We start from the raw sequence: 115,343 nt of genomic DNA, 5'->3' as shown, positions 1-115,343 counted from the left end.
CTCCAATCCACTCGCACTCCTCGCCCAGACGCCCGGCGTTTCCTATACGACCTCGGATTCCTACGGTCTGGATGAGTCCGATGCGAGCCTGTTCCTGCGCGGGTTTCATATGAACGAACTCGGCATTCTCTTTGAGGGCATTCCGCTGAATGATTCGAGTTTCGGAACGCTGAGCGGTACAAATGTGCTCAATATCAGCGTCCCCGATACAATCGGTTCGATTGTCGTATCGCCCGGCACCTCACGTGAGAGCACCTATTCGAGCAGCAATAATGGCGGCGAAATTCGCTACGCGCTCATGGCACCCGCTGAAACACCCAGTCTTGCCGTCAATCAGGCCGTAGGCAGCAACAACACCCTTGTCACGACGCTCGTGGGGCAATCCGGTACGCTTGGCACGTCGGGGCCGCGTGTGCTCGCCGGTTTCCAGCGCATCAGTAAGGATAAATATCAGGGGCAGGGCTCGCAGAACATGCTGCGCAGCAATATCAAGGCGGTGCAGGATGTCGCCTGGGGCGATCTGACCGCCTTTTTCTCGGCCTCGCAAGCGCAGGTCTGGGGCTATAACAACGTGTCTCACGATATGCTGGACAAGCTAGGCTGGCGCGGCGCAGATTTCACCTATCCGAATTATGGGGCGGCTTACGACATGGCGCGTCCCGAAAATGCCGAGGCGCAATGCGGTCCCTATAGCTGTGCGGAGCGTGCGGCCCTGACCCCGTATGACAGCGGCCAGGTCTCGCAGGATTTCATAGGGTCCCTGGCCCATCGCTTCAGGATCGGGAACCGTCTTCACGGCAAGGCGCTTTTCTACGGGGCGAGCACTTATACCGACGCCAGTGTTTCAGACCCGACAACCCCTTCCGAAACTGGCGCCCCGTTTTCAGAGCAGGTCTGGCATTCTGCGGTCCGGCGCTTCGGCGGCAGCCTTACCCTCGACTACCGGATCGGCCATCATCTTCTTTCTGCAGGACTCTGGCAGGAGACATCGCGCTCGATGGCCGATCAGTCCTGGTATAACGAACCGCTCCTGGGGACTGGGGCACCACTCAGGGCTATCGGACCGTTTGATCGTTACGGACCCGCTTTTCAGACACAAAATCTCTCCCATTGGCACACATCTTCGCGCCAAATCTTCTTGCATGACGACTGGAAGCTCACGCCCTCCCTGCTCCTGGGGTTGGGGTTCAAGGCAATAGATGTGCATTCCTCGGGGGGCGGTATTGGGGATGATGGGGCCCCCCGCGGGAATCTGCGCTCGCAGAACGGTTTCCTGCCGCATCTCTCCCTGCTCTGGACACTGTCGCCCCGTCAGGATCTGTTCATCGATGCCGCCCAGACCCAGAGCGGCTACCGCATGTCGCCTCGCGGCAATATCGGCTACTCCGCCTCGATCTGGTCCGCTTCGGATCAGGCAAGTTTCGATGAGGCCCTGTCGCGTATCGCCCCCGAAAAGGACATGACAGTCACGATCGGCGGACACAGAAAAGAGGGGCACTTCAGATTGTCATGGGACGGGTACTTCTCGCTTGTCGAAAACCGGCTTGTTTCCGCGTCGATCGGCACGTTGCACAGCCCGGTCAACACCGTCGGGATCGTGCGGGCATCGCATATCTGGGGGGGAGATGTCGCGGCCAGCCTGCCTCTGGGACCGTATCTGACACTCAGCCAGTCCCTTTCGGTCAGTCGCTTCCGTTACGGTGGCGATCTGGTCGCCGGAGGTGAGATCTTCCCGATCAGGGGAAAGGCCCAGCCGGGTTACCCGGCGCTGTCTCTGCAAAGCTCGGCCTTTATGCATGTCGGACAGGTCGAGGCCGGTGCGACGAGCGTTGTGTATCTTGACCGTCCTTTCTCGTACACCAACGACATCATGGGGCCGAATTACTGGAACACTACGGCCTATATTGCGTGGAAACGCCCTGGCCATGCAGGCTGGCCATCGCTCGACATGCGTCTTGATGTCTATAATCTGCTCAACAGCAAGATGATCGGCAACCTCAATGTGGACGGCGCCCCGTTCTCCGGAGATTATCAGACCATGCAGCGCTCGGCGCCGAGACAACTCGTTTTCAGCCTGGGTACGAGGTTCTGATCATGAGAAGAGGGAGCGGCACGCCCGAGACCGCCCGCGTGGTCGCCCGCATGGCCCGGCAGGGAAAACGGCAGGGTCCCGAGTCACGTTATCCCGGTTCACTCGGCTCTGGCTCCGGGAAGGGGGGGCATGGTGCACGACCCGTTGCCGGTGCGACCCGTCCCATCCTTCTCGGCCTGGTCATGGCCGCCATTTTTGCTGCCGATACGATCACCCATTACGAGATCGCGATACCGGTACTCTATACGGTGGTGCTACTGGGCGCCGCCTTCTCTTTTCGGCCAGAAAGCCTGATCTGGCTTGCTTGCCTGTGTCTTGGCCTGACCGGAATGAGTTTCGCCTTCACCCTGCATGGTAACGCGGCCACAGGATTGATCAATCTGCTGATCAGTTCGGCGGCGATCGTCATCACCGCCTGGCTTGCCATCCGGCTTCAGCATGCCAAGGAACTGGCCCTGCAGGGGCAGTCCCAGCTGACACGCATCGCTCATGCGCAGATGGTCAGTGGTCTGACCTCGTCCATCGTGCATGAACTCAACCAGCCCCTCGCAGCCATCGCCACCAGCGGGCAGGCGTGTCAGCGCTGGCTCTCCGCAACACCGCCCAATGTCGACCGGGCGGATGCTGCGTTAGAGCGCATCATACGCGATACGACGCGCGCCGCCGATATCCTGACACGCATGAAGGATCTGACACGTGGCAAGGTGACCGAATGCGGGCGTTTCGACCTGGTCGATGCCGTGATGGACGTGGTGGCCATGGCCCAGCATCGTCTCGAGCGCCACGACATCGCGGCTCGTGTCCGCTGCAAGGCGGGCACTCTGTCTGCCTGGGGAGATTCGGTTCAGATTCAGCAAGTTGTGAGCAATCTCCTGCTCAACGCGATCGAAGCCATCGCGGCGCGGGGCACGGGTGGCGGCTATATAGAGATCGCCCTATGGGAGGAAAATGATTCCTGTCTGTGCAGGGTGAGCGATGACGGTGCCGGGATTGCCCCCTCTCTGACAGATCACCTTTTTGAGCCCTTTTGGAGCACAAAGCAGGAAGGGACAGGTATTGGCCTCGCAATCTGCCGCACATTGATCGAAGCCAACAAGGGCCGGATCTGGCTGGCTCAGGATCGTCGTGAAGGGGCAGCGTTCTGCTTCAGTATCCCTGCGGCGCGCGAGGAGGAATCGTGATGGATGCTCGAAATGGGCTTACCGGGGAAACGATCGTATACGTGGTCGATGACGATGCCTCGATCCGTCAGGCACTTGACGATCTGCTGAGCGCGGTTGGGCAAAAAGTTCGCTGCTTCGCCGATGCGGAGAGCTTCATTGTTGCGCCGAAAGACAACTGCCCTGCCTGCCTGATTCTCGATATCCGGATGCCGGGCCTGTCGGGCATGGATTTTCACAGGCGCATGGCCGGGCTCGGTCTGGATTATCCGGTGGTCTTCATCACCGGCCATGGCGATATTGCCATGGGGGTCGAAGCCATGAAGAACGGGGCGATCGAATTCCTCACCAAGCCGTTTCGCGATCTCGATCTGCTCGATGCCATCCAGCGCGGCCTGGCGATCAATGAGGCAAGACGGCAAGAGAGGGCGGAAGGCGAGGCGCTTCTGAGGCGCTGGCGCAGCCTGAATGCGGGTGAAAAGCAGGTTGCCCGTCTCGTGGTCACGGGGCTGCTCAACAAACAGACGGCGGGAATACTGGGCGTCAGTGAGATCACTGTGAAAGTGCGTCGCGCGCAAATCATGCGAAAGATGGAGGCGGGCTCACTGCCCGATCTCGTGCGTGAGATGGATCGTCTGAGGGGACTTTCGCCCGCCGAACTGGATAGCTGAATAGCGGTGAAATCGCCTCTCTGGGGCGATCGTCAATCTATGGGGATGGCGACTGCCACACCGGCAGCCATCGAGCCATGGCCGCGTCTTTGGTCATTGGCGGCGGCCCCACCTGAAAGAGCATCACCTACCTGATGATGATTACGCTGGAAAAAATCGGCCTTGAGCGTGGCATCGTCGCCATTGCCCCGTTCCTTGGGGGCGTCCATGTCATCGTCGGGGAGGGGGGCTTCGCTGAAGCCGTTATGCGTCGATGGCGCGGACGCCTTGACGGTCAGAGAGGCCTGTCGGATCAGCGGCTCGGCTGTTGCGACCGGTTCGAGCGAAAAAGAGGAAACCGATCCGAGCGCGCTACCCTTCATCGACCGATGGGGAGTGCCGTGGGAGGTATTTGGGGAAGCGGGCTGTGAGGCCGTGTCTTCTGCGGAGGCGTGTCGTGGCATGACGCAGGCCAAAAGCCCGACCAGCAAAATAGAACAGAGACGCACCGACGCGTTCCTCCTTGCGGATCACAGTATCGATTTACCTGAAGCCGATATAAGAACCGGCGACGAATACTGTACTCGCGCGGGAGAAGCGGATGCAACAGGAATGGACCGATTGTATCACGTCGACATCAAACGTGATGCAACCGGTCCGGGCAGGATACTCAGATCGGGAAGGCGTTATGCGCTGCGTCGGTCAGCACCGCAATTCCCGGAAGGAGCTTGCCTTCGAGCCATTCAAGGAAGGCACCGCCAGCCGTCGACACATAGCTCATCTTGTCGGCTGCATCGGCATGGCGCAGGGCCGATACCGTGTCACCGCCACCGGCAATGGTCTTGAGCTGCCCAGCCTTGGTCAGTGCTGCGGCCTTTTGCGCCACAGAAACGGTTGCCGCGTCGAAAGGCTTGATCTCGAACGCGCCAAGTGGGCCGTTCCAGACCAGGGTCTTCAGGCCTTCGAGCTTGGCATTGATCAGCGCGACGGTTTTCGGACCGGCATCGAGGATCATGGCATCAGCCGGGACCGCATTGATGTCGCAAACTTCCGAAGGGGCTCCTTCACGGAATTCGCGTGCGATCACGGCATCGACCGGCAGAATGATCTCGCACTGGCCGTCCTGCGCCTGCGCCATGATCTTGCGCGCCGTTTCGTGCATGTCGGCTTCCTGAAGCGACTTGCCGACAGCAACGCCCTGCGCCGCAAGGAAGGTATTGGCCATTGCGCCGCCAATGAACAGCACATCGACCTTGCCCAGCACGTTCCCGATCAGATCGAGCTTGGTCGAGATCTTGGCACCGCCAATCAGGGCCCCCACCGGGCGTTCCGGCAGTTCGAGCGCAGCAGTCAGAGCGTTCAGCTCCGCTTCCATCAGTCGTCCGGCATAGGCCGGCAGATGATGGGCCAGACCCTCGGTCGAGGCATGGGCACGATGTGCGGCTGAGAAGGCGTCATTCACGTAGACGTCGCCCAGACGGGCGAGCATGTCGGTGAACGCCGGATCGTTCTTTTCCTCACCCGCATGGAAACGGGTGTTTTCGAGAACGCAAACCTCGCCATCCTTGAGCTTTGCAACGGCTTCTTCCGCCTTCGGTCCAACGCAGTCGGACACGAAATGCACCTTGTGCTGGATCTTGGATTCCAGCATCTCGGCCACGGGAGCAAGCGACATGCCGGGCACGACCTGACCTTTGGGACGGTCGAAATGGCTCAGAATGATGACGCGCGCGCCCTTGTCGGCCAGCTCGCAGATGGTCGGGATGACGCGGTCGATACGCGTCGTGTCCGTGATGGCGCCTTCACGCACCGGCACGTTGAGGTCGGCGCGCAGAAGAACGCGCTTTCCCTCAGGAGACAGATCATCGAGCGTGTGGAAACTGGCCATGCGCTATACTCCCGTTTTTCTTGCTTGTTAGAGGCTGCCGAAAAGCGCTGCCGTGTCGGACATGCGGTTCGAGAAGCCCCATTCATTGTCGTACCAGGAACAGATGCGCACCATTTTGCCACCATCGATCACCGCCGTCTGCGTGGCATCGAAGGTCGAGGAAGCATAGGAATGGTTGAAGTCCGTGCTCACCAGCGGGGCTTCGTTGTAATCGAGCACGCCCTTCAGCGGACCCTCGGCAGCGGCGCGCAGCGCGTCATTGACGGCCTGAACCGATGCCGGGGCACGGCTCGGGATGAAGTCCAGCGAAACGACGGAGACATTCGGCGTCGGAACGCGGATCGAGGTGCCATCCAGACGGCCCTTGAGGTGCGGCAGAACCAGACCGATGGCCTTTGCAGCGCCCGTCGAGGTCGGGATCATGTTCAATGCGGCTGCACGGGCACGGCGCGGATCGCGATGATGCGTGTCCACCGTGCGCTGGTCACCCGTATAGGAGTGGATGGTCACCATGTAGCCGCATTCGATGCCGAAGGCCTCGTCCAGCACCTTGGCGACCGGTGCCAGACAGTTGGTCGTGCAGGATGCGTTGGAGATAACCGTCATGTCCTTCGTCAGCATGGCATTGTTCACGCCGTAGACGATGGTGGCATCGACATCGGTGCCTGGAGCGGAAATCAGGACTTTGCGGGCGCCAGCCTGGATCAGGGCCGAGGCCTTCTCCTTGGTGGTGAACAGGCCCGTGCATTCCATGGCCACGTCGACGCCGTCGAAGGGAACCTTGGTGGGGTCACGCTCGGCGGAAACGCGGATCGGACCATAGGTACGCCCATTGGCTTCGATGATCAGGTTGTTGCCATCGACGCGAATGGTACCGGGGAAGCGACCATGAACGCTGTCATAAGCCAGCAGATGGGCGTTCTCTTCCACCGAGCCGAGGTCATTGATGGCGACAGGCACGACATCCGTACGTCCGCTTTCAATGATACCACGCAGCACCAGACGTCCGATACGTCCAAAACCGTTGATCGCGATTTTCACAGCCATTGTAGTCTCCCGGCCAGTAGGCGGTTTCGTTATAAGAGGCGAAACCATAGCACCCTTGGAAGACGAGACGAGAGGGGGCTACCAAGAATCTTATCGATATTTTCGTGAAAACTGGTCTTTCTGTTTCCGCTCTCTTGCTTGTGTCCGGTCTTCCTGCAAGTTCTCTAGGTCATGACGATGACGAATGCTTCCAATTGTGGTTTTCTGAGATTTCGCGCTTTGGCAGGCATCGCCATTTGCCTGTTCTCGGGCGCGTTGACCGCCTGTACGCCGCCGGGGCAGCGCATGTTCAACCCCGATGCCGGCAAGCCCCCCAAGCCCTATATTCCGCCTGCACCACCTGCCAAACCAGCCCCCGCCCCGTTCCTGCAGATCGTGGCAGGCACACCCAGGGAAGAATGGGGACCCGCCGTCGAGCGCAGCACGAAACTGGCTCTCTCCCGCAGGCCGGGCATCCTGTTCATCGTGAGCGTCCTCTCGCCGGAAGCCGCAAGCCCTGCTGCGCAGGTGAAATCGCTCGAAACCCTGACCCAGCAGGATGGGCAGGCAGTGGCAGACCGGATCGTCGCGGCCGGGGCGCCGGCCAGTCAGGTGCAGATCGAGGCAAAAACCGATCCGTCCAGCCCCAAGGGCCGTATCCGCATCGACCTGCGCTAGACCCCGCGCAGGGGTGAGGGGCATTCCGCAAACCGGGTGAGGGTGCTAGTCACGCCCGATTCCGGTCGAAGGAGGGGCGAATATGGGTCTACGCAAGGATATCTGGCGCACGGGCATTCTCGAAGCTCCTCTTGCCACGCTGATTGAGACCCCCGACTGGTCGCAGATTCCGTGCCACTTCCTGCCCGACATGCCCCGGGCTTTCCAGTTTCGTGCCGACCCGTTCGGCGTGTGGCATGAAGACAGGCTGCACATCTTTCTCGAAATCTATGACTATCGCGATCGCATCGGCGCCATAGAGCTTTTTGTCTATGACCGGGCCTACACCCTCCTCCGGAACGAGGTCGTTCTGAGAGAGCCCTGGCATCTGTCCTATCCACAGGTGATCCAGGCCGAAGGGACGTACTGGATGCTTCCTGAAGCGCACCGCTCCGGCACGCAGACTCTCTATCGTGCCGAACGTTTTCCTGATCGCTGGGTCCCGGAAGCGACGATCGACCTCGGAGGCGAGATTGCGGTGGATGCGACCCTTCATTTCCAGGACGGGCTCTGGTGGCTGATCTATACGCCGGTCGAGGCCGCCAAGAAGGCGCCGAGCCGCCTGCATGTGGCCTATGCCAGCACCCTGCATGGCCCCTGGACGCGCCATCGTCAGAACCCCATTCGGATCGACCCCTCAAGCGCCCGGGCCGGGGGCACCCCCGTGATGATCGATGGACGGCTCATGCTCCCTGTGCAGGATTGCTCCCATACCTATGGCGGCGCGATCCGGCCTCTCTGGTTCGATGAACTCACGAAAGAGCGCATCACCACCCGCACTGGCGCTGCCTTGCCAATTGCCTCGACTTACGCACCCTACGATGAGGGTATGCATACCCTCTCCGCAGTTGGAGCGGTCACATTGTTCGATATCAAGCGCACTGAACTCTCGCCCCATGGCCTGGTGATCGAGGCCGGACGCGAAGTGCGCAAGCTGCGCAGGCGTCTCGGCCTGTCATGACACGCCTGGGCTCTGTCGACACAGCCGATCCTGTTTGACGATTGCAGGCAACGATATCGGCACAACCCGCCATCGGGCGTATCTGCCGCCATCGCACTGTAGGCCGATAGCGACAGACCCCGGATTTTCCTAACTTCTGCGGCCCGAGCGGTGCCCGCTCATCCAGGGTGGAGGCATGTCCCCCGCCATGATGCAGCCAACGGGGTCGATATAATCCTCGATATCGGCAAGGCCGTATCGCCCGATCTGCTCCACAACGCTCGATGCCCGCTTGTAGCTCGACGGGAGTTCCGACACATCGATCCTGCCGCCCGAGAACCGGATATCCAACCCCGGTGTTTCAGCAGCGAGCAGGGCCTCGGGAGTGGCATCGCCCATGCGCCGACGATGCTCGGTACGCGACATGTTGCGCCCTGCACCATGGGGTGCAAAGCCCAGCGCATGAGCGGCATCGCGTCCGCGCGCGACCAGAACCGGCTCGGCCATGTTCAGCGGGATCAGCACCTTGCCCGTCGCGTCATCGGCATAGCTTCCCCAGGCGGGGGTAGCGCCTTTGCCATGATGGTACAGGCCGTCGCGCTCGAATACGAAATTATGCTCATTCCAGAAACGCTCCACCGGGGTGAGGCGCAGGGTCTCCGTCACCGCCTGATGAATGGCATTGTGGTTTGCCTTGGTCCAGCGACGGATGATCTGCAGCGCCTGCCAGTAATCGCGCCCCTCGTCACTATCGGTCGGAATCCAGGCGTTCTGGCGCAGCGTTTCGGGTGAGAGATGCCGCCTCCAGCGTTCTGCCACCTCCACACCGGCGCGATAGAGCTGAGCCCCTGGCCCGCGCGATCCATGATGCGTCACAAGAGCGGTATGACCTGTCGCGCGAGACCGCCCGACGAACAGGAAGTGATTGCCATCGCCCTGCGTGCCCATATGGGCCTGCGCCGTATGCAGCATCTTCTGATGACCCAGAAACGGATTGGCGCGAAATGCATCGAGCAGATCGAGTGACAGGGTGAAGCGCCGCCCCTGATCGCGCCCGCCTGCACCGAAATGCGTGATGCCCGACGCCGCATCGAGCACGGCGCCCGGATCCACCGGCCCAAGATCCGTCATCATGACCGAGCAGCAGATGTCGGGCGAATGCATGCCGGGATGAATCGCGTTGCGCGTGCTCACAATGCCACCAACCGGGATTGTACCGAGCGGTCCCGCCGGGCAGGCATCCGGCATGATCGCTGCTGCAACCACGGTCGGGGTGCGTACAAGGGTACGCATCGTGTCGATCACGCGCTCACGGTTTTCCGCTTCGTCCTGTGTCTCGGCGTCGAGCGAGATATGAAGCGGAACGGTAGCCGCTTCCTGCAAGGAGAGCTCCTCGGGCAGAGGCGGCGGGGGCACCGCAGCGCGAATGGCGGCCTCGTCGTCGCCCTGCGCTGCGAGCGCGCGCGCCCTGTCGAGCATGGCTCCAAAGCCAGGGCCGGGCATATGGCCCCAGCCAATAAGAACCTTCCCGTCGATCTCCATGGGCGCGGTCATGTTCATGTCCTTTCTCTTCGATTGATGCTTCTGGTCCGAGCATGGAGCGGGAAAGGTTTCGCTGATAGGAAATCGTTTAATCCTCATAAGACACTGATTTATCTATCTCATTTGGTATTTTCGGCTTACGATCTTTTTTGGAAACGATCTTTCCGTATCGTGATTTATCTGGAATGATCAGATCATGAGAAACGTTGTCATCGGTCTGCTTGGCACCAAAATCGATCGGACGCGCGGAGTCGGTTCGTGGCAGCCCAGTATCAAGCTGTGTGGCCATGACTCCCTTCCGGTCGATCGCTTCGAGCTGCTTCATCCCGGTTATGCCGAGGCTCTGGCCCATCATGTCGCGCGTGGCATTGCCGCGCTCTCGCCGGACACGGAGGTGCGTCTCACGCCGCTCGATTTCGACAATCCATGGGACCTCGAGGAGGTCTATGCCAAGCTCTACGACTTCGCGCAGGCCTATGGGTTCGATGAGGACCGTGAGCGTTATTTCGTTCACCTGACCACTGGCACCCACGTCGCCCAGATCTGCTGGTACCTGTTGACGGAGAGCCGCTACGTTCCGGCCCGCCTGATCCAGATGGAGCCGGAGCGACCCGGCACCGGGCCGAACGGGCGCCTGAACGTCATCGATCTCGATCTTGCGCAATATGATGCGATCCAGCAGCGCTTCGATCTGGCTTCTGCCCAGCACTCGACATTGCTTCGGGGCGGTATCGGCGGCACCGATCCGGCGATCGAGCGCCTTATCGATCGGCTCGAGCAGATCGCCCTGCGCTCGGACGCGCCTATCCTGATCACAGGTGAAGCCGGGAGCGGCAGGAGCACACTTGGCGCGCGCGTCCATGAACTGCGACTTCAGCGCCGGCAGCTGCGTGGGAAACTGGTGCGCGTCAGCGGCACAGCCCTTGCGACACCGGATGGGACCGCGATGCTGATGGGTCAGAAGCGCGGCTTCGGCAGTGCCGCAGCGGCTGAACGGGCTGGATTACTGGCGCAGGCGCACCGCGGCACATTGCTCATAGAGGGGATGGAGTACGTCCCCCCGGCCCTGCGCGACAGTCTCGTTCGCGCTGTGGAGTGCGGGCAGTACCGTCCGGTTGGCGGGGAGACAGATCTTGATATACAGATCCGCCTGCTTGCTACTGCCCGAAATGGCGCAGGGCTGGAAACGCTTTTCCAATGGATCCTGCGCCTTCCTCCTCTGCGGGAGCGCCTGACAGATCTGGAAATGGAATTCGACCATGCGCTGGATGTCGCCGAGCGACGACTGGGTGCCAAAACCGGTTTCGCCCCGGGTGCCCGTGCACGGTATCTGCGTTTTGCGCGCTCTGCCGAGGCCTGCTGGGCGGGAAATTTCCGCGATCTCACGCAATCGGTGCTCAGGCTATGTACCCTGGCGGATCGTGGAAGAATCACACTCCCCATGATCGAGGACGAGATCGCGGAACTGACCGAGCGCTGGCGAAACTGCGAGGCTGACACAACCAGCCCCGCTCGGCCCGATGACCGGGCGTTGCTGGCAGAGATCCTGCCCGATCCCGCAGAGATCGATGTTTTCGATAGCGTCCAGCTTGCCGCTGTCGTGCGTGTTTGCCGTCTGTCGGCCAGTCTCTCCGATGCAGGCCGCGCCTTGTTTGCGGTCTCGCGCACGCAGCGCGCAAGCCGTAACGATGCCGATCGCCTGCGCAAATATCTCGCCCGCTTCGGCCTCGACTGGGATGGCGTGAAATCAAGAGGCGGCCCTGGATTGCCCGTCTGAGGCCGTGCAGTCAGGGTTCGATGAGTGCGCGTATGTCCCGCGCCGGAGGCGGGCTAGGCGGAGGAACAGGCTATGCGCGTGGTATCCGCCCGCATTCGAAGGTTGCAGGCCAGCCAATGCGGGAAAAATGCCCGGTTCAGCGCGAATCCTGCGCAAACGCCTCGACCTGTTCTTCCAGATCGAGACGTGATCCGTCGAGTATCCGCGCCAGATGGCCGTCTTTCGTGATCAGGGCAATGGCCGGGATCTGTCGCACCCCAAAGCGTGTGAAGGCGCGATTATCGCGATCCAGCAACACCCTGAATCCCGGGCCAAACAAGGTGCGGAACGCTGCCATATCTCCTGGCTCGGTCCAGAGCCGGGCACCAATGACCGTCCATGCGATGCCGGAGCGAGGCATCAGCTTCTGGGCAAGTTCTCGCACGCGGGTGCAGGCGCGTGCGGTTGGCGGGTCCATGGTGGCGAGATAGCTCTCGCACCAGGGGGCGCTGAAGATCACGACCTGAGCACTGTCTGGGATCGCTGGACGCAAACTTGTCTCCGACCCCGCAGCATCGGTCAGCTTCACATCCGGTACCCTGGCCCCAACCTCGAGTGGCTGTATGCGGGTGACATCCGCAAAATGAAGGTCTTTCGCTCTGCGGGGGGTGGTCGCGATGCGTTCAAGCGCGGCCTCGAGCACTGGACCGTCCTGATGCCCGATATAGGCCAGACGTCCGTCACGGTCGATCATTACATGGAGGGGTGTCGCGCGGATAGCCAGCCAGTTGCTCAGACTTCCGTCATCGACCACGACCGGCATGGTGAGTCCGGCATTACGCACAAAAGCAGCGACCTTCTCCCGCGTGTCGCCAAAGCCGATATCGACGGCAACGACGCTCATGCGCGACTGGTAGCGTTGATAGAGCGCCTCGAAACCCGGCATCTGTGCACGGCAGGGAATGCAGTAGGTCGCCCAGAGCTTGAGGTAGACCGGCCCCTTCCGGGTGAGTGCTTCCATGTCGAGCGTCTGGCCATCCAGCGTCTGCCAGCTCATGGCTGGCACGGGGCGACCGATCATCTGTTTGAGGGCAGGGTCCTCCGCTATGTAGCTTGCCGCATCGGGCGCGGGGGGTGTTTCAGCGCAAGCAGATGAGGTCGCCGAGCACAGCGCAAGCAAAGCGAGAGCCGTAAGGCCATGGCGGAAACTGGGCATGAAATTGGTCCGTGTTGTCAGAAGAATAGAGATGTGTGCGCTGCAGGGGCGCGCGGGGTCATGCGCTAGATCGTGCTGCGCATCAGGGTGAGGAGGTGATGGCAATCAGCCTCGACCCGCTCGGAGCGGATATTCGCAACGCCGAGAACGATGCCCGATCTTGCCCGTGACCCTTTGGCAAACCATGCCGACAGGGGAGAGATCGCCAGCGATGCCTCACGCGCATGAAGGGCTAGCCGGGCATCGTCGAAGCCGGACGGGAGTGGCAATATCACCGAAAGCCCTGCGTTTCGGGCCAGAGGGCCGTCGCACCGTTGCAGGGTATCGCGCAGAAGCGCCCGGCGCTCGGTATAGAGCTGCCGCGTCCTGCGCAGATGTCGGAAATAATGTCCTTCGCGCATGAAGCGGGTCAGGGCAATCTGGACAGCGTTGTTGGGAGGTGTGGCAAGCCACCAGGCCGTCTCGGTCAGGCGTTTGACAAGACCCGGAGGGGCCACGACAAAACCGAGCCCTATCATGGGGGCGAGTGTCTTGCTGAACGTGCCGATATGAATCACACGGTCCGCCCCCTCGCCCGAGGCAAGGGCGGGCGGCGCGCGTCCATCGAGATGCAGTTCGGCCAGATAATCATCCTCAATGATCCAGCCATGGCTTTCCCTCGCCCAGTCGAGCAGGGCCTTGCGCCGCGCGGGGCTGAGGGAAACCCCCATGGGGGCCTGCTGTCCCGGTGTCACGAGGGCAAAAGCTGCTGCGGGTGCCATGACGCGGCCCTGAGCGACATCGATCCCCTCATCGTCGACCGCAACCGGAACAGGATGCACTCCGGCACTTTCCAGTGCCATGCGTGTGACAGGAAATCCCGGATCCTCCACCCAGGCCTGTTTCCCTACGCTATCGATGGCGCGCAGCACCATGGCGAGCCCACTGCGAAAGCCGGTCGTGATCAGGATCTGATCGGGCGTGCAGGCCAGGCCGCGTGCCAGAGCGAGATGCGATGCCAGGGCCGTGCGCAATTCCGGCAGGCCGCGCGGGTCCATCGCGCCTGCCTGTAGTGCCGAAACCTGCACACCGTGGCGGTGCAGCCGCGCCCAAAGCGTAGCGGGAAAAGCATCCTGCGCCGGAACACCCATCTGAAAGGCAAGGGGGCGGCTGCCTTGGTGCCGGAACAGGGCAAGCGGCCCATATTCGTCGAGTGTTGGAACGGCCGCTCCATCAGGCGACCCATGAGACCGGTTATCGGGGGAGACAGGTGAAGTTGTGGGCAGACGTTCTGCCACTCGTGTTCCGGCAGCGCCTGCGGCACAGAGCATATGTCTGTCGATCAGCCTGTCATAGGCCGCACGTACCGTTCCGCGTGCCACGCCGAGCTGCGTCGCGAGGTCGCGCCAGGAAGGAAGTCTGGCTCCCGCGGGAAGTGCCCCCGAGGTGATGGCGCCTTCGATGTGCAGGGCGATCTGTTCGCTCAGGGTGTGCGTGCCAGTCCTGTCGAGTATGATCGGCGCAAGGATGGGGTGCATTCCGGTCATGACACTGATGCGGGTTCAGGCATCATGTATGGCTCCTGCAGCCCGCCCAGGCATGGAGAGGCTGCTCCGGAGATCGGCGGTCATTGCCGTCAGAGCCTGATCGGCGGCGGCTCTCAGAACATCCTCATCGCAAAAGGCGGTGCCCTGAACAGAGATGAAGTGGACGCTCTGAAGCCCGATACACCCCAGGACCGCCTTCAGATAAGGAGTAAAGAAATCGGGCTGTTGCGCCTTCTCGCCCAGTATGATTCCCCCTGCTGCCACACCGACCAGGACGGGTCGATCGGCGATAAGGCCCTGTTTGCCGTCAAGGCCCAGGGCGACTGTCCGGTTCACGCGTACCACATGATCAAGCCAGGATTTGAGCGCAGCAGGTACCGTGAAGTTATGCACTGGTGTTCCCAGTACCAGAATATCGGCAGCTTCGATTTCCCGGATCATGATATCCGATAATCCCACCGAACCTTCCGGCTGTTCACCGGTGGTTTCGGCAGGTCTTGCAAGCAGGCTCGCGTAATGTGCATCGGGTGGGGGCAGGGCACTGATATCGCGTCTGGTCACGACCGCATCAGGGCTGAGAGCATGAAGCTGTGCCACAATGCCCGCAGAAAGGCGCCGGCTCTGGCCGTCCTGTCTGGGGCTGCAATCGATATGGAGAATATGCATCGCGTGGCACCGTACGGTTCGTGGAAAGGCCCCGTGTCATCAATCCGTCGGGCTTGTCACGACAGGTCCATGAAACCGGTATCCGGGTGTACCAAGAATCTTGGTCCTGTCGGAATGGCGGTTCTGACATCTGTCGTGAACCGGTCCAGGGCGCAAAAACGAGGGATCATGACAGCGTTCCATCCAGGGAGAAACCCGCTCATGACCCAGCGTCTCGATTATGAGGCTCTCGCCCCGGAGGGGGTTAAAGCCCTGGGAGAGGTCTATCGTTATATCGCATGTTCGGGCCTGGAGTCCGGGTTGATCGAACTGGTGTATCTGCGCATCTCGCAGATCAATGGCTGCGCCTATTGTCTTGATATGCACAGCCAGGCCCTTCTCAAGAAGGCTTTCTCTCCGCGCAAGCTCGCCGTGCTTCAGGTCTGGCGCGAGGCTGGGGCATTCTTCACCCCCCGTGAAGCAGCCGCGTTGGCCTGGGCCGAGACGGTCACCTGCGTGCGCGAGACAACCATCCCGAATGCCGCGTACGAATGCCTCGCCGGAGAATTCACCGGCAAGGAGATCGTCGATCTGACGATCGCTGTCGGATTGATGAATCTGTTCAATCGATTGGCAATCGGGTTCAGACGAGCTCCGGAGCCGGAACAGACAGACGGCTAGAGGATATTGGTCGAGCGGCCCTGAATGCTTCCTCTGCCGGGGCATCCATCAGGTTATGATCGAACGCTTGTCCGGCACCTGGATTCTGCTGGCGAAGCAGCAGAGACGCTGTGATCGAGATCGCACGAGAGGGGCACCTCGCACTTGCTGTCAGACCATCCCTGTTCCTGTCATGTGAGCGGGTGGGCATCGTTCCGGATGGTTGATGACGGTGCTGTATCCCTCGTTGTGGTGCCGGTAGCGCTCCTAATGACCTGTCAGACGATTCCATACCCAGCGCCAGAACCTTGCCTCCGCCATCATGGCCTTGATGAGAACGGGCGGTACGCCGAGATCCCGCAACATGGCCGGATCGCTCTCCCGCCCGAATATCATCCTCAGAAAGGCCAGCAGGGCTGCGCCCTCGAACATCGCGGCGACAGCGATACCGAACCAACGCAGCCACCCCGCCTGAGCCATTTCTCCCGCGTCAAAACCGGGCAATGTCTCATGCGCTACCCACAGGCCCGAGCCACCCAGAGTAATGCTGCGCCCAACCCCCCGCCTGAGAGTCGCCGGGCGGTGACAGAGCCACATGGCAAGGATGAGAGTCGTGATCCAGATCAGGCCGATGATCGTGTGACGGCACCCAGCCCCCAGACCCGTCGGGAAAAAGGAAAGCCACAGGAATACGCTCCCGAACGAAAGCACAGTGTAGAGATAAAACCAGTGCCCGCGCGTCAGGGTCATACCATTCTCCGTTTCGATTGCGGATCGTATCGCCGGGGAAGCTGTGCGGGTAGGGCACAGCGCATCAACGCATCGTGAGCGATAACACCGTCCCGCATCCGGAAGGTCAGACACGCAGGGCCGACGGCGCTGTTTCGGTCATGGGCGACCGCGATGTAATGCGTTCTGTCTGCCCCTTGCGGTAGGATGTGTCGATATGAACGTCGATCCCGCATCCGGCTCACAGGGCGGTGACATCGCCCCAATGCAGCCAGGGCGGGTTCAGTCCTTCAGGTGCCGCAGAATGTCGCCTGGACCACCTCTTCCGGGCGAGGCGGGGTCTCGTATTGGGCATCGTCCTCATAGGGCCGCGCCAGTCGCGCAAGCAGGGCATGGAATACGGACAGATCACCGTTCTCTGCGGCTTCAATCGCCTCGGCGACGCGATGATTGCGGGCGATAACAGCAGGGCTGGTCCGACGCATCAATGTCTCGCGCTGGGACACCGACATGCCCTCCGAAGCGCATCGCGACTGCCACGCGTCGAGCCAGTGCATCAGCGCAGGAGAGGGAGCTTTGTCCGTCGCAAGTTCATGGCGTGCCAGCCGCCGGAAAGTCAGCGTCCAGTCCAGTCTGTCCTCTTCCATGATGGCGAGAAACTGCTCGATCAGCGCCTTGTCTCCTTGTTGCGCCCGAGTGAAGCCGAATTTGGGACGCATTCTGTCGAGCCATGCCGTCTCGTAGAGTGCGGAAAACTTTCCGAGTGCTTCCTGCGCCCAGACCAGGGCGCGTTCTTCATCAGGCTCGAAAAACGGCAATAACGTCTCGGCCAGACGCGCCAGATTCCAGCCTGCCAGTCGCGGCTGGTTGGCGTAGGCGTAACGCCCGTTCCGATCGATCGAACTGAAAACCTTGTCATGGCGATAGACATCGAGAAAGGCGCAGGGCCCGTAATCGATTGTTTCGCCAGAGATCGCCATATTATCGGTGTTCATCACACCATGTACGAAGCCAAGGCTCATCCATTGGGCGACAAGTCCGGCCTGTGCGGCAACCACGGCTTCAAAGAGAGCCCTCGCGGGGTTTTCGGCCGATGCCGCTTCGGGATAATGGCGGGAAATCGCGAGATTGCACAGGAAACGCAAGGCTTCGCTGTCCTGACGTGCCGCGGAATACTGGAATGTTCCCACGCGCAGATGGCTGGCGGCGACACGCGTCAGGATGGCACCGGATAAGGGGCGGTCACGCCAGATTGTCTCACCTGTCATCACGGCCGCAAGCGCGCGTGTAGTCGGAACGCCCAGCGCCGCCATGGCCTCGCTGACCAGGTATTCGCGCAGAACCGGCCCGAGCGCGGCAAGCCCGTCGCCACGACGCGAAAACGGTGTAGGGCCTGACCCCTTGAGCTGCACATCGACAATGCGACCCTGCATGTCCGTTGCCACGCCGATGAGATGAGCCCGCCCGTCGCCGAGCTGGGGTACGAACTGACCGAACTGATGCCCGGCATAAGCCTGTGCCATCGGAGGCAGGGTCTCGTCCTGCCATTGACCACTGAACAGTGACACAGCGCCTTGCGATGCGAGCCAGTCCTGGGAGAAGCCGAGATCCTGCGCAAGAGCGGTATTGACGGCAATCAGCCGGGGCGATTTCAGCCGGGCAGGTCTGGCCTGCACGGCCATACCCGGAGGAAAGGATGCGGGGCGGAGGGGAAGTTGCATGAAACCTCGTGGGCTGGACCGGCAACGGGCCTGTCATTCCGGTAAAAACGGGCCAGATCTGTCGTGAGAGATGGCGTCATGTGGTCTCGTCACAAGCCGAAGGTGCGGCATGACCCAAGTTTTTTCATCCCCTCTCTTCCCATTTCAGGGCCGCACGTCCAAAACCCGTCCATGCCGAAGCATCCGACAGCCGCCAAGAGGATCATCCACAATGTCAGCTTCCTGACACTGGGGCGCATCGCGACGGCGATCTGCAGTTTTGCCTATATCGCCTTTGCGGTTCGTGCGCTTGGACTGGCGCAATTCGGTCTGCTGATCCTGATCCATTCTCTCGGGATCATGGCATCCACGTTTTCACGCATGCAGTCATGGCAGACGCTCATCCGTTATGGCAACGAGCCTTATGCGCAGCGCGACCTTCCCCTGCTAGGGCAGATCATCGGGTTCTGCATCAGGCTCGATCTTCTGTCTGCGCTCGCAGCCATGTCCATTGGCATCGTCAGCGTGACATTTTACAGCCATATCGCTCACTGGGATGGATGGGTCACGACGCTCGCCTATATCTATGCCCTGATCTGCCCGTTCATGTATACCGGATGGAGCAATGGCGTTCTGCGCCTGACCGAGCGTTTTCATCTCGTTCCGGTCAGCGATACCGTCACAGCGATCTTCCGCACTGCGGGGACCGCAATCGGCTTTCTCTTCCATCTCAAACTCGGTTTTTTCGTGCTCGTCTGGGCCGGCGCGGTGCTGATCGATTACGGGCTTTTCCTGTATTTTGCGCTTTCCACGCTCAGGCAGAAGATCGGGCTCAAGCTGCACTGGCGCGAGGTGCTGGGTCAGTGGCGCTGGCAATTGCCGGGGATGTGGAGCTTCACGCGCTCCACCAGCATCAATCAGACTCTCGGCGCGGTTTCGGGTCATATCAGTACGCTGGTGGTCGGCTCGCTTCTGGGTTCAGCAGAGGCTGCCGTGTTCCGTATCTGCCGCCAGATTGCCGATGGCATTGTAACCCCGGCCCAGATGCTTTCACCTGTTCTCTATCCAGAACTCGTCAAGATGCGCGACCGGCATGACTGGCGTGGTCTGAAACGGCTGACCTGGAAAATCTTCGGCATACTCTGCGCCGTTTCCATTGCCCTCCTGCTCGTCGCCGCCTTTTTCGGCGGGCGCATCTTCTCGCTCATGCTGCATATCCATCTGCACGGCACGACCTATTATATCTCGATCATGCTCGTCTCGGCGGTGCTCACCCTGCTTGTCGTGCCGCTGGAGCCCCTGCTGACGGTCATGGGTCAGATCGGGTTCCTGATGGCCAACCGCACATGGATCACGATGGCCTATTTTCCGGTCCTGTTCGTTCTTACCGCGCATTTTTCCTTGGCGGGCGCATGTTATGCTACTGCAATAAGCAGCTTCGTGATGTTCGTCACGCGCCTGTGGCGTGCCATGATCAGTTCGTTACGACCGCACCCCGATCCGAAACCGGTCGCCGCATCGCCTGACACTTCGAAAGAGGCAGCCGTCGAGGCCTGAGTGCCCGGCCATGGTAAGCGGAACATGAAGGTATCGTGAAAGGGGAAACAACCCTTGGGTCCTTACTGCTCCGCGCCGCCCGGATCGAAACCGAGCGAGGCGAGCACAATTCTGTCTTCCCATGTGTCCTGCATCAGCCCGGGTAGTACCCCGAGCGTGGCAAGGGCAGGATCGCGAATCATGATTCCATCGAGACGGGAATCCTTGAGGCGTACCCAGCACCATATATCGCCATGGGGCCCTTCAGCCGAGCCGATGCCTTCACCGCTGCCCGGCGCGTCATGCATGTCACCGGGCAGAGGGACGCCAAACCGCGAGGCGATCCGGTCGATACGACGCAGGGAATCCCTGATCTCATCCATCCGAAGGCATTGTCGCGCCCAGGCATCGCCCGCAAGACGCGAGCCCGCACGACCGGGCACATGACGCATGTCATCCTCGAGCTGCCGCAAATCGAATGTTCGGCCCGAGGCGCGCCCGATCAACCCGCCAATGCAGAAGATTTCGGCTTTGGCCGGGGCAAGAAAACCAACGCCCTCCAGTCTCTCCGCCATCTGGGCATGAAGTCCCTCCATGACCGCCAGACGCGGCATCAGCCCATCGTGCACTGCATGGGCAAGCCCTGTGATATCGATACCCGCTGCAATCCCGTCGGGCGTGATGGCATCGGTCAGGCGTCTCGTTGCGCCATGATTGGCGCAGAGCGCGGCGCAGAGATCATCCGCAAGGCTCGCATGGCTGGCCAGCAGGGCAAATCCGGTCAGCCGTGCCATCAGGGCCAGGTCACGGCAATGGACAGCGACGCGCTCGATCTCCGACAGGATGATTCTGGCGTCGCGTATCTCGTCGGAGGGTATGATTCCCAGAGCGCTCTCGATGGCACGCGAATAGGCGAGAGGTGCAGCGACGAAACTCGCGGCGTTGCTACGGCTCACCATGCGCAGGGCCTGTTCCGGCGTCTGGCCCGCAAGGTGATGCATGAGCCCGATATGCGCCGCTCCCGGCATGACACTGCGTCTGCCCCAGGCGAGAGGGGACATGTCGCTATGCAGCGCCTCGTCGAATACGGAGGAGGGGGCCGCCAGATCGGCGGGGACGGAGCGCGAGGACAGGGGTGAGACACTGGCCCATCCCCCGCGATCAAGAGCTGCCTCGGTGTCCGCAGCGCCCAGGGGCAGGCATCCCCAGAGGTCCTGAGCGAAACGTTCAGGCCAGGAGGCAGCGGGCAAGACAGCAGAAAGCGCGAAATAACGCCCATCAATGAGCGGGGTGCTCACCATGAGTGGCTTGTGCTGGTCCAGAAAGAGCGCATAGGCGCGGCGGTCATCGCACCAGTGGGCGATGAACCATCCGGGTGCGCAGGTCAGCATCGCGCGCCATGCGGCCTCATCCAGCGCGTAATGGTCCGGCGTGACACGTTCACCGGCCCGTATGGCGGCCATCATGGTCATGGCGCCATCCAGTTCAAAGGCCAGATGCAGCCGGATAAACCCGTCACGGAGATCGCCACGGGAATCCCGATTCCGATAACCATCAGGGTCAGAATCACGCTGCGGTCGCGCGAGGAAGGCGGCAGCACCCAGTACAGCCCCGCGCGACTGGCAAGGGCTCCGATCGCCAGAAGGGACAGAAGGGGCACGGTGATCCCGCTTTTCATCATCCCGGCCAGCATGAGTCCCAGCGCGGGAAAGCCCGGCCAGGGTGGCAGAGCGGCCTGGACCCAGCCGCGCATTGGCCCGGGTAATCCCGGTAAAGCTGCAAGCGCAAAGCCCGAGCTCATGAACAGCATGGCAGGGACAGGTCCGACCGAGGAGGCGCTGGCGAGTGTTGCCAGTGCAACGAGGGTTCTGGGGCCTTGATGGCGGGTCGCGACACAGAGCCACAAGGCTGCAAGTCCTGCCAGCGTCAGGACGAGATGAGTCATTTGCCGCTCGGGCAAGCGGAGCATCAGAGCAACCGCGCTCAGACACAGAAGCAGATCGGGCAGGGCCAGCTCCGGTCCGGAGATTTTTTCATCACGCGGCGATGCAAAGCCCGCGAGCCCGGCTACAAGGCACAGCCCGACGGCGGAGAACAGATCGCCAAGCCTGAGGAGGTCAGGATCGGGGCTCAGCGTAACCAGGCTCGTCCCGAGCAAAGTCAGGATGAGCCCCGCAAGACGCAGACGCATCGACTCCCAGGCCAGACGGGCGCGTGCGGTCGAGAGCGTTTCCTGCAACAGCAATATCAGCGCCCCGCAGGTTGTCAGGCAGGCAACAAGCAACACCCTCTGGCTGCACAGGGCCAGCATGATCACGAAGCAGGAGAGGAGGTTCAGACAGGCGGCCGAGCGCTTCTGGCCCGGGTGCCATGTGAGGAAAGGCATGCATCCCGCGAGGAGGCATCCCCAGCGTGCCAGTCCGTCCTGTCCTGACAGAAGGGGCGTGAGGCACAGGGTCATCACGAGCCCCGTCAGCGAAAAAAGGCGCGCAGACTGGGCGGCGCGTGCAGTAGGCAGCAGGAGCAGCAGGCACGCGGCCAGAAGCGGCCAGGCCGGGACGAGGAAGCGGGCGGCCTGATGCAGGGTTTCAGCCATGATCGCCATCGCCCTCAGTGCGCAACCAGGCCAGACGTGGCATGAGCCAGCCGCCGAGAGAGAGAAGCCCGATCCAGACCAACGCCGTTCCCAGAACCAGAAACCAGTTATGCTCGTGCCCGCCGAGCAGAAGCAGCCCGTTCAGGGCGCAAAGCAGACCGGTCAGTTGCAGCAGGGGGAGCGAGAGCGCCGCGCCACACAGCCCGGCAAGCACAATACCGATGCAGATCAGCACCGGTAGCCCCGGGGCAGCCGCCAGCGCGGTGAGCAGGACGAGGGCGATTGCCGCGCAAACCGCCATGCCCGCCTCCTGCTGGGCCTGACGCCTCGAACGCAGATCGCCCGCGCGCCAGGCAACATGCCGGCGCAGGACGATCATCCCGGCTCCGTTAAGGACGGGCAGAAGGGCAAGTGCCATGAGAGCCGGAGCACCATGTCCGATGCCTGAGACGCAGGCCGCCGCGCAGGTGCCGTGAAAAGGCAGGACACGCGCATCGCGCCCGATCGCGGCCAGAGAGAGCAGCAGGGCCAGGCCGAGCAGGACGATCACGTAGCAAGCCTCCCGGCAAGGACCAGCAGAATGGCCGCACCGCTCAGCACGAGCGCGAGCCGGGCAGAGGGCAGGGGGCGTATCCCCCTCCATCCCGTGACTACGGCAACGAGGCAGGCCAGCTTGAGGGGGGCAGCGAGGCACCATAGCACCAGCAGATGGCGGATCGAGGCAGAGGCGGTGGCCACAGAATCCGGCCAGATCAGATCAGCAACCAGCAGGTACCAGCATATGGCTGAAAAATCATGGCGAAAGCGCAGCAAACTGCGATGGCGTCCCGTCGCCCCCGCAATAAGCCGCTCTTGCCAGCTCTGACACAGGAAACGCCTGTTGAGGATCAGCAGCAGGGCGACAGCGATGAAAACAAGGCCACCCAGAAGTGCCGGAGCAGGCTGAAGCAGACGCTGCTGCAGCAGATCGCTGAGGGCGCCCGCGCCTGGCAGTCCCACGGTGATCAGGGTTCCTGTCAAAGCAAGGAGCGGCACCAGAAAAAGCAGATCGCGCCCGACATGGCTCAGTGAGTCGGTCAGATGCAGCTGCAATAATCGTGTCGGCGCATCGTTCAGGGCCTGTGCCCAAACCAGCGCACAGGAAAAAATCAGACAAACGCCGCAGGCAAGCGGTTCCGACAGAAAGCGGAAAAGGGAAAGCGTGCTCGCAAGGGGAATACCGAATGCAGGCAGAATCGTTGCGCAGAGGCTCATCCAGGACAGGGGTGGAATGTTTGCCCGTTGGTGCCACCCCATACGGATCTGACGCCATCGCCATCCCGGAAGGGGCCCTGCGCGGCCGGAGCAGAAAGCATCCACCATCGCCTCCAGATCGGTCAGGAATGGAGCGAGGAAAGCGAGCGTTGCGAGTTGCAGCCCCATGACCACCACGGTCAAGGCAAAACCGGCGATCATGCTGTCCAGCCGAGCCAGGCCAGAGCTATGGCAAGCAGGACGAGCCAGAATGCCAGTCCCTGCCGAACGGCTTTCACGTCTGGTCTGAGGCGGCCTCCGGCAGGGGGCGGTTGCGACCCATCAGGCATGAGACCCGCTTCATCGTTTTTCATCCTCGAGAGCCAGGTCAGAAGGACTCTCCGGGAGCGGTTTGAGGCAATGAGACGCCTGACTCCCCAGGGGAAACGCAGTTTGATGTTCGGTGGAGGCCAGGCAGGCAACCTCCCGGTGGTCGGTCCATGGCGTCCAAAAGTGAAGAGGGCGTCCCTGTAGGGTGTAAGCGGGGCAGAGGAGATCAGAGCCGAAGCGACGAGGGCCGGGATCAGAAAGACGAGCGCGGGATACCAGAATGCGCCGTCCCCACCGGCGATCGACCAGACAGGCCAGTGACGCCAGATTTCGGGTGAGGCACCTGCAAGATCGAGTGCGGCACCACGAACAGCGCCAAGAAGGAGGCCCGGGCAGATCGAGAGACATAACCCAAGGGTGAGAGCTGGCAGCATTGCATGATCCGACCACGTCATGCCCGACCCGGCAGCGCCCTGGGGGTCAGATCCGGCCCAAGCAAGGCTGTCCCATGCAAAAAGCCAGGCTCGCACCATCAGGCCCCCGGTCAGCAATGTCAGGATCATGGCCCCGGCCGTCCATGCTGGAGACAGGCCGGACAGACCATTGATCCCGTGAAGAGCCAGCCAGAAAGGCAGGAATCCGGCAAGTGGAGGCAGAGGCGCTCGCAGCAGCGCAAGGGAGGGAGGGAGCCCGTTCAGGGCGAGAGACAGAATGAAAGCCTCGCTCGCTGCAAGCGCAGTATCGGCAAGACCGCCAAGCCGTGCTGCAAAGGTCAGGCCGAGCGCGAGCAGGGGCCAGAAGCTGAGAACGCGCGCCAGCGGCAGGCAAAAACTGAGTGTGATACCCGTCAGGATGAGAATGACGGACCAGATTTGACCTGACGAGACCAGCAGATCGGGCACAAACAGCGAATAGGCCAGCAGAGGCGTCGCTGAAAAGGCCGGGAGAATCGCAAGCCCTGCGATGGGAGCGAGAGGACTCAGACCGGGGATAAGGTCGGCAGCGACAAGACAGGCCCCTGCCGGAGCCATCAGCCCCAAACGCCATCGCCGCGCTGGTGATGGTGGTGCAAACTGCCATGTTTTGGCCAGGCAGGGTATGAAACAGACAAGCGCCACGGCATGGCTATGGCACAGCAGACCAAGGGCGCCGAAAGCATCACCAAGTGGGGTACGCGTGGCGGCAGGGCTCAGTCGGGAAAGGGACCAGAGCAGGATCCAGCACGATGTCAGCGGGTCGAGATGGAGCGGCCCCAATGTGCCCTCCTGCCCCCATGCACTCGCGCAGCAGGCAAGGATGATCTGGACGCCGAGGGCCCCTTGCGCCAGCCCCCGGGCAAGGCGGGTTTGTCCTTCCTGCGCAACAAGCCGCACGGCCAGGCATGCCGGCAGCAAAGCGAGAATAATGACTGGAAACAGGGTACGATCCTGACAGTGAGAAGACGAGCCTGTCCTATCCTAGCTCAGTTTCGAACGTCTCCCAATCGCCGGAATCCTTGCGGGTAGAGCTTTTATTGGCCCGTTCTCCTGCCATTGGCCCCTTCGGGGCTGGAAGCCCTTAGCCGGCAGGACGAAGCAAAGACCCGCCTTAGCCCTCGGGATGACCGGCTTTATTCAGGCGCCCAGACAGTCTCCAGCGCGCTCATGGGAGAGCTCGAGCAATTCATTCTCGCTGTTTCCGGGAGCTTTCTCGTCAAAGAAGACGAATTCCAGCTCCGGCTCAAGTTGCAGACAGGTAAGGGGGCACCCTACGAGTTGCTCGAGGCGCTCTGTCAGATCACGCAACTGTACGGATGGAATATGCGAGATCCAGATACGCCGGTCCTTCCTGAATTCCTCGACAAGACCCGGATGGGAGTCGACGAATTTCCTGAATTCTTTATGGGTCATCGCGAGGCCTTCCGGATCGGTTCGTTGGATTAATTATTCGAACTCTATATTATAAAATAATCGGCATCGTTCAAATATAATTGTTTCGAATATCAAATCATGATCTGACCTCCACAGAAGGTCAGATCATTTCCAGCGCCGATTTATGCGTCGGCGGAGGAAAGCAGGAGTCGAGATCGGCAAGGTCCCTGTCATCAAGAACGAGGGCGAGTGCGTCGATATTCTCCTGCAGATGATGTCTGGTGCCTGCCTTCGGGATTGAGAGAATATTGGCCTGCCTCAGGGTCCAGGCGAGCGCAATCTGGGCAGGGGTTGCAGGACCGGAGGCAGTCTCATGTCTGCGTGCGACTGTTTTCAGTATTGGATCGTCGAGCAGGGAGCCGCCCTGGCCGAGTGGAGAATAGGCAATCGACACGACGCCTTTCTCGGCGTCGCGTGCGAGAAGGTCGTAATCGATGCCTCGCGCCTCGAGATTATAGAGTATCTGATTGGCCGCGCAGGACACAGTATGGGCTTCGATATCCGTCATATCCTGTGTGTCGAAATTCGAGACACCCCAGCGAATGATATCGCCTCTCTCCTGGAGATGTTCCATCGCCTCGATGGTCTCTTCGAGCGGAACACTTCCCCGCCAGTGCAGGAGATAGAGATCGAGGTGACCTGTCCCCAGGCGCCTGAGCGAGGCCTGGCAGCTTTTCAATGTGCCTTCATAGGTTGCGTTGGATGGCACGACCTTGCTGATGAGGAAGGCTTCATCGCGCCGACCCTTGATCGCTTCACCCACCAGCCGTTCCGATCGGCCACTTCCATACATTTCTGCCGTATCGATCACCGACAGGCCTGAATCGAGGCCCAGGCGTAAACTGGCCATCTCCTCGGCGCGTGTCTGCGTCGAGTCCCCCATATTCCACGTTCCCATGCCGAGGGCAGGGACCTCATGACGATCACGAAAAATCACGGTTTTCATGAAAACTTCCTTTTCATTATTGGAAGTCAAGCGTCACATCTCGGAGAGCGTTCGTCCCCGTCCCCGCTAATCCGGTCACGACTCCGTGATGAGAGGCAGCTGCGGAAGGGAGGTGCGTTAAACTGAGCACCAGGCTGTCCAAGCCTCTGATCCTGTAAACAGGGAGGCCGGTTATGGCGTCTTTCGATCAGCATGTATTCCAGCGCCTGCTTCGTGCGGGGGCAATGGAACACACTGAAGGTCAGGCCGATGCTTCTCGCAGACGGCGTCTTGGCTTCGGTGCAGGGTGGATATCGCGCCTGCGGGACAGGCGTCCCGCCTCGGATCATTCCAGCCCTCGTCATGATGGGCCGGACTCCCGTCAGGGCTGGTCATGGTCGGAACAGGTGGCGCCATTCGGTGTCGAGGGTGTGCGTGTTCACCATCACATGCTCGATGCTTCGGGGCAGGGCGGCGCGCAACATTGTCCTGCCGCAGGCTGGGGTATGATCGTTTCAGGCTCCGCAATACTCGAGATCGAACCACGCAAAGGCGAGGCCCAATTGCGGGATCTGCTCAGGGCTGGCGATGTCTGGAGCGTACCCGCAACCGCAAATGCCTGGTTCCATTGCTGTGAGGACCAAGCGGCAAGCGTTATCGCCTTCATAGGCGGACGCGAAGCCAATACCTCGGATCCCGGGCTCTGCAATCCCTTCGCGGATGACACACAGGGCGGTTCGGGGTTCCACCATCGGCTGATGGCCCAGCCTGCCCTCGATCGTCCATGGGGCAGTCTTCGCGTTGTCGAGGCAGATGCCTTCTGCGATCCCGACGCCCTCTCGGCAGCGCTGATCGAAGTCTCCCCCAGCAGCCAGACCGACCTGCACTGGCATCTCAATACCGCCGTTTGGTCGATCTGTCTCGAAGGAGAGGGCAGCCTGACCCAGGTTCCGGCAGGTATTTCACCGCAAACCACTTTTCTCAAACCCGGTCAGGTCGGACATGTGCCAAGGGCCGAGGGATATTACCTGCGTAATGATGGCCAGACGATGCTGACTGTCCTCGAAATCTTTCGGTCGGACCATTACCACGATCTCTCGCTTCATGAGTGGCTTGCGGCCTCGTCCGTGGAATCGATCGCCGCCCATTTATGTGTGGATGTCGGGATGATTGCCCGTCTTTCTCATGCAGGTGAGACTCAGGGGAGGCTCTCCACCCGGCTCTAAGTCTAAGGTCTGAAGAAGGGATTTCGAGGGTGCATTCCTCACCGGACTGGACCGACTGGTCCAGACCTGAGATGACGGGTCATTATTCCCATCCCCCGCCGTTAACTTGGCATGATACGGGGGCTTGTCCATGAGTCCCGCATGATCAGCCTGTTCGACCTCTTCAAGATCGGTATCGGTCCGTCCTCCTCGCATACGGTCGGCCCCATGCGCGCAGCGCAACGTTTCATGGCAGCGCTCCATGACCCTGCTGCGGTCGCGAGGCTGCATGTCACGCTCTATGGCTCTCTGGCCTGGACCGCCCAGGGTCATGCGACAGATAAGGCGGTTATTCTCGGTTTGTGCGGAGAGTTACCGCAGAGCGTCGATCCTGATGCTGCCGACGGGATCGTGTCACGCGTTGTCGAGATGAAACAGATCGGTTTTCAGGGCTGTTTCATCCCGTTCGATCCGGATCATGATCTGGTGCTTGACCGGCAAACCGTCCCACCTGTCCACCCGAACACCCTGCAATTCGAGGCGCTCGATGCGGCCGGTAACGTACTGGATTGCGCGCGTTTCTGCTCTGTCGGCGGTGGGTTCATTGTTTCCGAGAGCGTGACCGAGAGCGCGGGCTATGCCCAGCCTGCCGTGCCTCATCCCTTCACCAGCGGGGCGGAGTTGCTGCAGCAGGCGAGAAACAGCGGGCTCAGCATCGCAGCGCTTGTTCTGGAAAACGAGTGTGCGCTGCGGCCAAGGCAGGAAGTCGAGGCGTATCTCGATGAAATCATCGCCGTAATGATGGCCTGTATCGCGCGTGGCATGGGTCAGACCGGCATCCTGCCGGGCCGGTTGACAGTACGACGTCGCGCTGCCGCCCTGCATGAAAAACTGCTCGAGCGCGAACGTGCCAATATGCATTCGGCCCATGGGATCATGGACTGGATCAGCCTCTTCGCCATTGCGGTAAATGAGGAAAATGCGGCGGGGGGCCGTGTGGTCACAGCCCCGACAAACGGGGCGGCGGGCATCATTCCATCTGTCCTGCGCTATTATCGCGATTACTGCATGCCGTTGCCCCCTGCGAGCACCCAGCAGGGGATGCGTGATTTCCTGCTGACGGCCTCAGCTATCGGAGGGTTGTTCAAGCTCAATGCCTCGATTTCGGGCGCCGAGGTGGGATGCCAGGGCGAGGTCGGTGTGGCCTCTTCCATGGCAGCGGCGGGGCTGGCGGCAGCCCTGGGCGGCACGCCCGAACAGATCGAGGATGCTGCCGAGATCGGCATGGAGCATCATCTGGGAATGACCTGCGATCCTGTAGCGGGTCTCGTGCAGATCCCATGCATCGAGCGTAATGCCTTCGGCGCGGTGAAGGCCATCAATGCGGCCTCGCTTGCGTTGAATGGCGATGGTGCCCATCTCGTCTCACTCGATCAGGTCATTCGCACCATGGCCGAAACCGGGCGGGACATGAACCAGCGCTACAAGGAAACTTCGCTGGGCGGGCTCGCCGTCAACCTGCCGGAATGCTGAGCCCCTCGAATGGATAATTGCCTGTCGGGGTCGGCATGGTTTGCAGACCCCGACGATAGAGCAGGTCTTATCGATAGACGATTCCGCCATCGGTCAGGATCGACTGGCCGGTGATATAGTCGGAGTCCGCGCTGGCCAGAAACGCGACGAGGGCTGCCACGTCATCCGGCGTCTGCGCTCGGCCAAGAGCGATGCCATCGACATATTTCCTGTAGGTCTCGCCTTTGGGCGTGCCTGTCAGCGCCGAGAAGCGCTCATCGATTTCGACCCACATATCCGTACCCACGATACCCGGACAATAGGCGTTCACCGTAATGCCCGAACTCGCATATTCCTTGGCCGCCGATTGCGTGAGGGCGCGTACGGCAAATTTCGTCGCGGAATAGACGCCCAGCAGGGCAAACCCGTCATGCCCGGCGATCGAGGAGGCATTGATGATCTTGCCTTTCTGGCCGCGTGTCTTGAATTTGGCCGCTGAGGCCTGAATACCCCAGAGCACACCCTGGATATTGATGCGCAAGATGCGCTCGACCTCCTCGGGCATCACATCGGCAATCGGGTTCACCTGCGCGATCCCGGCATTATTGATCATCACATCAAACCCGCCGAGCGCTGTCTCGGCATGATCGATGGCGGCATAGACTGCATCGCGCTGGCTGACATCAGCAGCAAAGACACTCGCTTTGCGGCCAAGAGCCTCGATCTCGCCGCGTACGCTCTCAAGCTTCTCCGTCTTGAGATCCACAAGGGCAATGTTTGCCCCTTCGTTGGCCAGTCGCAGCGCAATGCCGCGCCCGATCCCCTGAGCCGCACCGGTGACCAGAACGATTTTTCCATCGAGACGCATGGGTGGTTCCTCCCTCATCACGGGCGGGCAACACCCATAATGGCATGTCGCATGGCCCCGTGTCCGGGAGGGAAACGGCGGAACCTGGGCTCAGGTCAGGGTCATGAGCGTCTTGTGAACTTCGAGACAGAACATGTCATGACGTAGGAGGAAGATTTTGGATGCAGGAAGGAAATGGCGGGCGATCACGGGCGAGGCTCGCTCTGTCAGGGCAGGATGGGCTGTTTCGGCTGTGCCTAACCGGCTTTCTGCCAGCCCCGTTCCTGCTGCTGCCAATAGGCCAAGTCATGTCCCGCCTGTTTCGCGCTGCTCCACAAGCTGCGCGCGCGACTGACGGCCTGGGTGTCATTGCCATCGAAGAGGGTGAAGACACGTTCGAAACGCTCGAGCGCCGTATCGATGCCGCCATCGAGCAGAAACAGAAAACGCGCCTCATTGGGCACGTCATCGCCCTTTGTAAGCCAGATGGGCTGTCTTGGACCATGCCCCATGCTCTGGCTGCCATGAGGCAGCCAAAGGGGGGATTTTGCTTTCCACAGGGCTTCATCGAGTTGCTTGACCTGTACGGCATCACGGCACCTGATCACGGCGCGCTGCCCTGAACCGAGCGTCCGTCCCAGAAGCGGAGGCAGCGCGTCTTCCAGCGTCGAGCGCGTCAGGTGATAGAAGCCGATCGCGCTCATGAAGCGGCAGTGTCTCCCTGCTCGTGATGGCGCACGAGCGCGTCGAGCAGACGCACGCCGAAACCGGTTGCGCCCTTGGGGCATTGCGGTGCCGCATCGGAGCGCCACGCCACGCCCGCAATATCGAGATGCGCCCAGGGCGTGTCGCCGACGAACCGCGCTAGAAACTGGGCGGCGGTGATGGAACTGCCCGGACGGCCCGTGATGTTCTTCATATCGGCAATATCCGAGCGTAGCTGACGGTCATAGGCCTTGCCCATGGGCATGCGCCATACAGCCTCACCTGTTGCCTCGCCTGCTTCGAACAAAGCCCCGGCCAGCGCGTCGTCATTGCTGAACAGACCCGCACGCACATGGCCCAGACTGACCACAATGGCCCCGGTCAGCGTGGCGAGATCCACCATCAGGCGCGGCTGGAAGCGCTCTTTTGCATAGGCCAGCACATCGGCAAGAACCAGACGCCCCTCAGCATCGGTGTTGAGCACTTCGATGGTCTTGCCCGCATAGCTGCGCACCACGTCGCCGGGGCGTTGCGCATTGCCTGACAGCATGTTCTCGACCAGACCGACGACCCCGATCACATGGGTAGTGGCCTTGCGTCGCGCCACAGCCTCAAGCGCGCCGACCACGGCGGCGGCCCCGCCCATATCGGTCTTCATCTCATCCATGCCGGCGGCTGGCTTGATGGAGATACCGCCGGAGTCGAAGGTCACACCCTTGCCGATAAAAGCGATTGGCGCTTCCTCCGAGCCACGATAGCGCATGATCGCCACCCGGGCTTCCTGATCGCTGCCCTGGGCCACGCCCAGCAGCGCGCCGAAACCCAGCTCGCGTAGACGCGCAGCGTTGAGGATCTCCACCTCCACGCCGAGATCGCGCAGTGTCTCGATGCGGCGGGCGAATTCGGGCGGGTTGAGCACGTTGGGCGGCTCGCTTACCAGATCCCGAGCGCGGAAGACGCCCTTGGCCACGGCCTGCAGGCTCTCCCACTGAACGCGCACGGTTTCGGTATCATCCACACCCAAATGCAGGCGCTGAAGCTGCGGCGCGTTCTCGGCTTCATCCGTGTGATAGAGGTCGAAGCTGTAGCGTCCCAGTGCAGCGCCATAGGCGGCATGGGCAGCAAACTCGGCGCATCGACCGGCGAAGGCAAGATCGGCATGGGTCGTGTCGCGCACGGCACGCGCCGCCTGACCTCCGGCGGCTTCCATGCACGGGATATCCAGTTCGTCTTCCGGCCCGCAGCCGATCAGCACAATACGTGCGAGTGCAGCGCAGGGAGCCAGCAGTACACAGCTCTGATCGCGCTGCCCCTTGAAGCGCGAAATGGCGACAGCGCGACGAAGTGCCCCGCCCGTTGCTGCGTCGAGATGGGTGAACGGTCCGTGCGCCACATCGAAATCCGGTCCGGTGAGCAGCACCAGCGTCTGTTCCGATTCCGGGGCACCCTTGCCCTGCAGGATTGGAAACGGCGCCTGAATCTGGATGTCGAGCATGGTTCGTCCGGTCAAAATCTGAGAATTTCGCCACTATTGGCATGCCTCGCGCAGATGGCAAGGCGGGACATGAATAACAACGATGTTGGATCGTTCATTAAATTCAAACCACTATGAGCGTTGATTGTTGTACGGAATTATGGCCTAGTCGCGCCTCACGCCACCCGACGCCCATCAAGGCCCCCCTATGTCATTGCTTGCCGATCTGAATCTGCTTTTCGTCCTCTCCGGTCTCGGGGTCGGCTTTCTGGTCGGCATGACCGGAGTCGGCGGCGGCTCTCTCATGACCCCGTTGCTGATCCTGTTATTCAAGGTGCATCCCCAGGCGGCGGTGGGCACAGACCTGCTCTATGCCGCGATCACCAAATCCGTCGGAACGCTGGTTCATGGGCATCGTGGCGCTGTTGAATGGCGTGTGGTGCTGCGCATGCTGGCAGGCAGCCTGCCTGCCACGGTGATATCCCTGGTTTTCCTGCACTGGTATGGCAGCCCGTCTCACGACACGACCCGCCTTGTCTCCACGGCCTTAGGTGTTGCCCTGCTGATCACCGCGCCAAGTGTGTTCTTTCGCAAGGAATTGCAGGAATGGTCGCATCGCCATGCGGGAGAGTTGTCAGCGCGCAGTGCGGCAGCGTTGACCGTCATATTGGGGGCTGTGCTGGGTGTGATGGTCACGCTGTCTTCGGTCGGTGCCGGGGCAATCGGCATGACCGTTCTGATCCTGCTCTATCCCAATCTCAGCACCGCCCGTCTCGTGGGGTCGGATATCGCCCATGCCGTGCCGCTGACGCTCATTGCCGGTATGGGGCATTGGTGGCTGGGCGCGGTCAAGATTCCCATGCTGGTTTCGCTGCTTTGCGGCTCGATCCCTGGCATCGTGCTTGGCAGCCTTTGCGTCGGGCAGGTCAATGAGCGCGTTCAGCGCACAGTGCTCGCTGCCGTGCTCTTCATTGTCGGTTGGCGGCTGGTCTGAGTTCCCCCCAGAGGGTTTGCCGGAGGGCGACAGCCCACCGGCTAGAAATGGATCATAGCCCCCACGTCATGCGGCGAGGGAGTGGTCCTTCCTCTGCGTGTTTCAGAGTTCGGTATCGTGACAGGCGATCCATTCAGAATGACCGTCGGCATAGCGTTCACGTTTCCAGATGGGCACACGGCGCTTGAGTTCGTCGATCACGAAGCGGCATGCCAGGAAGGCGCCGTCGCGATGCGCGGCTGATACCCCGATCCAGACGGCCATATCGCCTATCGCGAGACTGCCGAAACGGTGAATGGCTGAAGCGGCAATGATCTCGAAGCGCGTTTCGGCCTCACGCAGGACCGCCAGGGCTTCGGCTTCGGCCAGAGGGCGGTAGGCCTGATAATCCAGCCCGAGCACATCCTGCCCGTCACTGTGATTGCGCACCCAGCCTTCGAAACTGCAATACCCGCCTGCCTCATCGCGCCTCAATGCGTGAGCGAATGCTGTGGTATCGATGGGCTGATCTGTCAGAAGAAACGCGCTCATCCGCCCGATACCGGTGGAATGAACACGATATGATCGCCCTCACTGACGGGCTGATCCCAGGAGGCAAAACGCGCATTTACCGCCACGCGCAAACGCGCGCGCGGCAGGGTGAAGCCGCGCGCGTGGGCGAGAGCATCGTAAAGCGCGGCGAGATCGGATGCCTCGGTTCGCAGCGTTTCGCTCTGACATCCTGCCTCGTCACGGAGCAGGGCAAAATATTCGAGTGTCACGCTGGCCATGTCAGCCTGCTCCGAAATCACGCTTGCCACCGCTCTTGCCCATGAGGCGAACATTTTCGATCACCATGTCATGGCTGAGTGCCTTGCACATGTCATACAGGGTGAGGGCAGCAATGGTGGCGCCGGTGAGGGCCTCCATTTCCACACCCGTCTTGCCTTCGCATTTCACACGGCAATCGATGAGCGCGGTGTATCCCTCAATGGTGATGTCGAGCTTGCACCCGGTCAGGGCGAGGGGGTGGCACAGCGGTATGAGCTGTGCGGTCGATTTGGTCCCCATGATCCCGGCAAGCTGTGCCACGGTCAGCACCGCACCCTTGCTGGTCATATAGCCGGACTCGGCAAGGGACTGGGCGACATCGGGGGGGAAACGCAGCGTGGCGCGCGCATGGGCCTCGCGCCGGGTCACCTGCTTGTCGCCGATCTCGACCATACGAGGCCGCTCGCCGTTTTCATCCACATGGGTCAGGGATGTCATCTCAGCCTCCTATATAATACATCTCGATGCGCTCTTGCGGGTCATGCGCCCCTCCCGCCCGAGGCGCAGGCGCCCCGTCATGACGTTGCTCACTATAGCGATCCGTGCGTCCCTGCCAGATAGCGCGCAGCAGGGCCTCGAGGGCGTCATCTGAGTTCTGGGCCAGGACCGGGCGCAGATCTGTGCCCTGACTGGCAAAGAGGCATGTGAAGATCTGCCCCTCCGATGAGAGACGCGCGCGCGAGCAATCGCCACAGAACGGGGCGGTCACAGAGGAAATGAACCCGATCTCGCCGCCGCCATCCATGAACCGATAGCGCCGCGCCACCTCACCCCGATAGAGCGGGGCCAGTGCCTCGACAGGCCAGGTCTCGGCGATGCGGGACAGGAGCTCGGCTGAGGGCACCACCTCGCCTTGCGACCAGTGATTGCGGGTGCCAACATCCATGTATTCGATGAAGCGCAGGGTGACCCCGCTATGACGGAAGCGCGCCACCAGAGGCAGGATTTCGTTTTCATTTACCCCACGCTGGATGACGGTATTGATCTTGATCCCGCCGGGGAAGCCGCGTTCCGCCGCCTGGTCGATGGCAGCGAGAACGGTTTCGACCTGAGCGCGTCCGCCGCTCATGCGACTGAAAATGACGGGATCGAGGGCATCGAGACTGATGGTAAGCCGGGTCAGACCAGCCGCGTGCAGCGCGTCGAGATGGCGGCTGAGGAGCACCGCATTGGTCGTGAGCGCCACATCATCGATGCCGTCAAGCGCTACGAGGCGGGCAACCAGATCGGACAGCCCCGGTCTGAGGAGCGGTTCCCCTCCGGTCAGACGCAATTTGCTGACACCCAGCCCGGCCGAGACACGCGCTATGCGGGTGATCGCCTCGAAATCGAGCCGTGCTGCGGGGTCGAGAAAAGCGAAATCGTCATGGAACACCGATTGCGGCATGCAATAGGGGCAGCGAAAATTGCATCGGTCCATGACCGAGATGCGCAGATCATGCCAGGGTCGCGCAAGACGATCACGCGGCTCGGCGCGGGTCGTCTCACCACGCATGAAAAACCAGACCGGTCCCTGCGGAAAGGGGGGTATCGCCTGGCGGCAAGGTTACGAGACCATCTGTCGCGCCGAGCCGGTTGAAATCGCCGGAAGTCGTCATGGGGCGGGGATAGGCCAGCGTCCGGCCCCGATCGTCATGATCGAGACGCACAGGGACGAAGCGTGTCATGGTCGCGATGGGGGTGAGCGGCTCAGCAAGCACAACGTGGCGGGGCGGCAGGGTCACGCCCTGGGCATGCAACAGAGCCGGTACGACATGACGGCTGCAGCAGGCCAGAGCGGAAACAGGATTGCCGGGCAGGGCAAAGACCGGCTTGCCGGATTTGCCAATGCCGAACCAGAACGGCTTGCCCGGTCGTTGGGCCACCTTGTGGAAGATCCGCTGCACACCCAGCGCTGCCAGCGCCTTGGGAACGAAATCGAAGTCGCCCATGGAAACCCCGCCGCTGAGCACCAGAACGTCATGGCTATCGAGCGCTTCACCGAGTTTCTGCGTCAGGATTGCCAGATCGTCGGGCAGGGTCAGCAATGCGTGCTGTGTGAGACCCCTGCGTGCGAGCGACGCCGCAATGGCATAGTCGTTTGAGCGTCTGATCTGCCAGGGAGCGACGGGCGCGTCGGGCGCTACCAGTTCATCCCCGGTCGAGATGATTCCGATAGAGGGGACAACCGAGACAAGAGGCTGGCTGATCCCGTTTGCGGCCAGAACCGCCATCTCGGGCGGAGACAATATCAAACCGCTCTCAAGAAGCAGCGCACCCGTAGCGCAATCGGCTCCCATTGGGTGGATGTGCTGCCCGCGTTTTGGAGTGACGCCCTCCTTCAGGATGAGCGCGTTTCCTTCCCGACAGTAATCCTCACGCGGGATAACGGTATCAGCGCCGTGGGGCAGGACCGATCCAGTCATCACGGCCAGCGCCGCCTCATGGCCCGGGCCGAGGGTCAGGGGAGGGTGCCCGGCCGCTTGGGTACCGCTCAGAACCCAGCCTGCCTGTCCGTCGCACCAGGAGACCGCAATCCCATCGAGTATCACCCGGTCATAAGGCGGAAGAGCGCGCTCGGCATGGATCGGCTGACGCAGCACACGCCCGCAAGCCGCCCCCAGCGGGACGGATTCAGCCGGAAACGGCGCTACGGCCTCTCGAATGAGTCGTTCGGCCATATCCAGGGGCAGGAGATCACTCATGGGCATTCCATATGGGCTGCAGGAACACAGGCGCCAGTGCGCCTCGCCACTATCCTGCATAAAAAAAAACCTGATGCCGCAGGAAAGACCGGGCCTCAAGGGCGAGCTGAGTGAAAGCGTCTGCTCAAGGACGATCGATCCGTCAGATGCGCCACCGTGGACGCCGCGTTCATCTCTCGGATTGCGTCAGCGCTCCAGGGGAGGGGCGCAGCAACGCGGATAAGCGGTAGCCGTGAGGGTGTATGGCTGATCTCCGGGTCTGTGTCTTTCCCGTAACAGAAAAAGGAGTTCGTCCAGTGACATGTTTCGGGGGTGCAACCTCTTCTCATCACTGGGACTTGATCTGCGGAACGTTGAATGAGGGGCATGTGAAGGTTTCGGGAAAGGTCAGACATTCTCTGCAACAGATGATTGATGGCCTCTGGAAGCTATGCTAGTTCATGACCGAACCGAACGGTCATTTTCAGATCAGGCGATGAGATTTCGGGGTAACGGACCCAAAAACTGAGTTGCTTCGGGCAAAGCGGGGCAACGCCGAGAGGATGCACATGGCGCAGGGCGACGAGCAGGATAATCGCGCATCGCAGGGTGATGACGGTAAGAACGACAATCAGAACAACAAGAAGAACGGGGGCAAGAAACGCAGCCCGCTTCTGCGTGTGATCCTGATTCTCGTGGTCATTGTCGTGGCGATCGCCTGGCTTGGGTACTGGTTGCTGACACGCAACCAGATCGAAACGGATGACGCATACACGACAGGGCGCAAGGTTTCGATCGCCCCGCATGTCAACGGTTATGTCACGCAGCTTCTGGTCAACGACAACCAGTTCGTCCATGCCGGACAGCTCCTGGTCAAGATCGATGACCGTGACTACATCGCCTCGCTGCACAAGGCCGAAGCCAGCATTGCGCAGGCCCAGGCGAATTTCGCCGCAGCAACCCAGATGGTCATGGTTGCCAGGCAGAACTTTCCCGGTCGTCTGATTGCGGCCAAGGGCGCGCTGGCTTCGGCGCAGGCTCAGCTCTTCAAGGCCGAAACGGATTACCGCCGCCAGCACAGCGTGTCGCGTGCAGCGACCACCCAGCAGGATATCGATTATTCGAAAGCGGCCCTCAATCAGGCCCAGGCCGAAGTGATGCGCGCCGAGGGTGAATTGCAGCAGGCTACCCCCGTCAAGCCGAATATCGAGAACCAGGAAGCCACGATGAAGCAGCAGAATGCTGCTCTCAAGGCCGCTGAGGCCGATTTGGTGCAGGCCCAGCTCAATTACGGCTGGACCGAAGTGCGCGCCCCGCATGATGGCTGGATCTCGCAGCGTAATGTCGAGCAGGGCGATTTCGTCCAGACGGGTCAGAAGCTGTTCTCGGTTGTCGAGCCTGAAGTCTGGGTCGTGGCCAATTACAAGGAAACCCAGATCACAAAGATGCGTCCCGGGCAGAAGGTAGAGATCGAGGTCGATGCCTATCCCGGCCTGTCCCTGCACGGCCATGTGGACTCGATCCAGCTCGGTGCCGGATCGGCCTTCAGTGCCTTCCCGCCCGAGAACGCGACAGGCAACTTCGTGAAGATCGTCCAGCGCGTGCCGGTCAAGATCCTGATCGATAGCGGGCTGGACCCCAACGTGCCGCTGCCTCTTGGTGTCTCTGTCGTGCCGACGGTGACCGTCCAATGAGCGACGCGTCCAGCGAAAACAACCATGCCGACTGGAAGCCCAAAGCCAACCCCTGGTTGATTGCAGTGGTTGTGACGCTGGGCGCCTTCATGGAGGTGCTCGACACCACCATCATCAATGTGGCGCTCCCGCATATTTCGGGCGCGCTTGGCAGCTCCTATGACGATGCCACCTGGGCGCTCACCTCCTATCTCGTGGCAAACGGAATCGTGCTGACCATCTCCGCATGGTTCGGCAAGTTGCTGGGGCGCAAGCGCTACTTCCTGATCTGCATTGCCATGTTCACGGTCTCGTCTTTCCTGTGTGGATTGTCGACGAGCCTGCCCATGCTGATCGTCTTCCGCCTGATGCAGGGTTTCTTCGGGGGTGGGCTCCAGCCGAACCAGCAATCCATCATCCTTGACACCTTCCCTCCCGAGAAGCGCGGCGCGGCTTTCGGTCTGACCGCCATTGCCACCATCGTGGCTCCCATTCTCGGGCCGTTGCTCGGGGGATATCTGGTCGATAACTACTCATGGCGCTGGATTTTCTACGTTAACGTGCCTTTCGGCATTCTGACGTTGATAGGTGTTTCGGCTCTTGTCGAAGATCCGCCATGGGAAAAGCAGAAGCGCGAGAAAGTCGACGTTATTGGGATCTGCCTGATCTCTCTCGGTCTGGGCTGCCTGGAAGTCATGGCCGATCGCGGTGAGGACGATGACTGGTTCGGCTCTAACTTTATCATCATCATGGCCGCGCTCGGTGTGGCCGGTGTAGTCGGGGCCGTCATCTGGTTGCTGCGCGCCAAGAACCCGCTGCTGAATCTGGCCATCTTCAAGGATCGCAATTTCGCTGTCGGGACGTTCCTGATGGCCATGGTCGGTGGGTTGCTTTACGCCTCCGCCATCATCGTGCCCCAGTTCGCCCAGCAGGTCCTTGGCTATACCGCCACGATCTCAGGCGAGGTTCTGGCACCTGGCGGCGCGGTGATCATCTGTCTAATCCCCATAGTCGGAAAGCTGATGGGCTTCATTCAGGTGCGCAACCTGATCGCTTTCGGCTTCTTCCTGATGGGGCTGGCCATGTTCTATTCGGCCCATCTCGTTCCCACCACAAGCTATGCCCATCTGGTGGAATACCGAATTTTCCAGACCTCGGCCCTGGCCTTCCTGTTCGTGCCGATTTCTACAATCGCCTATTCGACCCTGCCCAAGGAACTGAACTCCGACGCGTCGGCCATGTTCAGCATGTCGCGCAATTATGTCGGATCGCTGGCCATTTCGTTGGCCACGGCGGCAATCACCGAGACGAAGCAGGTGCGCCAGAGCCTGATGGCCCACTGGTCATCCGACTATAACGCCAATGGTCAGGACTATCTGAACACGGTGCAGAAGGTAGCGACCGATGCAGGCATGACCTCATCGGCGGCGCATCAATACGCCATTCACAGTTACTATCAGAGCTTCATGCAGCAGGTTTCCATGGTCGCCTATAACCAGACATTCATGGTGATCGGCATCATGGCGTTCTTCGTCGTTCCCTTCTGCTTCCTGCTCTCCCCTGTGGCCAAGAAAGGCCCGGCCGGAGGTGCCCATTGATGACCCCATTCACGAATTTCCGGAGCCCCGCCTTGAAGACAGGCCGTTCCCCGCGCGCACTCATGCTGTGCGGTGCTTCTTTCGCCATGGCCATCACGCTTGGAGGCTGCGTGGGCCCCAAATACCAGAAGCCCGATCTATGGTCGCCCAACCAGTATGATATGCATGCCCATGCGGGTAAGGCGGGGAGCGAGACCACACCGGATGCGCCCGATGTCAACTGGTGGAAGATCTTCAACGATCCTACCCTGACCTCGCTGGAGACACGTCTCGCCACGCAGAATCTGAGCATCCAGCGGTCGACCACCCAGCTTGCCCAGAGTCGCGCCCAGCTTCTGATGGCGGGTGCCGAGCGCTTCCCGGGTCTTTCGGCCAGCGGGTCCTATACGCGTTCGCAATACAGCACGAAGTCGCTCCAACGCATCCTTTCCAGCGTCGCCAAGGATAATGCGACGGCGCTGGGCCAGCAGAACGCCACGTTGCTCGACCAGAGCGTAGGCGATGCCACGATCCCGGTTCTGAACCAGTGGAAATACTCGATCGATGCCTCGTATGAGCTCGATATCTGGGGGCGTGTTGCCCGGCAATATGAGGCCGCCAAGGCCGATCTGCAGGCAAGCGACGAGCAGCGCCGCGGCGTGCTGATCGCGCAGCAGGCCGACATGGCGAATGACTACCTTACGCTGCGTGGTCTTCAGGAGCAGCTTCGAATCACGCGGGCGAACCGCGACACGCAGGTCCGGACTCTCTCTTTGGCGAAGGAACGCCAGAAGACCGGGCTCGTGACCGAGCTCGACGTGACCAGCGCAGAGAGCCAGCTTGACTCCACCACTGCCCAGATCGCGCAGCTGGAGCAGCGCGTTGACCAGCAGATCAATGCGATTAGCCTCCTTCTTGGCTCTCCGCCGGGAACGCTCAATGACGAGCTGACACGTACGGCAGGCATTCCGGTCGTGCCGCCGCGCGTGCCAGTAGGGGTGCCGTCCGAGTTGGCAAAGCGCCGCCCCGATATTCGTCAGGCTGAAGCGCAGCTTCACGCCGCTGTGGCGAATGTGGCTGAGGCCGAGGCCGAGTTCTATCCCAAGATTACGCTCAGTGCCGATTTCGGTCTGCAATCGCTCTCCTTCCGCGATCTGGGCTTCTGGAATGCGCGTGCCTGGAATCTCGGCCCGTCTATCTCATTGCCGATCTTCCAGGGCGGCCGTCTGCGGGGGCAGCTTCAGCTCAAGCGCTACGCGCAGAAGGAGGCAGCCATTACCTATCGTGAGACCGTGCTCGAGGCCTGGCGCGATGTCGATAATGCGCTGATCGCCTATCGCGACGAGCAGCGCCGACGCGACGGGTTGCAGGCAGCCGTTGCTGCAGGGCAGCGCGCGCTCGATCTGTCTCAGGATCAGTATCGGGGTGGTTTGACCAACTATCTGAATGTGCTGTCAGCCCAGCGTGACCTGCTTTCGGCGCAGCTTCAGCTGGCTGACAGCACCACCACCATCGCAAGCAATCTGGCTCGTCTTTACAATGCATTGGGTGGCGGATGGGAAACGCAATTCCCGCAAGACAAGCCGGAAGATGCAACGATCCGTCAGTTGGGTGGCGATAGTCCCCGTCACGGCTGATCACGTTATTGTTTGAGATCGCGAAAATAAGTCGACGATCTATTGGTGTCGGATAAGCTTTTCCATCTTGCTCATTGAGAAAGATGGAGGAGCATCATGTCGATAACCACTGACCAGCTTCAGAATGTCATCGGGCAAGCCTCCGGATCTCAACCCTGCAAGCTGGTCATTTTCGGGGCAGGGGGCGATCTGACGCGACGCCTGCTTCTCCCTTCTCTCTATGATCTTGCCGTAGCCGACGCTCTGCCGACCGATTTTCAAATCCTCGCCGTCGATCGGCCCGAGCAGACCGGTGCCGAATGGGCCTCGCGACTTTTCGGCCTTGCCGAACAGGATGCCAAGGATCCTTCGGCCGAGTTCTCCTGCCCCAACCTCGATCGTTCCGTCTGGGACAAGGTGACAGCCGGGGCGGCCTATCTGTCGGGCGATTTCACCCAGAACGAGATTTTCGATCGGCTGGGCGAGGCAATTGGAACCGGCAACGTCATTTTCTACATGGCGGTCGCTTCACGCTTCTTCTCCCGGATCGCCTCCGGGCTGGGGCGCGCCGGTCTGCTCAGGGAAGACGGCTATTTCCGTCGCATCGTGGTCGAGAAGCCCTTCGGTCACGATCTGGCTTCGGCCCGTGTTCTCGACTCTGAGTTGCGAGCTCAGGCCCAGGAAAGCCAGATCTACCGGATCGATCATTTCCTGGGCAAGGAAGCCAATCAGGGCATCATGATCGCGCGTTTCTCGAACGTCCTGTTCGAGCCGATCTGGCGGCGGGAATATATCGACCATGTTCAGATCACCGCCTCCGAGACCATTGGTGTCGAGAAGCGCGGCGCATTCTACGAGCGGACCGGCGCGCTTCGGGACATGGTTCCCAATCATCTCTTTGTGCTGCTCAGTCTCATTGCCATGGAGCCGCCTTCATCGCTTGCTGCCGAGGCGGTGCGGCAGGAAAAGACCCGTCTGCTCCAGGCCGTCAGACCCATCCTGCCCGAAGATTACGTTTCGGGTCAGTATGCGGAAGGTGTTCTCAACAATGCCGATGTGCCGGGGTATCGCAACGAACCGGGGGTAGCGCCTGACAGTCAGACAGAGACCTATGCCGCCATGCGGTTGTTCATCGATAACTGGCGCTGGGGCGGTGTGCCTTTCTATCTGCGCACGGGCAAGCGGCTTTCGGGGCGTCGGACCGAGATCAATATCGTCTTCAAAAAGCCACCTTACGCTCTTTTCAATCAGGATATGAATGATCCGCGTATCGGCAATGTCATCCGTTTTCTGCTCGATCCCGTCAGAGGCGTGTCCATCGATTTCGATGCCAAGCAGCCTGGGCTGGAAGAAGTGGTCTCTCCTGTACGCAGCACGTTTCTTTACGACGACTTTTTCAGGAAGGAGCCAAATGTCGGTTATGAAGCGCTGCTGCATGACTGCATGGCGGGAAACCAGATGCTGTTCCAGAGCGCCGAGACGATCGAGGCTTCCTGGGCAGCGATCGACGGGATCGTCAATCCCGACAGGGCGCCTTTCCTTTATCCAGCCGGGTCGCAGGGACCCGAAGAGGCAGATACCCTGCTGGCGCGCGATGGCCGACGCTGGCTTTCCGTGACCTGACCACGCCTGGCCTTAACGTGCATGGGGGCGTTGTCCCCGCACAGGCTACACCCTTCCTCCCCCTTAATCAGCCCGATGAAACCGGGCTGGGTCGAAAGAACTGATGATGAGTATGGCGATAGAGAATCATGCCGTGATCGGCGATCTGAGAACGACAGCGCTGGTAGCGCTTAACGGGTCGATCGATTTCATGTGCTGGCCCCGGTTTGATTCTCCGAGTGTTTTTGCTTCCCTTCTGGAGCCGAGTGCCGGATTTTTCGAATTGGCTCCGGTGCTTGAAGGGGGGAGGTTTCGTCAGTTCTACGTTCCGGACACGAACGTGCTTCTGACCCGTGTTCTCTCACCTGAAGGGGTGAGCGAGATTTCCGACTTCATGACGCTGGCCCCTGATTACCCCGAACAGCGCGTGATCAGGCGCGTCAAGGCCGTGCGTGGCACGCTGAAATTCCGTCTGCATTGTGCGCCGCGTTTCGATTACGCGCGGGTGGGGCACAGAACGCGTGTTCTGAATGACCGTGTGATCCTGTTCGAGCCCTTGCGTGACGATCTGCCGACACTGCGTATCAGTTCGACGATCCCCATGAAGATCGTCGAGGGCGATGCCTGCGCGGAGTTCGTGCTCGAGCTGAACGAGACAGCCACCTTCATGCTCGACAGCGTGACCCATGACGAGAATCTCTGTTTGGAGGATCACTGGACGTCGAACGCGTTCAAGGCGACCGCCAATTACTGGACCAACTGGGTGGCGCGCGCCGAATATCATGGGCGCTGGCACGACCATATCACTCGTTCGACACTGGCGCTCAAGCTACTGACCTCAGCGGAATACGGATCAATGGTGGCAGCGGCGACGTTCGGCCTGCCCGAGGATCCGGGCGGGGTGCGGAACTGGGATTATCGCTATTGCTGGATCCGGGACTCTTCCTTCATGGTTTATGCGTTCATGAAGACGGGACACACGGAGGAAGCGACTGCTTTCATACGCTGGTTGCATCAGAGGCGCCTCGAGGCCAAGCCGGGCGAGGCCCGTCTCAAGGTCATGTACGCGATCGATGGTCAGGACTTCGTGCCCGAGACCGACCTGCCCCATTTCAGAGGATTCCGCGAGTCCCGTCCGGTGCGTATCGGCAACGGGGCGGAGGACCAGCTTCAGCTCGATATTATCGGCGAAATGATGGATGCCGTCTATCATGCCGATCGCCACTGTGAGCGTATCAGCTGGAAGGCATGGGAATCCATCGCTGAGGGGATAGACTGGCTCTGCGTCAACTGGAACCAGCCCGATGAAAGCATCTGGGAGGTGCGGGGAGGGAAGAAGCACTTCCTGTTTTCCCGCATCATGTGCTGGGTGGCGCTCGACCGGGCGATCAGAATGGCCGAAGAACGGGGCCTCCCGGCGCGAATTGCGGTCTGGATACGTGAACGCAATGCCATCTATATGGATGTGCAAAATAACTTCTGGAATGAAGAGCTTCAGTATTACGTGCAGTACAAGGGCGGGACTGCAATCGATGCTTCCTGTCTTTTCATGCCGCTTATGGGTTTCATCGGCGATCACGACACGAGATGGCAGGCTACTCTGAGGGCTGTAGGCGAACAACTGCTCGATGACAGCCATGTGTTCCGCTATCATGTTGCCGAGGGCGATAATGAAGATGGGCTGGAGGGCCGCGAGGGCACGTTCACCATGTGCTCCTTCTGGTATATCGAGTGCCTGGCGCGTTCGGGTGACTTGCTGATGGCACGGTTTCTCTTCGACAAGATCCTCTCCTATGCCAATCATGTGGATCTTTTTTCGGAGGAAATCGGACCAGCGGGTGAGCACCTTGGCAATTTCCCGCAGGCCTTTACTCATCTCGCCCTCATAAGGACCGGTCAGTATCTGGATCAGGCCCTGTCTCGTGAAAATGCGAGAAGTTGAGAATAAATATCAACAAGTTTCTGGACAAAATTTGTCCAGAAATGCCTCAAGTTGATAACTGATATCAACAAAAACAGGACTGTTTAAATACTAATAATCACGGGTTCGTGTGCTCCCCTTCAGGTGATAGGCAGGGACTTGATGTGATGCTAGGCAATGGCGCAGAAAAAAACCTCACGACCACTGGCAACTTGCATGCGGATAGGCGTTTCACGCCCTGAGCACACGCAGGCCTGTGGTCCCGTCGGGAATAGGTGGTTGCGCCAGTGTCTCAGTTTCTCGCAGATCATGCTCTAGCGATCTACGTGGCCTTTACGGTCATTTTCCTCTGCATCGTGGTGGCGCTGTCAGCTGCTCTTGGCCCTCGTCGTGTCGGTGCGGCACGCGGTCGCTCGATGAGCCTCCCTTATGAATCAGGTATTCTCTCCACCGGTTCGGCGCGCATTCGCCTGCCGGTGCAGTATTATCTGCTGGCCGTGTTCTTCGTCATTTTCGATGTCGAGGGCGTGTTCATCTATTCATGGGCCTCCGTGGTGGTCGAGGCCGGCTGGGCCGCCTTCATCTCGGTCGTGACCTTCGTCGTCTTTCTGACGCTTGCTCTGGTCTATCTCTGGCGCAGCGGCGCCCTTGAATGGGGCCCCAAGCACCGCCGTATGCCGGTCAAGGTGCCGCCCAATTCCCCCGTCGAACTTGTCAAAATCCCCGAGCGCGAGGTCGTATAACGATGACTTGGACTCTTACCTCCGCCGTCGGCGAGCCCCGTCTGCAATCCCCTGAAGAACTACTGGCGCACGAGGACGTGCGCCGTAATCTTGTTGTGGGCAAGCTGCAGGATTTCATTTCCTGGGGGCAGAAGAACTCGGTCTGGCCGTTCAACTTCGGCCTGTCCTGTTGCTACGTGGAAATGGCGACGGCCTTTACCAGCCGCTACGATATCGCGCGCTTCGGGTCCGAAGTGTTGCGTGCCACCCCTCGTGAGGCCGATCTGATCGTGATTGCGGGCACTGTGTTCCGCAAGATGGCTCCCATCGTGAAGTATCTGTACGACCAGATGCTCGAGCCGCGCTGGGTCATTTCCATGGGTTCCTGCGCCAATTCGGGCGGTATGTACGACATCTACAGTGTTGTGCAGGGTGTCGACAGCTTCCTTCCCGTCGATGTGTATGTGCCGGGCTGTCCGCCGCGCCCCGACGCCCTGCTTGAGGGGCTGATGCTGCTGCAGGACTCCATCGGCAAGCAGCGCCGTCCGCTCAGCTGGATGGTGGGCGATCAGGGTGTGACCAAGGTGACGCCTGCCAGCATGCGCGACCTCAAGCGTGAAGAGCGCATGGCGGTTACCAAGCTGCGTACGCCCGACACGATCTGAGGAGCCTGCAGCCATGAGCGAAGTTTTCGATAACAGCCGCGCAGCAGGCACGGTCACGGGTAGCATGGGGGCTTCGGTCGCCGCCTTCCCGCCGCACATGATCATGATGGAAGAGGCCACGCGCGACGGCGTGCCGACCTTCTGGGTCTCGCGCGGCCAGATCCGCGCCGTGCTTCAGGCCGTCAAGGCCGGCGGTGCATTGCGTATGCTGCTCGACCTGACCTGTGTGGATGAGCGTCAGCGTATCCATCGTGATGGCCTTCCGGCATCCGACTTCACGGTCATCTATCACATCCAGTCCTTCGACGGGCCGATCGATGAAGTACGCTTCAAGGTGCCGCTTTCGGTCGATGACGCCAATATCGCCTCCATCACCGATATCTGGCCGAATTCGAACTGGCTTGAGCGCGAAGCCTGGGATCTGTTCGGCGTCGTGTTCGAGGGGCATCCGCATCTCTCGCGCATCCTGACGCCGCCCACCTGGGTCGGTCATCCGCTGCGCAAGGACCATTACGCCCGCGCAACCGAGCGTCCCCCTTACACGCTCTCCGAAGACCAGGTTTTCGACGAACAGGAAGCGCTGAAATTCGACCCCGAATCCTGGGGCATGAAGCGTCATTCCGACAACAGCGACTTCATGTTCCTCAATCTCGGCCCGAACCATCCTTCGGTCCATGGCGTGTTCCGCGTCGTGCTGCAGCTCGAGGGTGAGTTCATTGTCGATGCGGTGCCCGATATCGGCTTCCATCATCGCGGCGCCGAGAAAATGGCCGAGCGCCAGACCTGGCACAGCTACATCCCCTATACCGACCGTATCGACTATGTCGGCGGGGTGATGAACAACTTCCCCTATGTGATGGGTGTCGAGAAGCTGGCTGGCATCACCGTGCCGCCACGCGCGCAGCTCATACGCATCATGCTGGCCGAGTTCTTCCGTATCTCCAGCCATCTCGTGTTCTACGGAACCATGGTGCAGGATCTGGGCCAGCTCTCGCCGGTCTTCTACATCTTCACCGATCGCGAGCGCGTTTTCGAGATCATCGAAAAGATCTGCGGCTTCCGCATGCATCCAGCCTTCTTCCGAATCGGTGGCGTGGCGATGGATCTGCCGCAGGGCTGGGATGGTGAGGTTCGCGCCTTTCTCGACTACCTGCCCAAGCGTCTAGACGAGTACAACGAACTCGTCATGAAAAACCCGATCTTCAAGGCCCGTACCAAGGGCGTTGGCGTCTATAATACCGAGGAGGCCATTGACTGGGGCGTGACAGGGCCGGGGCTGCGCGCCACGGGTCTGGAATGGGATTATCGCCGCAAGGCGCCCTATTCGGGCTATGACCAGATCGATTTCGATATCCCGACCGCCGTCAATGGCGATTGCTATGACCGCGCTGCGGTGCATATCGAAGAGATCCGCCAGAGCCTGCGCATCATCCGCTACTGCCTCGATAACATGCCGGGCGGGGCCTACAAGGCCGAGCATCCGCTGGCCATGCCGCCGCCGAAGCCGCGCACGATGCATGACATCGAGACGCTCATCCATCACTTCGTGGGCGTCAGCTGGGGGCCGGTCATTCCGCAGGGCGAAGTGCGCTCCTGCATCGAGGCGACCAAGGGCCTGAACCAGTATTACCTCGTGAGCGATGGCGGCACGATGTCCTACCGGACGCGTATCCGCACACCGTCGTTCATTCATCTGCAACAGCTTCCGATGCTGTCACGCGGCACCATGATTGCCGATCTGATCGCCATTATCGGAAGCATCGATTTTGTGATGGCCGATGTCGACCGCTGAACTCACGGCGCAGGACGCCGAACTTCCTCAGGATCTCGTCGATACGTTCATCGACATGGCCGCCCACGAGCATCATCCTCGTGGCGCCGCCATCGAGGCGCTGCGCCTGGTGCAGGAGCGTTTCGGCTGGATCAATGACGCGCATCTCGCCCATACGGCACGGATCCTCGGCATGTCCCAGGCCGATCTGGACGGGATTGCCACCTATTTCAATCTGCTGTTCCGCAAGCCGGTCGGCAAGAACGTGGTCATGCTCTGTGATTCCGTCTCCTGCTACATCATGGGTGCCGAGCAGACACGTGAACGCCTGTGCAAGAAGCTGGGCGTGAAAATGGGCGAGACGACGCCGGATGGTGAATTCACCGTTCTGCCCATCGTCTGCCTCGGTCACTGCGACCATGCGCCGGCCATGCTGGTCGGCAAGGACCTGTTCGGTCCTGTCCGTCCGGAAGATATCGACGGCATCATCGACGACATTCGGGCGAGGAAGAAGTGATGACTGGTCTCAACCCCGAAAAGCAGCCGCTTCTGGCGCTCGTCAATCGCGAGACACCGCTTGATCCGGCTGGCTACGACAAGAAGGGTGGCTGGCGCGGTCTGCGCCGCGCCCTCGGCATGAGCCCCGCGGAGATCATCACCGAGGTGACGGACTCCAAGCTGCGCGGACGCGGCGGCGCCGGGTTCAGCACCGGCATGAAGTGGAGCTTCGTTCCCAAGGAATCCTCCAAGGACCGCCTCAAATACATCGTCGCCAATGGTGACGAGATGGAGCCGGGCACCTTCAAGGATCGCATCCTGGTCGAGGGCAACCCGCTTCAGCTCATCGAAGGCATGATCATCTCGGCCTATGCCATCCAGGCACGGCACGGGATCATCTTTCTGCGTGGTGAATATCATCTGGGTCTGGAGCGCCTCCAGCAGGCGGTCATCCAGGCGCGTGAGGCCGGTTTCCTTGGCGAGAACATTCTCGGCTCGGGCTTCGATTTCGATCTGCACGTCCATCCCTCCGCAGGGCGCTATATCTGCGGTGAGGAAACGGCCCTGATCACGGCGCTGGAAGGCCGTCGCGCCAACCCGCGCGCCAAGCCGCCATTCCCGCAGATCGGTGGTCTGTGGGGCGCGCCGACGGTCGTGAACAACATCGAGACCTTCAGCAACATCCCGCATATCCTGGCCAATGGCACGGAATGGTATCTGGGGCTGAGCGCCTGCGCCGATGGTGGCACCAAGCTTTACGGTGTCAGCGGCCGCGCCAAGCGTCCCGGTGTGTTCGAACTGCCTCTGGGCACGTCGCTGGGCGTGATCCTGAACGAATGTGCCGGCGGCATGCAGGACGGCTACAAGCTGCGCGCCTTCCTGCCCGGTGGCGCCTCGACAGCGTTTCTCGGGGCCGAACATGCTGACATCGTCATGGATTACCCGACGCCGGAAAAGGCGGGCAGCCGCCTCGGCACGGGTCTGGCCATCCTGCTCGACGACAAGACCAGCCCGATCGGGATGATCCGCAATCTCGAGCATTTCTTTGCGCAGGAATCCTGTGGCTGGTGCACGCCCTGTCGTGACGGTCTGCCTTGGGTCGAGCGTCTTCTGATTGCCATTGAGGAAGGGCGCGGCACGCCGGAGGATATCGACCGCCTCCATGATGCCGCCCGCCTGATCGGCCCGATGGGACGCACCTTCTGCGCCCATGCACCGGGTGCGATTGCGCCACTGGCCAGCGGTCTGAAGATGTTCGCCGAGGATTTCCAGCGAATGGTTAGCAAGCCCACCTCCGGCACCGCAGAGAGCGGCGCCGCAGGGCAGGCGGCGTAGGAGGAACGGCCCGATGGCAAAAATCGTAATCGACGGCCGCGAGGTTGAAGCACGTTCAGACGTGAACCTTCTGCAGGCCTGTCTCGAGGCAGGGGAAGACCTGCCCTATTTCTGCTGGCACCCGGAGCTCGGGTCTGTCGGTGCGTGCCGCCAGTGCGCCGTCAAGCAATATGCCAATGCCGACGACACACGCGGTCGTATCGTCATGGCCTGCATGACGCCGGTAACTGAAGGCGCGATCATCTCAGTTGAAGACCCTGAAGCCAAGGAATTCCGTGGCGAGGTGGTCGAGTGGCTGATGACGAACCACCCGCATGACTGCCCGGTCTGTGAGGAAGGCGGCGAATGCCATCTTCAGGACATGACCGTCATGACGGGTCATCGCGAGCGTCGCTATCGCTTCGACAAGCGCACCCATAACAATCAGGAACTCGGTCCTTTCGTGAAGCACGAAATGAACCGCTGCATCGCCTGCTATCGTTGCGTGCGCTTCTATCGCGACTATGCCGGCGGCGAGGATCTGGGCGTGTTTGCCTCGCATAACAACGTCTATTTCGGCCGTCATGAGAGCGGCACGCTGGAGAGCCCCTTCTCGGGTAACCTCATCGAGGTCTGCCCGACCGGTGTGTTCACCGACAAGCCGTTCTCGAAGATGTACAGCCGCAAATGGGACATGCGCGGTGCACCGTCCGTCTGCTCCAACTGCGCAACGGGCTGCAACACCATCATCAATGAGCGCGCCGGGAAGGTTCGCCGTACGCTCAACCGCTATAATGATGAGGTAAACCGCTACTTCCTGTGCGATCGTGGTCGATTCGGCCATGGCTGGGTCAATGCCCCGACGCGTCTGCGTTCGGCGGGTTATGTGATCAATGGCGACATGACGCCGGTGCCGGCCCAGGCCGCGCTGGATCATTTCGGCAAGATCGCGGCTTCGGGCAAGCTGGTGGGCATCGGCTCGCCGCGCGCCTCGCTGGAATCCAACTATGCCCTGCGCAAGCTCGTCGGTGCCGAGAATTTCTCGACCGGCATGGCCGAGCCTCAGCATAGCCTGGTCAAGCTGGCTGTAGCACTTCTGGCTTCCGGCCCGGCGCGCATCGCCACGATGCATGAGATGGAAACCGCTGACGGCGCCCTGATCCTGGGTGAGGATGTCTCGGCAACCTCGCCCCGCATGAGCCTGGCGCTGCGCCAGATCAAGCGCACGGCCTTCAACAAGGCGGCCGATCAGGCCCGTGTTCCTCACTGGATGGACGCCTCTGTGCGGACGCTGGGTCAGGACACGATTTCGCCGCTCTTCGTCGTGTCCCCCACCGTGACCGATCTGGACGGTTTCGCGCAGGACGCGATCCGCGCCATGCCGGAAGATGCGGCGCGTCTCGGTTTCGCCATCGCGCATCGCATCGACGCCTCGGCTCCCGATGTGGCCGGTCTGACCGAGGCCGAGGCGGCTTCCGCTTCGCTCATCGCTGATGCTCTGCTGGCTGCTGAAAAGCCGCTTCTGGTGTCCGGCCTGCAATACGCGTCAGCTGCCCTGCTTCAGGCAACGGCGAACATCGCCTCTGCCCTGGCCGCCAAGGGCAAGACGCCGCTCATCAGCTTCGTCCTGCCGGAGGCCAACTCCATGGGCCTCGCACTGATGGACGGGCTCTCGCTCGACGAGATCGCGGCACGTGCGGCCGACGCCACGCTGATCGTTCTCGAAAACGATCTGAGCCGCCGCCTTGATGGCGCGCAGTTCGAGGCGCTTGTGGGTGCTGCCGCCAATCTCGTGGTGCTCGATCACTCGGTCACGCCGACGGCCATTCGCTCACAGGTGACCTTCCCCTCGGCAGCCTATTCCGAGACAGATGGCACGCTGGTCAGTGCCGAAGGCCGCGCCCAGCGCTTCTTCCAGGTGGTCTATCCCGACGCGCCGCTTCAGGCAGGCTGGCGCTGGATTGCGGACATGGCGCAGGCCGCAGGCCTCAGCCATGTGAAGCCCTGGGGCAAGCTGGACGATCTGATTGCCGAGATTGCCACGACGATGCCGGTTTTCGCCCGCATCCCCGAGGCGGCACCGGGTTCGGACTATGAGCTTGAAGGCACGCCGCTTCGCAGCCAGACGCATCGCGTCAGTGGGCGCACGGCCATTCGCGCCAATATCAGCGTGCGCGACATTCCGCCGCCGAGCTCGCCCGACACACCGCTGCATTCCACGATGGAAGGCTCCTACGGCACCGACATGCCCGGCACCCTCGTGCCGTTCTATCAGGTGCCCGGCTGGAACTCCGAGCAGTCGCTGAACCGCTTCCAGCAGGAAATCGGCGGCAAGATGCGCGGTGGCGATTGCGGCGTGCGTCTGGTGGAAGGGGTGGCCAACGCGGCTGGTTCCTATGCCATGGACGTGCCGTCCGCTTTTGCCCCACGTGCCGGTCAGTTCATGCTTCTGCCCGACGCCCGCGTGTTCGGCACAGACGAGATGAGCATGATGGCCCAGCCGATTGCCGAGCGCGCTGCCCCTGCGGTGGTCCGTGTCGGTGGTGCCGTGGCCAAGGGCGCACAGGTTCGTCTGTCGCTGAATGGCGAGGTCTTCACGGTCGATGCCGTGTCTGATCCGGCCCTTCCCGAGGGTGTCGCCACCTGCCCGCCGCATATGGTGTCCCGCTCCTGGTCGGCTCCGGGCTGGGTCTCGCTTGAAATTACGGCGCCTGCCGAGCGTATTGGAACGGAGAGCGCGGTATGATGCCCATCGTGTGGCCAATTCTCGTGATCGTCGTGACCGTCTTTGGCGTTCTCGGCGTCGCAGCGGTCTCGACCATGCTGGAGCGTCGCCTGCTTGGCGTGTTCCAGGATCGCCCCGGCCCGAACCGCGTCGGCCCGTTCGGCCTGTTTCAGGTTATCGCCGATGCGATGAAGATGCTGTTCAAGCAGGACTGGATTCCGCCTTTTGCGGACAAGCCGGTCTTCCTTGTCGCGCCGATCATCGGCTTCCTCGCCGTTCTGCTCTGCTTTGGCGTCGTGCCCATCACGCCCATCTGGGGTGTGGCGGGTGAGCTGAATGTCGGCCTGCTCTTCATCTTCGGCATGCTGGGGCTTGGCGTGTATTCGGTGGTTCTCGCCGGGTGGTCGTCCAATAACAAATATGCCCTGCTCGGTGGCATGCGTGCCGCCGCCCAGATGATCTCCTATGAAGTGTTTATGGGCCTGTCCGTCATGGGCGTGGTCATGGCAGCCGGTTCCTTCAGCATCCGCGACATCGTCGAGGCGCAGACTCATTGCTGGTTCATCATCCCGCAATGCCTGGGCGCGGTGATCTTCCTGCTGGCCGGTATTGCCGAGACGCATCGTCTGCCTTTCGATTTCCCCGAGGGTGAAAACGAGATCGGCGCAGGCTTCCATACCGAGTATTCGGGCATGAAGTTCGGCATGTTCTACCTTGCCGAATATGCCGGTGTTGCGCTCAGCTCGGCCCTGATCACCACGCTTTACCTCGGTGGCTGGCATGGTCCGTTCCTGCCGCCCTTCCTGTGGTTCGCGATCAAGGTCTTCCTGCTGATCTGCTTCTACATCCTGCTTCGTGCAGCGCTGCCGCGTCCCCGTTACGACCAGTTGATGTCGTTCGGCTGGAAGGTTCTGCTGCCGCTGTCTCTTCTTAACATTCTGGTCACCGGCGCGGTCATTCTGCTGCGCGCGGGCGTCTGAGAGGGGGCGCGCCATGCTCGGTATTCTCCGCACTATATGGATGACGTTCCTGCACATGTTTCATCGCAATGAAACGGTGCAGTATCCGGACGTCAAACCCTACCTGTCCCCCCGCTATCGCGGCCGTATCGTCCTCACCCGCGACCCCAGCGGCGAAGAACGCTGCGTGGCCTGCAATCTTTGCGCCGCAGCCTGTCCGGTGGATTGCATCAGCCTGCAGAAGGGCGAGAAGGAAGGACGCTGGTATCCGGAATTTTTCCAGATCAATTTCTCACGCTGCATTTTCTGCGGTTTCTGTGAGGAAGCCTGCCCAACCTACGCCATTCAGCTCACGCCCGATTTCGAGATGAGCGAATATGTGCGCCAGAACCTGGTTTACGAGAAGGAAGACCTCCTGATCAGCGGACCCGGCAAGGTACATGATTACAGCTTCTATAATGTGTCGGGGCTCAAGATCCCGGGCAAGAACAAAGGTGAAGCCGAAAATGAAGCCAAGCCCATCGACATTCATGCGCTGATGCCCTGATCATGAATATCATGCTTGAACTCTATGGGCTGATCGCCATCGGCGCGACCGCGTTGGCGATCACCCGCACCATTCCCGTGCACGGCCTGCTTTATCTTGTCGTGTCGCTTCTGGCCCTGGCCTGCATGTTTGAAGAGCTGGGTGCGCCGTTCGCCGCCATGCTCGAGATCATCGTCTATGCCGGCGCGATCATGGTTCTGTTCGTGTTCGTGATCATGATGATCAATCTTGGCCAGCCCGACCAGCTTCGTGAGAGAGGCTGGTTCGCCGGGGGCGCCTGGGTCGGACCGGGTGTGATTTCGGTCCTGTTGATGGGTCTTCTGGTTTATGGCGTGAGCCACAACACCATGGCGGTGGGTACCGTGGGCGCGTCGATCGGCCCCAAGGCTGTCGGCCTGACGCTTTACGGCCCCTATATCCTGACCGTCGAGCTCTCCTCGTTCCTGCTTCTGGCGGGGCTCGTGAGCGCCTATCACATCGGCCGCCGGATCGGAGGGAAATCCTGATATGACTGCTGCCGATCCCAATGGCGCGCTCATCGTCGCCGTCATTCTCTTTTCACTCGGAGCGTTGGGCGTCCTCGTGCGCCGCAACCTGCTCTTCATGCTGATGTCGACCGAGATCATGCTCAATGCCGCCTGCCTCGCATTCATTGCGGCGGGTAATCGCTGGCATATGGCAGATGGTCAGGTCATGTTCATCATGGTGGTTGCCTTTGCCGCTGCGGAATCCGCAGTAGGCTTGGCCATCATCCTGCGCATGCATGCAGCCGGACGCTCCACGCTTGATGCCGATACCGGCAATCGTTTGGGGGGTTAGTCACGTGGCCATGCTGCTTCCGCTCGTCATTTTCTGCCCCCTGGCGGTCTCCATCATCCTGATGCTGACCGGGGGCAAGCTCCCGGCACGGGCGACGACACTTCTCGTCGGCGCCGGTATGGGTCTTTGCGCGCTCTTCGCCGTGATCTCGGCCTATAGCTTCCTCTCCGGTCCGGAGTCCCTCGGTTCGCTGCACGTCGTGCTGTGGAACTGGATGAATGTCGGTTCCTTCAACGCCCAGATCGCGCTGACGCTCGACCGGCTCTCGCTGGTCATGATGCTTGTCGTCTCCTGCGTCGGCTTTCTCATTCTCGTCTATGCCTGCGCCTATATGTATGACGACGAGGATATCGCGCGCTTCTTCACCTATATGACGCTCTTCGTGGCCTCCATGCTGCTGCTGGTCCTGGCTTCGGACCTTTTGGGCGTCTTCATCGGGTGGGAGGGCGTGGGGCTGTGCTCCTATCTGCTCATCGGCTTCTGGTATGGCGAGCAGGCCAATGCCATTGCAGCGCGCAAGGCCTTTGTGGTCACGCGCGTGGGCGATGCGCTGTTCCTGCTTGGCATGCTGCTGATGGCAACCGCCGTTGGCTCGCTCGACATCCCGACCCTGCTCGCGCTCGGCCCGCATGCCGCGCCGCGCACGCTCACGCTTGGCATGTTCCTGCTGCTGGGTGGCGCCATGGCCAAATCTGCCCAGGTGCCGCTTCAGACCTGGCTGCCTGACGCCATGGCTGGCCCGACACCGGTTTCGGCGCTCATTCACGCTGCCACCATGGTGACGGCGGGCGTGTACCTTCTGGCGCGTCTGCATGGCCTGTTCGTCCTCACGCCGCTTGCCATGTTTGCCTGCGCCATCGTGGGTTTCGTGACCATTCTGCTCGCTGCGGGTAGTGCTCTGGTACAGACGGACATCAAGCGTATCCTCGCCTATTCCACCATGAGTCAGCTCGGCTACATGTACCTCGCCCTCGGTTGCGGCGCCTGGCATGCCGCCATGTTCCATCTCGTTACGCATGCCTTCTTCAAGGCTCTGCTCTTCATGGCGGCAGGTTCGATCATCCTGCGCGTCCATCACGAGCAGGACATCTTCAAGATGGGTGGGCTGCGCAAGGACATGCCCTGGGTGTTTGCCGCGTTCCTTGCCGGATCGGCTGCTCTGGCTGGTCTGCCGCTAATCACGGCCGGTTACTTCTCGAAAGAGCTCATCCTGGGCAGTGCGTATGATCTGAGCCCGATCTTCTGGGCCGGTGCGCTTTTCGGTGCCTTCCTGACCTCGATCTATATCTTCCGCTGCGTGTTCATCGTGTTCTGGGGCGGTCATCGTACCCATGCTCACGGCAAGTCAGGTCTGGCGATGGCGCTGCCCATGGCGATCCTGTCGGTTCTGGCCATCGGTGGCGGCTGGATGGAAATGCCGGACGCCATCGCCAACGTGCATATCTTCTCCAACCTTCTCTCCCCTGTGCTCGGGGCCCTGCCCGAAGAGCACAATACCAGCCTGCTCATTCTCGGCTCTCTCGTGCCGATTGCCGGTGTGACCATTGCCTGGACGCTGTGGCGTCCCAAGGGCCAGGCACCGGTTGCAGCCCAGAGCCCCGCCATTTCGACGCTCCGCGCCGATTGGGGTTTCGACACGCTGTATGACTGGGTTTTCGTGCGGCCGTTCATGGTGCTTGCCCACCTGAACCGTCGCGATTTCATCGATCGTTTCTATGATCTGGTTGCAGCCCTGACCCAGGGCAGCGGAAACGCTGTTGCGAAGCTGCAAAGCGGCCAGGTGCGTCGCTATGCCGGCTGGATCGCAGCAGGAACGGTTGCAGCTCTTTGTCTGGCGGTATGATGATGTTGGCACTTCCCGCTCTCGTTCTTATCCCCTTTATCGGGGGCCTCGCCGCCTGGCTCGTCGGGCTGCGTGGCGCTTCACGGGCTGCCTGGGCCTCGTCGCTCATCACCCTCGTTCTCATGGTGGTCCTGCTCGCGCAGGTCACCATCAGCAGCCTTGCCGCCGGGGCAGGCACGGGGGGATGGTTCGGCCATTTCGCCATGGCCTGGGTCCCGATGCTGGGCATCAATGTCCGTCTTGATATTGACGGTCTGAGCCTGGTCATGCTGTGGCTCAATGCGCTTATCTCCCTGCCTTGCGCTCTTCTGAGCGCGCGCAACGTGGCTGATCGCGCCGGATTGTTTCACTGCCTGCTTCTTGCAACGGTGGCCGGGATCAATGGCGTCTTCATGGCGACCGATCTGTTCCTGTTCTTCTTCTTCTGGGAACTGATGCTTCTGCCGCTCTTCGGGATCATCCTGATCTGGGGCGATGCGGGCCGCCAGCGCGCCGCGCTGAAGTTTTTCCTGTTCACGCAAGGTAGCGGTCTCCTGATGCTGTTGGCCATTCTCGGCCTCGTCATCGTCAATGCGCAGCGCACCGGGGTGATCACCTTCGATTACTTCGCCCTGTCACAGACGGCTCTGATCGCTCCGATCGCGCCCGTGCTGATGCTCGGCTTCTTCATCGCCTTTGCGGTCAAGCTGCCGATGGTCCCCTTCCATGCCTGGCTGCCTGACACCTATGCCGCATCGCCCGCCGCTGCGAGCATTCTCCTTTCGGGTGTGCTGGCCAAGACGGGTGGCTACGGGCTGATCCGCTTCGTGGTCATGCTCTTCCCCGGTGCGTCGGCGCATCTGGCACCAATCGCCATGACGCTTGGCGTGGTGGGTATTCTGTACTGTGCGTGGCTTGCAGTGGCGCAGGACGATATCAAGCGCCTGATTGCCTATTCCTCCATCAGCCATCTCGGCTTCATCCTGCTGGGTGTGTTCTCGGGCACGCGCATCGGCATGGAAGGGGCGATCGCCCAGATGGTGGCCCATGGCCTGAGCACCGGCGCCCTCTTCGTGATCGCCGGGCTTCTGGAAGAGCGTCTCGGTACGCGTGACATGTCCAAGATGGGCGGGCTGTGGCCTGCAATGCCGCAATTCTCGGCGCTCGCCATGTTCTTTGCCGCTGCTTCGCTTGGCCTTCCCGGTCTGGGTAACTTTGTCGGTGAGTTCCTGGTATTGATGGGCACGTGGCAGGTCAGCCATACCATGACGTTCTTTGCAGCGGCTGGTCTGGTTCTTTCCTCGGTCTATTCGCTCACCATGATGCTGCGTGTCTTCTACGGTCCGAAAAAGACCGATGCGGTGGCACCGCTCGGTGTGCCTTCGGTTCCGCATCTGGCCGTTCTCGGTGTGGCAGCCCTTCTTCTCCTTGCGCTTGGCGTCTATCCGCAGCCGGTTCTGAACCTCTCGGCACCGGCCAGCCCCTATGTCGTGAGCATCGCTCAGGAGCAGGCCCAGTAATGTCTTTCTCGTTCCTCCCCAATGCGGTGCTGGTGTTGTGCCTTGGTAGCCTGGTGCAACTCGCAGCCATCTCCTGGCGGCGTCATGTGGCACGCGACGCCATTCTGTGCGTCATCGTGCTGTTGGCGGCTCTCGCCTCCATCATGATGCCGACCTTCCTGATCATGACCGGCACCACCCCGCTTTTTGCGCCGGACACCTGGGCGTCCTTTTCAGGCGCACTGATCATCCTGTCGGTTCTGGCCATCGTTCTCATGTCGCGCCACGGCGCGATCAGCGCCGATCCGAGCGTGAACAGCGAATATTTCCTGCTGCTCACACTGGGCACGCTGGGTGCGGTAGCCATGACAGGCGCCGTCCATTTCGTGTCCTTCTTCCTCGGTCTGGAAACGCTCAGCCTGTCGCTTCTGGGTCTGATTGCCTTCCGCAACCAGCGTCTTGATGCGGGCGAAGCCGCGATGAAATATCTGCTGCTTTCCGGCGTGGCCTCGGCTGCCATGGTGTTCGGCTTTGCGCTGATTTATGCCGAGACGGGCGCGCTGCGTTTCGCCGCTCCGGATCTGAGCCATGCCCCGGAGCCGATCATCGGCGTCATGGGTGTCATCCTGGTCCTGACCGGCATGTTCTTCAAGCTCTCTGCCGTGCCGTTCCATCTCTGGCTGGCGGACGTTCTTGAAGGCACATCCGTGCCGGTGGCGGCACTCGTGGCTGTCACTTCCAAGATTGCCCTTTTCGCTGCCATGCTGCGCTATTTCTCGTCGGTCAATCTCTATGTGCCCAGTGCTCAGGTGAACGAGATCCTGATCGTTGCGGTGCTCAGCATGCTGGGTGGTAACCTGATGGCGGTGGTGCAGACCGATCTGCGCCGCCTGCTGGCGGGATCGTCCATCGCCCATGTTGGCTATTTGCTGGTGGCGTTCCTTTCCCCGGGACCGTTCGGTGTGGCTTCGGCAGCATTTTATCTTGCTGCCTATGCCATCTCGACGCTCGGCGTATTCGCCATCATGAACGGCGTGCTGCCGCAGGGCACGGACATCCGCGAGTGGCACGGCCTCTTCCGTCGCAAGCCTGCTGCGGCTCTGGCCATGTCGGTGATGCTGATCTCGCTTGCCGGTATCCCGCCTGCCGTCGGCTTCTTCGCGAAGTTCTATGTCGCGGCAGCCGGTGTATCCGCTCATCAGACGCTCCTGCTTCTGGTGCTCATCCTGAGCAGCACCATCGGCCTGTTCTACTATCTGCGCCTGATCCTGATCATGCTTACCCCTGCGCCTGCCGACCGCGAGACGCGCGCCGAACTGACGGCGCCTACGCCGGTCAACGCTGCGCTGATTACGGTTCTCGCCTGCGCCACCATTCTGCTGGGCATCTGCCCGAGCACCCTGGTGCAGCGCAGCCAGGGCCTTGTCGTGGCTCCGCCCTTGCCGGTAGCGGCTCCGGCCCAGCTTCCCTAAGCCAACTCGGGTTCATGGGTATCAGAAAGCTGCATGTCGCAAGGCATGCAGCTTTTTTTGTGCGCGCGAACGGGCTTTGAGCGCTATCAGGCATTCATGAGCCCTGACTTGATGAGAAAAGGCTGGTGCCCGAGCCTCCATGCCCCCATGCAGACGCATGATGGATGGCTCGTGCGCGTCACCCCCGATCCTGAAGGGCTCAGCCCGGAACAACTTGCTTTTCTGGCCGAGTATGCAGCGCGCTTCGGCAATGCACGCATGACGCTCACGTCGCGCGGTAACCTGCAACTGCGCGGCCTCGATGAGGTGAGTGCGCGGGATTTCCCCCAGCTCGCTGCTGCACGGGGCCTAGGCCTGGCGGATCCAGAGGCGGAATCCCGAAGGCGAATTCTCTTCGTGTCCCCCCTTGCCGGGAAAGATTCCAGCTGCGCGCCCGAGACGCTCCCCCTGGCGCGTGCGCTCGAGGCGGCGCTGATATCGTTTCCCCCTCTGTGGCGTCCGCCTGAAAAGTTCTCCCTTGCTGTCGATGGGGGCGGCCATCTTCCGGTAGGCGCGCTGCGGGCAGATATCGCTCTGCGCCATGATTGCGGGACGTGGAGGTTGTGCCATGGCCCGTTCTCGGAGCTCTTGCAGCCGCATGAACTCATCAGCGCGACTGTGGTGCTTCTGAAGCGCCTGACAGCGAGCAGAGGGATGCCGCGTGCCCTGCGTTCGGCGCCGCCATTCATGGCGGAGGTGCCGCCTCTGATGGGGCAGTTTCTGCCCGGTTGCCATGGCGTGAAAGCGGTATTGGGCGAGGTGAGTGCCGCAAGCTGTGCTGGCATGGCGCGCGCCGGAATCAGTGCGCGCCTCACACCCTGGCGTGGGCTCATACTGGATCAACCGTTCGAGGCCCCGGACCTTATGCATGACCCTGCCGATCCGCGTCGTCTGGCGGAGGCCTGCGCCGGGCAGGGAGGCTGCTCGCGGGGCCAGGCTCTGACGCAGCGCGATGCCCTGTCTCTCGTTCCCGACCTCGGGGGAAGAACCCTGCATGTCTCGGGCTGTGTCAAAGGCTGCGCCGTACGCGATACGCGTGATGTGACGCTCGTGGCACAGAAGGACGGGTATGATCTCATATGGCACGGCACGACCGCGGACAGACCGGTAGAGTCTGGTCTTGGCGTCGAGGACGTGCGAAGGCGTCTGCGTCAGAACCGACACGAAGGAAGGACACCGCCATGACCGAGGCGCATTACGAATATGTTCGCGATGGCGCGGCAATTTATGCGCAGTCCTTCGCCACGATCAGGGCCGAGGCCGATCTCTCGGGGTTCTCCGCCGAGGAAGCGCCTGTGGCAGTGCGGGTGATCCATGCCTGCGGTATGGTGGAAGTAACGCACCATTTGGCTTTTGCCCCCGGATTTGTTTCCGCAGCCCGAACGGCGCTCCTGAATGGCAAGCCGATCCTCTGCGATTCCGAGATGGTTGCCCATGGTGTGACACGCGCACGCCTGCCTGCGGACAATCAGGTCATCTGCACCTTGCGTGACAGGCGCACACCGGAGGTGGCGGAGTTCATCGGCAATACGCGCTCGGCTGCGGCAGTCGATCTCTGGGGCGCAGATCTCGATGGTGCGCTTGTGGCGATCGGCAACGCCCCGACGGCGCTGTTTCGCCTGCTTGAATTAATGGCGCGCGGCGGTGCGCGTCCCGCTGCGATCATCGGCATGCCGGTCGGCTTCGTGGGCGCTGCTGAGTCGAAGGAGGCGCTGGCGGCGCTCGATACCATCCCGTGGGCGATCGTGCGCGGCAGGCTGGGCGGCAGTGCCATGGCGGCCGCCTGTGTGAATGCGTTGGCCAGCGAGAAAGAATGAGCGGTATCTGCCAGATTCTGGGAATGGGTCCGGGCGATCCGGAGCTCCTGACCCTTAAGGCCGTGCGTCTGCTTGCCGGTGCTGACTGCGTAGCGTGGTTCGCCGCCTGTGGGCGCCCCGGCCATGCGCGGGTAATCGCAGGCGCGCATGTGCCCGATCACGCCGAGGAACTGCGGTTCGACTATCCCTTCACGACCGGAGTGTCCGTAGAGGACCCGCGTTACCTGATCGAGATGGCAGCATTTTATGATGACTGTGCTGCCCGCCTCGCCAGAGAGCTTGAAAGAGGGCGGCGTATTGCCCTGCTTTGTGAAGGTGACCCGTTTCTGTATGGCTCGGCGATGTATCTTTTCGACCGGCTGAGCCCGCATTTCCGCTGCGAGATCGTGCCGGGTATTACCGGTATGAGCGGGTGCTGGTCGGCGGCGGCGCTCCCCATGGTGCATGGCGATGACGTGCTGAGCGTGCTGCCTGCGACCATGGATGAGGAAAGCCTTGTCACATGGCTGTGCAAGGGGGATGCGCATGTGATCATGAAGATCGGGCGTAATCTGGACAAGGTACGCGCTGCGCTGGCCAGGAGCGGGCGTGAAAGCAAGGCGATCTATGTGGAGCGAGGCACGCAATCGGGCCAGCTCTGCCTGCCGCTTGAACGCGCGCCTGAGAAAGCCCCCTATTTCTCGATGGTGCTCGTCCCCGGCAGGGCGCGCGCGCGGTGAGTGGCGTTCTGTTCATCGTCGGGCTCGGGCCGGGTGCGCCGGGGCATATTACCGATGACGCACGTGTTGCGCTGTCCCAGGCGAGCGATCTGCTTGGCTACGGGCTGTATGTGGCGCGGGCGCGGGCCTTGGGGGCCTCGCCAAAGGCAGTCTCCCATGAGACCGATAATCGCGAGGAACTGGACCGGGCCCGTCACGCGCTCGATCTCGCCGCGCAGGGTCGGTGCCCGGTTGTCGTCTCCGGTGGGGATGCCGGGGTGTTTGGCATGGCGAGCGCCGTGTTCGAGGCAGTTGCACAAGGACCTTTCTCGTGGCGTGGGCTCGATATCAGGGTCATCCCCGGCGTGACGGCGGTGCTCGCGGTGTCGGCCCGGCTGGGTGCGCCCTTGGGAGGCGATTTCTGCGTAATTTCGCTCTCCGATAATCTGAAACCCTGGGAGGTTGTGGCGCGGCGGCTTTCTCTCGCGGCTCAGGCCGGGCTGGTGATTGCGCTCTACAACCCCCGCTCCCTGGCCCGCCCGGACCAGCTCGACAAGGCGTTCGATGTGTTGCGCGATGTGCTGCCAGCTGAGACGCCGGTCATCTTCGCACGTGCCATCGGACGTGAGAACGAGCATGTGCTCGGCGTTCCCCTGTCTGAAGCGCGGGGCGAGGCGGCGGACATGAGCACGCTCGTGCTTGTCGGGTGCGCCCAGACGCGCCAGATCGAGCGCCCCGGGCTAAGTCCATGGCTCTATACCCTGCGCCGCATACCCTGAATCCAGGCGAGGGCTTCCTCCACGCTGGTGCATTCGATGGCTGGAGGGAGCAGGGGACGGTCGACCATCACCACGTCGATGCCGAGTTGCCTGGCGGCTTCCAGCTTGGGGGCGGTCGCGGCAGAGCCAGCATTTTTTGTCACGAGACAATCGATCTCGTGATGACGCAATAGGGCGATCTCTTCATCGAGTGCAAAAGGGCCGCGTGCGAGAATGACCAGACTTCGTCGGGGCAAGGGGAGGGGTGGTCTTTCGATGCTCCGGACGACGTAAAAATGGGGCGTACCGATGAAGGGATCCAGATCCTTGCGACCCGTCGTCAGAAAGATTCGGCGCGGTGTCTCCCCCAGAGCCTTGGGCACCTCAGAGATCGCCGGGACATGAGTCCAGTGTGCGCCCGTTCCGGGGCGCCAGGCCGGTCGGATAAGACGCAGGAGGGGCAAGGCGCAAAGCGCGCAGGCTTCCACCGCATGCCGGCTCATCTGCGCGGCAAAAGGATGGGTTGCGTCGATGACCAGATCGATCTCAGCATCGCGCAAAGTGTTGGCGAGGCCCGCAATACCGCCAAATCCGCCGATGCGGGTCTCGGCAGGTACAGGCAATGCCGAGATTGTGACCCCGGCCAATGAAAAAATGATATGATGCAGCCCTCGGGACTCGAGCGCCTCGCAAAGAAGCCGCGCCTCCGTGGTTCCCCCAAGGATCAGGATTTTCATCTCTTGCTTTCTCCCCTTTCCCCAACGGGCGCATCACCGTGGCTGACACTGGTCGGCCTTGGCGAAGACGGGTTTGAGGCGCTTTCCCGGTCAGCGCAACGGGCAATCGCGGAAGCGGATCTGGTGATGGGGGGCAGGCGGCATCTTGCGCTGATCGAAGGGCATAACACGGGGGCTCTTGTCCCGTGGTCCACGCCCTATGCGCAGTCCCTGGACAGGATCGAGGCGCACCGGGGTAGGAAGATCGTGGTTCTCGCTTCGGGGGACCCGTTTTGTTTCGGTATCGGCAGCCTGATCATGCAGCGTTTCGGACGTGAGGCGCTGGGTGTTCTGCCGGGACGATCCTGCTTTACCCTTGCTTGCGCGCGTCTCGGCTGGAGCGGGCAGAATACCGTCTTCGCCTCCCTGTGCGGTCGCCCGCTGGCGCGTCTCGTGCCGTTGGTCCAGCCGGGGGCTCGCCTGATGATCCTGAGTGCCGATGAAACGACCCCCGGCCTGCTGGCCGCGTGGCTCGTTGCCCGCGGGTGCGGCGGCAGCATCCTGCATGTGCTCGAAGCCCTTGGAGGCCCGCATGAGCGCATGCGCTCTCTGACAGCCAGTGATCCTGTTCCCTGTGATATCGCGCGGCTCAACATGGTGGCTCTGGAGATCGTAGCGGGGAAAGATTCAAATTTGCTGCCCCTGACCAGCGGATTGCCTGACCATTTCTTCGAACATGATGGCCAGATGACCAAGCAGGAAGTCAGGGCGGTGACCCTGGCCGCGCTTGCTCCGCATCCGGGGGAGATCCTGTGGGATATGGGGGCAGGGTCGGGATCGATCGGTATCGAATGGATGCTGCGCCACCCCTCAAACCGCTGCATCGCGATCGAGCGCGATGCGGGGCGCGCAGCACGTATCCTGCGCAATGCCGAGACGCTGGGCGTGCCTGAGCTTCACGTGGAACAGCGTGCATTGCCTGTCGATCTCTCGGATCTGCCCCGGCCCGACGCCGTTTTCATCGGTGGGGGTGTCGGGACTGCGGGGCTGCTCGATTCAGGCTGGAACGCTCTGGCGTCAGGCGGGCGTCTCGTGGCCAATGCGGTGACGCTTGAAGGCGAGCAGCGTCTCTTCCAGGCTTTTCAAGCATGGGGTGGTGCGCTATCGCGCATCGGCGTAGAGCGTCTAGGACCGATAGGAAATGTGTTTGGATTCAGACCGGCCATGACAGTGACCCAGTATCAGGCTGTCAAGACATGCTGATCGGAGGATTGGGCTGCAAGCTCGATGCCTCTCCCGAGGCCATGATTGCCGTGGTGCGTCAGGCGATCGCGGTCTGGGGTATGCCGCAGGGCTTTGCGGCGCCGCCTTTCCGTCAGCATCATGCGGCGGTCGAGGCCGTTTCTGCCCTGTTTCGCCTGCCCGTCGAGATTGTGGATCTGATGGCGCTTGCCAGGGCCCAGCCGCATTGCCTGACCCATTCCGAACGTGCCCGGATTACCATGGGATTCGGTTCGATTGCCGAGGGCTGCGCCTTGGCGGCACTCGGGCCACAGGCGCGGCTTCTGGGTGCCCGTCTGGCAGGTGAGGGTGTCACCTGCGCTTTCGCAATGCTTGGCGCAGAGATGACCGCGTGACGGTTCACTTCATCGGGGCCGGGCCGGGTGCTGCCGATCTGATGACCCTCCGTGGGCGCGATATCCTCGCCAGCGTGCCGGTCTGTCTCTATGCGGGCTCAATCGTACCGAAAGGAATCCTGGAGTTCTGCAAACCCGGCACGCGTTTTGTGGATACGGCGCCTCTCTGCCTGGACGAGATCGAGGCGCTGTTTCGTGAGGCGCATGAACGGGGGCAGGATGTCGCCAGACTGCATTCGGGCGATCTGTCACTCTATAGTGCAGTGGCGGAGCAGGTAGCCCGGCTGGAGAAGCTGGGTATTCCCTACACGCTCACGCCGGGCGTTCCGGCCTATGCAGCGGCGGCCTCCGTTCTGGGGCGTGAACTCACTGTGCCAGGCGTGGCGCAATCTGTTGTGCTGACCCGTCTGTCGGGGCGCGCCTCGGCCATGCCCGAGCGCGAAGCCCTTGAATCCTTCGCAGCGACCGGGGCTACTCTCGCGCTTCATCTTGCCATCCACAGGCTTGATGAGGTGGTGCGGCGTCTGTTGCCTTTCTACGGTGCGGATTGTCCGGCGGCAGTTATCGCCAGAGCGACCTGGCCTGACGAACGTGTCGTGCGTGCACCTCTGGGCGACATCGCCTCCGTGCTGGCTCTGTCCCCCGAGACACGCACCGCGCTCATTCTGGTCGGCAGGGCGCTTGATCCGGTCTTGACGCGTGAGAGCGCGCTTTACGATCCGCATTATCAGAGGCGGTATCGCGGGCGCGATGACTCAGGCGCTATCGGGCGACCCTGACGGTCAGTTACTGGCTCCGTGGCAGGAGGCAGGCCGCAAGCCGTCATCACGTCGCGAGAGGGCGTATGAGCAGGCCCACCTGGCCGCTATGGTGGCAAAGGCGTTCCGCCCCCGGTGCAGGAAAGTCCATTCGATGAGTCCACCTTGTGCCATACCAATCGGGCTGAGGCTGGGGTGGGCAGTGCAAGAGGGAGCAGCAGAGCGCGGCAGGTGCTCTCAGGATGCGCTTTCTGCCTTTGCGCGCACGGAGGGCGAAAGATCAGGGCGGCTATCCTTTTGCCTTGCCTCATTCAGACGCGCCTCTTTCTGTCGCACGGCATTCTGCTTGTGAACCTGACGCTCCATCCATTTCTGGGCCGTCAGCTTCATTTCAGGGTCGAGCTTGCGATAGAGCCTCAGGAGATCGTCTTCATCCGGCGTGAGGACTGCAGGAATATCTTCCTCGATCATACCCGTCAGGAACGCTTCGGTCGAAACGCCGAACAATACCGCGAGCTTCGGAATATACTTGCGCAAACTACCGACGCGGCCTGTTTCCCAAAAAGCAACAGCGGAACGCGACACCCCAAGAGCATCTGCAAGTTGCTGCTGACTAAGTCCCTGGCTCTTGCGCAGCATTGCAATCCTGCGCGTCAGGGCGAAGCTTGGCGAGATGTCACCCTTCTGGTCAGTCGACATGTTTTTGTTTCTCTGTTCTTGAGGCGAGGCTTGTTTGTTCAATATAGCACTTAAATGCGCTGGATATCAGCCCCTCGAATTTATTTCGAATCCTTTCCGATTTCAGGCCTGACCGTCGTGCGCTTTCTCGGCAGCGAAAGGGCTTGATCCAGCATCTCCCCGAAGGACCCTTGGAGGGAGACGTTAACAGGCGGCAGGGTACCGGTATCGCGCATGGGGAAATTACCGGATCGCATCCTGTTTTGCGCCGGTCTGCAGCTTACGCTTCGCCCCGTGAGGCATGGATCATAGACAAGCGTCCCGGGTGCGCCTTTTAACAATTGCCAGGAGGCCGGTAGCCCGCTTCCATAGTAGAAAATATGGAAACGATAGTTTTCTTTCATTTCTATATGTGGTGAAGCGCCTCGCGAGCTAAATTGTGTTCATCGAGCACCGCTCTCCAAGGAGGATCGTTCCATGATCGAATCACGTCCCTTTGCTTCCCTCGGCCATGCTGATCACGGCTGGCTCAAGGCCGCCCATCATTTTTCCTTTGCTGAATATCGTGATCCGTCCCGTATGGGATGGGGGGCGCTGCGCGTCTGGAATGACGACGAGATTGCCCCCGATACCGGCTTTCCGGCTCACCCGCATCGGGACATGGAGATTATCACCTATGTCCGTACCGGGGCGATCTCGCACAAGGACTCGCTGGGCAATGAGGGGCGAACCGAGGCGGGGCAGGTTCAGGTCATGTCGGCCGGGACGGGTATCGTGCATAGCGAGGTCAATCTCGAGCCGGTCACGACCACGTTGTTCCAGATCTGGATTCTTCCTGATCGGCGCGGTCATGCTCCGTCCTGGGGCACGCGACCCTTCCCGGTTGAGGCACGGGATAACCGTCTGGTGACTCTCGCCTCTGGCGTGGAGGGCGATGAGGACGCCCTCACGATCAATGCCACCGCACGGGTCAAGGCGGCCACGCTGCGCGCCGGGAGCGCTGTACAGTGGGAACTGGAACCGGGCTGGTCAGGCTATGTCGTCCTTGCCTCAGGCGCGGCCCGTCTGGGTGACCTGATACTGCATCCGCGAGATGGCGCTGCCATACGCGATGAACGCGCCCTCACAATCCATGCCACGCAGGATTCCGAGATCGTCATCGTCGAGACGATCGGCTGAGAGCACTTCCCTATACCCTACCCCCTAGGGTATAGGGGGTGCATGAGCGCACCGAATCACAAGAAGATCACCCTCCGTCTGAAACAGGCTCATGGTCATCTCGCGACCATTCTCGACATGATCGAGGCGGAGCGGAGCTGCGCCGATCTGGCGCAGCAGATCCAGGCGGTTGAAAACACGCTGCGCAACGCCAAGCGCAGCCTGATCCAGGACCATGTCGAGCATTGTATCGTCGAAGCGCTTGAAGATGGCGGGGTCAGTCGCGACTCTGCCACGCAGGAATTTGCCCGTCTCGTGAAATATCTCTGACAGGGGCGACAAATGGCGATGGGCTCTTTCTCGGCGCGTTGCGCGATCCTGGCCCTGGCCTGTGGCGCAGGGTTTGGCTTTTCCCCAGCATCGGCGAGGGCGGCCGAGTCTTGGCGCCACGACTATGTCCTGTCTGACGAAGCCCAACGCAACGAGCATGTCGCGCTTGTTGCTGTGCGTGCGGGCAGGGTATTCGACCAGGTACAGGCCATGGCGCGTGTGGACGCTGACACGAGCCGGGTGATCGATATCCATTCTGCCGGATCGGGCAAGGTGATGGCGGTGCATGTGACGCCGGGCGAGCCCGTGAACCAGGGGCAGGCGCTCATTTCCTATACCGATCACTCCCTGCATGAATTGCAGTTGCAGCGCGAACAGGTTCAGGCCGCTCTGGACTCGGCGCGCGCAGGTGAAGCGGAAGCCGAATTGCTCTACAAGCGCGGTCTGGCACTCGTGGGGAGCGCTGTTTCGCGCGGCGAGCTTGAACGTCGCAGCATGGTGCTCGAGCAGCAGCGTGGTCTGGTGACGGCGCGCAAGGCCGATCTGGCAACGCTTGAGCATCGCCAGACGGAAGAATTCACCTCCGTGACCGAACGGATCGTCCAGGATGAGGCTTCGGACCTCATCAGCCCCGTCAAGGGGGTGGTGCAGGCGGTCAGGACATCGGTCGCGGCCGATATCAGCGCAGGCGATAATCTCGTGACGGTTGTCGATCTCTCGCGTCTCTGGCTCGTCGCTGATCTCTCGCCGGAAGACGCATCAGGCCTTGCCCCGGGGGGCGCGGCCGAATTTCGCCTTGCAGGGCAAAAATCCGGTGTCGTGCTGTCAGCCCGTATCAGCACGATTGCCGGTCTGGCAGACCCGGCAACCGGGCTCGTGCGTGTGGTCTGCGTGCTCGATCACCCGCCTGTCTCTCTTCGCCCCGGCATGATGCTCGATGCCGCTTTCCAGACCGGAGAGGGTACGCCCGGTCTCGTCGTGCCTGTCGGGGCCCTGCAACAGATCGATGGCGAGGACGTGGTCTTTCTCCGCAAGGACCCCACCCATTTCACCCCGGTTTCTGTGCAGGTTCACGCCCAGGATGACGATCATGCCGCGATCAGCGGAGCATTGCAGGATGGTCAGTCCGTGGTGGAGCAGGGGAGCTTTGCGCTCAAATCGATGGCGTTGCTCTCGTCGATGACAGCCGACTGACGCCGCCATGTGGGATTTCCTGCAAGCCAACAAGCTGGCTGTTCTGGGCCTGTGCGTGTTTCTCGTTCTGGCCGGACTGTTCGTCGTGCCGGATCTGCCGGTCGAACCCGTGCCCGATATATCGCCGCAGCAGGTGCTCGTTTCGGTCACTTCTCCCGGTTTGGCCACCGAAGAGGTCGAGAAGCAGATCACCTTCCCGCTGGAAGCCAGCCTGACCGGGCTGCCTGATCTGATTGATCTGCGCTCCGTGTCCCGTACCGGCGTCTCGGTGGTCTATCTGCAATTCGACGATCATTCCGATCTGGATCTCGACCGCACCCGGGTGACGGAACGTCTGCAAAAAGCCCGTGAGTCCATCACCGCGCCGGTCAGTGTCTCGATGGGGCCGCTCGCCACGGGCATGGGCGAGATCATGCAAATCGAGATCGCGGGAGACCGGCGTTATTCGCCCATCGCCCTCAATCGCCTCATGACCTGGACCGTGGCGCCACAGCTGCGCCTTGTGCCGGGTGTGGCCGATGTGAACGTCAATGGAGGCGCAGAGGAGACCTATACGCTCACGCTGGACCCGGCGCGTATGCGCGCGCATGACGTGTCGCTCGGCCAGATCTCGGCCGCGATCGACAGCAATAATGCATCTTCAGGGGGGGGATGGATCAGCCACCAGGCGGAGCAGCAGGTGGTGGTCGGACGCGCCATGGTCGGTTCACTGGCCGATTTTGCCGCGATCCCTGTCAAAATGACGGCTAATGGTGTGGCGGTCAGGCTGCGTGATCTGGGCAGTGTCGCGCTGGGGGCAAGGCTGCGCCTCGGTGCCGTCACGCGTGATGGCAAGGGCGAGATCGTCAATGGCGTCGTGCTCATGCAGAAAGGAGCGAGCTCGAACGCGACCCTTGCTGCCATCGACAAGGCGCTTCCCGCCATTAACCAGACCCTGCCGCCGGGCGTGACGCTCAGGCCATTTTACAGCCGGGCCACCCTGACTGACGAGACGATTCACACCATTAAGGAAAACCTCATACTCGGGGCCATCCTGGTGTTCGTGACGCTTCTGGTGGTTCTCGGGAACTGGCGCGCCGCTCTGGTGATCATCTCGGTCATCCCCGTTTCACTGGTCATGGCATTCGTCGGCATGCGTGTGTTCGGCATATCGGCCAATCTGTTGAGCCTTGGCGCTATCGATTTCGGCATGATCGTCGATGGCTCACTCGTGGTCGTCGAGCATCTCATGGTCGAGCGTGCCAACGCCGGTGTGGGCGGGGACGTTAACGAGCGACTGGAGAGTCTGGCGGTGCATACGGTGCGCGTCGTGCTGCGTCCTGTCACCTTCGCCATCTTCGTGATCATCATGGTCTATCTGCCCATTCTCACCCTTCAGGGAGTTGAGGGGCGAATGTTCAGGCCAATGGCGCAGACCATCATCATGGGACTGCTGACCTCGCTCGTTTACGGCTTTATCGTCGTGCCGGTTTTGTCCGCGCTTCTGATGCGCAATGCGCCGCAGGATCGCGAAACGCGTTTCGTCCAGTTTCTCAGGCGGCGTTATGAGCCCGCCTTGGATTGGTGCGCTGCGCATACCCGCAGCGTTTTCATGGGCACAGCCTGCATCTTCCTGCTCGCCCTCGTGCTGGCCTCGCGGCTCGGCGGCGAATTCGTGCCCCAGCTCGAGGAGGGCGCGCTGGTGGTCAATGCCATGCGCCTGCCGAGCGCCTCCCTGCCTACCGTTCTGGCATCTGTCACGGAAGAAGAGCGCCTGTTGCGCAGTTTCCCTGAAGTCGAGACGGTGGTGAGCAATACGGGCACCGCCGCGATCCCGACCGATCCCATGGGGACGAACGAAACGGATAGTTTCGTGTTTCTCAAGCCTCGTCGGGACTGGCGGTCGGGCATGACGCAGGCCCGGCTCGTCAGGGCCATGAGCGATAAGCTGAGCCATGAACTGCCCGATTCAGCCTATTCCTTCACGCAGCCGATCGAGATGCGCATGGATGATCTGCTTTCCGGTGTGCGGACGCAGCTTGCCATCTCGATTTACGGCGATGATCTGGCGATGCTCGATCGGCTCGGTGCGAAGCTCGTGGGTGTGATCGCTTCCGTGCCGGGGGCCGCCGATGTTGCCCAGCAGGGCGAGGGGGCTGTGCCTTACCTGCATGTGGACATCAATCGTGACGCTGCCGCGCGACTGGGTGTCAGCGTGCCTGAAATCCTGGGGACCATCGAAGCGGTGGGCGGGCATATCGGCCGCCCGGTGATAGTCGATAATGCGCTCATACCGACCCAGATCCGATTTCGTGAAGAGGCAACCTCCTCGATCGCGCGGCTGGGCGGGTTGCAGGTTCGGCGCGAAGACGGGACAGGCTGGGTGCTGCTCAAGGATGTCACTCATATCGCGATTGATCAGGGCACGGCGCGTATCGATCGCGACAGCCTGCGCAGGCGTGTGATCGTGCAGGCCAATGTTCGCGGGCGCGATGTGCGCTCTTTTGTGACCGCCGCGCAGGAGAAGGTCGCGCGAGAAATGACCCTGCCTTCGGGCTACCGCCTCGCCTGGGCGGGGCAGTTTCGCAATCTCGACTCTGCCATGAACCGCCTGACACGCGTGGTGCCCATCGCGCTCGTGCTGATCTTCATGTTTCTCGTTCTGGCACTGGGGTCACCGCGCGCGGCCCTTCTGGTGTTCATCAATCTGCCGGTTGCTGCAACGGGGGGCGTTTTCGCTCTCGCACTGCGCGGTCTGCCGTTCAGCATCGCGGCGGGGATCGGGTTCATCGCGCTTTTCGGGGTTGCCATTCTGAATGGCGTTGTGCTGGTAAGCCAGATCGGGACCTATCGAGAGGCAGGCCTTGCCGCGGCCGAGGCGGCCTTCGCCGCAGCACGGTCACGTTTCAGGCCGGTACTGGCAACGGCTTCAGTAGCCAGTCTCGGTTTCTTCCCCATGGCGTTTTCGGGCAGTGCGGGGGCAGAGGTCGAGCGTCCCCTCGCGACGGTGGTGATTGGAGGGTTGATGACCTCAACCCTTCTGACGCTTCTCGTTCTGCCCCTGCTTTACGCCCGGTTCTTCAGCCACGAGGATGGGCCCAAGAGGCTGGATACAGGCGGTCAGCCCATGTGATAGAGGGCGCAGAGCTTGTTGCCCGACGGGTCACGCAGATAGGCCAGATAGAGCGTGCCGATGGCGGAGTCACGCGGGCCGGGCGGGTTTTCAATGGCGGTGCCACCATGGGCCACACCAGCCTTGTGCCAGGCGTCGACCGCCTCGGGTGAGGGCGCCTTGAAGCCGATCGTGCCGCCATTCGCGCCAGTCGCTTCCTCGCCATTCAAGGGGGTGGTGATCATGAGTCGGCCGCCGTCATGCGTATAGAAAAGGCGGTTCTGAGGCGCGATCGCTCCCGGCGGACAGCCCAGTGCGCCGAGCGTGGCATCGTAAAATGCCTTCGAGGCTTCAAGGTTGTTGCTGCCGATCGTGATATGACTGAACAAGGCATGGCTCCTTTTCTCGCGGTCCCGGTCTCGCCGGAGACGCGCGCTTCGTGTCTGTCGGGCAGAATGCTCTGCCGGCGCGAAGGATCGGGAGAACGCAAGGTGCTGTCAATTGTCCTGCCCGGCAGGCGCCATGTATCAGGCGATCATGGCGGTGCGCTGACTCGGTATTTGCGCAGATACAGGTGTCTCGCATTGTTTTCGCACGATCCTGGCGCTGGCAGGGCGTGTAATCGGGCAGAATGGGTCAAGAAGCGTGTCTCGTATCGAGAAGGCCTCGACCTTGAAGGACAAAAAGCCGGAAGCGTCTCCGCTCCCGGCTTTTCACCTGTCCTGTCATCCGCGTCAGAGGCTGGCGCTGACACGACCGAAATAATAGCCACCGGTAAAGGGGACTTGGTTGGAAAACTGATCATACATCGAGCCACCCGCCGGGACGAGATTGCCCGGAAGACGACGGGGGCGAACATTGAACACGTTGTTCACACCGATGGAGGCATGGACGCGCGAGGTGATCTTGTAGCCGATCTCCAGGTCGGTCAGCCAGCGCGGGGTATTCTTGAACTGGCCGAAGCAGGAATTGGAATATCGCAGGGCACCGCCACTGGCGCATGTGGCGGAGGCCGGGGTCCAATCCTGATAGGTCATCATATTGGTGGTTTCACCATAGCGGCTCTGGCGGATATTCACATCCCATTTGCCGATCGTCCACAGGGCATTGAGGATGATCTTGCTGCGCGGTGTCGCAGTGGTGATGTAGGCGATGGTCTGCTCGTTCAGCAATGGCTTGCCGATGGTCGAGATGCCGTTGTGATGCAGACGCGTGCGGTTGAGGTTGAAGGCCGCCATCAGCGCCAGATTGCCGTATTGGTGCATATGCACCAGATAATCGGCCTTGATATCCAGCCCCTGTGTGCGCGTGCTGGCCCCGTTCGACAGGAAGTAGGCTGAGGAGGCTGCCGCATTGGTGGCCGTGGGGGAGACATCGAAACCAAAGGAGCGGATGGCGTCCAGCGCCTGTGCGCCGCGCACCGTGCCACCCTGCACGATACGGTCACGCAGATTAATCTGGTACACATCGGCCTCGACATGCAGACCATGCACCGGCTCCATGGTGAAGCCCGCACTGGCATTGACCGAACGTTCCGGCTTCAGGCCCTGAGCACCCAGCGAGCGGGCGGCTGCCGATTCAACTGGCAACTGGCCGCCGACACTGCCCGTACCGGCGAAGATGTTCAGACGGCTGAAATGGGATTCCTGCAGCGTCGGCGCACGGAACCCGTTGGCGATGGTGCCGCGCAGCGCAAAACGATTCGTGAAGTCATAGCGCGCGGAAAGCTTGCCGTTTTCGGTGTTGTCCGTGTCGGTGTAATATTCATAGCGGCCTGCCACATCGATGGAGAGCTTGCGTGTGGGGCGGAAGGTCGCGTCCACATAGGCCGAGTAGATGTTGCGATACCATGTGCCAGCCGATTGCGGCGGAATACCGGCATGCTCTACCGGACCACCATCGAGATAGGATTCCGGATTGCCCGAGATGATCTGATAGGAATCCAGACGATGCTCGCCGCCAAAGGCGAGGCTGACCGGCATGGACCAGATTTTGAACCCGCGACGCAGATCGAGATTATTGGTCCATTGCGTGTTCTTCTGGGTGTAGTCCCAGAACTTGCTGGGAGAGTATCCTGTGCGGGCGAGTTCGCCCAGATTGATGACGTCGCGGATGCTGATGCGGGAATTATCGCCGCCATACACGGTTGAGAGATTCCAGTCGAAACCGAACAGGTTTTCGCCCTTCAGGCCCAGTTCGGCGGCGTAATCCAGTTCATCATCGCCCGTAATGGGGCGGAGTTCGCTGATGCCTGCTGCAGGCACGATATAGGGATATTTATAGGCGCGCATTTCAGCATGGCGATAGCCCAGCGTGGCCTGTCCGTAGAGCTCGATGCCAGCCGCGAGCGGCTTGCCGAAATTAAGCGCAAAGGTCTCGCGCGTCTCCTTCGGTGTGCTCAGATAATCGGTCTTACGACCGCGCCAGCTCTCGGAACCAGGCTTGACGCCCACAAAATAATTCTTGGTATCGGCACCGGCAGGCCAGTAGCCGAGCAGCGCATGATCAGGCCCCCAGGCAATGGCGTGCTGTGTCTGATAGAACTGGGCGCCCAGATGGACATACCCGTCCTTGCCGAGTTTGAACCCGCCATCGGCGTCCAACTGATATTGCTCGCCACTGCCAAGATACGCATTCGCACCACCCTGACCGCTGAGTGTCAGCCCGTGATCCTTTTTCTTGGTGATGATATTCACCACACCGGCGATGGCGTCAGATCCATACATGGCGGCGGCACCATCTTCGAGCACCTCGATATGGTCGATCATGTTGCCAGCCAGCATGTTCAGATCGACGCCTGACGAGGCAAATTGCGGCCCCGGCTTCTGCACGATATTGGCGGTCGAGTGACGGCGCTTGCCATCGACCAGAACCAGAGTCTCGTTCGGCCCAAGCCCGCGCATCTGGATGGACGACACCAGAGAATTGGTGTTCGACCCGCGCGCGCTCATGGTGATCGATGGATAGGTGCGTGTGAGCGCATTGGCCACGTTCAATTCGCCAGAGCGCTCCAGTGTTTTGGAGGAGATGACCACAACGGGGCTGATGCTCTGGCGGGCCTTGACATGGCTCTCACGCGTACCGGTCACGACCACCTGCTCGGCGTCATCCGAGCCTTTGACGAATTTGTTCTTCTTCGTCAGGGCAGTGGTCTTGTCAGCTTTTTTCTGCGCGACTTCCTGCGCCTCGGCGGCGCTTGCGGCATCGGCAGCGCGGCTCACGAAAGGCGTGCAGGCAGTCGTTGCAACGAGGAACAGGGCAAGTCTTTTCACCGGTCTCTCCGACACGTGTCTTGATGTAACGCGTCGCAAAAGCGTTACCGATCGGGTTGGAGTAAAGTTAAGATTTTATGGCAATATGTCGTAACATTTCTGTTTTATATGGGAGTATTGCTGCGTATTTTTCCACCTGTTCGCGCCGTGTATCGATATGTGGCATGATCTATGATTTATATAGTAGAGCTCATTAATCGTTTGGGCGATATATCTATGATGTTTCGAATTAATTTTCATATTTAATAGATATAATCATATGATATGTATTTCATATGAGTTCAATGAGCTCAAAAAATCTAATTATCTTGATCGTATCTGAAACGATACCGTTCCGCTTTTGAATCTATAAGTAACTACTTTGTAAAACTCTTTTTATATGAGGCCGGTTCGGACGATTTGCGTCCAGATGCAGGGCCAAGGCGACGTTCCCATTTTGCGGGGTGTCATGAAACTGTCATCATGTTCCCAGCGAGCCCTGGTGTGATTATGACAGGTGCCGCATGGCGTTTAGGATGCTTCGAGGCATGAATGCCGATCACAGATGGCTTATCGGAGCATCGATTCCGACATCAGGTCATCGTGTCTGAAACGGAACGATCCGAGAGCGGATTGCTGCCGCTTGGATTTGCAAAAATACGCCTCCTGTGAACTGATACATTATATCATCATTGCGACGAGTAACCGTATCATGTCTCAAGCCCGGTCTTCTCTCCTGCTTTCCTCGGCCCTGCTGGGGGCTTTCGCCTTTGCCAGTACCGCTCATGCCGATGAAGGCATGTGGACTTTCGATCATCTCCCCAAGGCTGCTTTGCAGAAAGCCTACGGATTCACCCCCGATGCACGCTGGATCCAGCACGTCGTGCAATCCTCGGCGCGCCTGGCCGAAGGCTGCTCTGCCTCCTTCGTATCGGGCGACGGTCTGGTAATGACCAACCATCACTGCGCCAATTCCTGTCTGGCTGCCTTGTCTGACAAGGATCATGATTATTTCCGCGACGGGTTTTACACCAGGGATCTTGCGGATGAGCGTCAGTGCCCCGGGATGGAGCTCGATCGTCTGGACACCATGAAGGATGTCTCCGACCCTGTCGCCGAGGCGACCAGGGGCAAGCAGGGCGCTGCCTATTCCGCAGCCTTGCAGGAAGTGGAGAGCAAGCTCACCAAAGACTGCATCGGTGGTGATGACGAACACTGGCGTTGCGACATGGTGCCGCTCTACCATGGTGGCCAAACAGCGCTCTACCGGTATCGCCGTTACAAGGACGTACGCGTCGTGATGGCCCCCGAGCAGGGGATCGCCTTTTTCGGCGGGGACCCGGATAATTTCGACTACCCTCGCTACGATATCGATTTGTCGATGCTGCGCGTCTATGAGGGCGGCAAGCCGGTCCGTACACCGTTCCTGCAATTCGACCCCAACGGCCCCAAAGCCGATGATCTGGTCTTCACCTCGGGCAATCCGGGGCGCACGCAGCGCGGTCTGCCCGCGTCTGCTCTCGCCTTCCAGCGGGATGTCGCCAACCCGGCTATCATCTCTGCCCTGACCCTGCGCGAGGGGATGCTCTGGCAGTACAGCCGAGAGAGCGCCGAACACGAGAAACAGGCTGAGGACGCGCTCTTCTCCATCCAGAACGGGATCAAATCCTATTCCGGCACGCAGGCTGCCCTGCAATCAGGCGATATCGTCTCGCGCCGTGTGAAGGAAGACACCGCGCTTCAGGCCTGGATTGACGCCGATCCAGCACGACGCGCGGCTTACGGCCAGCCTTTCAGAACCGTCGACAAGGCCATCGCGCTCGAGAAAGATCTCTTCTCGCGCAATCTCGCTATCGGCATGGTATTTCGTGGGTTCCTCGATAACGTCATGACGCTGGTAGAGGGCGCGCATGAGCGTCAGAAGCCCGATGCCAAGCGCCATGCGGGGTATCATGACGCCCAACTCGGAGAAATCGAGACGGCTCTCGCTGCCAAAGAACCTTTCTACCCGGACCTCGAAACGGCCTCTCTTGCGCTCAGCCTGACCAGCCTGCGCCAGATTGCCGGAGCGGACGATCCGCTGGTTCGTCTTACTCTTGGTAAGGAAGCGCCAGATGCCCTCGCGGCCAGCCTGATCAAAGGTACGAAGCTTTCCGACCCTGCGGCGCGTCTGGCTCTCTGGAAGGGCGGTCTTCAGGCGATCAAGGCTTCTACCGATCCGCTCGTCGTGTTCGCGCGCCGGATCTACCCAAGCTACACGGCGCTGCATGACAAGATGCGCGACGAGGTTTCTGCCCCCTTGCACAAGGCGCAGGGCGATATCGCGCGCGCGCGTTTCGCTCAGGCCAAGGCCGAGGGGCGTCTGGATGCTCTTTATCCTGACGCGACATTCTCGCCACGCCTGTCCTACGGCACGGTTAAAGGCTGGCGCAAGAATGGCGTCGATGTTGCGCCCTTCACCGATTTCGCAGGCATGTATGGCCATGCGACCGGGGCAGAGCCCTTTGCTCTGCCGAAGCGCTGGCTGGACGCAAAGACGCGCCTTCCCCTGTCGACCCATCTTGATTTCGTCTCCACCAACGATATCGTCGGTGGCAATTCAGGCTCACCGGTGCTGAACCGTGAGGGCAAGGCGGTCGGACTCATTTTCGACGGCAACCTGCCGAGCCTCGCGGGTGATCTCTACTACGACATCAGCAATAACCGCGCCGTTGCTACCGATACGAGCGCCATCATCACGGCCCTCAAACTCGTCTATAACGAGGAAAATCTGGCAAACGAACTTACGAACGGCCACCGCTGACAGGGAGGGAGCCCCTCGGGACGAACATGTTCCAATGGGCACCGTGATGGAGCCCCATGGCGGAGAGGTTTCTTTGGATGAGCGCTCTGCGGGGCTCTGCCCCGCTCCCCGGAAAGGGGCTCGCCCCTTTCATCCCGTTCCCACAAACAGGTTTCCAAAGGACGACGGTCCTTTGGTGGGGTTTGGGGCAAAGCCCCATGCCCTCCCCCCCCTCAGATGACGGGTGTCCCGCCCGTCACAGCGATGGTTGCGCCGGAGATATAGCTGGATTCATCGCTGGCCAGCATCACATAAGGCGCGATGAGTTCGACGGGCTGGCCGGGGCGGCCTAGTGGGGTGTCTTCGCCGAAAACATGCACATGGTCACCATGCATTGTCGCAGGGATGAGCGGTGTCCAGATCGGGCCCGGGGCGACGGTGTTGGAACGGATACCTTTCTCGCCCAGAAGCTGCGCGAGGCCGCCGCTGAAATTCTGGATCGCAGCCTTGGTCGCGGAGTAAGCGAGCAGGCGAGGTTTGGGGCTGTCGGCATTGACCGAGATTGTGTGGATGAGCGAGGCCCCGCTTTTGAGATGGGGCAGGGCATTACGGGTCAGGCGGAAACTGGCGCCAATATTGGTAGCGAAGGTGTCGTCCCATTCGTCTTCAGAGATGTCGTCAAGTGCGAGGCGTTCGATCTGGAAAGCTGCATTATTGACCAGAATATCGAGCTTGCCGAAGGTCTGGATGGTCTTGTCGATAATGGTGCGGCACACCTCGCGGGACTTCAGATCGCCGGGGAGGAGCAACGCCTTGCGTCCCGCCTTTTCAATCCAGGCTGCAGTTTCCTGAGCGTCCGCTTCTTCCTCTTCCAGATAGGAAAGAGCAATATCGGCACCCTCGCGGGCATAACCAATTGCCACGGCACGACCGATGCCGGAATCGCCCCCGGTGATCAGGGCGACTTTTCCCGTCAGGCGGCCAGAACCTTCATAGCTGGTTTCGCCGTGGTCGGGCTTGGGCGTCAAGGCGTCTGTCTGGCCGGGGATTCGATCCTGAAGGGGGGTATCGAAAGGGGGCTTCGCGAAATCTGTCATTGGGGACATCCAGCGGGAGGGGGCACGCTGCCTGAGCAGGGCACGAACCTGTAGTCATCGCGAAAACGTGAGGTAAGGTTGCATGGCAAAGGATATCAGGGACTGAGCCCTGATATCCTGAGCCGCGCAATCAGGCTGAGCGGATCAGCTTGTGATTGACGAATTCCTCGATGCCGTTCGAGGAGAGCTCACGGCCATAGCCTGAATTCTTGACGCCGCCGAAGGGGAGTTCTGGAGCTGTGCCGGTGATATCGTTGATGAATACCATGCCGGTTTCAATGCGCTCTGCAAGCTTGCGGCCACGCTCGACGTCGCTGGTATGAACTGACCCGCCCAGACCGAAAGGGGAGTCGTTGGCCAGAGCCACTGCGGCGTCATCGTCGGATACCGGGTAGACAATGGCGGCAGGACCGAAAATCTCTTCGTAGAAAATGGGATTGTCCTTGGTCACGCCGGTCAAAAGTCCAGCCTGCATGAAAAATCCTTCGCGATCGAGTTTCTTGCCGCCGGTGACGAGCGTTGCACCGTGCTGCACGGCCTTCTCGACCTGGCTGATGGCCAGTTTCATGGCGTTTTCGCTGCTCATGGGGCCGTGGGTCACCCCTTGCTCGAGCGGATCGCCATAGCGGAACTCGGCCAAGGCATCGGACAGGCGACGCACGAAATCATCGGCGAGGGATTCGTGAACAATCATGCGCTTGGCAGCGGTGCAGACCTGTCCGTTATTGGACATGCGCCCGGCCACGGCGCGGGGAATGACCTCATCGAGATTGGCATCATCGAGAACGATGAACGGGTCTGACCCGCCGAGTTCGAGTGTCGTCTTCTTCAGGGCCTTGCCTGCCTGGGCAGCCACGGCGCTTCCAGCGCGCTCGCTGCCTGTCAGGGCGACACCACGTACTTCCGGGCGAGCGATCAGTTCCTCGGAGACGTCATTATCGATGAAGAGATTGGTCCAGGCCCCTTTGGGCGCGCCAGCTTCAAGGAAGAGGGCCTCGAAGGCGAGGGCGCATTGCGGCACGCCAGGTGCATGCTTTGCCAGCACGACATTGCCTGCCATCAGATTGGGGCCTGCCACTCGGGCGAGTTGATAGTACGGGAAGTTCCACGGCTCCACGCAGTAGATGACGCCGAGGGACTGGCTCAACACTGTTGCGCGCCCCTCGCTCACCGTGATCTCACGCGGTGCAAGGAAGTCTTCGGCATTGTCGGCATAATAGGCCAGGATTTTGGCCGAGAGCTCGGTTTCGGCAATCGCCTCGGGTAGAACCTTCCCCATCTCGATCGAGATCAGGCGGGCATATTTTTCCTTGTTCTGCTCAAGGATCTGCGCGGCTTTGCTGATGATTGCCTTGCGCTCGGCAAAGCTGCGATGGCGCCAGTCACGCTGGTAAAAATCATGGGCGGCTTCAAGCTTCTCGAAAGCCTGCGCCTTGGTATGAAGCTCGAATTCGCGCTCGGTCTTGCCCGTGGCCGGGTTGATCGTACGGTAGAGACTCATCGTCTTCTGCTCCTGTTTTTTCATATACCCGATGCGGGACCGGGCCAGTGTCACGGTTTCAGAAAACCCGAACCGGCTCATGGTTTCGTCGAAAATCTTCTCCCCATGAGCAGCCGGTCCGGTCTGGGCGCTGCATTTGGGACTGATCGCCGGTGGCATCCGGAGATGTGGCGGGGCCGCATAGTCTCGACAAAAGCTCGAAGGGACAGGTTGAAAGAGGCTTGGCTTGCGGGGGCGTGAGCGGCTACGACCGAGGGGTCGAAGGTCTTGCGCGAGCAAGTGAATAGGGAATGCCGGACGGGCTGGCTGATCGCCATGAGATCGGGTCCGAGGCGGCAGCTGTCCCCGCAACTGTGAGCGGCGAGTTTTTCCGCATGAACCACTGGGTGCCTGCATCCGGGAAGGGGCGGAAAGGCGATGAACCGCGAGCCAGGAGACCTGCCTTCGTCCCATCAGACTGTCAGGCCGGACGGGACGATCCGCCAGAGGGAGTAAATGCGCGTGAGCCGACCAGCCCCACCCCTTCCATCTTCGTTCAAAGCCCTGCTCGGCCCTGCCAATGACGTCCGGCTGCGTTCTTCCAGAGCCTTGGGTGACAGCAAGCGATCGGGGAGGGGGCATCATGCAAACTGAGATCGTCGCCCCGTCCACACGCAACCTGAGGCTGCGTATCAGCCTGCTCGGTGCAGCGCTGCTTCTGGCCAATATGGCGCTCTGGATCTGGACCTTCACGATGTTTCATGACAGGCCGCTGCTACTTGGCAATGCCCTTCTCGCCTACGGGTTCGGGCTGCGTCATGCTGTCGATGCCGACCATATTGCCTCCATCGATAATGTGACCCGAAAATTCATCCAGATGGGGCGGCAACCTCTGCTGACAGGGTTCTGGTTTGCCATTGGCCATTCGATGATCGTGGTGCTGGCCGCGCTGGGAACGGCCCTGTTGTCCCAGGCCATGCAGGATCGTTTCGGCGCCTGGCGCGATATTGGTGGCGTGGCGAGCACGCTTGTGTCAGCGGGTTTCCTCTTTGCGCTGGCCATCACCAATTTCATCGTGCTGCGCGGTGCGTGGCGGGCCTGGCGGCATGTCAGGGCCGGGGGCGCGGTCGAGGAAGTCGATATCGATGCGCTGATGAGCAAGGGCGGCCTCCTGTCGCGTCTGCTCTATCCGCTGTTTCGCCTCGTCTCGCGTAGCTGGCACATGGTGTTGCTGGGGTTTCTGTTCGGGCTCGGTTTTGATACGGCGACCGAGGTTTCCCTGCTCGGACTTTCGGCATCTCAGGCCAGCCGGGGCGTTTCAGTCGCGGCCATCATGATCTTTCCGGCCCTGTTCGCCGCCGGTATGGCGCTGATCGATACGGCTGACGGCGTACTGATGCTGGGCGCCTATCGCTGGGCGTTTGTCGATCCTTTGCGCAAGCTGCGCTACAATATCATCATCACGCTGATTTCCGTCATCGTGGCGGTGGGGATCGGCAGTATCGAAACCCTCAAGCTGCTGGGGGATCAGATCGGGTTTCAGGGACGCTTCTGGCAGGCGGTGTCCGTGGTGAGCGACAGTTTCAACCAGATCGGGTTCATTGTGATCGGGCTATTCGTTCTGGCGTGGATGCTGTCCCTGGCCTTCAGCCGAGCCGACAGACGCCGACGCGGCCAGGAACGCTAAAGCGTGCCTCAGAAACTCGCTCCCACACGCATCTGGAAGCTGCGGCCGATCAGCGCTTCGTAATAACGGCTGACATTGTAGATCCCGGCATCCTTCGGCAGGGCATCAGTGATGTTGTTCACCACGAAGCTGGTCGAGAGATTCTTCGTGATGGCATAGTCCAGCGAGAGATTGAAATAGGCGAAGGAGGGGCGCCTGTTGCTCTCGTAGCGCGTGTCGGAAACCTGAAGGGCGAAAAGGCTTGGTCCGTACCACAGGGTTTGCCATTGCGCGCTGAGGGGGCCCCGCGCCCAGGTCGCATTGAGCGTGAAATTGTCGTTGGGCGATGCGGTATTTCCCGAAAGCAGATAGGTGCTGCTCAGATAGCGCTGTGTGCTCTTGAGATAATGAACGTAATTACCCCGCAGATCGATGAGGCCAGCCCCTTCGGGCAGGCCAAAACGAGTGAGCGGCGCGTTATAGTCCAGCGTGGTCTGCAGAGCCTGTGTCGTGTAACTGGCGATATTGTAATAGCCCGATCTGAACGACGAAATCTGCCCGTCCGCATCGCGCGTAAACGTCGAGCAAAAGGCATTTTCAGGGTAATTGCTGCTGTCGTAACAGGCTGCCAGCAGGTCGCTCGCGCTCAGATAGGTAATGGCATCGGCAACATGCACCTCCACGAATGAGGCTTTCATGTCGAGGCCACGTATGAAATGCGGCCTGAATTCCAGACTGCCCGTGTAACTGCGGGAGCGCTCATTGGAGAGAGAGCGATTGCCCCCTGCGGTTCCGGGCAGGGAATAGGAGTTGAAATTGGAGACGAAGCCCGAGGAAAGACCGGCCTTTGCGCAATTGGCTGCCCGCAAGGCCGGGTTGGGTCCTGATGTCAGCCCGACATCCGAGCAGGGATCGGTACCGCTCTGATAGGTGACGGATTGCGGTGCGTAGAGCTCTCCTACGGAAGGATTGCGCACCGATACGGCATAATTGCCGCTCAGACCGATATCGCGTGTCGGCCACCATGCGACACCCGCCATATAGGTCCAGTAGGCACCCGTGACGCTGTTATAGGTCAGGCGGCCATTGGCAGTTGCCGAAAGATGATAGGCGCCTGGAATGGCCATGCCGGGCGAGATCAGAGGCACATCGAGTTCACCGAAGGCCTCGTGCGTGTGATAGGCCCCACCCGTATAAGGGATCGCACCGTTATTGCCGTAAGCAAGATAAGTTCCGTCTGCTTGCTCCGCACCGAGAAGATACGCTCCGGGATCGAAATGATAGGCCTCGCGTCGATGCTCGTAGCCGAGATCCCAGCGTATGTCCCCGGCGGGCAGGGCAAAGACCGTGGAACTGATTTCGGCTTGCAGATCGCGCTGTGTATTACGGTTGGTCGACCGTGAGATTGCAGTCACATAGTCCCGTGCGGCCTGTGTCATCTGGTCATAGCCAAACGGGTCCAGGGGCGAGCAGACCTCGCTCTTCGTGGCAACAGACGCGTTTACATAACCCGAGGCGCACTGGATGCTGCCATCGGCTGCGGTCACGGCATTCAGGGCATTGACCAGATTGGGGATGACCAGTGATGGTTGCGTCGTCACGTTGGTCGTCCGGGTGTACTCCCCGCGTATTTTCCAGTTGAAATCGCGGTCGAAAGCGCGGAAATCGCCATGGAGCCCACCCTGAAAGCGGAACATTTGCGTGGTGGTACGGAAAAGACCCGGATCGAGGTCCTGATTGAGCCGGTTCAGATAGAACTGGTCGGTGGGAAGCCCGTTTGCTGCCAGTGCCTCCTTGATTGTGCTGCGCTCCGCGCTCGTCAGATAGGGATTATCGGTGCTGAGGGCCAGTGGCCCGGAGATCACGCCATACTGGTAGTAGCTGCTGCTGTACGGGCCATCGGCATTCGGGGTCAGGGCGTTATCGAACGCCGCGCTGCTCCATGTTCCTTGCCCGACCTGATTTTCGGCGCTCCCGCGTGCGTACCAGCCTTGCCAGGTTGCATGGATATGGCTGCTGAAATCATAATGCCCGAGCAGCGTCAGATTAAGCCTGTCGCTGGGAGTGATGACCTGAATGTAGTTGCGCAAGGCAACCCCGTTCCCACCGATGCCAAGGGCATTATCGCCCTTGAGCAGGGTGCCGCTATCGAGGGGAATGAGCGATTGTCCGTTCTGGCTGAACATCAGCGGTATGCCATTGGCATCGGCAATTCCGGCGTTGGCGTAACCTGCATAGGCAGATCCATACGCCCCACCGTAGACTGGCAGATCGCCGTAATTACCGGTCAGGGTAGGCATGCCTGTGAGAGAGGCCTGGATGAAGCGTGATCCCGAGCCAAGCACATAGGTATAGGGCGAGGACTCCCCGAGTGCCACGCGATGATAGGTGACGGCGTTGGCGCCAAAACTGTCCGGCCTGTCGCTGGCAACCATTCCTGCCTGATTGCGGTATTCCAGATCGAAAACGAGCCCGCCCCGGTCGTGATCGAAACCGGACCCTGCCTTAAACGCAATCTTCTCACTGCCATCGTCGAGCTGCTGCGACCAGCCGCCCTGGGCACTGAGCGAAACGCCCTTGTAATGATCGTCCAGCGTGTAATTGATGACGCCAGCAACGGCATCGGCACCATAAGCCGCCCCTGCGCCTCCCAGCTTGGTGTCGATCGATTTGATCAGGGAGGTGGGTAATGTGCTCACATCTACCTGCGATCCCGATCCGACGCCGTAGATCGAGGCTGTCGCCCCGCCCCCAAAGCGCATTCCATCCACTAGGGTGAGGGTGCGCTGCGATCCCAGATTGAGCAGGCTCACAAAGGACTGCCCCGCACCGAATGCATTCTGGTTTCCGATGGGGGAGTTGTCCGCCACGCTCACCGCAGGATTTTCGCGCAGCAGCGCGAGCCCGAGATCCGTGTAGCCGCGTCGTGTGATCTGCGTACCGCTGACGGTCGATCCGGCCATGACATTCGTCAGACGCGACTGGGTGAGTCGCGTCCCGGTAACGAAAATCGTCTCGTTGGGAGAAGATGTCCCGATGCTGGAAGCAATAAGGCGTTTCGCCTGGAGACGCTTGCCGGCGTCCTGTCCGGATTTGCTGCGCTGTGCTGCTGTATCGGCTTCTACTGCGCGCGTTGATCCGGCAGCCCGGGGCGATGGGCTGGACAACGGGGCTTGCTCAAGCGGCTGCGCGGCGGTCTGTCGTACCGTGTTGCGGCGACGGGCGCCTGACCCGTGTGTATGAGCGCGGGCATACGATCCTGAAATATGGGCCGTTCTTGCATCAGGACGTTGCGTGGCTGGGGGCTGGCTGGTGGGGTCTGCGAGGGCAGATGACGGGGCCAGATACAGGGCGGAACCGGCAAGCAGGGTCGCGGCAAGACGCGAGCAACGCCCGCGCCGGCTGGATACACCCTGTCCATGCATCATGTGATGGTTTTCCCCTGTCTGTATTCTGTGTGTTGACTGATCGGAGCGCCATCTTCTCGCCTGTCATGCGGGCGGCGTATCTTCCCGATCGAGATTTGATGCCCTGTCCAATGCTTTCGCTCTCTCGACATGGCTCCCAACACCTATTGAGGTTTGGGTCTGGAATCGAACAAGTAGTGTGGCAAAAATACAGAATAACGCTCTTCTGTTGTACATCGACAACAGTTGGGCCCTATTGTTTGCGCTTTGCAAATGCTTTGTAACGAGAAATTACCGCCTTGCGCGCGCGATCCTGATATTCGGATGGCGAACATTGAAAGATGGCACGACGAGGCAGGTTCAAAGAAGTCGCCTCTATGAAAACGCGGCAGATTGCGCCCTGATAGCGTGTTGAACCGACCCGATCGCGGTTTCACAGGAATGATGGAACAGGTGCGAGGAGATGGGTGACCTGTTCAGCCTGGCGCATGAGGAAGGCACCCTGGCCTGGTTGCCGTGAGTCGATCCCCGGGATCGGAAGCGGATGTTCATCCCCATACCCGTCCCGGCTTCACGAAGTTTCGGAATTTACTGGAAAGGCAGGTAGCGGAAGGTCACACAGACCGTGTTGCCTGAGGTGGTCGGATAGACCGAGCCGCCCATACCGTCCGAGCCACGGAACGCAAATTTGCGGATATAAGTATATTGCATCCCTCCCATCAGGCTTCCGTAATTGCCGTCGACCCGCAGGCAGCCCTAATCAAGGGATTGACTTCGCCAGTCGCCGGTCATGCCGATATTCTGGTCGTTCCCGCCCTCGAGGCTGGGAATAAGGTGGTCAAGGCATTGAGTTTTCTCAGAGGGGCCTGTTCCGGCGGGATCGTTATGGGGGCGAAAATCCCTGCGATGCTGACCAGCCGCGCCGACAGCATAGAAGCACGCCTCGACTCAGCCGCACTCTGCGCCCTTTATGCCAGATCTCTGAAGGGCTGATTACTGAACGCGTGGCATGGGAGTGGATCGGTAGAGGGTCCCGCTCGGCGCGAAGCGGACGTTATGGCCGTCGGTGGAATGATCGACGCAAGGATTTCTGCAATTTTCCCAATATTTCACGGCCTTTGACGGAAGTATTGGAGAAAATAACGGAATATTCGATTATTGCTTTAGTTAATAACTGAATTAACAGACAATAGATTTGTAAAACTCGATAATCACATCGTATAAGCGCCTGATATCTGATTGAGTTTTGGGTGGATGACGTGCAAGACTACGCAAGTTTTTATAGTCCGGTAGCCGGGGTGAGTCTTTTCTCCGAGCCGGATATTCTGACATTCAGGAATGCATTCTATATCTGCGGCTGGAATAATTTCGATCATCTTCATGGTGTCTACACCCAGGAAGGCTATCTGATTCCTCAAGCGGCATTCCATTGTCAGTGGCCCCCCGTCAATAAAGGGCAGCGCCCTTGGTGTGACCCGAATATTGCCCGTGGGCTCCCCGTCATCAAATCGGGGATATTTGTCGGGCATATGCATGAGCAATACGGGCATTTCATCACCGAGTTCGTCTCACGACTATGGGTCGCGCGTAAGCTCTGGGACGGGTCGCAAAAGCTTATCGTCCGTTCTATCAAAAGCCGCGACGATTTGTTCCGCGCGCCTTGGCTACGAGCCCTCATAGAGGCGGCTGGTTTCAGGGAGGAGGATTTCTATTTCCCGGAGACCTCTTTCACGGTTGAGAAGCTCGTCGTCGCCTCGCCTTTGTTTTCGGAAGACTCGGTTTGTTTCGCCGGTATGGCCGATTACTGCAACGAAATCGGCGCGGTGCTCACTCCGCCAGAACTTAACAGCGAGGCTCCCCGGCGGATCTATCTGACGCGGTCGAAACTGATCTGCGGCACTGTGCGGATCGATAACGAACATGAATTCGAGGAAGCTCTGAGTGAACGCGGCTTCGAGATCGTGCATCCGCAGGATCTGAGTGTTGCAGATCAGATCGCCCTTTTCCGGAATGATAATTTCGTTGTCGGGCAGATCGGATCTGCTTTTCATACGAGCATTTTCGTACCCTCACCCCAGGGTATCTGCCTTCGAAGCAAGGTCTTCAAGGGAGGAGGGACGCCTCCAGCACTGAGCTATCGCCTGATGGATCAGGTCAATGGCGCGGCATTCGAATACCTTGATTTCCCGACCTTGATTGAATCGGAACATCCGAATGGCCATTTCTACGAGAACATGACTATTGGCGATATTGGCCTTGCGGCAGATCTGCTGGCGGACCGCGCAGCCAAACGCGAGACATCCTTCCATCTTTCAAACATGGGCCGGGGATCATGTGTCGAAGAAGCCGATCTGACCGCCTATGAGCTGATCGGCCATTCAGGCAGCGCGGTCGGAAGCGATCGACGCACGGCCATGGCATCGACCTATTCCGGTGCCACCATCGAGAAACTGCTGCTGATTACCCGTCGAGATCCCGCAAACCGCCAGCGCGCCTTCCTTGTCTCTGCCCACCCCGATGCGCCGGCTCTCATGCTTAGCAATACATGGCGTCAGGGACCTGCTCTGCCCGTTCAGGTCGAGCACCTCGATGACGGGACCATCGCCATGCGATCTCACGAAAATAATGCCTATATCTTCGCGTGTCATGATCGACGCGGGCAGGGACTGCACGCGGAAGGTCCGCAGATCATGGCTTGGGAGAGATTTGGTATCGCGGAGACGTCGCTGCATCTGCGCCATCGCGGATCGAGGCTCCATGCGCTCTTGTCCCTTATTGCCATCGTCCATTATGGCGCCTCGCCGAGAAATCTCGCCTATTATCAGGCGCGCTACCCTGACCTGCTGGCACATGTCTCGGGGCTGGATCCGGCGTTTCGTGTCTGAGGCCGATCGTGCAAGACGGGATGTGAGCAACTCGGGCATGAAACCTTAATCGAGCGTTGAGAGATCGATGATGCGGGCACTGCGACCGGACGGGTCGGAGGCGCCCCCGGATACGGGGATGAGGACCGTCGCCCGCCTCGTGGCGCCTCCTCCCTGACCGTCCGAAATGCGCACTGTCGCGACGAAGCTGAAGGGATAGCTCGCCGTGGTCGCGGGGAGGGCAGGCTGTCCGGCACGTGCTAGCGCGCGCTGGACAAGGGCATCAGTCACCGGAGCATGCAGTTCTTCTGGCTGGGCAATCGAGAGATGGGGGCCCATGCAGGAGAGCAAAGGGCGGGTCATGCCAGGAATGAGCTCCAGTTCGGCGATCGTCTGAAATGAGGCGTAAGGTGGCAAGTAGCGCAGGCCAAGCGTCAAATAGTGCTGCCTTTCCGCCCCATCTTCTCCCTGGCTCTGGCGACGCCATGCCACCATGTCGTGGGCAATAGCCCCGGATTGCACTTGCGTCCCACCGCATTCCTGCACCAGCGCGCTCAGCAGGGCAAAAGGGGCCGTGTTGGGATTGATGCGCGAGGCCTCGCTCTCCACGCTGATGGCCATCGTGAAGCCATCTATCTTCTCGAGATGGACGGCCCCGGTGAGGGGCCAGCGTGTCGTCGAGGAACCGCTCTCGTGAAAAATCGCACTTTCGATGCCGCCCTGGGCAAGTGCCTCCATCCGGGCGGTCTGACTCAGCAATCGCGTCTCGCGTAGCGCGGAGCCTGCGCCGGCAATGATCATGGTCGTCAGGAGGGACAGCCCCGCCAGTGCCCAGAGAACGATCAGTAGTGCAAAGCCCCGTTCCCTGGCATCAGGAGGCGCCGTGATCATCGATCCAGACCGAGCTTTTCACGCAGGCGCTTTTGCGGATCGGAACTGCCGGTCATGTGCATCTTCCTCATCTCGTCCGGCACATCCGCGGCATCGGGGTGAGTGTCACGCAGATCTTCCATGAGGTTCACAGCATCGCGCTGGTCATGGATGACATGGGGCGTGATGAGTATCAGCAATTCGGTACGCTGGCGGCTGTTATTCTGCGTACCCGCCAGAAAGCCGAGCACCGGGATGTTCTTGAGCCAGGGAATGCCGCTATTCGCACGGCTCGAGTTTTCCGTGATGAGACCGGCAAGACCCACGGTCTGGCCATCCTGCACCACCACGCGCGAATTTACAGAGCGATCGTTGAATGTCGGGTTGGCGGCGCTACTCGTGTTGCTGGCAGCATTGGCACTGACCGAGCTCACCTCCTGCGAGACATCGAGGGTTACCAGTCCGCTCTGGCTCACATGGGGGGTGACCTCCATGATGACGCCGGTCGGCTGATAGGTGAACTGATTATAGACAGACGTGCCGATGGTGCTCGATTGCGAGCCGATCTGCACTGGAACAAGCTGTCCCACCTGCAGCCGGGCCGCCCTGTTGTCCTGCACCATCAATTGCGGCGAGGACAGCACATGAACGGTCGTCACGTTCTGGAGCGCGTCTATGGCAAAGGGGGCTCCGCCACCGCTGGCTCCGCCAATGATGAAACCGGGCAGGGTGTGGCTGAAGGCGGCGGTCGCCAGCGTACTAGCCGTGATGGTCTGGGAGTTATTGCTCAGAACGCCGTTGATCCCTCCTGATTTGAAGAAGAACTGCGTGCCATATTGCAGAGCGTCATTGAGCTGGACCTCAGCGACGACAGCATCGATGCGTACCTGGAGCGGCATGACGTCAATGCGGCGCAGCATCTGTTCGATCGTATCGCTCTCCTGATCCGTAGCATGGACCAGAATGGCATTGTGCTGAGCATTCGAGAGTATACGCAGGGAGTCGGTGTTGCGATCTGCGCCACCGCCTGAGGCGTCGAGCCCGCCGAGAAGCGGATTGTTCAGAGAGGCGCCTGCGCCGTTTTGCTGGCCGGTTTGCGTCTGACCACCTTGACCGAGTGCGCCATTGGCCAAGCCGCCGCCGAGCCCTCCTCCCGTCAGTCCACCCCCTGTCAGCCCCCCACCCGTGAGCCCTCCACCGGCGAGGCCGCCACCGCCCATGGCGCTGGACATGGCTCCCGTGAACCCTCCCTGTGAGGGCTGGCTGCTATTGGAGGTGGCTCCGGGGGGCTGGGCGGTCACGTTATCCGGGGTGAAGGCCTGCTGAAGCGTGTAGGTCACGTCGTTCACGCTCGAATTCTGGACATAGAAGATGTGCCAGCTTCTGACAGTTGCGCGGCGATGTTGCTGGATCAGCAGGAAAAGCCTTTGTGCGTCCTCGATATATCGCGGCGTCCGGGCGACTACGAGCACGGCATTGACGCGGCTCAGGGGGAGAACCTGCACGACCTGCGACAGGCCATTCCCCGCTCCGTGCAAAGCCGTTTGCAGGGCGCTGGCCATGTCCTTGGCATTGCCGGAATCAACCGGCAGCAATGCATAGGACTGGCTGGCCAGCCAGTCCACGTCGAATGCACGTATGACTTCGATGAGGGCATTGCGGGCCGAGGGATCGCCACTGACCATGAGGGCGTTACCTGTCTCAACCGCAGCGACACGCGCGCCGCCCTGAACGAAGGGCTGCAATGCATGAGCCAGCGTACTGGCCTGGGCATAGCGCAGCGGGACCATCATCTCCCCGCCCATGGAGAGGCTGTCGGCAATCCCGGCGGCGGCCCCTTGCGCCGCGCCCGGTGCGGTCTGGCTCGGGACCACACGATAAAGCCCGTCGCTATGGATGAGCACGGCATGCACCTGGGAAAGGATGACCTGCAATGCGGGCAGAAGCTGGGCATTGGTCAGGGGCTCGCTTGTTCGTAGCGTCACCTGGCCATGCACCGCGGGGTCGATGGCATAATTGACATGCAGGATGTCATTGAGGATCTGCGAGACCGCGTCGCGTATGTCGGTATCGGCAAAATTCAGCGAGACCTGTCCGATTCCGGTCGTGTCGGCACTTCCCCTGAGCACGGGTTCTGCAGAGCGGGCGAGACTGTAGCGTGCTGCGGGCAGGGTGCCTCCACCAGAGAGGCGGCCATCCTGAGGGGGCTCGGTCATGCCGGCGAGGGGCAACGGACCGCCAAGTGGCTTCACCTTCGGCGCCCCCTTGTCGCACCCGGCGAGAACGGACAGCAGGCTGACGCAAAGGCTGGAGATGGCGAGACGCCTGCGCATGGTGGTTCCTGACGGAATTGAGGTGAAAGAAGCGCGAAGCGGAAACGTCATTGAGGCATACCTGGCGGGAAGGATTCTGAAGAGACTGGAGGGGCGAAATCGAGGGAGGGCGCATTGGCGGGGTGAGTGGATTGCCGGTCACGATCCGGCCGCAGGATCCTGTCCTGCCCGTTTTCCCGTATCGTGACCGCACCACCGCCAATCGACACGATCTGCCAGTTCCCCATTGTTCCCCGGATTGGCACAATCACGCCTCGTTCGCGACCGGGCAGCATGAAAATGGCACTCGCCTTGCCCTCTGACTCGATGATGCCAGCAAGACGCGGTGTGCCTTCCACCCTGTCGGGAGAAAGAGCAGGGCGACGGGAGGGGGCAAAGAGCGGCCGCGCCAGGATCGTGGCCAGCTCGTCCGACCGGGCAGCGCCCTGAATGGCCGGATCCGCAGAGGCCGCACCCAGTGCGGGCCCGGGGAGGGACGTGAGGAGAAGCGCTGCAATTGATAGATAGGGAATGCTTCCCCATGCACGCGGGGCGGTTCGATCTGTTTTGGCTGGCCGCATCATGGCGCGGACCCCGCGAGGGAAGAAGCAGGCTGGATATCACGCCTGTAGGCAAACACGTTCATATCGCACGTCATTGCATCGGGCGCATTACCCTCTGCCTCCGATGCATGAAGGTGCAGGGTCTCCACGATCATGGCTGGGGAGGCCTCTTGCACCGATGCCAGAAATCGGGCGAGTGACGGATAGGGCGCAGTCAGGGTAATGTGAAGGCCGATGCGTCGGTAGGCCCCCTCGCGCATGGTGGCCAGGGTTTCACTGCTGCCAATATCGGCGCCCGATTCAGTCGCGATCTGGCTCAGGCTGTTCTGCAACGTGGCACCCGCTATGGCATCCGATTCTCCCTCGATCAGCATCGGGGGGGTGTGAGGCACGCGCGCGGCAGTCTGGCGCAGATGGGGCAGAATGGCGCGCAGATGCGCCATGCGCGTTACGGTTTCCCGGTCCATCCCGAGCTGCGCCGATCGCGTGATATACAGCCCGGCCAGCGGCCCAAGAACGGCCAGCCACAGAATGAGAACGGCGATACCCAGTATTGTGACGGCAAGGATCTGGCCCCGCCTGCCTTCCGGCAGATCGTGAAGTGTGAAGGTCATGCGGCTCATGGGTGGCCTCCATGACGGGAAGATGCCGGTTTCGTACCAATCTCTGCACGGATCGAAAACTGGCTTGCCGTCTGCCCCGATAACCGGGTGACAGGCGCAATAAAGCCCGGATCGCGAAGTCCCGGTGTGGCGCTCATGGCCTGGATCAACCCGGCCGGGTCGGAAGAGCTCCCGCTGATCAGTAACTCTCCCTGTTTGAGATTAAGGTCGGTGAGGTAGGCATTATCGGGCAGAAGCTGCGTCAGTCTGGCAAGAATTTCCACCGGATCGCCGAGCTTGGCACGGGCATTTCTGACCAGTCTGTCCCCTTCCTGGCGCGTCTCGATGCGCTGCCGAAGCTGGCTCGCCTCGAGCGCAGGCGCACGGAGGGCGCTGATGTCGCGCTCCAGGCGGCCGATACGGGCAGACTGGATCCAGAACAGGGCAACGCCAGCAGTCAGCAGGGCGGTTATCGCCCCGGCCAGTTTCAGCACCCTGCCATCCTGCAGCCTTTCCCTGAGAGAGACGATGCGCGGCAGCGTGATGGAAGCACCGGTGGCGTCGCTGATCCGGTCTGGATAGCGGCCTAGCCGGGTGAGTGACTCAATGGTCGGGGCCACACTGTCCCGGAGTATCAGACTGAGCCTCAGATGGATCTGGCCCAGATAAGGATCACGGCGCAGGATGTCATGATGCCACAGCAGGGCCCCGCTCTCGAAAGGGGTGAGGCGATCCATCTCGAAGGCGAGAACAGCATCAAGGTCCTGCGCGGCAGCCAGGGGCAATGTGACGACGCGCTGCATGATCGTGTCGGGCTCGACCATGAGGATGAGAGGGGCGCGAATGGCTCGTCTGCCGAGCGCGGCCAGGAAACGGGCTTTTGTCGCAGCGCTTTCGTCGGGGTCGCCTCCCCACAGACCGATCTCCTCATCATGCAGGCCGTCATGCAGGACGATACGTAGCGCCCCGTTTTCGGGCAGGGCGATAAACGTCGATGGCGCACGGGAAGCGAGGCGACGCATCAGGCGCGCCGGGACGAGGCTCAGGAGCTGCCGTGCCCACCACTGCATGAACACCGGAAAAATCATGATAAGCGCGTTCCTCTCATCAGGGGAGCGCGTCCAACAGGGGGGCAATGACGATATCGGGCCAGTGTCTGCCATCCGTTTCCGCACCGGTCATGGTATCGCTGCTCGACGTCCTGTCGTCGGCAAAGACCAGCCGAAGTTTTATCAGCTCGGGCAGGGTATTCCCGTACCATGTGGGGCTCCAGTGTCCGGCAGAATAATAATGGCAATCCAGCCCCGTCACATTGTGCAGCAGGATGCGTGTGTCCGGAGCAGGCACAGGCTCCGTCACGTGGCGATAAGGCGACCAGATCAGCACGAGATCATGGGCCTGATCGAGTGAAATTCTCATGGTGGCACGTTCCGGCATCGAAAGAGACGCACGCGCCACGCTATTGGTACCAAGGGACCGGGGCAGAATACCGCGAAATGCGAGGCCATGGCTCCCGCCCACGAAAAGCGGGCCATCCCGACCGCTCCCCGGATCGGCATGGGCCAGAATCTGGCGCAACAGACGATCGACGGCATCCAGATCGTCCTGCGCCGAAAGGGAGACGCGCTGTCGTTCGAAAATCCGGGTGGCGGCATCGAAACCCTCTCGCAGGGCCAGCAGCACAAGCGAAAAGACCACGAGCGCCACCAGCAATTCGAGCAGGGTGAAGCCGCCCTCATGACGACGGGAACTCATGGCGCGGCCTCGGACGGAGCCGCGCGCAGGCTCGTCAGCGTCACGCTTCGTCGGCCCGAGATCGTCATCGGGTCGGGCCAGGATTCGGTGACTGTCACACGATACAGCGTCAGTCCGCCCTGGCTCTCGCGCGGCGCCATGGTGACCTGCCACTTGAACCGGCTGCCATCCTCACCACTCTGGGTGAAGGCGCCGGGTTTCATGCCGTGTCCGATGGCGTCCAGATGGGATTGCGCGCGTGAAATCGCCTCGCGTGTGGCGTTCGCCACATGTCCGGCGCCGATCCCGCCGAGCATGGCGCGATACAGTGCGGCCAGGGAGAAGGCGACGATCATGAAAGCGATCAGAACCTCGATCAGCGTGAAGCCTGCCTCGGCCCCCTTCGCGTGCTCCATCGCCCTCATCCTCCCTGGCTCTCGACAGCGCCGGTCAGCCAGTTGACACCGAGCGACAGGGAGAAGGTGCCGCGTGTGAGATGCAGGACGGGCCCCGATGCGCTGCCATCGGGGAGGAAGATGAACAGGCTCGGTCGTGCAGGCTCCAGCCCGATATCGGGCAGACTATGTGCTTCTGATCCGATGATCCGGTACAGATGCGCGGTGGGATCGATTTCGAATTGCTGGGGTTTTCCGCTGTAAAGCGCCCGCGCATGAGCCTCGCGCATGGAGGCGGCGATTTCACGGGCGGCGTTGCGTAATTCGAGCCGGGCAGGGTGAGACGGTCCGTGGGCCATCACCAGGGCGCCAATCATCCCGAGTATCACCAGCACGACCAGCATCTCCATCAGGGTGAAGCCCTGTGTCAGGCGGTTCTGCGGGTCGAAACTCATGGGGGGAGCGGCTGCGCTGCGCCGCTTTGGAAAGGAGCTATTGCGCAAGGTCGTTCAGACTCAGCATGGCGAGCAGCAGCGAGGAGACGATGCCTGCCACCATGAGCCCCATGACAATGGTGATGGCGGGAACGAGAATGGCGACCAGACGCTGTATGGCAATGCGGGCCTGATCCTCATGGATATCGGCGGCGCGTAATGCCATCTGGCCAAGCCTTGCGGTTTCCTCCCCCAGTTGCAGCAGATGGATAAGCCGGACCGGAAACAGTTCCGCCTTGCCGAGCGTGGCAGAGAGCCCGGCTCCGGAGCGTGCGCTCTCGCTGGCGGTGACAATCGCTTCGGCGGCTGCCCTGTTCCCCAGTGCCTCGCTGACGATGCCCAGCGCTGTCAGCAGGGGCACGCCATTGACCAGCAGGGTCCCGAGAATACGCGCAAACCGTGCTGCCATGATCTCGCCCAGCAAGGCGCCCAGTCCGGGGACGCGCAGCAGCCAGCGATCGACGTGACGTCTTGCGCCCGGATTACGCAGGAGCATGCCGCCCCCCAGCGTGCCAGCCAGAAGGGCGAGAAGGAGAATGATCCCGTACTGGCCGATCCATGCGCCTGCCCCTGTCAAAAACCGGGTCGAGGCTGGCAGGGTCGCGCCATTCTGCTCGAAAAGTGGGGTGAATTGCGGCAGCACCTTGGTCAGGAGCAGTGTCACGGACCCTATGGCGGTCAGGGTCAGGATGGAGGGATAGATCATGGCCGATTGCACGGTGCTGGCCAGAGCCCGTTCCCGCTCCAGCAATCCTGCCAGACGCTCCATGGTGGGTGCCAGATCGCCGCTGGCCTCGGCAGCGCGAACCATCCCGACATAAAGCCTGGGAAAACTTCCGGGGAAAGTGCTCAGCGCGCCATGCAGGGACTGGCCGTCCCGCACCTTGTCCCGCACCTGCGCAAGGACGGATTTCACACGCGGGCCTGCCGACGTCTCGATCAGAAAGCGCAGGGCGCGGTCGATATCCTGTCCAGCCTCGAGCATCACGGCGAGTTCACGTGTGACAGCCGTCAGTTCGGCGCGCGTCAGGCCGCGCCGTGTCAGGGAGAAACTGCCTGCACCGCTGAGGACAGTGCGACGACCCGACGCGCCGACATGCGCCGGAATATGCCCTTGCCGGCGCAGTTGCTGTACGGCCTCTTCCCGCGTGGCGGCAGTGATCGTCCCTTTGAGCACGTTGCCCTGTCTGTCTATCGCTCTGTAGACGAATTCGGTCATGCCGTGCGTCTCTCCGGCCCGCTCAGGAGGCCGCGCGAAGGCTGCGCATGACGTCATCGATGGTGGTTTCTCCCTCGAGCGCAGCGCGGAGCCCGGCATCGAGCAGGGTTTCCATGCCGCGTTTCGTGGCGGCGCGCTCAATTGCCAGATGATCGGCCCGATCGAAGATCAGCTTTTCGATGGCTTCGTCGGGCTCGAGCAGCTCGGCGACGGCCAGACGACCGCGATACCCTGTGTGACGGCAGGCAGCGCAGCCCACAGCGTGGTAAAGCCGTATCTCTCGGCCGGGTGACAGACGCTCGAGCCCCAGCGTGTCGATCAGGGTTTGCGTGGGGGTATAGCCCGTCTTGCAAACCGGGCAAAGGCGACGCACGAGACGCTGGGCAAGCACACCGCGCAGAACGGCGGTCATCAGGTAGTCCTCGACCCCCATGTCGCGCAGTCGAATGATGGCGGCAGCAGCCGAATTGGTATGCAGGGTGGACAGAACCAGATGTCCGGTCAGCGCGGCCTGCACGGCGATCTGGGCTGTCTCGCGGTCGCGTATCTCGCCCACCATGATCACATCGGGATCCTGACGCAGGATAGCGCGAAGAAGCGCGGCGAAATCGAGCCCGATCTGCGGTTTGACCTGAACCTGATTGATGCCGGCAAGCTGATATTCGACGGGGTCTTCGATCGTGACGACCTTGCGCGTGACGGCATTCAGGTCGGTAAGACCCGTGTAGAGAGTCGTGGTCTTGCCCGAGCCGGTAGGGCCGGTCACCAGAACGATTCCGTTAGGCAGCGTCAGAAGAGAGCGAAGCCGCTCCACGATGGCGGGCTGCAATCCGAGACGTGCGTAATCGAAGACCGTGCTCGATCGGTCAAGCACGCGAAGGACAAGCGTTTCGCCATGCAGCGAGGGAATGGTGGAAACACGAAAATCCACCTCATGCCCGCGCACGACAAGCTTGATTCGCCCGTCCTGAGGCAGGCGACGCTCCGCGATATCGAGCCGCGCCATGATTTTCACGCGCGAGATGATCGCCGGTATCAGTTGAGCCGAGAGTGTCTCGACCTCGTGCAGAATGCCATCATAGCGGTAACGGACGCGCAGGCGGTCCTCGAAGGGCTCGATGTGAATATCCGAAGCCCTGGTTTCCACTGCGCGATTGACGATCTGGTTCACCAGACGGATGACCGGTGCCTCCGAGGCCAGATCCTTGAGGCGCTCGGCATCGTCCTCGAGAGGAGCTTCTTCGGGGCTGTCTGCTGCCGTGGCAGCTTCGTCACGCGGGTAAAGCCGGTCGATGGCTGCGTCGAGTTCGACGGGAAGCGCCACACAGGGCGCAACGCTGAGCCCGGTGGCAAGGCTCAGGGCACGCGGCGTGAAGCGATCGAACGGATCGCGCATGGCCAGGATGAGGCGATTACCGTCAACCGCAACCGGGAGAGCATGGGCATCCCGCAGGAAACGTGCTGTGACCTGCTCGGGCAGGATGGGGTCTTGCGGATAATCGATCTGGGCCACAAGGGGTATCGAAAGAAGCTCGGCGTAGCTTGCGGCCATGACGGCCTCGGAAACGAGTCCCAGTTGCAGCAGAACCTGATCGAGACGCCCGCCATTCTGCTCGGCTGCGCGTGAGGCCCTGTCCAGCGCACGGCGATCGCAATGCCCCTTGTCGAGCAACAGGGTGCTGAGGGCCTCGAGCGCTTCTTCAGCCATGGAGGGAGCCTGTGGCCTGGAACAGCCAGCCTCCCCACAGGGCCAAGGCAAGGCCGGGCCCAAAGGGAACGCGCGTATTGCCGTCGAGCCGTCCGCGTTGCAGGATCCATGCGCCGATCAGGGTCAGAAGCGCCCCCGAGAACAGGATTTCCGGAAGGATCAGCGGGCCGAGCCAGCCCCCGCCAGCGGCCAGAAGCTTCGCATCGCCGCCTCCCAGTCCGTCACGTCCCCGGAACCGGCGATAAAGTGTCGCCACACCCTCAAGCGCCAGCCAGGCAATGAGAGCCGCCAAACAGTGGATATGGAAATTGGTTTTGCCGTTCAGGGAGGCGAAGGCGAGCCCAGTCCCCATGAGTGGTATGGTCAGGTAATCGGGCAGGGTGAAGCTGCGCAGATCGATGGCAGCGAGCAACAGGAGCCACCAGCCGAACAGGCATCCCTCTATCATGAGGCGCGGCAGGCCCGGCGCAGCAATGCCCATATGAGCAGCGACGTCGCAGGCACCGGCAATTCCAAGGGCGGCCGCTTCCATGGCCGGGTGGAACGGGTCGATAGGGGCCTGACACCGTCGGCATTTGCCACGCTGAACGGCATAGCTCAGGAGCGGTATGAGTTCTCGTGCGCCCAGAACCCCTTCGCAGACCGGACAGCGCGAGCGGGTGAAGAAGGGAGAGCGACCCTCAGGCAGACGCCACGCCAGCACGCCGAGAAACGACCCGATGACCGGTGAGATCAGGACGAGCCCCGTAGGCAGGGAGGGGATGAAATCCATGTCCCGCCTCGCTCAGGGATTGCAGATCATGGCAGCGCGATCGGTGGTGTCATGGGCGCCTTTCGAGCAGAGATCATATTCGTGTCCCGGGCGCTCTGAAGGGCTCTGATAGACATAGGGGTGGTGCCACGGATCGGTAGGGTCCGCGCCGTCCTTGAGATAGGGGCCGTTCCAGTTATCCGCTCCCTGAGGGCGCTCGATGAGAGCATGCAGCCCGTCCTCGGTACTGGGATAATTGCCCATGTCCAGCCTGTAGAGATCGAGCACCTCACCCAGTCTCTGGATGGACTGATGGGCCACGGAATTGCGGGCACCGCCAAGCTGTCTGAGGGCTGCTGGCGCCACCAGACCGATCAGAAGTCCCAGAATGGCGATGACGACCAGCAATTCGAGCAGGGTGAAACCGGCTTCATTCCGTTCCGCCTCGCCCGTTTTGGCCATGCTGTCACGAGGCGGCTGTGCTAGCGTGTCTGTAACGCCCATCAGATTCGATTCCGACATGAATAACCCCGTATGGGAGAGGAGTGTAGCGTAGTATGGCGGTTGCTTATGCGAACTGCATGATTTTTGTCGCGTCGCTCTACCATTTGCCGCCCCGTGTCCTGCCCGCCATTCTGGGTGTGGAGGACGGACGTAACGGCGTGATCCATCATAACAGCAACGGAACGGACGATCTGGGTGTCATGCAGGTCAACACGCTCTGGGTCGGCCCTATTGCCCGTTTCACGCATGCATCGCCGGACGTCGTCTATCGCAATCTGCTGAACCAGCCCTGCTACAACATCAGTGCCGCAGGAGCGATCATGCGCCTTTATCTCAATGAGGCGCATGGTGATCTCATGCGCGCGGTCGGCAATTATCATTCCCATACCCAGGCTCTCAATCTTGCCTATCAGCAGCGCGTGCTCGGTTCTGCGCGCCGTCTGTTCCAGTCGCTGGCACCCTGATCGTTCCATCAGGGATCGAGCCCTGTGATGCGCAGGTTTTCGAGAGTCGCCGGTGCGTCCTCTGCGAAAAAGGACAGACGATCGCTTTCTCGGTCCGGAAAGATCAGGTCGGTCATGCGCAGGGCACCGTCATTGGCGAAGACCTCGATCGAGCTGCGATCCATCACGACATGCAGGGTGACAGCGCCTTTTTCAGGGTCCAGATGGGCCACATGAACCAGGCTGAAACGGTCTGAAAACCCGGTATTGCCCGAATGCGTGCGATCGAGCGTCAGGAGCTTCGATCCAAAATCATAACTGAGGCGTGTTCCCTGTCTCCTGTCTTCGGACTCTCGCAGGATAATTCCGCTCCGGCCCGATCCGGCGCCTCGCAGGGTGAAAGTGATGTCAGCCACGCTGTGACGCATCGCAGGACGCCACACCCCGTTGGTGGCAAGGTCCTGGCGGAGCCATGACTGCGCGGGGTGTTTCCGGACAAAAAGCGCGTAATCCGGCGCAGGCGCCTGATAGAGATGGGGTGAGTTGTTCAGTGTCCGAAGAGAAAGCGTTACGGGCAGGGTCATCTGCCCGCGCCATGGTGCCGTCGGCACCGTATCGGCATAGGCCCAGTTGCTCATCCAACTGATCAGGCAGGGCGGGGCATCTCCCGTATTGGCAAAGCGTATGGCGGCGTAATTATCCGCTCCATGGTCGAGCCAGTGATAGGCGGCGGGATCCGATCCATCCGGCGGCAGCCTGTCGCTCGTGAAACGGGTGCCATCGAAACGCCCGGTGTAATATTCCACTCCTGACCCCCCGGCGATACTCCAGGGATTGACGCTGACAATCATCACCCAGCGCCGGTCTTCAGGATGCCCGTCAAGCGGCAGGCTCATGAGAGTTGGCATCTCCCATAGCATTCCCGGCTTTCGATAGCCGGGAGGCTGGAAATCGCTCAGAAAATCCCAGTGGATCAGGTCAGTCGAGCGGTAGAGTTTCACTATCTGTGCGTCGGCGACCACGGTGGTCATGACCCAGAACCGACCAGGCTCATACCAGGTCAGAGACGGGTCCCGGAACTGTCTGGAGTCCGGTGAAAGGGTCAGAACAGGATCGAGAGGATGATTCTGCCATGTCTGGCCGCGGTTGCGGCTGAACGCAAGCGACTGGGCCTGGGTGCCATCGGGATGACGCGGATTACCGGTGTAGACGCTGGTATAGAGCGCAATGAGCGGCGCTATGCCCTTGAGGCCTAGACCGGAGCGATTGGCCGTGTCGACCACAACCGATCCCGAAAAGATATCGCGTCCGGATGTGGCGGGCAGGGCAATGGCCTGTTCCTGCCAGTGAACGAGATCGCGGCTCGTGGCGTGGCCCCAGGAGGTGTGACCCCAGACCATAGATCGTGGATTGTACTGATAGAAAAGATGCCAGACGCCATCGACCAGGAAAGGACCGTTCGGGTCGTTCATCCAGTGGGCTTGCGGCGTGAAGTGAAGCGCAGGCCGCCACTGCGGCGTGGAGCGCGGCTGAAGTGAGTCGGATGAGGCACGAGCAGGCAGAACGCAGAAGGCACCGGCGAGGAAGACCAGACTGCCCATCAGGGCCAGGCGATGGCGGAAGCGATGGAGAAGAGACCGGTCCGGGGGTCGGGACATGCGCACCTGTTGCAAAGGGGAAGCGTCGCGAAAGCAGGCTGGCCTGCCCCGTGAGGGACAGGCCATAACAGGGTTATTGCGGCGTGGCGAGGAACGCGTTCATACGCATGTTGACGTCCGGGCCAAACTGCGTGCGCTGGCTCAGCAGGTCCTGGATGAACCCGACAATATTGATATCGGCGCGGTTTGCAGCGATATCGCCGTACCCGCCAAGACCGTTATTGCCATAACGCGTATCGACCATCGAAGCATCGCCACGGATGCGTACCTTGACGGTTGGCGACAGCGCGCCACCGCGACGGCCCTCAACAGTATCGATGAAGGATTCCACGAGCCCGTCCGGCATCACGTAATGCGAATAGGATTGGAAGGCGCGCGGGTTCTGGTTGGGGTTGGCATCGTAATCGGTACCCGCTGCCTCATTGAGGTCCGTCGGATTGCCGAGCATGAGGCCGCTGCCATAGTTCATCGGCTGGAAATCGCTGCGGATGCCATTGCCGACGAAGCCATACACACCATCAGGACCATCGACGCCCGCCGCATAGGTCGTGCGATGGCTGATCGTGAAGATGTAGTACTTGCCGTCCTTGATATACATCTGGGGACGTTCGGTCTGGTCGTTCACGCAATTTGCCGAGATGAGCGGCGGCAGGAACTTCCATTTCGACAGCGAGGAATCCTCGGCGATCGCCAGGCCGATCGAGGCTTTCTGGTAATAGGCACCGGTTGCGAGAACCTGGTCGACTGTTTCGGCATGAGGATCATTGGCGCGATAGCCCAGATCCTCGGCGGTGCAGTTCGCTACGCCGCGCTGACCGGCAGTATTGCCCTCGAACACCATATAATTGGTGCCGGGATGCTTCGGGTCTTCGAAGGTGAACGGATCGCGGAAGTTGTAATAGGGGTTCTGCGCACCGTTCTGGTAGAGCACCCCATCAGGACGCAGAAGCGGGGTGTGCTTGGTGAAGCCCGTGAACCAGACATGGTTGAAATCGGCATGGATCTGGCCGAGACTCTGCGTGATCACCGCCTGTGACGGGGTGATGTCCTGCCCCGCCGCATTCCGGTTGAACGCCATGTCGGTGTAGAACAGCGATACCTTGTTGCTCGTCGGATCGAGCAGACGCATCGAGCCGGACCATTCTGCCGTGATCGTGTAGGTGGTGCCTGCAAAGACCTGCTCCTGAGCCCCTTCCGGGATCAGATGGCCACCATAGATCCAGCCACCATTGGTCGGGCGTCGGCTCGCAGGGATACCGGCGCGGCGATAGAAGTAACCGATCCGGGCATGGGTGTGACGGTCATCGAAGCCGTAACCGGCATTCTTGTCGGCGGTGAGGCAGAAAATGACTTCCCAGCCATTATAGCTGAACTGCGTGGCCTTCTTGTCGATCAGCGTCCAGGTATCCCAGACCCACACATCGGGGTTGGTCGCCGGGAAATCGGCCGGGACATCGGGCATGACGAGTTGCTGCGGAAGCGAGTTCTGACCCGCACCGACCGAGGTGTCGGAATGCGCCTTGATCTGCATGGCGTCCGCACGGGTCCATTTGGCCGTGTAGGCTTCCTGCGGGTCATAGGCCTGCTGGGTATGGATTGAGGGAAGGGGGAACCCCGGGACGCCGCTGAGCGAGCTGCCGGGATAGAGTTTCGCGCCATGAGGCATCATGCCCGGGCGGGGGGCAACGCGCAGAGCTTCACGCAGCGCCTGCGACGTGATCTGAGCGTGGGCCTTGTGTCCTGCAAAGGTTGCGACCATCGAACCGGCCAGCAACAGATTGAGCATCGCTCTCTTTCGGAACCTGTCTGCCATGTCACCCTCGAATGTATGGGTCATGAATCTCTGCAGAAACGTTCCCGCTTCGACACGCTTCATGATCTCGTATCTCCATGCCCCGGCGGCATCCCGCGCCACACGGTGCGTTATGACATGATCACAATTTCGTTATGAGAGTCAATTCGCAATTAACGATTCTTTGATGGCAGAAACGTGGCCGTTTCGGGTCAATCACGTGACCGATCCTCGCTTTCAGATAGTCGCGAGGCGCATTTTCGGATTTCAGAAATATTTTGAGGGCCCCTCAAAATATTTCCTGAACGGTGGCAAGTGTTGGAAGAATATTACTGATCCCGGGCCGCTTCTCTTGGTCATTGTAGAAGCGAAACGCCGAGGATGAGAGGCGCTCTATCGTGTGTTTGCGGCGCGCCGTCTTCACGCCGGGACGTCTGTCGCACGGGAACCGGAGGCACAGCCTTCAGATTTGGGTTCTCCGCGCCCACCGCCGAAGACCCGGTCCTCGTGGACCGGGCCTGATGACACAGGTTGCCTTGTCAGGCCGGGGCGTCAGGCATCGGCTTCATGCTGGACGAGACGATAACCAATGCCGGTCTCGGTGATGATGTGGCGTGGTCTCTCGGGATCCTGTTCGAGTTTCTGGCGGATCTGGCGAATATAGACGCGCAGCTGCTGGACATCGCCATTCGGTCCCCAGAGCGTGCTCATGATTGTCTTGTGCGTGAGAACGCGCCCGGCATAGCGCACGAGCATTCTGACGATATCCCATTCACGCGGTGACAGGCGAAGCTCCGTTTCGCTGCGGAATATCTGTCTTTTCACCAGATCGACCCGCAGATCGCCAGAGATGAAAAGGGGTGTCGTCCCCTCCTGCTGCAAGGCGTGGCGCAGGGCGTTGCGCAGGCGTGCCACGAGCTCGGCCATGCTGAAAGGTTTGGTCACGTAATCATCCGCTCCGGCCTCGAGCGCCGCCACCTTGCCCTGTTCGTCATCACGGACAGAGAGAATAACCACAGGCAGGGTTGGACGTGTCTCCCTGAGTTGCCTGAGCACCGTTATCCCGTCCCGGTCGGGCAGGCCGAGATCGAGAAGGACCAGATCCGGATGGGTTTCCGACGCCACACGCAGTGCATTCTCCCCCGAGCCCGCCTCCACGATGCGCCAGGACTGGCTGGTCAGGGTGGTGCGCAACAGACGCCGGATGGCGGGTTCGTCGTCAACGATGAGAAGGGTCGGATCGCTCATGGCAAAGGCTCTTCTGACGGGAGCAGAGACAGGGTGCGTGCAGGCACCGCATGGAGGGGAAAGCGCAGCGCGAACACAGCCCCTATACCCTCAGAGCGGTTAGAAGCCTCTATACGGCCTCCCATCGCCTCAACAAAACCTCGTGCAATGGCAAGACCTAGCCCGGTTCCTGCGCGGGTCGTATCGGCAGCGGCAAAGCGTGTAAATTTGCCAAAAATCGCCGAGGGATCACGGTCGCCAAAGCCTGGCCCCTCATCCGCGATAGCAATGGTCAGGTGGCTGTCATCCGTCCTGAGGCTGATCACCACCGCCGTTCCCTCGCGGGTGTATTTGGCCGCATTATCGAGGATATTGAACAGAGCCTGCTCCAGCAGAACCGCATCCAGAGGTAACATGGGCAGGTCCGGCATGGCGTCGAGGCGCACGCGGTGATGCTCGAGCAGGCGCGAGGCGCGAGAAAGCGCGGTCGCGGCGACTTCTGCGCAATCCACGCTGTCATGACGCAGGGGCAGGGCACCGGCTTCCAGCCGGGTCATGTCCAGCAGATTGCCGACGAAGCGGTTCAGACGCTCCGCTTCATCAGTCACGGTCGTGAGCAGATCGCTTCGGCCTTCCTCGCCCAGAACCTCGCCATAATCGCGCAGGCTCGACGCCGCACCGAGAATGGAGGCAAGCGGTGTACGCAGATCGTGGGAGATCGAGGTCAGGAGCGCGCCGCGCAGTCTGTCCGTCTCCGCTTCCAGACGCACACGATCCAGATCGCGGGTGAGCAGAATGCTCTCGATGGCGGAGGCTGCCTGGTCGGCAAGGGCATCGAGCATTCCCTGTTGCTCGGCATCGAGCAACCGCCCGTCGCGCGTGCGGTTGAGGCCGATCAACGCCACAGGTCCACGCACGGTCCGCATGGGAATGAACAGCCAGCGCACACCGGGCAGGTTATCCGATCCTCTGCCTGCAATGCGACTATGTTTCCAGGCCCAGCTCGCAGCGGCAAAATCGTCTTCCCCAAGGGGTTTTTCCACATCCGAACTCGCTTGTATGGCAAGCGCTCCGGCATCCGGGAGGAGCAGAACCACATGGCAATCGATCAGACGGGCAATCTCCTGACTGACTGACCAAAGCAGATCCTCAAGCGTCGATATGCCCGTGATCATGCGGCTGAAACGATAGAGGGACTGGGTGGTCTCCGCGCGGTGTCTGGCCACAACGGCCTGGCTGCGTACCCGCGCGCCCAGATTGCCAGCGATGAGGGCTGTCGCGAAAAAGAAGAACAGGGCGACCACATTATCGGGGGCGGCGATGGTCAGGGTGTAGAGCGGCGGGAGAAAAAAGAAATTGAAGCACAGCATCCCCAGAATGGAGGCCCAGAGAGAGGGTCCCAGACCATAGGCTACGGCCACGCCGAGTATGGCGGTGAGAAAGGCGAGAGACACATTGCTCACCTCGAAACCCTGCCTCAGCAGCAGGGCCAGCCCCAGAGCTGCCATGACAATGGCGCTGCTGGCGAGATAAGGCGAAAGACGGGTTTTGCGGGCCTCGCGTATGCGATGCGCCGGTGCCTCGCCCGAGCGCGGTACGACATGCACGGGAAACCCGTCCGAGCGCTGGATGAGGCGTTCTGTGGTCGATCGTCCGAGCAACTGCCGGAGCCGGCCCATCCATCCCGTGCCTGCCGGATGGGCCGCAACGATCTGCGTCACGTTCTGGGCGCGGGCATAGGCCAGCGCATCGAGCGCTATATCGTGACCGGGCAGGGTGACCGTCTCTGCTCCGAGTGATTGGGCAAGCTGCATCTGGGCCGCCATGCGCGCCCGGGCATCGTCGGTGAGGTCACGGCTGGTCTCGACATGAAGGACGATCCAGGGAGCATGAAGACGATCCGCCAGACGCTTGCCGTAGCGCATCAGCCCGGAATCGCCCTCCTCGAGCGTCAGGCAGACCATCACACGCTCTCCAGCGGCCCAAGGGCCGGAAATGGCATTGGCCTTCATATGGTCGAGTAACTGCGCATCGACCTGCTGGGCAGTTCGACGCAGGGCAAGTTCACGCAACGCTGTCAGATTACCCGGCGAGAAATAATGCAGCATGGCGCGACCCGCGGTGTGGGCACCATAGATCTTGCCATCGCGCATACGCTGCAAAAGGTCGTTGGGCGTCAGATCGACAAGTTCGAGCTCATTGGCAGTCTCGATCACCCGGTCCGGGACGGTTTCGCGCACCCGCACCCGGGTGATCGAGGCCACGACGTCGTTCAGGCTTTCAACATGCTGGATATTGACCGTGGTGAAGACATCGATCCCTGCCGCCAGAATTTCCTCGACATCCATCCAGCGTTTGGGATGGCGCGACCCGGGCGCATTGCTGTGCGCCAGTTCGTCGACCAGAACCAGAGCAGGGCGGCGGATCAGGATCGCGTCTAGATCCATTTCCTGGAGGATCTGCCCCCGATAAGCCACGGCAGCAGTCGGGATGACAGGTAAGCCTCCGACCAGAGCCTTCGTCTCGGCACGGCCGTGGGTCTCGACAACGCCTATGGCAAGATCCGCGCCTTCACGCAGCAACTGGCGCGCGGTGCTGAGCATCTCGAAAGTCTTGCCGACCCCCGGAGCAGCGCCGAGAAAGATCTTGAGCCGCCCCTTTTTCTGGTCGCCACAGCCCTGTCGCAGCAGGGCGTCGGGATCGGGCCGGTCATAATCCTGTCTGCTCATTGAGCCAGTCTATCGAGCGCCCGGTTCAGCGCCAGCACATTCACATGGGGTTCCCCCAGAAACCCGAGTAGCGGCTGTCTTATGCTGGTGAGAACGAGATGGCGTATGCGCTCTTCATCCAGCCCGCGTGCACGCGCCACGCGCAGGACCTGAAACAGCGCCCCTTCAGGCGACAGATCCGGATCGAGCCCGCTGGCCGAGGTCATGACCAGTTCGACTGGAATGCGCCAGCCCCGCGCCATAGCTTCGGGGTTCTCCAACTTCAGCACATTGGTCGTGGCTGTCACCCGGTCGAGAAGCGCCTTCGAGGTGGGGCCAGCATTCGAGGCGAGAGAGGCCGCGGCATTATAGGGTGTGGCGACCGTCTTGCTGCTGTCCCTGGGGTCAGGGCCCATCGTCGCCGAGGGGCGTCCATGGAAATAGCGCGGGCTCGCGAAATCCTGGCCGATCAGGGAAGAGCCGATCACACGGCCACGGTCATAGACAAGGCTGCCTGCGGCACGATCGGGCAGGATCAGACCCGACAGCGCCGTCATGCCAAGCGGATAGACGATACCGGTCAGGAGGGAGAGAAGCAGGAACAGGACGAGCGCAGGGCGCAACTGGGAAAGGACCATGGGGGGTCTCCTCAGACCAGACCGATATGGGTCACGACGAGATCGATCAGTTTGATCCCGATGAAGGGTACGATCAGACCGCCCACGCCGTAGATGAGCAGATTGCGACGCAGAAGGGCCGCCGCACCGACAGGACGATAGCGCACGCCGCGCAGGGCCAGCGGAATGAGCGCGATTATGATCAGCGCATTGAAGATGATGGCCGAGAGCACGGCGCTCTCAGGCGTGGCCAGGTGCATGATGTTGAGGCTCGAAAGCGCCGGATAGAAGCCGACGAACATGGCCGGGATGATGGCGAAATACTTGGCCACGTCATTGGCAATGGAAAAAGTGGTGAGCGCGCCGCGCGTCATGAGCAATTGCTTGCCGATCCCCACGATCTCGATCAGCTTCGTCGGATCGCTGTCGAGATCGACCATGTTCCCGGCCTCTCTTGCAGCCACGGTGCCGGTATTCATGGCTACGCCCACATCGGCCTGCGCGAGCGCAGGGGCATCGTTCGTGCCGTCACCGCACATGGCCACCAGCTTGCCCGATTCCTGCTCGCTGCGGATCAGCGCCAGCTTGGCTTCGGGCGTGGCCTGGGCGAGGAAATCATCGACGCCTGATTCAGCGGCGATCGCGGCGGCGGTCAGCGGGTTGTCACCCGTGATCATGATCGTGCGTATGCCCATCCGGCGCAATTCGGCAAAGCGCTCGCGTATGCCGCCCTTGACCACGTCTTTAAGATGCACGACGCCCAGAAGGCGACCGTCATCCATCACCGCAAGCGGCGTGCCGCCCTGTCGGGCGATGCCATCCGCGATGCTGCGTATCTGGGCGAGGGCGCCGGGTTGCTCGCCTGCCGCGGCGATCACGCTCTCTACGGCACCCTTGCGGATCTGCCGCGTCCCGATATCGACACCGCTCATGCGCGTCTGGGCCGTGAAGGGGACGAAATGCGCTCCCGTGGCATTGAGCTCGCGACCGCGCAGCCCGAACCGGGTCTTGGCCAGAACGACGATGGAACGCCCCTCCGGAGTCTCGTCCGCCAGCGAGGCGAGCTGCGCGGCGTCGCCCAGTTGTTGCTCGGTCACGCCGGGGACCGGGATGAAGGCGCAGGCCTGACGATCACCGATGGTGATCGTGCCGGTCTTGTCCAGAAGCAGCGTATCCACATCGCCCGCTGCCTCGACGGCACGCCCCGACATGGCGAGCACGTTGAAGCGGATCAGACGGTCCATGCCTGCAATACCGATGGCCGAGAGCAGGGCGCCAATGGTGGTGGGGATAAGGGTGACGAACAGCGCGACCAGCACCATGACGGAAATCGACCCGCCTGCGTAATGCGCGAAGGAGGGAATGGTCGCCACGGCGATGATGAAGATGAGCGTCATGCCTGCCAGCAGGATGGTCAGCGCAATCTCGTTCGGGGTTTTCTGACGCTGCGCCCCTTCGACCAGCGCGATCATGCGATCGAGAAACGTCGAACCCTGTGCCGCGGTAATTCGCACGATCACCCAGTCGGACAGAACGCGTGTGCCCCCCGTGACGGCCGAGCGATCGCCACCGCTCTCGCGAATGACGGGTGCGGATTCTCCGGTTATCGCCGATTCATCGACTGAGGCGATCCCCTCGATCACCTCGCCATCGCTTGGGATGAAATCGCCCGCCTCGACGAGCACCACATCGCCCACAGCGAGTTCAGGTGCCGGGACTTCCTCATAGAGACCGGCTGGGGAATACCCCCCCGCATCATTGGGGAGAAGCCGCTTGCCCCGCGTTTCGGTACGGGTCCGACGCAGGGAGTCCGCCTGGGCCTTGCCCCGCCCTTCGGCGATAGCTTCCGCGAAATTGGCGAAAAGCAGGGTGAACCACAGCCAGAGCGTGATCTGGAGCGCGAACCCTGTATGCGGCACGCCCTTGAAAAGATCGCGCAGCAGAAGGATCGTGGTGAGCAGGGTCACGATCTCGACCACGAACATGACCGGATTTCGCACCATCACGCGCGGGTCGAGCTTGCGCAGACTCTCGACCATGGCGGGAAGAATGAGCGCCGCGCTCAGCACCCCCGATCGGGCGCGCAATGTGGGGCGTTCCGGAACACCCGCCGGCTCTGTTTCCGGCGAGGGCGCAGGCGAAGGAAAGGAAATCATGAGACGGGCGCCTCTTAGTAAGTGGTGCCGTGGAGCATCGCGAGATGCTCGACAATCGGCCCAAGAGCGAGTGCAGGAAGAAAGGTCAGACCACCGACAATCACGATCACCCCGGCAACAAGCGCGATGAATAGGCCATTATCGGTCGGGAAAGTGCCAGGCGTCGGGGCGGCTGTTTTCTTGGCGGCCATCGACCCTGCAATGGCCAGAGCGGGAATGATGACAAAGAAGCGCCCGATCATCATGCCGATGCCAAGCGTCACGTTCCAGAAGCTGTTGGCTGTAAGCCCGGCAAAGGCGCTGCCGTTATTGGCTGCCGCCGAGGTATAGGCATAAAGCGCCTCGGAAAAACCGTGCGGTCCGCTTGCGGAGAGCGCCGAGAGTCCGGCGGGCAGAACGACAGCAAGCGCGGTGAAGCCAAGCATGACGAGCGGCAGGCAGAGCACGGCCAGCATGGTCATCTTGATTTCGCGCGCCTCGATCTTCTTGCCCAGATATTCGGGTGTGCGACCGACCATCAGCCCGGCCATGAAGACCGCGATGAGCGCGAAAAGCAGAAACCCGTAGAGCCCGGAACCGACGCCGCCGAAGATCACCTCACCCAGCATCATGTTGATGAGCGGCACCATGCCGCCAAGCGGCAGGAAGCTTTCATGCATGGCATTGACCGCCCCACAGGAGGCGTCGGTGGTTACCGTGGCGAAAAGTGCCGAAGCCGCAATGCCGAAGCGCGTTTCCTTGCCTTCCATATTCCCCAGCGTGCCATCGAGACCGAGGGAAGCGAAGAGCGGGTTGGCATGGGCTTCGGACCAGTAGAGCACACCCGCGCCGATGAGAAAGAGCGCCGCCATGGCCGAGAAAATGGCCCAGCCCTGTTTCTCCTGACCGATCATGCGACCGAACATGTTGGTCAGCCCGGCACCAAGTGCGAAGATGCACAGCATCTGCACGAAATTGGTCAGCGCATTCGGGTTTTCGAAAGGATGGGCGGAATTGACGTTGAAATACCCGCCGCCATTCGTCCCCAGCATCTTGATTGCCTCCTGAGAGGCCACGGGACCGAGCGCGATGGATTGATGCCCGCCTTCGAGCGTAAGAGCGGAAGCAGCGGTTGCGAGGGTTTGCGGCACGCCCTCGAGCACGAAGAACAGCGTGAGCACGACGCAGCCGGGCAGCAGCACGTAAAGCGTGACGCGCAGCAGATCGACCCAGAAATTACCGATGGTCGATGCGCTGCGTCTGACAAAACCGCGCATGACGGCTGCCGCAATGGCAATACCTGCCGCTGCGGAGACGAAATTCTGAACGGTGAGAGCGAGCATCTGGCTAAGCGGGCTGAGGGTCGTCTCGCCGCCATAGCTCTGCCAGTTGGTGTTGGTCAGGAAGCTGACCGCCGTATTATACGCCAGATCGGGCGCTACGGCCCCGAGCCCGGAGGGGTTGAACGGCAATACGCCTTGCAGACGCAGCAGCACGTAGACCGCAATGAAGCAGAAGATCTTGAACAGAATGACGGCGAGCGCGTAATGCGACCACGACTGCTCGCGGTTCGGGTCGATCCCGGCGAGGCGATAGGTGCCCCGCTCCAGCGGCCCGAGAAGGCGCGCGAGACCATGGCGTTCGCCTTCGAGCACGCGCTTGAGAAATCCTCCGAGTGGACGCGTGATCGCGACAACGCAGAGGAAAAATACGGCGATGGTGATCCAGCCTGAAAGGGTCATGGTTAGAACCTTTCGGGCCGGAGGAGCACGGCGGTGACATAGGCCAGCAGGCCGAGTGTCACGATACCGGCGAGAACGAGATCGGGCGTCATGTCAGATCCTTTTGCAGACCGAGATGAAGCCCAGGCAGAGCACGAAGCCGAACAGGCCAAGTGACGCATAAACGATATCGAGCATGAAAACGGGGCTCCCTTGAGAGGGAGGTATTATCCGGCGCCCCTGCGTAGGGATGACAGAGGAGCGAGCGCCGCTCCCTATAGGAATCTCATAGGCGTGGCGGGTGAAGTGCGATCCTGGGAGTTCGCATCCGGCCGCTTGGCCAGATCGATGAAACCCTGAAGATAGGCGATATCACCATCGTTCTCGCGCTGGCCGAGAAAGATATGCTTCTGAATGCCTTTATTGCCCAGCCGGAGCGGTTGCAGGGCAAAATTATGTCCCTGTTCCTCGACGAGCCAGCGCGGCAGGACGGCAACGCCACGCCCATGCGCGACCATGAGAAGCATGATGTCGGTTGTCTCTATGGGCTTGTGATGGAGGGGGCTGATCCCGGCGGGTTGCAGAAACTGCGTAAACACATCCAGCCGCTCGATCGGGACCGGGTAGGTGATGAGCGTTTCGGTAGCCAGATGCTTTGGCTCGATGAGGGGCACCCCGGTGAGAGGATGCCCGGGCCCGACCACGAGGACGAGTTCGTAGTCAAAGACCGGCGTGAAGTGCAGGCCGGGTTTGAGCAAGGGGTCCGGTGTCACCAGCAGGTCGATTTCGTGCGTGAAGAGCGCCTCGATTCCGCTGAACTGAAATTTCTGCCGGACGTCGACATCGACACCAGGCCACAGATCGAGATAAGGGGCGACGACGCGAAGGAGCCACTGATAGCAGGGATGACACTCCATCCCGATACGCAGTTTGCCGGATGTACCTCTGGCCATTTGGCCAAGCCGGTCTTCGGCCTGTTCGAATTGAGGCAGAACCCGCTCTGCAAGGGCAAGAAGGATTCTTCCGGCCGGGGTCAGAACAAGCTTGCGGCCCTCGCGACGCCAGATCTCGACCTGCAACAGGTCCTCCAGCTTGCGTATGGAGTGGCTCAGCGCGGGCTGTGTCAGATTGAGACTGGCCGCAGCCCCTGTGAGCGACCCCGCGCGCGTGATCTCCCTGATGACTGACAGATGGGACCGGTCCAGTGGCAATGCCGTGCTCCGTTTTGGCCAGGATATATGCGTTTTGGTGATCATACCAGCACGGCTCGACAGGAACAGATGGCCCGCGAGACTGGCCGGGGAAAGACTTGCGCGTCATGCAGGTTCCTCGGACCTTTTCGCCCTTGCGGGTCTTGCATTACAAGCACTCGCCTGCCGATGCGCAAAGAGCCTGAGCGATGCTTTTTTCGGAGGCGGCCTGTCACAGGGACGCCTCGTGGGATCAGATCGGGGCGCGTGGAATGGTGTGGCAATTCACGACAATGGCGGTCGAACGCCCTCCGGGAGAAACGTCTGGTCCGGGAGGGTTCTGGAATAATCCACTATCCGGATCCGCCCCATTGAGCCGGGGACCGGGTTTTGAAGGCATGGCGGGCATTTAAGCACTGTGGCGGGAAAGCGTCATTCGACCCGAAATGTGGGATTTCAATCGCTCTCAATCAAACCAAATGGCGTTGCGGGCGTGATAACGAAACGATGGCGCAATCAGGGCCGTCGATAAGGATTCCACGCCATGAATATCATCGTACTTCTGATCATCGTCCTGCTGCTTCTGGGCACGTTTGGCGGGTATGGCGGGTGGTATGGCACCCCATGGACGGGCTACGGCGCTGGCGGTGGCGTTGGCCTGATCGTCATCGTTCTGGTCGTCCTGATCGTTCTTGGCCGCTTGTAGGAGAGGCGGTTATCTGAAAATTGGTTGACGCTCCACCGCATCTCTCAACGAGGGTGAACATGCGCTAATGGTGGTGACGCCGCGGAAACCTCGAGTGGTGTACGCGGCGTCTTGTTGCATGTTACTATGGTTTTCCGCATCCACGACTTACACGCTTTCTCGTCTCCTGCCTGCAAGCAGCCTTGCAATGTTCAACGTAATATTTTTCGTTTTACGGGTGCGGAGTTTCATCCGGGTAGCTGGAATATAGCGGTATCGTGTTTGTCTGTCGCTCGAGTATATGACTGCTGGTTCAGTGGCGGACGTTGTAATGCCGTCAGTTAGAGCCTGTTTGGAAACTCACGGATGGGCATTTCTGCGTGTGAGATTGGCGCCCATGGCGAC

The 115,343-nt window shown here is 61.0% G+C and carries 99 protein-coding genes and 1 riboswitch (1 of these 100 running past the window's edge); of the genes, 46 read left to right on the top strand and 53 right to left on the bottom strand.

Annotated features, from left to right (window positions below; all coding sequences use genetic code 11):
- The 3 genes in view from AA0535_RS07230 to AA0535_RS07220 are tightly spaced (at most 2 nt apart) and all read left to right on the top strand, a layout consistent with a single transcriptional unit that may run on beyond the window.
- Positions 1–2,092, top strand: the 3' portion of a protein-coding gene (locus tag AA0535_RS07230; RefSeq protein ID WP_264815266.1) for a TonB-dependent receptor. The gene continues 374 nt to the left of window position 1, outside the view; 2,092 of the gene's 2,466 nt are visible here — the last part of the coding sequence; its start codon lies off the left edge, out of view; it ends in the stop codon at positions 2,090–2,092.
- A 2-nt stretch (positions 2,093–2,094) separates the two neighbouring features.
- Positions 2,095–3,273: a sensor histidine kinase gene (locus tag AA0535_RS07225; RefSeq protein WP_264815265.1), complete on the top strand. Its 1,179-nt coding sequence runs from the start codon at positions 2,095–2,097 to the stop codon at positions 3,271–3,273.
- A complete protein-coding gene (locus AA0535_RS07220; RefSeq protein WP_264815264.1) occupies positions 3,273–3,923 on the top strand; it encodes a response regulator transcription factor in 651 nt (216 codons plus the stop codon). The genes AA0535_RS07225 and AA0535_RS07220 overlap by 1 nt, the downstream gene beginning before the upstream one ends.
- Before the next feature lie 32 nt (positions 3,924–3,955).
- Here AA0535_RS07220 and AA0535_RS07215 read toward each other — a convergent pair whose 3' ends face one another.
- The 3 genes from AA0535_RS07215 to gap form a co-directional block, all read right to left on the bottom strand.
- Positions 3,956–4,411 (bottom strand): hypothetical protein, encoded by a 456-nt coding sequence (locus AA0535_RS07215; protein WP_264815262.1) that lies wholly within the window; start codon positions 4,409–4,411, stop codon positions 3,956–3,958.
- A 161-nt stretch (positions 4,412–4,572) separates the two neighbouring features.
- Entirely contained in the window at positions 4,573–5,790 is a 1,218-nt protein-coding gene (locus tag AA0535_RS07210) for a phosphoglycerate kinase (protein ID WP_264815261.1), read from the bottom strand.
- A gap of 27 nt (positions 5,791–5,817) precedes the next feature.
- The gene (gene gap / locus AA0535_RS07205) at positions 5,818–6,837 is read right to left on the bottom strand and encodes a type I glyceraldehyde-3-phosphate dehydrogenase (RefSeq protein ID WP_264815260.1); all 1,020 of its coding nucleotides are present in this window, start codon (positions 6,835–6,837) and stop codon (positions 5,818–5,820) included.
- 171 nt (positions 6,838–7,008) lie between these two features.
- Here gap and AA0535_RS07200 point away from each other — a divergent pair, with 171 nt between their 5' ends.
- Both AA0535_RS07200 and AA0535_RS07195 read left to right on the top strand, forming a co-directional pair.
- Complete coding sequence (locus tag AA0535_RS07200) at positions 7,009–7,494, top strand: hypothetical protein (RefSeq protein WP_264815259.1); 486 nt, start codon at positions 7,009–7,011, stop codon at positions 7,492–7,494.
- Between the two features lie 82 nt (positions 7,495–7,576).
- On the top strand, positions 7,577–8,494 hold the full coding sequence (locus tag AA0535_RS07195) for a glucosamine inositolphosphorylceramide transferase family protein (protein ID WP_264815258.1): 918 nt from the start codon (positions 7,577–7,579) through the stop codon (positions 8,492–8,494).
- 129 nt (positions 8,495–8,623) lie between these two features.
- On the opposite strand, the gene AA0535_RS07190 is transcribed toward AA0535_RS07195, so the two are convergent.
- On the bottom strand, positions 8,624–10,033 hold the full coding sequence (locus AA0535_RS07190; protein ID WP_264815257.1) for an RtcB family protein: 1,410 nt from the start codon (positions 10,031–10,033) through the stop codon (positions 8,624–8,626).
- Between the two features lie 178 nt (positions 10,034–10,211).
- Between AA0535_RS07190 and AA0535_RS07185 the strand changes: the two genes are divergently transcribed.
- The gene (locus AA0535_RS07185) at positions 10,212–11,792 is read left to right on the top strand and encodes an RNA repair transcriptional activator RtcR family protein (RefSeq protein ID WP_264815256.1); all 1,581 of its coding nucleotides are present in this window, start codon (positions 10,212–10,214) and stop codon (positions 11,790–11,792) included.
- Positions 11,793–11,928: 136 nt separating this feature from the next.
- Here the strand turns inward: AA0535_RS07185 and AA0535_RS07180 are convergent, their stop codons facing one another.
- The 3 genes from AA0535_RS07180 to AA0535_RS07170 all read right to left on the bottom strand — a co-directional run bounded on the left by AA0535_RS07180 (position 11,929) and on the right by AA0535_RS07170 (position 15,179).
- On the bottom strand, positions 11,929–12,987 hold the full coding sequence (locus AA0535_RS07180; protein ID WP_264815255.1) for a TlpA family protein disulfide reductase: 1,059 nt from the start codon (positions 12,985–12,987) through the stop codon (positions 11,929–11,931).
- A gap of 65 nt (positions 12,988–13,052) precedes the next feature.
- Positions 13,053–14,513: a MocR-like pyridoxine biosynthesis transcription factor PdxR gene (gene pdxR, locus AA0535_RS07175; protein ID WP_264815254.1), complete on the bottom strand. Its 1,461-nt coding sequence runs from the start codon at positions 14,511–14,513 to the stop codon at positions 13,053–13,055.
- A gap of 15 nt (positions 14,514–14,528) precedes the next feature.
- Positions 14,529–15,179: an FMN-dependent NADH-azoreductase gene (locus tag AA0535_RS07170; RefSeq protein ID WP_264815253.1), complete on the bottom strand. Its 651-nt coding sequence runs from the start codon at positions 15,177–15,179 to the stop codon at positions 14,529–14,531.
- A gap of 201 nt (positions 15,180–15,380) precedes the next feature.
- On the opposite strand from AA0535_RS07170, the gene AA0535_RS07165 reads away from it, so the two are divergent.
- The gene (locus AA0535_RS07165) at positions 15,381–15,839 is read left to right on the top strand and encodes a carboxymuconolactone decarboxylase family protein (protein WP_264815252.1); all 459 of its coding nucleotides are present in this window, start codon (positions 15,381–15,383) and stop codon (positions 15,837–15,839) included.
- A gap of 246 nt (positions 15,840–16,085) precedes the next feature.
- On the opposite strand, the gene AA0535_RS07160 is transcribed toward AA0535_RS07165, so the two are convergent.
- Positions 16,086–16,568, bottom strand: coding sequence for a hypothetical protein (locus tag AA0535_RS07160; RefSeq protein ID WP_264815251.1), 483 nt, complete (start codon positions 16,566–16,568; stop codon positions 16,086–16,088).
- A gap of 269 nt (positions 16,569–16,837) precedes the next feature.
- Entirely contained in the window at positions 16,838–18,268 is a 1,431-nt protein-coding gene (locus AA0535_RS07155; protein WP_264815250.1) for a protein adenylyltransferase SelO, read from the bottom strand.
- 171 nt (positions 18,269–18,439) lie between these two features.
- Here AA0535_RS07155 and AA0535_RS07150 point away from each other — a divergent pair, with 171 nt between their 5' ends.
- On the top strand, positions 18,440–19,804 hold the full coding sequence (locus tag AA0535_RS07150; protein ID WP_264815249.1) for a lipopolysaccharide biosynthesis protein: 1,365 nt from the start codon (positions 18,440–18,442) through the stop codon (positions 19,802–19,804).
- A gap of 62 nt (positions 19,805–19,866) precedes the next feature.
- On the opposite strand, the gene AA0535_RS07145 is transcribed toward AA0535_RS07150, so the two are convergent.
- The 7 genes from AA0535_RS07145 to AA0535_RS07115 all read right to left on the bottom strand — a co-directional run bounded on the left by AA0535_RS07145 (position 19,867) and on the right by AA0535_RS07115 (position 26,798).
- Complete coding sequence (locus tag AA0535_RS07145) at positions 19,867–21,255, bottom strand: NADH-quinone oxidoreductase subunit D-related protein (protein WP_264815248.1); 1,389 nt, start codon at positions 21,253–21,255, stop codon at positions 19,867–19,869.
- Positions 21,252–22,379: a hypothetical protein gene (locus tag AA0535_RS07140; RefSeq protein ID WP_264815247.1), complete on the bottom strand. Its 1,128-nt coding sequence runs from the start codon at positions 22,377–22,379 to the stop codon at positions 21,252–21,254. Before AA0535_RS07140 ends, AA0535_RS07145 begins: the two co-directional genes overlap by 4 nt.
- The gene (locus tag AA0535_RS07135) at positions 22,372–22,929 is read right to left on the bottom strand and encodes a hypothetical protein (protein ID WP_264815246.1); all 558 of its coding nucleotides are present in this window, start codon (positions 22,927–22,929) and stop codon (positions 22,372–22,374) included. Before AA0535_RS07135 ends, AA0535_RS07140 begins: the two co-directional genes overlap by 8 nt.
- A complete protein-coding gene (locus AA0535_RS07130; RefSeq protein ID WP_264815245.1) occupies positions 22,926–23,834 on the bottom strand; it encodes a hypothetical protein in 909 nt (302 codons plus the stop codon). The genes AA0535_RS07135 and AA0535_RS07130 overlap by 4 nt, the downstream gene beginning before the upstream one ends.
- Positions 23,831–25,315 (bottom strand): hypothetical protein, encoded by a 1,485-nt coding sequence (locus tag AA0535_RS07125; RefSeq protein WP_264815244.1) that lies wholly within the window; start codon positions 25,313–25,315, stop codon positions 23,831–23,833. Before AA0535_RS07125 ends, AA0535_RS07130 begins: the two co-directional genes overlap by 4 nt.
- Positions 25,316–25,555: 240 nt before the next feature.
- Complete coding sequence (locus tag AA0535_RS07120; RefSeq protein WP_264815243.1) at positions 25,556–25,831, bottom strand: hypothetical protein; 276 nt, start codon at positions 25,829–25,831, stop codon at positions 25,556–25,558.
- Positions 25,832–25,952: 121 nt separating this feature from the next.
- Complete coding sequence (locus AA0535_RS07115; RefSeq protein WP_264815242.1) at positions 25,953–26,798, bottom strand: aldo/keto reductase; 846 nt, start codon at positions 26,796–26,798, stop codon at positions 25,953–25,955.
- Positions 26,799–26,971: 173 nt separating this feature from the next.
- On the opposite strand from AA0535_RS07115, the gene AA0535_RS07110 reads away from it, so the two are divergent.
- Together AA0535_RS07110 and AA0535_RS07105 are read left to right on the top strand one after the other, a co-directional pair.
- Positions 26,972–28,003 carry a cupin domain-containing protein gene (locus tag AA0535_RS07110; RefSeq protein ID WP_264815241.1) on the top strand — a complete coding sequence of 344 codons (1,032 nt, stop codon included), beginning with the start codon at positions 26,972–26,974 and terminating at the stop codon, positions 28,001–28,003.
- Between the two features lie 141 nt (positions 28,004–28,144).
- The gene (locus AA0535_RS07105) at positions 28,145–29,515 is read left to right on the top strand and encodes an L-serine ammonia-lyase (protein WP_264815240.1); all 1,371 of its coding nucleotides are present in this window, start codon (positions 28,145–28,147) and stop codon (positions 29,513–29,515) included.
- Between the two features lie 67 nt (positions 29,516–29,582).
- Here AA0535_RS07105 and AA0535_RS07100 read toward each other — a convergent pair whose 3' ends face one another.
- From AA0535_RS07100 to AA0535_RS07090, 3 genes are all read right to left on the bottom strand, one after another.
- A complete protein-coding gene (locus AA0535_RS07100) occupies positions 29,583–30,362 on the bottom strand; it encodes an acetoin reductase (RefSeq protein ID WP_264815239.1) in 780 nt (259 codons plus the stop codon).
- Positions 30,363–30,598: 236 nt separating this feature from the next.
- Positions 30,599–31,045 (bottom strand): DNA polymerase III subunit chi, encoded by a 447-nt coding sequence (locus AA0535_RS07095; RefSeq protein ID WP_264815238.1) that lies wholly within the window; start codon positions 31,043–31,045, stop codon positions 30,599–30,601.
- Positions 31,042–32,541, bottom strand: a complete 1,500-nt coding sequence (locus AA0535_RS07090) for a leucyl aminopeptidase (protein WP_264815237.1) — start codon at positions 32,539–32,541, stop codon at positions 31,042–31,044. The genes AA0535_RS07095 and AA0535_RS07090 overlap by 4 nt, the downstream gene beginning before the upstream one ends.
- A gap of 187 nt (positions 32,542–32,728) precedes the next feature.
- Here AA0535_RS07090 and AA0535_RS07085 point away from each other — a divergent pair, with 187 nt between their 5' ends.
- Positions 32,729–33,514, top strand: a complete 786-nt coding sequence (locus AA0535_RS07085) for a sulfite exporter TauE/SafE family protein (protein WP_264815236.1) — start codon at positions 32,729–32,731, stop codon at positions 33,512–33,514.
- 102 nt (positions 33,515–33,616) lie between these two features.
- Here the strand turns inward: AA0535_RS07085 and AA0535_RS07080 are convergent, their stop codons facing one another.
- The 5 genes from AA0535_RS07080 to AA0535_RS07060 are packed head-to-tail and all read right to left on the bottom strand — an operon-like array spanning position 33,617 to position 37,008.
- On the bottom strand, positions 33,617–34,045 hold the full coding sequence (locus tag AA0535_RS07080; RefSeq protein WP_264815235.1) for a molybdenum cofactor biosynthesis protein MoaE: 429 nt from the start codon (positions 34,043–34,045) through the stop codon (positions 33,617–33,619).
- Entirely contained in the window at positions 34,042–34,284 is a 243-nt protein-coding gene (locus tag AA0535_RS07075) for a MoaD/ThiS family protein (RefSeq protein WP_264815233.1), read from the bottom strand. The genes AA0535_RS07080 and AA0535_RS07075 overlap by 4 nt, the downstream gene beginning before the upstream one ends.
- A 1-nt stretch (position 34,285) precedes the next feature.
- A complete protein-coding gene (gene moaC / locus AA0535_RS07070) occupies positions 34,286–34,762 on the bottom strand; it encodes a cyclic pyranopterin monophosphate synthase MoaC (protein WP_264815231.1) in 477 nt (158 codons plus the stop codon).
- Position 34,763: 1 nt separating this feature from the next.
- Positions 34,764–35,819 carry a GTP 3',8-cyclase MoaA gene (moaA, locus tag AA0535_RS07065; protein WP_264815230.1) on the bottom strand — a complete coding sequence of 352 codons (1,056 nt, stop codon included), beginning with the start codon at positions 35,817–35,819 and terminating at the stop codon, positions 34,764–34,766.
- A complete protein-coding gene (locus tag AA0535_RS07060; RefSeq protein ID WP_264815229.1) occupies positions 35,809–37,008 on the bottom strand; it encodes a molybdopterin molybdotransferase MoeA in 1,200 nt (399 codons plus the stop codon). The genes moaA and AA0535_RS07060 overlap by 11 nt, the downstream gene beginning before the upstream one ends.
- A 548-nt stretch (positions 37,009–37,556) precedes the next feature.
- Between AA0535_RS07060 and AA0535_RS07055 the strand changes: the two genes are divergently transcribed.
- The 22 genes from AA0535_RS07055 to cobJ all read left to right on the top strand — a co-directional run bounded on the left by AA0535_RS07055 (position 37,557) and on the right by cobJ (position 63,522).
- Complete coding sequence (locus tag AA0535_RS07055) at positions 37,557–38,681, top strand: HlyD family secretion protein (protein ID WP_264815228.1); 1,125 nt, start codon at positions 37,557–37,559, stop codon at positions 38,679–38,681.
- Positions 38,678–40,258 carry a DHA2 family efflux MFS transporter permease subunit gene (locus AA0535_RS07050; RefSeq protein ID WP_264815227.1) on the top strand — a complete coding sequence of 527 codons (1,581 nt, stop codon included), beginning with the start codon at positions 38,678–38,680 and terminating at the stop codon, positions 40,256–40,258. The genes AA0535_RS07055 and AA0535_RS07050 overlap by 4 nt, the downstream gene beginning before the upstream one ends.
- 32 nt (positions 40,259–40,290) lie before the next feature.
- Positions 40,291–41,874 carry an efflux transporter outer membrane subunit gene (locus tag AA0535_RS07045; protein ID WP_373319293.1) on the top strand — a complete coding sequence of 528 codons (1,584 nt, stop codon included), beginning with the start codon at positions 40,291–40,293 and terminating at the stop codon, positions 41,872–41,874.
- A gap of 96 nt (positions 41,875–41,970) precedes the next feature.
- Positions 41,971–43,476, top strand: coding sequence for a glucose-6-phosphate dehydrogenase (zwf, locus tag AA0535_RS07040; protein ID WP_264815226.1), 1,506 nt, complete (start codon positions 41,971–41,973; stop codon positions 43,474–43,476).
- Positions 43,477–43,588: 112 nt separating this feature from the next.
- On the top strand, positions 43,589–45,397 hold the full coding sequence (locus tag AA0535_RS07035) for a glycoside hydrolase family 15 protein (RefSeq protein ID WP_264815225.1): 1,809 nt from the start codon (positions 43,589–43,591) through the stop codon (positions 45,395–45,397).
- Positions 45,398–45,663: 266 nt separating this feature from the next.
- Positions 45,664–46,119, top strand: coding sequence for an NADH-quinone oxidoreductase subunit A (locus tag AA0535_RS07030; protein ID WP_127101781.1), 456 nt, complete (start codon positions 45,664–45,666; stop codon positions 46,117–46,119).
- Between the two features lie 2 nt (positions 46,120–46,121).
- Positions 46,122–46,763, top strand: coding sequence for an NADH-quinone oxidoreductase subunit B (locus tag AA0535_RS07025; RefSeq protein ID WP_023979422.1), 642 nt, complete (start codon positions 46,122–46,124; stop codon positions 46,761–46,763).
- Between the two features lie 64 nt (positions 46,764–46,827).
- Entirely contained in the window at positions 46,828–48,555 is a 1,728-nt protein-coding gene (nuoC, locus tag AA0535_RS07020) for an NADH-quinone oxidoreductase subunit C/D (RefSeq protein WP_306310230.1), read from the top strand.
- Complete coding sequence (gene nuoE / locus AA0535_RS07015; protein ID WP_127101782.1) at positions 48,542–49,051, top strand: NADH-quinone oxidoreductase subunit NuoE; 510 nt, start codon at positions 48,542–48,544, stop codon at positions 49,049–49,051. The genes nuoC and nuoE overlap by 14 nt, the downstream gene beginning before the upstream one ends.
- Positions 49,051–50,367, top strand: coding sequence for an NADH-quinone oxidoreductase subunit NuoF (gene nuoF / locus AA0535_RS07010; RefSeq protein ID WP_264815224.1), 1,317 nt, complete (start codon positions 49,051–49,053; stop codon positions 50,365–50,367). Before nuoE ends, nuoF begins: the two co-directional genes overlap by 1 nt.
- A 13-nt stretch (positions 50,368–50,380) precedes the next feature.
- A complete protein-coding gene (nuoG, locus tag AA0535_RS07005) occupies positions 50,381–53,092 on the top strand; it encodes an NADH-quinone oxidoreductase subunit NuoG (protein WP_264815223.1) in 2,712 nt (903 codons plus the stop codon).
- Positions 53,089–54,051, top strand: coding sequence for an NADH-quinone oxidoreductase subunit NuoH (nuoH, locus tag AA0535_RS07000; RefSeq protein ID WP_127101785.1), 963 nt, complete (start codon positions 53,089–53,091; stop codon positions 54,049–54,051). Before nuoG ends, nuoH begins: the two co-directional genes overlap by 4 nt.
- Before the next feature lie 13 nt (positions 54,052–54,064).
- Positions 54,065–54,577, top strand: a complete 513-nt coding sequence (gene nuoI / locus AA0535_RS06995; protein WP_023979429.1) for an NADH-quinone oxidoreductase subunit NuoI — start codon at positions 54,065–54,067, stop codon at positions 54,575–54,577.
- A gap of 2 nt (positions 54,578–54,579) precedes the next feature.
- Entirely contained in the window at positions 54,580–55,083 is a 504-nt protein-coding gene (nuoJ, locus tag AA0535_RS06990) for an NADH-quinone oxidoreductase subunit J (RefSeq protein WP_264815222.1), read from the top strand.
- Between the two features lies 1 nt (position 55,084).
- Positions 55,085–55,396, top strand: a complete 312-nt coding sequence (nuoK, locus tag AA0535_RS06985; protein ID WP_023979431.1) for an NADH-quinone oxidoreductase subunit NuoK — start codon at positions 55,085–55,087, stop codon at positions 55,394–55,396.
- Between the two features lie 10 nt (positions 55,397–55,406).
- On the top strand, positions 55,407–57,239 hold the full coding sequence (gene nuoL, locus AA0535_RS06980; RefSeq protein WP_264815361.1) for an NADH-quinone oxidoreductase subunit L: 1,833 nt from the start codon (positions 55,407–55,409) through the stop codon (positions 57,237–57,239).
- Positions 57,236–58,738 carry a complex I subunit 4 family protein gene (locus tag AA0535_RS06975; protein ID WP_306310227.1) on the top strand — a complete coding sequence of 501 codons (1,503 nt, stop codon included), beginning with the start codon at positions 57,236–57,238 and terminating at the stop codon, positions 58,736–58,738. The genes nuoL and AA0535_RS06975 overlap by 4 nt, the downstream gene beginning before the upstream one ends.
- Positions 58,738–60,189: an NADH-quinone oxidoreductase subunit N gene (locus AA0535_RS06970; protein WP_264815221.1), complete on the top strand. Its 1,452-nt coding sequence runs from the start codon at positions 58,738–58,740 to the stop codon at positions 60,187–60,189. The genes AA0535_RS06975 and AA0535_RS06970 overlap by 1 nt, the downstream gene beginning before the upstream one ends.
- 96 nt (positions 60,190–60,285) lie before the next feature.
- Positions 60,286–61,413, top strand: coding sequence for a precorrin-3B synthase (locus tag AA0535_RS06965; RefSeq protein WP_264815220.1), 1,128 nt, complete (start codon positions 60,286–60,288; stop codon positions 61,411–61,413).
- Entirely contained in the window at positions 61,410–62,045 is a 636-nt protein-coding gene (locus tag AA0535_RS06960; RefSeq protein ID WP_264815219.1) for a precorrin-8X methylmutase, read from the top strand. Before AA0535_RS06965 ends, AA0535_RS06960 begins: the two co-directional genes overlap by 4 nt.
- Positions 62,042–62,764 (top strand): precorrin-2 C(20)-methyltransferase, encoded by a 723-nt coding sequence (locus AA0535_RS06955; RefSeq protein WP_264815217.1) that lies wholly within the window; start codon positions 62,042–62,044, stop codon positions 62,762–62,764. Before AA0535_RS06960 ends, AA0535_RS06955 begins: the two co-directional genes overlap by 4 nt.
- Positions 62,761–63,522, top strand: coding sequence for a precorrin-3B C(17)-methyltransferase (gene cobJ / locus AA0535_RS06950; protein ID WP_264815216.1), 762 nt, complete (start codon positions 62,761–62,763; stop codon positions 63,520–63,522). The genes AA0535_RS06955 and cobJ overlap by 4 nt, the downstream gene beginning before the upstream one ends.
- On the opposite strand, the gene AA0535_RS06945 is transcribed toward cobJ, so the two are convergent.
- Positions 63,498–64,238: a cobalt-precorrin-6A reductase gene (locus AA0535_RS06945; protein WP_264815215.1), complete on the bottom strand. Its 741-nt coding sequence runs from the start codon at positions 64,236–64,238 to the stop codon at positions 63,498–63,500. The genes cobJ and AA0535_RS06945 overlap by 25 nt on opposite strands.
- Before the next feature lie 3 nt (positions 64,239–64,241).
- Between AA0535_RS06945 and cbiE the strand changes: the two genes are divergently transcribed.
- Genes cbiE through cobM form a run of 3 tightly spaced genes read left to right on the top strand, consistent with a single transcriptional unit; the run spans position 64,242 to position 66,633 of the window.
- Positions 64,242–65,480: a precorrin-6y C5,15-methyltransferase (decarboxylating) subunit CbiE gene (gene cbiE, locus AA0535_RS06940; protein ID WP_264815214.1), complete on the top strand. Its 1,239-nt coding sequence runs from the start codon at positions 64,242–64,244 to the stop codon at positions 65,478–65,480.
- Complete coding sequence (locus AA0535_RS06935; RefSeq protein ID WP_264815213.1) at positions 65,474–65,854, top strand: cobalamin biosynthesis protein; 381 nt, start codon at positions 65,474–65,476, stop codon at positions 65,852–65,854. Before cbiE ends, AA0535_RS06935 begins: the two co-directional genes overlap by 7 nt.
- On the top strand, positions 65,851–66,633 hold the full coding sequence (cobM, locus tag AA0535_RS06930) for a precorrin-4 C(11)-methyltransferase (protein WP_264815212.1): 783 nt from the start codon (positions 65,851–65,853) through the stop codon (positions 66,631–66,633). Before AA0535_RS06935 ends, cobM begins: the two co-directional genes overlap by 4 nt.
- A 216-nt stretch (positions 66,634–66,849) precedes the next feature.
- Here cobM and AA0535_RS06925 read toward each other — a convergent pair whose 3' ends face one another.
- The gene (locus AA0535_RS06925; RefSeq protein WP_264815211.1) at positions 66,850–67,311 is read right to left on the bottom strand and encodes a helix-turn-helix domain-containing protein; all 462 of its coding nucleotides are present in this window, start codon (positions 67,309–67,311) and stop codon (positions 66,850–66,852) included.
- A 456-nt stretch (positions 67,312–67,767) separates the two neighbouring features.
- On the opposite strand from AA0535_RS06925, the gene AA0535_RS06920 reads away from it, so the two are divergent.
- Genes AA0535_RS06920 through AA0535_RS06905 form a run of 4 tightly spaced genes read left to right on the top strand, consistent with a single transcriptional unit; the run spans position 67,768 to position 73,084 of the window.
- Positions 67,768–68,469: a pirin family protein gene (locus tag AA0535_RS06920; protein ID WP_264815210.1), complete on the top strand. Its 702-nt coding sequence runs from the start codon at positions 67,768–67,770 to the stop codon at positions 68,467–68,469.
- A gap of 42 nt (positions 68,470–68,511) precedes the next feature.
- Positions 68,512–68,778: a metal-sensing transcriptional repressor gene (locus AA0535_RS06915; protein WP_264815209.1), complete on the top strand. Its 267-nt coding sequence runs from the start codon at positions 68,512–68,514 to the stop codon at positions 68,776–68,778.
- A gap of 12 nt (positions 68,779–68,790) precedes the next feature.
- Positions 68,791–69,972, top strand: coding sequence for an efflux RND transporter periplasmic adaptor subunit (locus AA0535_RS06910; protein WP_264815208.1), 1,182 nt, complete (start codon positions 68,791–68,793; stop codon positions 69,970–69,972).
- A 7-nt stretch (positions 69,973–69,979) separates the two neighbouring features.
- Entirely contained in the window at positions 69,980–73,084 is a 3,105-nt protein-coding gene (locus AA0535_RS06905; protein ID WP_264815207.1) for an efflux RND transporter permease subunit, read from the top strand.
- Here AA0535_RS06905 and AA0535_RS06900 read toward each other — a convergent pair.
- On the bottom strand, positions 73,072–73,452 hold the full coding sequence (locus AA0535_RS06900; protein ID WP_127101800.1) for a VOC family protein: 381 nt from the start codon (positions 73,450–73,452) through the stop codon (positions 73,072–73,074). The genes AA0535_RS06905 and AA0535_RS06900 overlap by 13 nt on opposite strands.
- A 345-nt stretch (positions 73,453–73,797) precedes the next feature.
- A complete protein-coding gene (locus AA0535_RS06895) occupies positions 73,798–76,335 on the bottom strand; it encodes a TonB-dependent receptor plug domain-containing protein (RefSeq protein WP_264815206.1) in 2,538 nt (845 codons plus the stop codon).
- A 691-nt stretch (positions 76,336–77,026) separates the two neighbouring features.
- On the opposite strand from AA0535_RS06895, the gene AA0535_RS06890 reads away from it, so the two are divergent.
- The gene (locus AA0535_RS06890; protein WP_264815204.1) at positions 77,027–79,117 is read left to right on the top strand and encodes a S46 family peptidase; all 2,091 of its coding nucleotides are present in this window, start codon (positions 77,027–77,029) and stop codon (positions 79,115–79,117) included.
- A gap of 212 nt (positions 79,118–79,329) precedes the next feature.
- Here the strand turns inward: AA0535_RS06890 and AA0535_RS06885 are convergent, their stop codons facing one another.
- Both AA0535_RS06885 and AA0535_RS06880 read right to left on the bottom strand, forming a co-directional pair.
- Positions 79,330–80,193 carry an SDR family oxidoreductase gene (locus AA0535_RS06885; protein ID WP_264815203.1) on the bottom strand — a complete coding sequence of 288 codons (864 nt, stop codon included), beginning with the start codon at positions 80,191–80,193 and terminating at the stop codon, positions 79,330–79,332.
- Between the two features lie 130 nt (positions 80,194–80,323).
- Entirely contained in the window at positions 80,324–81,694 is a 1,371-nt protein-coding gene (locus tag AA0535_RS06880; RefSeq protein WP_264815202.1) for an NAD-dependent succinate-semialdehyde dehydrogenase, read from the bottom strand.
- Between the two features lie 245 nt (positions 81,695–81,939).
- Positions 81,940–82,154, top strand: a riboswitch (cobalamin riboswitch).
- Between the two features lie 162 nt (positions 82,155–82,316).
- On the opposite strand from AA0535_RS06880, the gene AA0535_RS06875 reads away from it, so the two are divergent.
- On the top strand, positions 82,317–83,360 hold the full coding sequence (locus AA0535_RS06875) for a HoxN/HupN/NixA family nickel/cobalt transporter (RefSeq protein WP_264815201.1): 1,044 nt from the start codon (positions 82,317–82,319) through the stop codon (positions 83,358–83,360).
- 8 nt (positions 83,361–83,368) lie between these two features.
- On the opposite strand, the gene AA0535_RS06870 is transcribed toward AA0535_RS06875, so the two are convergent.
- Together AA0535_RS06870 and AA0535_RS06865 are read right to left on the bottom strand one after the other, a co-directional pair.
- Positions 83,369–86,767 carry a TonB-dependent receptor domain-containing protein gene (locus tag AA0535_RS06870; RefSeq protein WP_264815200.1) on the bottom strand — a complete coding sequence of 1,133 codons (3,399 nt, stop codon included), beginning with the start codon at positions 86,765–86,767 and terminating at the stop codon, positions 83,369–83,371.
- A gap of 567 nt (positions 86,768–87,334) precedes the next feature.
- On the bottom strand, positions 87,335–87,457 hold the full coding sequence (locus AA0535_RS06865) for a hypothetical protein (RefSeq protein ID WP_264815199.1): 123 nt from the start codon (positions 87,455–87,457) through the stop codon (positions 87,335–87,337).
- Between AA0535_RS06865 and AA0535_RS06860 the strand changes: the two genes are divergently transcribed.
- Positions 87,452–87,739 (top strand): phosphate acyltransferase, encoded by a 288-nt coding sequence (locus AA0535_RS06860; protein WP_306310226.1) that lies wholly within the window; start codon positions 87,452–87,454, stop codon positions 87,737–87,739. The genes AA0535_RS06865 and AA0535_RS06860 overlap by 6 nt on opposite strands.
- A gap of 305 nt (positions 87,740–88,044) precedes the next feature.
- Positions 88,045–89,631: a glycosyltransferase family 61 protein gene (locus AA0535_RS06855; RefSeq protein WP_264815198.1), complete on the top strand. Its 1,587-nt coding sequence runs from the start codon at positions 88,045–88,047 to the stop codon at positions 89,629–89,631.
- A 45-nt stretch (positions 89,632–89,676) separates the two neighbouring features.
- Here AA0535_RS06855 and AA0535_RS06850 read toward each other — a convergent pair whose 3' ends face one another.
- The 12 genes from AA0535_RS06850 to gspG are packed head-to-tail and all read right to left on the bottom strand — an operon-like array spanning position 89,677 to position 100,720.
- The gene (locus AA0535_RS06850) at positions 89,677–90,501 is read right to left on the bottom strand and encodes a type II secretion system minor pseudopilin (protein WP_264815197.1); all 825 of its coding nucleotides are present in this window, start codon (positions 90,499–90,501) and stop codon (positions 89,677–89,679) included.
- Positions 90,498–92,813, bottom strand: a complete 2,316-nt coding sequence (gene gspD, locus AA0535_RS06845) for a type II secretion system secretin GspD (protein ID WP_264815196.1) — start codon at positions 92,811–92,813, stop codon at positions 90,498–90,500. Before gspD ends, AA0535_RS06850 begins: the two co-directional genes overlap by 4 nt.
- A gap of 47 nt (positions 92,814–92,860) precedes the next feature.
- Entirely contained in the window at positions 92,861–93,376 is a 516-nt protein-coding gene (locus AA0535_RS06840; RefSeq protein ID WP_264815195.1) for a general secretion pathway protein GspN, read from the bottom strand.
- The gene (gspM, locus tag AA0535_RS06835; RefSeq protein ID WP_264815194.1) at positions 93,373–93,978 is read right to left on the bottom strand and encodes a type II secretion system protein GspM; all 606 of its coding nucleotides are present in this window, start codon (positions 93,976–93,978) and stop codon (positions 93,373–93,375) included. The genes AA0535_RS06840 and gspM overlap by 4 nt, the downstream gene beginning before the upstream one ends.
- The gene (locus AA0535_RS06830; RefSeq protein WP_264815193.1) at positions 93,975–95,045 is read right to left on the bottom strand and encodes a PilN domain-containing protein; all 1,071 of its coding nucleotides are present in this window, start codon (positions 95,043–95,045) and stop codon (positions 93,975–93,977) included. Before AA0535_RS06830 ends, gspM begins: the two co-directional genes overlap by 4 nt.
- Positions 95,046–95,064: 19 nt before the next feature.
- Entirely contained in the window at positions 95,065–95,712 is a 648-nt protein-coding gene (locus tag AA0535_RS06825) for a prepilin-type N-terminal cleavage/methylation domain-containing protein (RefSeq protein WP_264815192.1), read from the bottom strand.
- Complete coding sequence (locus AA0535_RS06820; protein ID WP_264815191.1) at positions 95,709–96,107, bottom strand: type IV pilus modification PilV family protein; 399 nt, start codon at positions 96,105–96,107, stop codon at positions 95,709–95,711. Before AA0535_RS06820 ends, AA0535_RS06825 begins: the two co-directional genes overlap by 4 nt.
- A gap of 5 nt (positions 96,108–96,112) precedes the next feature.
- Positions 96,113–96,541, bottom strand: coding sequence for a prepilin-type N-terminal cleavage/methylation domain-containing protein (locus AA0535_RS06815; protein WP_264815189.1), 429 nt, complete (start codon positions 96,539–96,541; stop codon positions 96,113–96,115).
- Between the two features lie 37 nt (positions 96,542–96,578).
- Complete coding sequence (locus AA0535_RS06810) at positions 96,579–97,799, bottom strand: type II secretion system F family protein (protein ID WP_264815188.1); 1,221 nt, start codon at positions 97,797–97,799, stop codon at positions 96,579–96,581.
- A gap of 22 nt (positions 97,800–97,821) precedes the next feature.
- Complete coding sequence (locus AA0535_RS06805) at positions 97,822–99,507, bottom strand: GspE/PulE family protein (RefSeq protein WP_264815187.1); 1,686 nt, start codon at positions 99,505–99,507, stop codon at positions 97,822–97,824.
- Entirely contained in the window at positions 99,500–100,279 is a 780-nt protein-coding gene (locus AA0535_RS06800; RefSeq protein WP_264815186.1) for a prepilin peptidase, read from the bottom strand. Before AA0535_RS06800 ends, AA0535_RS06805 begins: the two co-directional genes overlap by 8 nt.
- Positions 100,280–100,291: 12 nt before the next feature.
- Positions 100,292–100,720, bottom strand: coding sequence for a type II secretion system major pseudopilin GspG (gspG, locus tag AA0535_RS06795; RefSeq protein ID WP_264815358.1), 429 nt, complete (start codon positions 100,718–100,720; stop codon positions 100,292–100,294).
- Positions 100,721–100,815: 95 nt separating this feature from the next.
- On the opposite strand from gspG, the gene AA0535_RS06790 reads away from it, so the two are divergent.
- Positions 100,816–101,226: a lytic transglycosylase domain-containing protein gene (locus tag AA0535_RS06790; protein WP_264815185.1), complete on the top strand. Its 411-nt coding sequence runs from the start codon at positions 100,816–100,818 to the stop codon at positions 101,224–101,226.
- Between the two features lie 8 nt (positions 101,227–101,234).
- Here the strand turns inward: AA0535_RS06790 and AA0535_RS06785 are convergent, their stop codons facing one another.
- The 9 genes from AA0535_RS06785 to AA0535_RS06745 form a co-directional block, all read right to left on the bottom strand.
- Positions 101,235–102,863, bottom strand: a complete 1,629-nt coding sequence (locus AA0535_RS06785) for a glycoside hydrolase family 32 protein (protein WP_264815184.1) — start codon at positions 102,861–102,863, stop codon at positions 101,235–101,237.
- A gap of 73 nt (positions 102,864–102,936) precedes the next feature.
- Positions 102,937–104,676, bottom strand: a complete 1,740-nt coding sequence (locus AA0535_RS06780; RefSeq protein ID WP_306310229.1) for a glycoside hydrolase family 68 protein — start codon at positions 104,674–104,676, stop codon at positions 102,937–102,939.
- A 531-nt stretch (positions 104,677–105,207) separates the two neighbouring features.
- The gene (locus AA0535_RS06775) at positions 105,208–105,903 is read right to left on the bottom strand and encodes a response regulator (RefSeq protein ID WP_264815183.1); all 696 of its coding nucleotides are present in this window, start codon (positions 105,901–105,903) and stop codon (positions 105,208–105,210) included.
- On the bottom strand, positions 105,900–108,611 hold the full coding sequence (locus AA0535_RS06770) for a sensor histidine kinase (protein ID WP_264815182.1): 2,712 nt from the start codon (positions 108,609–108,611) through the stop codon (positions 105,900–105,902). Before AA0535_RS06770 ends, AA0535_RS06775 begins: the two co-directional genes overlap by 4 nt.
- Entirely contained in the window at positions 108,608–109,228 is a 621-nt protein-coding gene (gene kdpC / locus AA0535_RS06765; RefSeq protein WP_264815181.1) for a potassium-transporting ATPase subunit KdpC, read from the bottom strand. Before kdpC ends, AA0535_RS06770 begins: the two co-directional genes overlap by 4 nt.
- 11 nt (positions 109,229–109,239) lie before the next feature.
- On the bottom strand, positions 109,240–111,363 hold the full coding sequence (gene kdpB, locus AA0535_RS06760) for a potassium-transporting ATPase subunit KdpB (RefSeq protein WP_264815180.1): 2,124 nt from the start codon (positions 111,361–111,363) through the stop codon (positions 109,240–109,242).
- A gap of 14 nt (positions 111,364–111,377) precedes the next feature.
- The gene (gene kdpA / locus AA0535_RS06755) at positions 111,378–113,084 is read right to left on the bottom strand and encodes a potassium-transporting ATPase subunit KdpA (protein ID WP_264815179.1); all 1,707 of its coding nucleotides are present in this window, start codon (positions 113,082–113,084) and stop codon (positions 111,378–111,380) included.
- Between the two features lie 2 nt (positions 113,085–113,086).
- The gene (locus tag AA0535_RS06750; protein WP_127103195.1) at positions 113,087–113,176 is read right to left on the bottom strand and encodes a potassium-transporting ATPase subunit F; all 90 of its coding nucleotides are present in this window, start codon (positions 113,174–113,176) and stop codon (positions 113,087–113,089) included.
- Positions 113,177–113,338: 162 nt separating this feature from the next.
- Positions 113,339–114,274, bottom strand: coding sequence for a LysR family transcriptional regulator (locus AA0535_RS06745; RefSeq protein ID WP_264815178.1), 936 nt, complete (start codon positions 114,272–114,274; stop codon positions 113,339–113,341).
- Positions 114,275–114,797: 523 nt separating this feature from the next.
- On the opposite strand from AA0535_RS06745, the gene AA0535_RS06740 reads away from it, so the two are divergent.
- Positions 114,798–114,959 carry a DUF3309 family protein gene (locus tag AA0535_RS06740; RefSeq protein ID WP_264815177.1) on the top strand — a complete coding sequence of 54 codons (162 nt, stop codon included), beginning with the start codon at positions 114,798–114,800 and terminating at the stop codon, positions 114,957–114,959.
- Positions 114,960–115,343: the final 384 nt, after the last annotated feature.

The sequence above is a fragment of the Asaia krungthepensis NRIC 0535 genome (assembly GCF_025995175.1).
Classification (GTDB): Bacteria; Pseudomonadota; Alphaproteobacteria; order Acetobacterales; family Acetobacteraceae; genus Asaia; species Asaia krungthepensis.
This window is presented reverse-complemented; position numbering and strand designations above follow the sequence as displayed.

What these genes read in the sequence shown, in the direction of transcription:
- AA0535_RS07225 (WP_264815265.1), top strand. Translation starts at nt 2,095, where the DNA reads ATGAGAAGAGGGAGCGGCACGCCCGAGACCGCCCGCGTGGTCGCCCGC.
- AA0535_RS07220 (WP_264815264.1), top strand. Translation starts at nt 3,273, where the DNA reads ATGGATGCTCGAAATGGGCTTACCGGGGAAACGATCGTATACGTGGTC.
- AA0535_RS07210 (WP_264815261.1), bottom strand. Translation starts at nt 5,790, where the DNA reads ATGGCCAGTTTCCACACGCTCGATGATCTGTCTCCTGAGGGAAAGCGC.
- gap (WP_264815260.1), bottom strand. Translation starts at nt 6,837, where the DNA reads ATGGCTGTGAAAATCGCGATCAACGGTTTTGGACGTATCGGACGTCTG.
- AA0535_RS07200 (WP_264815259.1), top strand. Translation starts at nt 7,009, where the DNA reads ATGACGATGACGAATGCTTCCAATTGTGGTTTTCTGAGATTTCGCGCT.
- AA0535_RS07195 (WP_264815258.1), top strand. Translation starts at nt 7,577, where the DNA reads ATGGGTCTACGCAAGGATATCTGGCGCACGGGCATTCTCGAAGCTCCT.
- AA0535_RS07190 (WP_264815257.1), bottom strand. Translation starts at nt 10,033, where the DNA reads ATGAACATGACCGCGCCCATGGAGATCGACGGGAAGGTTCTTATTGGC.
- AA0535_RS07185 (WP_264815256.1), top strand. Translation starts at nt 10,212, where the DNA reads ATGAGAAACGTTGTCATCGGTCTGCTTGGCACCAAAATCGATCGGACG.
- AA0535_RS07180 (WP_264815255.1), bottom strand. Translation starts at nt 12,987, where the DNA reads ATGCCCAGTTTCCGCCATGGCCTTACGGCTCTCGCTTTGCTTGCGCTG.
- pdxR (WP_264815254.1), bottom strand. Translation starts at nt 14,513, where the DNA reads ATGACCGGAATGCACCCCATCCTTGCGCCGATCATACTCGACAGGACT.
- AA0535_RS07170 (WP_264815253.1), bottom strand. Translation starts at nt 15,179, where the DNA reads ATGCATATTCTCCATATCGATTGCAGCCCCAGACAGGACGGCCAGAGC.
- AA0535_RS07165 (WP_264815252.1), top strand. Translation starts at nt 15,381, where the DNA reads ATGACCCAGCGTCTCGATTATGAGGCTCTCGCCCCGGAGGGGGTTAAA.
- AA0535_RS07160 (WP_264815251.1), bottom strand. Translation starts at nt 16,568, where the DNA reads ATGACCCTGACGCGCGGGCACTGGTTTTATCTCTACACTGTGCTTTCG.
- AA0535_RS07155 (WP_264815250.1), bottom strand. Translation starts at nt 18,268, where the DNA reads ATGCAACTTCCCCTCCGCCCCGCATCCTTTCCTCCGGGTATGGCCGTG.
- AA0535_RS07150 (WP_264815249.1), top strand. Translation starts at nt 18,440, where the DNA reads ATGCCGAAGCATCCGACAGCCGCCAAGAGGATCATCCACAATGTCAGC.
- AA0535_RS07145 (WP_264815248.1), bottom strand. Translation starts at nt 21,255, where the DNA reads ATGACCATGATGGCCGCCATACGGGCCGGTGAACGTGTCACGCCGGAC.
- AA0535_RS07140 (WP_264815247.1), bottom strand. Translation starts at nt 22,379, where the DNA reads ATGGCTGAAACCCTGCATCAGGCCGCCCGCTTCCTCGTCCCGGCCTGG.
- AA0535_RS07130 (WP_264815245.1), bottom strand. Translation starts at nt 23,834, where the DNA reads ATGATCGCCGGTTTTGCCTTGACCGTGGTGGTCATGGGGCTGCAACTC.
- AA0535_RS07120 (WP_264815243.1), bottom strand. Translation starts at nt 25,831, where the DNA reads ATGACCCATAAAGAATTCAGGAAATTCGTCGACTCCCATCCGGGTCTT.
- AA0535_RS07115 (WP_264815242.1), bottom strand. Translation starts at nt 26,798, where the DNA reads ATGAAAACCGTGATTTTTCGTGATCGTCATGAGGTCCCTGCCCTCGGC.
- AA0535_RS07110 (WP_264815241.1), top strand. Translation starts at nt 26,972, where the DNA reads ATGGCGTCTTTCGATCAGCATGTATTCCAGCGCCTGCTTCGTGCGGGG.
- AA0535_RS07105 (WP_264815240.1), top strand. Translation starts at nt 28,145, where the DNA reads ATGATCAGCCTGTTCGACCTCTTCAAGATCGGTATCGGTCCGTCCTCC.
- AA0535_RS07100 (WP_264815239.1), bottom strand. Translation starts at nt 30,362, where the DNA reads ATGCGTCTCGATGGAAAAATCGTTCTGGTCACCGGTGCGGCTCAGGGG.
- AA0535_RS07095 (WP_264815238.1), bottom strand. Translation starts at nt 31,045, where the DNA reads ATGAGCGCGATCGGCTTCTATCACCTGACGCGCTCGACGCTGGAAGAC.
- AA0535_RS07090 (WP_264815237.1), bottom strand. Translation starts at nt 32,541, where the DNA reads ATGCTCGACATCCAGATTCAGGCGCCGTTTCCAATCCTGCAGGGCAAG.
- AA0535_RS07085 (WP_264815236.1), top strand. Translation starts at nt 32,729, where the DNA reads ATGTCATTGCTTGCCGATCTGAATCTGCTTTTCGTCCTCTCCGGTCTC.
- AA0535_RS07080 (WP_264815235.1), bottom strand. Translation starts at nt 34,045, where the DNA reads ATGAGCGCGTTTCTTCTGACAGATCAGCCCATCGATACCACAGCATTC.
- AA0535_RS07075 (WP_264815233.1), bottom strand. Translation starts at nt 34,284, where the DNA reads ATGGCCAGCGTGACACTCGAATATTTTGCCCTGCTCCGTGACGAGGCA.
- moaC (WP_264815231.1), bottom strand. Translation starts at nt 34,762, where the DNA reads ATGACATCCCTGACCCATGTGGATGAAAACGGCGAGCGGCCTCGTATG.
- moaA (WP_264815230.1), bottom strand. Translation starts at nt 35,819, where the DNA reads ATGCGTGGTGAGACGACCCGCGCCGAGCCGCGTGATCGTCTTGCGCGA.
- AA0535_RS07060 (WP_264815229.1), bottom strand. Translation starts at nt 37,008, where the DNA reads ATGAGTGATCTCCTGCCCCTGGATATGGCCGAACGACTCATTCGAGAG.
- AA0535_RS07055 (WP_264815228.1), top strand. Translation starts at nt 37,557, where the DNA reads ATGGCGCAGGGCGACGAGCAGGATAATCGCGCATCGCAGGGTGATGAC.
- AA0535_RS07050 (WP_264815227.1), top strand. Translation starts at nt 38,678, where the DNA reads ATGAGCGACGCGTCCAGCGAAAACAACCATGCCGACTGGAAGCCCAAA.
- zwf (WP_264815226.1), top strand. Translation starts at nt 41,971, where the DNA reads ATGTCGATAACCACTGACCAGCTTCAGAATGTCATCGGGCAAGCCTCC.
- AA0535_RS07035 (WP_264815225.1), top strand. Translation starts at nt 43,589, where the DNA reads ATGGCGATAGAGAATCATGCCGTGATCGGCGATCTGAGAACGACAGCG.
- AA0535_RS07025 (WP_023979422.1), top strand. Translation starts at nt 46,122, where the DNA reads ATGACTTGGACTCTTACCTCCGCCGTCGGCGAGCCCCGTCTGCAATCC.
- nuoC (WP_306310230.1), top strand. Translation starts at nt 46,828, where the DNA reads ATGGGGGCTTCGGTCGCCGCCTTCCCGCCGCACATGATCATGATGGAA.
- nuoE (WP_127101782.1), top strand. Translation starts at nt 48,542, where the DNA reads ATGTCGACCGCTGAACTCACGGCGCAGGACGCCGAACTTCCTCAGGAT.
- nuoF (WP_264815224.1), top strand. Translation starts at nt 49,051, where the DNA reads ATGACTGGTCTCAACCCCGAAAAGCAGCCGCTTCTGGCGCTCGTCAAT.
- nuoG (WP_264815223.1), top strand. Translation starts at nt 50,381, where the DNA reads ATGGCAAAAATCGTAATCGACGGCCGCGAGGTTGAAGCACGTTCAGAC.
- nuoH (WP_127101785.1), top strand. Translation starts at nt 53,089, where the DNA reads ATGATGCCCATCGTGTGGCCAATTCTCGTGATCGTCGTGACCGTCTTT.
- nuoI (WP_023979429.1), top strand. Translation starts at nt 54,065, where the DNA reads ATGCTCGGTATTCTCCGCACTATATGGATGACGTTCCTGCACATGTTT.
- nuoJ (WP_264815222.1), top strand. Translation starts at nt 54,580, where the DNA reads ATGAATATCATGCTTGAACTCTATGGGCTGATCGCCATCGGCGCGACC.
- nuoK (WP_023979431.1), top strand. Translation starts at nt 55,085, where the DNA reads ATGACTGCTGCCGATCCCAATGGCGCGCTCATCGTCGCCGTCATTCTC.
- nuoL (WP_264815361.1), top strand. Translation starts at nt 55,407, where the DNA reads ATGCTGCTTCCGCTCGTCATTTTCTGCCCCCTGGCGGTCTCCATCATC.
- AA0535_RS06975 (WP_306310227.1), top strand. Translation starts at nt 57,236, where the DNA reads ATGATGATGTTGGCACTTCCCGCTCTCGTTCTTATCCCCTTTATCGGG.
- AA0535_RS06970 (WP_264815221.1), top strand. Translation starts at nt 58,738, where the DNA reads ATGTCTTTCTCGTTCCTCCCCAATGCGGTGCTGGTGTTGTGCCTTGGT.
- AA0535_RS06965 (WP_264815220.1), top strand. Translation starts at nt 60,286, where the DNA reads ATGAGCCCTGACTTGATGAGAAAAGGCTGGTGCCCGAGCCTCCATGCC.
- AA0535_RS06960 (WP_264815219.1), top strand. Translation starts at nt 61,410, where the DNA reads ATGACCGAGGCGCATTACGAATATGTTCGCGATGGCGCGGCAATTTAT.
- AA0535_RS06955 (WP_264815217.1), top strand. Translation starts at nt 62,042, where the DNA reads ATGAGCGGTATCTGCCAGATTCTGGGAATGGGTCCGGGCGATCCGGAG.
- AA0535_RS06945 (WP_264815215.1), bottom strand. Translation starts at nt 64,238, where the DNA reads ATGAAAATCCTGATCCTTGGGGGAACCACGGAGGCGCGGCTTCTTTGC.
- AA0535_RS06935 (WP_264815213.1), top strand. Translation starts at nt 65,474, where the DNA reads ATGCTGATCGGAGGATTGGGCTGCAAGCTCGATGCCTCTCCCGAGGCC.
- AA0535_RS06925 (WP_264815211.1), bottom strand. Translation starts at nt 67,311, where the DNA reads ATGTCGACTGACCAGAAGGGTGACATCTCGCCAAGCTTCGCCCTGACG.
- AA0535_RS06920 (WP_264815210.1), top strand. Translation starts at nt 67,768, where the DNA reads ATGATCGAATCACGTCCCTTTGCTTCCCTCGGCCATGCTGATCACGGC.
- AA0535_RS06915 (WP_264815209.1), top strand. Translation starts at nt 68,512, where the DNA reads ATGAGCGCACCGAATCACAAGAAGATCACCCTCCGTCTGAAACAGGCT.
- AA0535_RS06910 (WP_264815208.1), top strand. Translation starts at nt 68,791, where the DNA reads ATGGCGATGGGCTCTTTCTCGGCGCGTTGCGCGATCCTGGCCCTGGCC.
- AA0535_RS06905 (WP_264815207.1), top strand. Translation starts at nt 69,980, where the DNA reads ATGTGGGATTTCCTGCAAGCCAACAAGCTGGCTGTTCTGGGCCTGTGC.
- AA0535_RS06890 (WP_264815204.1), top strand. Translation starts at nt 77,027, where the DNA reads ATGTCTCAAGCCCGGTCTTCTCTCCTGCTTTCCTCGGCCCTGCTGGGG.
- AA0535_RS06885 (WP_264815203.1), bottom strand. Translation starts at nt 80,193, where the DNA reads ATGACAGATTTCGCGAAGCCCCCTTTCGATACCCCCCTTCAGGATCGA.
- AA0535_RS06880 (WP_264815202.1), bottom strand. Translation starts at nt 81,694, where the DNA reads ATGAGTCTCTACCGTACGATCAACCCGGCCACGGGCAAGACCGAGCGC.
- AA0535_RS06875 (WP_264815201.1), top strand. Translation starts at nt 82,317, where the DNA reads ATGCAAACTGAGATCGTCGCCCCGTCCACACGCAACCTGAGGCTGCGT.
- AA0535_RS06870 (WP_264815200.1), bottom strand. Translation starts at nt 86,767, where the DNA reads ATGATGCATGGACAGGGTGTATCCAGCCGGCGCGGGCGTTGCTCGCGT.
- AA0535_RS06865 (WP_264815199.1), bottom strand. Translation starts at nt 87,457, where the DNA reads ATGCAATATACTTATATCCGCAAATTTGCGTTCCGTGGCTCGGACGGT.
- AA0535_RS06850 (WP_264815197.1), bottom strand. Translation starts at nt 90,501, where the DNA reads ATGATCACGGCGCCTCCTGATGCCAGGGAACGGGGCTTTGCACTACTG.
- gspD (WP_264815196.1), bottom strand. Translation starts at nt 92,813, where the DNA reads ATGCGCAGGCGTCTCGCCATCTCCAGCCTTTGCGTCAGCCTGCTGTCC.
- AA0535_RS06840 (WP_264815195.1), bottom strand. Translation starts at nt 93,376, where the DNA reads ATGATGCGGCCAGCCAAAACAGATCGAACCGCCCCGCGTGCATGGGGA.
- gspM (WP_264815194.1), bottom strand. Translation starts at nt 93,978, where the DNA reads ATGAGCCGCATGACCTTCACACTTCACGATCTGCCGGAAGGCAGGCGG.
- AA0535_RS06830 (WP_264815193.1), bottom strand. Translation starts at nt 95,045, where the DNA reads ATGATTTTTCCGGTGTTCATGCAGTGGTGGGCACGGCAGCTCCTGAGC.
- AA0535_RS06825 (WP_264815192.1), bottom strand. Translation starts at nt 95,712, where the DNA reads ATGAGTTCCCGTCGTCATGAGGGCGGCTTCACCCTGCTCGAATTGCTG.
- AA0535_RS06820 (WP_264815191.1), bottom strand. Translation starts at nt 96,107, where the DNA reads ATGGAGCACGCGAAGGGGGCCGAGGCAGGCTTCACGCTGATCGAGGTT.
- AA0535_RS06815 (WP_264815189.1), bottom strand. Translation starts at nt 96,541, where the DNA reads ATGAGTTTCGACCCGCAGAACCGCCTGACACAGGGCTTCACCCTGATG.
- AA0535_RS06810 (WP_264815188.1), bottom strand. Translation starts at nt 97,799, where the DNA reads ATGACCGAATTCGTCTACAGAGCGATAGACAGACAGGGCAACGTGCTC.
- AA0535_RS06805 (WP_264815187.1), bottom strand. Translation starts at nt 99,507, where the DNA reads ATGGCTGAAGAAGCGCTCGAGGCCCTCAGCACCCTGTTGCTCGACAAG.
- AA0535_RS06800 (WP_264815186.1), bottom strand. Translation starts at nt 100,279, where the DNA reads ATGGATTTCATCCCCTCCCTGCCTACGGGGCTCGTCCTGATCTCACCG.
- gspG (WP_264815358.1), bottom strand. Translation starts at nt 100,720, where the DNA reads ATGGCCAAAACGGGCGAGGCGGAACGGAATGAAGCCGGTTTCACCCTG.
- AA0535_RS06790 (WP_264815185.1), top strand. Translation starts at nt 100,816, where the DNA reads ATGGCGGTTGCTTATGCGAACTGCATGATTTTTGTCGCGTCGCTCTAC.
- AA0535_RS06785 (WP_264815184.1), bottom strand. Translation starts at nt 102,863, where the DNA reads ATGTCCCGACCCCCGGACCGGTCTCTTCTCCATCGCTTCCGCCATCGC.
- AA0535_RS06780 (WP_306310229.1), bottom strand. Translation starts at nt 104,676, where the DNA reads ATGGCAGACAGGTTCCGAAAGAGAGCGATGCTCAATCTGTTGCTGGCC.
- AA0535_RS06775 (WP_264815183.1), bottom strand. Translation starts at nt 105,903, where the DNA reads ATGAGCGATCCGACCCTTCTCATCGTTGACGACGAACCCGCCATCCGG.
- AA0535_RS06770 (WP_264815182.1), bottom strand. Translation starts at nt 108,611, where the DNA reads ATGAGCAGACAGGATTATGACCGGCCCGATCCCGACGCCCTGCTGCGA.
- kdpC (WP_264815181.1), bottom strand. Translation starts at nt 109,228, where the DNA reads ATGGTCCTTTCCCAGTTGCGCCCTGCGCTCGTCCTGTTCCTGCTTCTC.
- kdpB (WP_264815180.1), bottom strand. Translation starts at nt 111,363, where the DNA reads ATGATTTCCTTTCCTTCGCCTGCGCCCTCGCCGGAAACAGAGCCGGCG.
- kdpA (WP_264815179.1), bottom strand. Translation starts at nt 113,084, where the DNA reads ATGACCCTTTCAGGCTGGATCACCATCGCCGTATTTTTCCTCTGCGTT.
- AA0535_RS06750 (WP_127103195.1), bottom strand. Translation starts at nt 113,176, where the DNA reads ATGACGCCCGATCTCGTTCTCGCCGGTATCGTGACACTCGGCCTGCTG.
- AA0535_RS06740 (WP_264815177.1), top strand. Translation starts at nt 114,798, where the DNA reads ATGAATATCATCGTACTTCTGATCATCGTCCTGCTGCTTCTGGGCACG.